Raw genomic sequence first — 86,941 nt, 5'->3', positions numbered from 1 at the left:
CTGCTTGTTAATCAGTCCCGACATGCCTATTTTCTCCCAATATGAGATGAAAAATTGAGCTCCCCCGATTGCAGTCTTGCGATTTGTGCTAATAAATTGTACCTTTGCCATAACAAGTCCTCTATAATTTTTTGTAATATCTATACGAACATAAAGATACAAAAAAATCTGGACATAAGCCCTGTATTCTCCTTGAATACAGGGCTTTAATTATCAATAGCGCCACCTACTAATAATCAGGGGCTAACGCATACTTTGCGGAATCTAGGACCCTATATCAGTGAAATTTATTCCTAGGAATAAATTTATTTATCTGTACAAATAAAAATAATTATTCCTAGGAATAAATTTCGCTGATATAGGGTATCGCAAACGGGTTATAGCGCTAATGGTTCTCCCTATAACCAGTACGACAATAATAGAGTACATTAGTGCGGTTTTCGTTAGCCACGGTTGAGGGCGCAGCCCGAGGTCGTGGATAGGGGAGCCCCCCAGTCTCCTAAAGGGGGAGCCCATAGGCAAGGTGGAGGGAGGGGGCTCATCTTATCCACGCCCTCCTTCAGCCCCCAAACCCCCTAAAGGGGGCTTTGGCTCCATTCCTCAGTTCAAGCGTGGCTAACGAAAACTGCACTAATGTTTCGCCCTATAAACAGTTCTAAATAGAGGGACATTAGCACCGTGGAGAGGGAGCTACGATAAGCCCTATTTCTTCCCACTCCTTCGCCCGCCGAGGGCTAGTGCATATAGGTTGTGGGATTACTTCTTATGAACCTCCACAACCTCGCCGAGGTGGATGGCAAATGTCCAATTGGTTTCCGGACCATCAGCTTTATAGAGCATGTCTTGCACGGCATTTGCTCCTTTCTTGAATGCCTCTTGCCATTGCTCATCGGTGAAGCTATCGTCTTCCATGTCGGTGCGCCATACTCCGCCCTTGTGGTATCTTTCAGGAATAAAGCCGAACCCCTTTATTCTCACCGTGGCTGTATCTCTATCCTTCCTGTAGCCCACACCCAGAGACAGATACTCATAATAGCGGGGGACATAGCTAAATATGCCCTCATTGTAAGCCTCTGGGTAGATTCCCGATTCCTCGGGGAGGTTTTGGTTCGTGATAATATACCCATCGCTCGATTCCCTTAGATCTAGGTACTTACTTATCGTTGTTGGCTTAATCTCGCGGTACTCCACCGTTTTCTCCCCAGATATAATCTTATCGAACCATGCTTGTGTAATGGTCAGATACAGACTATTATCCTTTGTGCTCTCCTTGCCCGTAGGAATCACCTCAAAATAGTTCGGGCTCTCCACCAATTGCTTCGTTGCTTGTAGCTCTTCTGCATCGTGGTGCTCAAAAGGTTGCCCATCCCATTCTACGAACTTAAAGTGGGCACTCATTTCCTCCTGTAACTGCTCCACGTTTTGTTTCACCTTCTTGTAGGGTGACTGGTTGTTCTCAGCTGCCATACTCTTATGCTCATTTTGGTTAATACTATAGTCCCTTATCTCAGGAACCTCTAGAGTCTTCTCCTCTTCCTCCTCATAGCCCACAGGCTTCCACCCCATAGCGCAGTCATACAGTCTATCCTGATAATGCTCCAGATAGCCGTGTAGTTCTTCTGGGTAGTTATCACTATTCGTACGCCTAAATCGCCTTATCAGGCGGCCAAATTCTGCTCTCTTCTTTTCGTCAGGAAAGAAACCACCCTCCGTGTGGATCATATTCTGAAACTTACTATCCGTCTCCACATACTTCAAGAAGTCCTGCTCCAGTTGGTGACCAGCATCGATAAGCTCTCGATCCATCTCCTCTTCTAGATTGAGTCTTTTCACGAACTCCTCCACAGAGTCTACCTTTGCCGCCCCACCGTTGGCGGGCTTTTTATTGGCATCTGGTGCCTTAGGCAAAGCGGTCTCCCCCTTATCCTCTGGATATACTGTGGCAGTTATCTCCAGCGAAGTGGCAGGCAAAAAGCCCGCATCATCGAGCTGAACCCCAATCTCGCTCTTACTACTAGGGTTGCGGGTGATGGTATTGTATATCCGCTTGTAGTGCTCCCAGAATCCCATAAAGTAAGGCTCCCTCAGCTCTTGGTCTATCTCAATGATACCATTGAAGTTGAAGATCGTAATCAGGTACTCCTGTACGCTCTTCTTCAGTTGCTTGGCACGGTCTACGAAGCCCTTATCATCGGCCCCCTCTGTTGTTTCCTTGCCTGCCGCCATGCGCTTCTGGGCTTCCATCATCTCCCGCCTTATCCACTCCTCTATCTTGAGTAGCACCTCATTGAGTGCCGTAGTCCGCTCCGTTGGCTCCAGTTTGTGCAGTTCCACAAACCGCCTGAAGTAAAGGCAGTAGAGCTCCTCGCCCATCAGTTCCTCCCTTATCTTATGGAGCTTATCCAGCGCTTGCAGAGGCTCCAAGATGGTAAAGGTAAGGTCGCTATACTTTGCCAGGGCTTCTTTCAGGTGGTGGATATTCACATTCTTGTGCGAGATATCTATCACATGGCAGTCTACCTTATGCTTATTCTTCGTCGTGCGGTTCACACGGCAAATGGTCTGAATCGCATTGATGCCCGATATCTCCTTATCCAAGAATAAGGTATGTAGTAGCTTCTCATCAAACCCTGTCTGTAGCTTGTCCACCACAATGATGAGCCCATTCTTACCCTTCTGGAAAGCTTCGATCACCTCGGCTTCACTCTTCCCCTCATTGTAGGTAGAGGCAGATGGCATATCTTGGCGGTCGCTATAGACGATATACACCTTGGCGTCATTGAACCTCGGCATTGTCCCTCTTCTGGCGATCTCCTTGCGTATCTCCGTCACGTACTTGATCGCCGACTCTATAGAGCTTGTGGCGAGCATCGCTTTGCCATAACCCCTGATACTAGGGTATACCGTGGTGTAGAGGCGCTCCACAATCTTTTGCGCTATATTTCTGATCCTAGCGTCGTTATTGTAGATCTGTTTCTTGCGTAGAGCGTACTGCTCCTCCTCATTGCTCATCCCTGCGGGCACGGTGTACTCCATAGCCACCACCCACTTGTAGATATGTGCAGCGGGGTTGAGCACATACCCCTCCTCTATCGCCTCTTTCATGGTATAGGAGTCGAAGGGTACCCATATTGGTCGGGTATCTTCTGTCTTCAGGAATTCCCCAAACCTAGCCAGCACTGTATCGCTTGGCGTAGCCGTGAGACCAATGATCACATTCTTCTTCCTGCTCTTTCCTGCCTCGCCCTCTATATAGGGGCGCTCTAGAGCATCTTGGAGCGATTCAAAGCTCGAGCGCATCTCATCATGTAGTTTGCCACTATTGGTGCGGTGGATCTCATCGATGATAAAAGCCACCCTCATCTGCTTAGTCCCCAAGCCACGCTCCGCTATTACTTGCTCAAAGTCATTGAACTTCTGGATATTTACCACTGCCACCCGCACATTATCATCGTTCATAGCGTTGATAAGCTCGCGCCTATTGGTGACGTCGGTAAAGTTCACCCTACTGAGGTTCATATTGTGCATCATCTCATTGAGCTGATTGCGTAGCTGTATGCGGTCTACCACTATGAGTATCTTATCGAATACCAGTGTCCCCTCTTCCCTCATATCGCTCATCATAGAGGCGAGCCAGCCGATGATGTTGCTCTTGCCGAACCCAGCGGCATACTGTAGGAGTAGCGAATACACATACTTATTATTGAGTATCTTATTCCGCTCCTCTAGGATCTGCTCTATCCGTTCTGGGCTCAGCTTCTGCGCTTCCAGCTGCTTACGCAGTTGCTCTATATAGTAGTTGGGCTCTCCCTCGTGCTTAAGGAATTCCCGAAGCCTGGTGAGCACCTTATCCACGCCAAACTTCTGCTTGGGGCGAGGACTAATTAGGGTACCCGTATTGCCCGAACGCAAAAGTGTACCGCTCTTCTCCTTATTATTATAGGTGTACTCTAGGAAGTTGTAATACCTTATCTCCTTCTCCACTTCTTCTCGGGCATAGAAGCGCGCAAAGGTCTCCTTAAATACTGCCACAGGGTCGAGTGTCCCCTCTGCCCCTTTAGGGTACTCCTTGATCTCTGCTGCCACTTGGTCTACAGCATCTGTACGGTATATCTCATTATTGACAAACTGGGTTTTGAGCCCTTTGGTAAGAGTAGAGAGGGTACGCACCACATAGAGCGAACTGAGGTCGCAAGTGGTGACATGGATGGCTTTCTCAAATACATGGAGCATCCTACGCCGTAAAGTCTCCGTTACATCATTGGTATACGCTAGTCGGGCATACTGCTCCACCATCTCCACATAGTCGTTGGCTATCTTGCGTCGCCCCTCTTTCTCTGCGGTCTGACCATCGATGGTACTCTTCAGTTCGCAGTAGCCGAAGTACACGCCATTGACAAAGAAAGCGAGGTCGGGACGGAAGCTAAAGACCTGCTTCCCCTCGTGCTCGAAACGATAAGCTAGCTCGGGAACTACGGAAAAGATATTCTTATCGAAGTCGCGCACCTGACCGCCAATACTACTTCCCGAAGCGAAGAAGAGGAAAAAGGGCTCGCCCTGAAAGGTAAAGCTATTGAGCTTCTGTTTGAAGAACGTAGCTACATTCTGACTACTTAGAATATCCTCATACAGCTGAGCCTCGATAGCCTCGGTCATCTCCTCATCGCTGGAGAAGTGCTTACGTACCTTCTTCCAAGAGGCTGGTGAACTCTCTTTGAGGAAACACTGAAGGTCTGAAGTGAGGAATAGGCGTGGCGATACCATGCCATGCACCTCCTGCTTGTAGCCCAAGCCATTGACCCCATCACAAATATACTCCAGTACAATATCCTTCTGTAGTGCTAATTCGCTCATATTCCGCTCCTTTCTCTCTGCTTAGTTGGTTATCCTGCGTTGCCCCGTTACCACTTCCTCTATCAAACTCTTCTTTAGTGATCCTAGTAGCTCTATCTTGCGGTCAATCGCCTCTACTAGTCTATCCAACCGCTTACACCGCTCATCCAAATACGCCACTATCTCCTGCTGCTCCTCTAGTGGAGGTAGTGGAAGGGATTGGCTTAAATAAGTATTAAGGCTTAGGTTTTGTATTCCTGTGGTTTGCTTAATATGCAATCTTACAATATCCATAGTATGTAATATTGTAAGCAAGTGCATGAGATACATCGGTATTACTTCATTTCTTTTTGTTCGTAAGACCTGAATAAAATTAGCACATAGACAAGGGCTATACTCTTTTGCTCTATCCCAAAGTACCACACGCGCAACTGGAACTAATTCTCCTCCACCAGACTTTTCAAGAAGTATATCTCCGTTGTGAATTTGCTTTGAATCAATACTATTAATAGGATATGATCTATATGTAGGAGTATCCTTGAAGACTACTTTTCCAGTCCTATTATCAAAATCTGCAATTCTTACACAAACATAAGAGTTATTTTCTATTGGTTCATCTCCCCAGTCTCCAGAAAATACGGAAGATAGAATATCTTTTATACGACGTACCTCCCAGTGCTCGGGTATAGTATCGAGCCAAGGGAGATTGGCTTCCTTCATAGTGTAATTGTGGTGGGGGAGACCATGAGTGACGACTTCGGAGATAAGGGAGCGCTTCAGCTGAGCATAGCATTCTCTTTGCTTGGTCAGTAGCTCTACAATACGATCAATCCGCACTGTCTCCCTATCCAAATACTCAGCTATCGCCTGCTGCTCCTCTAGTGGAGGTAAATAGATAGGCATAGACATAAAGGAAATCATGGGAATAACTTTCCTTAGTCCTCGATATAATGGTTTCAAAGACTTCTCATTATCTAAGGCAATAAAGTAATAATAAACATAGAGAGTGTTTGCATTACTAACAGAAAAGACATCGTAGGCTCCAGTCAACATTCCTGTCTGCTGTACATACCCAACCGTTCTTGGTGTTTCATCAACATCAAAAAGGCAAAATACAAGATTAGTGGGGTTCACTATCTTATAGCTGTCAAACTCTTTTGGAAATTTCCCTTTTCCTGACACTATATCACGTTCAATTACGCCTTGAGTAGATAGAGATAGGAGTGTATAGTCATCACTTCTTTCTCCCACAACCTCCTTAATCTCTGTGAAGATATCCTTAATGCGTTTCACCTCCCAGTGCTCGGGTATAGTTCGGAGCCAAGGGAGTTCACTTTCTTTGTATGCTTTGTAGCGCTCCATCATAGCCCGAGTTCGTTGTAGAGTTGTGTTAGCTCTGTATCTATTGCCTTGATTTCGGAGAGTAGGCTTGCTACCGAGGGCAGTTCGGTGGGCTGGTAGAAGACTTTATTGAAGTTGATTTCCACACCTACTTTATTGTCTCCGAGGGTGTAGGGGCGCCCGTGTAGGTGCTCCTCTAGGAAGCGGGTGATGCCCTGTTTATTCTCCTCTTCATCGGGAAGGTAGGGGATAATCTCGTAGTCCTTCACCTTCTTTCCCCCCTTGAGGGGTTTGCCGTTGTCGTCGAGTGGTGCTAGGTTGACCGCCTGATAATTGTAGTAGAAGTGGTACTTGCTGAAGATCTTGGCGTTTTCCGTCTCTTCATAGTGCGCCAATAGCTCCACAATCTTTGCCCTTTGTGCCGCATCTACCTCTACCCTCTTCTTGCCCTTACTCTTGCGTAGGAGCGTATAGTCTGCCGAAGCATCGATAAGCATCACCTTGTCTTTGCGCTCGGGTGCCTTCGCTTTATTGAGCACCCAGAGGTAGGTGGTGATACCGGTATTGAAGAATTCATCGCCTGGTAGCTGTATGAGTGCCTCCACCCAGTCTTGGTCGAGGAAATGCTTGCGGATATTGCTCTCACCACTGCCTGCACCGCCACTAAAGAGGGTGGAACCATTGTGTACCACTACGGCAATGCCATTGGGGTTCATCTGGTTGGTGATATGCTGGGTAAAGAGGAGCTGACCATCGCTCACGCTGGGCTTGAAAGGGTACCATCCATTCGCCAGACTATTGATCTCCTTTTGGTAGCCCTTCCAATTGACACCATAGGGAGGGTTGGCTACTACCACGTCGAACACTTTATCATGATAAGGGTTCTTCACGAGTGTATTGGCATGCTGTATCTCCGACTCCTCGCGAAAACGGCTCTCGATAGAGGCGAGCGCATAGAGGGCATCGTTCCAGTCCACGCCCTTTGTGACCACGGTCTTGTGTGTAACATTGCGTGAGATAGCATCTGCCACACCAAAGAGGAGGTTGCCGCCACCACAAGTGGGGTCGTAGAGCGAGGTAAAGCCCATGGGCTTATTTTCTATCTTGCTGCATACGATCTCGCCAATCAGCTGTATGATATCATCGGGGGTGTATTGTTCTCCTGCCGTGGTGGCAGAGATATCTGCCCACTTCCGCTTTATGTGCTCCTCTAGGGTGGTGATCTCGGAGTTGTTGTAGGCGCTGAGGTCTACTCTGGACCAAAGAGCTACGGTAGGGTAGAGGATGCCTTTCTTGAGTAGCTGGGCGCTGATGCCAGAGATGTCGAGGAACTTCTCATCGCTACTCCCTCGATTGTAGCCGAGTAGCTTTTGTATCTCGGGATCGAAGCCCGCTAGGTACTGCTCCCAGTCGCGTAGGAAGGTGGCTTCGCTCTTCACTAGGTCGCTCACCGTTACGCCACTCTTCACGATGATAGGGTTGTAGCCTATGCTACTTTGCTTAAACTCCCACTCGATATCTTGCTCGTCGGTAATCTCTTCCTTCAGTAGCATGTTTTTGTAGCGAAGCATGCGGCTCTCCAGCATCATAAGTGCTAGGTACGGCATCATAAAGGCAGGGAAGTCGCTCTGCTTAATTCCTGCCCCAATCAATAGGTCGGCACAGCTCCAAACGAGCGGCTCATAGGTCATTATATTGGGTCTATCCATCTCTCAAACTATTCTAAACGCCCTCCAGCCCAAAATTACCTAAAATTGGGCAAAGGCGAGTGCTTTGGTAGGTATTATTATTGTGAGGGCTAATAAGAAAGGAGGATGTGCTGATGGTTACTGGCCATCGGCACACCCTCCTAGGGATATATTACGTGTGGGCTAGTGGATTAGCCGTTAACCTTGTGCATAGTAGCGATGAGGTCGAGTACACGGTTAGAGTAACCGATCTCATTGTCGTACCAAGATACGAGCTTTACGAAAGTATCTGTAAGAGCAATACCTGCCTCCTTATCGAAGATAGAAGAGTGGGTGTCGCCAAGGAAGTCGCTAGAAACTACTGCGTCCTCAGTGTAAGCAAGGATACCCTTGAGGTTAGTCTCAGATGCCTTCTTGATTACAGCGCAGATCTCATCGTAGCTAGCTGGCTTCTCTAGGTTTACAGTAAGGTCTACTACTGAAACATCGAGGGTAGGTACGCGGAATGACATACCAGTGAGCTTGCCATTGAGTGATGGGATTACCTTACCTACAGCCTTTGCAGCACCGGTAGAAGAAGGGATAATGTTACCAGCAGCAGCACGACCACCTCTCCAGTCCTTTAGTGATGGACCGTCTACAGTCTTCTGGGTAGCAGTGGTAGCGTGTACGGTAGTCATAAGACCGTCCTTGATACCAAAGTTATCATTGATGATCTTAGCTAGTGGTGCAAGGCAGTTGGTAGTACAGCTAGCGTTACTTACAATCTGTGTGCCCTTCTGGTACTCGTTCTCATTAACACCGACTACAAACATAGGCGTTGCATCCTTAGAAGGAGCAGACATAACTACGTACTTAGCACCAGCCTCGATGTGTGCCTGTGACTTCTCAGCGGTGAGGAATAGACCGGTAGACTCTACTACGTACTCTGCGCCAATCTCGTTCCACTTTAGCTCCTTAGGATCACGCTCCTGGGTGCAACGGATAGTATTGCCATTTACGGTGATAGTGCTCTTCTCTAGGTCGTAAGATACCTCGCCGTCGAACCTGCCGTGCATGGTATCATACTGTAGCATGTATGCCAAGTAGTCTACAGGAAGAAGGTCGTTGATACCTACTACTACGATGTCGTCTCTCTTTACTGATGCACGGAATACGAAACGTCCGATGCGGCCGAAGCCATTAATACCAATCTTGATCATGTCAGTATTGTTGTAAAAAAATATTAGTGTATTATTATTGTTACCGTCTAAAAGTACCTTCCCGAGGGAAAGCTAACCCTCCATCTTTCGTCTGCAAAGATAATGAATTTATTTCGTTTATTAAAGGAAAAAGGAGGTTCAGTGAATTAAGTGCATCTCTATGCGCCTTACTTCTTTTTTCTCCCGAAGCCAAATAGCCTTTTGAGACCGGCTTGGGCTAATGAGCGAGTGCCTTTTAGGCTGTACGACATGAGCTTCATGCTGCCTAGGGTGTATAGGGTAGGGAGTATCGTAGCCTTAAGCCCTTCGAGAGAGAATGGGTTGGCATTGGTAGTCGTCTGCCGGTTGCCGTAGTTGCTAGGCGCTCCTATGGTTCTGCCGAAAAGACCTTTCTTTGGTTCTGGGGTATCCTTTTTGTTGCCAGTGAGGTAATTGATTACCTTGGCAATGACTGGGCTTTGGGGAGCTACATTATCTGCTACATCCTTGCCTATGAGTCTGATACCATCGGTGCGGAGGTAGTCCATGTTGGTTTTGACTTGCTCCAGATGCCAATCGGCACGTGCTTGGAGCTTCTGTTCTCTTGCCGCTAGTCTTAGTTGGGTCGTCTCTCTCTTATTCATAGGCTTTCCTCCTCTCTATTAGTTGGTGCAATATCCTCCGGTCTCTGGCGTAGTTCCGATGGGTCTGCAAGCTGCTTATCGGCTATTGCGCTAAGCTCTTTGGCATTGAGGCTACGCTCTTGCTGCTCCTGCTGGTCTATCACCTTATTGATCATGCCTAGCTCTATGCTGCTGAGGAAACTGCTCTTTACGGCGAGTAGGATAAGGATGATAAGTAGGAAGAGTCCGAGGAGGCAGAGTGCACCAAAGGTGAGTGCCCTTACGGTGATGAACGGATCTGTGTCGCTCTCTATGAAAAGGAGGGCGATGGCAAAGATAGCTGTGATGAGTGCAATAGAGCCAGCAAAGATACCGAGCACAGCTAGTATGGATGTATAAATGGTCTTGGCGACTATGAGCGAACCCTTTTCGGCTGCTTTGAGCTTTAGGATATCGCCTTTGACTTGAAGGTAATCCGTGAGGTCTTGTTTGATCTCGTCGAAAACCTCTTTAATATTGGTCAATGGCATAACTATATCTTGTGTTTTGTCTCTGAGTGGATAAAAAAGGTGGGCGACTCTGCAACTCCGTATTGCTACAGAGCTCCTCGAGCCACCCACCTTGAACATTAGTTGTGTGTGACATCGGGTGCTATAAGACCTCGGTCACAATCATTGGCTAGTTAGTTGCGTGCTAGCTTCTCAGCCTCCTCGCGTGCAGCATCCTTAAGGTCTGCAAGCTCCTCCTCTGTGAGGTCTACAAGCTCCTCTACGCTATTCTTGGCTTTCTTGCCAAGTCCTTTAGCCGAACTGAGCATGTCATCGTAGAGCGTACCAGCTTCGTCTTTGACATCAGCCATGTACCTAGAGAGGTCACGCTTAGCCTTACGAGCGCGAATCTTGCCATCGTAGTAGGCATCCTTGACATTGCTCTTCATCTTCCCACCGTAGTCTGAAACGTCGTCGATAAACTGATTGCGCTTCTGGCTATCTGAAAAATAGGCGAGTGCTGCACCAATTGCTGCACCGATTGCTATGCCTACAAGTACTTTTACTCCATCATTACTTCTCATAATCTTTTCTGCTTTTGTCTGTATTATACACTAGTCATAACCCCTCCCACACCACAAATGTACACTAATTAGGTGAGACTAGTGGAGAAATAGTTTGGAAAAAAGGTTAAACTTCTCTTGCCTGTCGGCACCTCTCGCCTGATAATGGTCTTGGATAGTGAAGGGGGATTCATCTGTCTCGAGGAAGTAATCGTGTAGGGGTGGAGTGGGGGCTAATGGGTGGAGACTAAGGAAGATGCCTGCGTCTGCAAGCTGCTGAGCAAGCTGCGGTTTGCCCCTAAAGCCGTGAACGCACCAAGGGGTGGTGGCTGCTCTGTGCTTACGCAATAGGTGATGCCAGCCCCCAACGATATGAAAAACGATAGGGAGATGGCGTGCTTGGGAGAGCACTATGTGGAAGTCCACGAGTAGGTCTTGCTGCTTGAGCGATAGTGGGGCACGATGATCCCATCCACATTCGCCAAGGGCGATGATGGGGGTAGGGCTACTCTCTATGCGGTCTTGCCACTCTTGGAGTAGCGCTTGGGGCTCGGCTTGATACCTCTGTAGTACATCGGACGCTCCTGGTAGCATAGGGTGTACGCCTAGGGTAGCATAGTCGGCACGGGGGTGTAGGGGTTCCAGTAGGTGTAGGGACTGTACGACAAGTACCGTACTATCGTCTGTATATTTTTCACAGCCCGAGGCATGGGTATGAAAGTCTAGGTACTTCATCAGGGTACAGGGTCATAGCCACTGCCGCCCCATGGGTTGCAGCGAAGGATACGCCAAATAGCTAGGAGTAGCCCCTTGATAGGGCCGTGCTTCTTGAGTGACTCCACAGCGTAGGTACTGCAGGTAGGCGTGAAACGGCAAGAGGGGGGGAGCATGGGCGAGATATACTTCTGGTAGAGGTATATCGGCTGTAGTAGGAGCCACACGATTAGCCCTTTAATCCACTTGAGCACCTTCATCGTACAGTTTGGATAACTTGGTGAGGGCTTCGGTTACACCTCGTGTTACCGACTTGTGCCCTTTCACGCCCTCGCCGACATAGATGTATCCGATGAGTAGGGTGTGCTCGGCAGGTAGATGGTCTAGCAACTCCTCTTTATGGAGACGAAAAGCCTCACGGGTTAGTCGCTTGATTCGATTACGATCGACCGCTCTTTTAAGTCGCCTCTTGGGTACAGAGACCATCATCTTGAGGTGCTCTTCTTGGCGGGTTAGCTGGTGGTAGATGACTCGGAAGGGGTAACAAACGAAGCTACCTCTCGAAGCGAATAGCTGCTGCAATTCGCTCCGGAGGTAGATTCTTTCCTCTTTACCGAGTGTATGCCTAAGCATAGCTCTAGACGTGTTTCTTGAGCCTCGACTTCACCAAGTGGTCGAGCGCAGCATTGATACTGGTAAAGTCCTTATTTGGTACCGCCATAACGACCTTGATGTTGGCCTCCTCAAGTGACCTGAGAGTGCCTTCACCCAGACAGCCTACTAGCTGGTCGCCTTGGGTGTAGTCGGGGATGCTCGCAAATAGAGACTGTACGCCATTGGGGCTAAAGAAGATGAGCAAGTCGTAGCTATCTATCTCTTCTTTGGTCACAGGCGTGTACACAATCCTACTCATCACTGCGGAGGTGAAGTTGATGCTCTGCTCATCGAGGTCGGATAGGTGTTGTTCGCTAACGCCCTCTATCGTGGGAATGAAGTAGCGCTCCTTATTATATTTGTGGATAAGGGCAGCTAGATCAGGAATATTGCCACTCTTCTCAGGGAAGAATACCTTGCGCTTCCTCACGGTGATGTGCTTCTGGAGGTAGGTGGCGATGACCTCTGAGCTACAGAAGTACTTGTAGTCTTCAGGAAGTTCCACTCTAAGCTCCTTTACCAATTGGAAGAAGTGGTCTGCTATAGTGCGCGAGTTGAGGACTACTCCCGTGTGTCCGAGAATGTCTACCTTCTGATCGCGAAACTCGCGAGCACTTACAGGGACTATGCTAAAGAGTTGTTTGAAGTCAATCTCGACTCCCGTTTCTTCAGCCAACTGAAAATAGGGAGACTTCGAATTAGCTGGCTTGGGTTGAGATACCAATATCCGCTTAATTGTTTTAGACATCTTAAATATATCTACTAAATATCAGTTACACTAGGAGAAATAGCAGTGGAGCTATTTCGCAGGTGCAAAGATACAAAATAATATGCAAAGGGTATTTGCGTAGCTTCGGAAAAGTAGTCAGACTAATGACGAGTAGGGTAACTCTAAAGAGTAAATAGATGATGGCAAATAGCACAAAAAAGAGCGACTCGAACTCTGAAAGGTTGATGGAGATAATTAATGGGAGGATTAGGGCAAAGCCGAGGACGCTCCAGATAGTAAAGTACTTCCCAAACCATTGAGTGATATATTCTTTGGTACCGAAGGTATACCACGAGATGCCGTAGAGGAGTGTATTGAACGTGAAGTAGCTTAAGCCCAAGAGTAGACCCTCGCCTGCCGCTCGCCAATAGGCGTCACTAGTGCCGAGCGTATTGGCATAGATCAGTCCTATAACGACGATGGACTGAAGCACGGCATAGACACTGAATACACCTCTTGTGGCTGATACTTGTTTGTGGATATATCGCTTCCGAAGCCCCCAGAATATAGCGCCAATGAGGAGCATTACTAAGAGGAGGGCTACCAAGGTGTCCTGGTAGCCCGGTGCTTGGGGAAGGGTTTCGGGGGCATAGCGCTGCTCAAAGAGCGGCCAGTTATTCATACTCTGTTGCCGAGGTTACTTACGCCACACTTCAGATAGGTCGGCAGGAAGCATGGCTAGGGCATTCTCCTCTGCGGCACGCATCTCAGCTTCTTGCTCCTCCGTCTGATCATCAAATTGGCACATGTGGAGCACGCCATGGATAATCACTCTCAGAAGCTCGCGCTCGAAAGGTTCGCCTAGCTCCTTAGCATTATCCTCGACCATCTCTAGGCTAATCACGATGTCGGCAAAGAGGAGGTTATCTCTCGTCTGGTCGAAGGTGATAATATCCGTGTAGTAGTCGTGCAGAAGGTACTGCTTATTGATCTCCAGAATACGCTCGTTATTACAGAATTGATAGGTTATATCGCCTACCTCGTAGCCATACACAGCAGCTACATCCTTTATCCAAGCGTTTACTGCTCTCCTCCTAAACTGAGGAATCGTCACACCATCTGAGTAGTAATTAATAGCCATATATCTCTTCTCTTTTAGGAATATATTCCGAATAATCTTCTCCAAAGGCAGCAAGCTCACGTACGAGAGAGCTGCTTACGTAGCTGTATTTGCTCTCCGAGAAGAGGCAAAAGGTCTCCACTCCGAAGCGCTCTTTATTGACCTCAGCCATAGCTCGTTCGCTCTCTAGGTCTGCTACGTTGCGTAGCCCTCGTATGAGTATGGCATCATGTTGGCTGGCATACTGGGCAATAATCCCTTGGTGCGACACCACCACGATACGAGGGTTGTCGGCATAAAGCCCTCTGATATCCTCCAACCTATCATCTACAGTGTGGAAGGAGTGCTTCTGTATATTATGCCCCAACACGATATGAAGTTCGTCCACCACCTCTAGTGCCCGCCGAACAATATTGGCGTGCCCAATCGTGAAGGGGTCGAAGCTCCCCGCATATACACCTATTCGTCGCTCTTTCATACTTCCTCTGGCTCTAGGTTCTGTACAATGAATTCCTGACGGTCGGGGGTATTACTACCCATGTAGAACTTTAGGAGTTCCTGTACGTTGTCCTCCTTCTTCATGGTTACAGGGTCGAGGCGGATATTATCACCGATAAACTCCTTGAACTCCTCGGGTCGGATCTCTCCAAGACCTTTGAAGCGTGTGACCGTACAGCCCTTCCCGAGCTTCTTCATGGCGCTGTCTCGCTCTGCTTCGTCGTAACAGTAGATGGTAGTGGCATCCTTCTTATCGCGTACTCTGAATAGAGGGGTCTGGAGGATGAATACATGGTTTTGTCTTACGAGGTCGGGGAAGAACCTCAGGAAGAATGTAATAATAAGAAGCCTAATGTGCATGCCATCGACATCGGCATCGGTAGCCACAATTACCTTGTGGTACCTGAGGTTGTCCATACCGTCCTCAATATTGAGCGCTGCTTGAAGGAGGTTGAACTCCTCATTTTCGTAGACCACTTCCTTCTTTAGCCCATAGCAATTGAGGGGTTTTCCTCGGAGCGAAAAGACCGCTTGGTAGTCTGCGTTGCGGCTTTGGGTAATACTTCCACTCGCCGATAGACCCTCGGTAATAAATATCTGGGTCTGCTCCGCAAGCTCGGCCTTGGGGTCATTGTAGTGCTGTGAACAATCGCGCAGCTTCTTATTGTGTATCGATGCCTTCTTTGCCCGCTCCTTTGCCGCTTTGGATACTCCCGCAAGCGCTTTCCGCTCCCGTTCATTCTCCTGCACCTTTTTCAGTAGTGCCTCGGCTGTCTCTGCGTGGATATGCAGATAGTCGTCTAGGTTGCTCTTGAGGAAATCACCAACAAACTTTTGGATGGTGGTACCACCTTCCTCTATCTCCTTCGACCCTAGCTTGGTCTTGGTTTGGCTCTCGAAGAGCGGCTCTTGTATCCTTATACTGATGGCAGCAGTGATACCAGAGCGGATATCATTGTAGTCGAAGTTCTTCTGAAAGAAGTCTCGAACCACCCTTCCTATTGCCTCTTTGTAGGCGGAGAGGTGGGTACCGCCATGGATGGTATTCTGACCATTGACAAAGGAGTAATACTCCTCACCGTACTGAGTAGAGTGGGTAATCGCCACCTCTATATCCTTGCCGGTAAAGTGTATGATAGGGTAGAGGGGCTCACTTGTCATGTTCTCCTCCAAGAGATCCATCAAGCCATTTTTGGAGACATAGCTCTTGCCATTTAGGGTCAGCTTCAGTCCTGGCTGTAGGTAGGCATACATGCGGAGCATTTCCTGTATGTACTCCATCTGATAGCGGTAGTTGCGGAAGAGGAGCTCATCGGGCAGGAAGTCTACCTTCGTGCCATCTTTCTCCTCGGTATCGAATAGCTCGGCATCCTCCACCAGCTTGCCTCGCTCAAAGACGACTCTCTTGCCCTTTCCCTCCCTGTAGGAGGTCACCTCCATGCGTACGCTCAGTGCATTTACAGCCTTGAGTCCTACGCCATTGAGCCCTACTACCTTTTTGAATACCTCGCTATCGTACTTGGCGCCAGTATTCATCGTGCCCACTGCTTTTACTAGCGAGCCTTGTGGAATACCCCTACCGAAGTCGCGCACCACCACGTGGCGCATCTCCTCTTCGTCTATTGTGATCTGTATCTGGCGACCGAAGCCCATCGTGTACTCGTCGATAGAGTTGTCGACTACCTCTTTGAGGAGGACGTAGATACCGTCGTCCTTCGAGGTGCCATCGCCCAGCTTGCCTATGTACATACCCGGTCTGAGCCTGATATGCTCCATAGGGTCGAGGGTGACCACCTTTTCATCTTTATAGACGGTTTGGGTCGCCTCCTCCTCTGGGTTCCTTACTAGTTCGTCGTCACTATTTATCGCCATATACTCCTTATCCTATAGCACGAGGTGTGGATAGTGCCCACACCTCTATCTATTATTGTTTTACAATTCCTTTACGTAAGCCCTACGCCTCTTGTGGTGTACCTTCTTGAAGTAGTTCCACTGGAGCATCACGCTGAGGTTGGTCTCCAGCTCGGGGTTGCTTTCAGCATACTTCACTTGGTACTTGTTCATAACCTTGATGAGGTCCTCAAATATCAGAGCATTGACCCCTTTATTCTGATACTCAGGCTTCACCCCAATGAGTAACAGCTCCACCACTTCGGTGCGCTTGGCTTTGAGCGCTTTGAGGAGGTGTACAAAGCCTGTAGGGAAGAGCTTGCCACCTGTCTTTTGTAGCGCTTTGGCAATACTTGGCAGGGTGATACCGAAACCAACGACCTCGCCCTGCTCTGTTACCACTAGGTTGATAAAGTCGAGATTGATCAGCGGTAGGTATTGCTTGATTGCCATATCTATCTGCTCGGAATTGAGCGGAGAGAATCCATAGAGCTTGGCATAGGCTTCGTTGTACAATTGGAAGATAGCCTTGCCGTACTGCTGTACGAGGACATCTCTATCGTCAAACTTGAGTAGCCTAAGGCCATACCTATCCTGGACAATTTGACTCATGCGCGCATGCTTTTCGGGTACCAGTTTGGGAATGTATATCTTGTACTCCATCCAATCGGTATCCTTGGTATAGCCTCTGCGCTCTACTTGGCGTGGGTAGTAGGGATAGTTGTAAATGGTTGTCATTGTCCCCATCTGGTCAAAACCCTCTATCAACATCCCCTCCTTGTCGAGGTCGGTAAAGCCCATAGGTCCGTGTATTTCTGTGCATCCCCGCATACGTGCCCACTCCTCTGCGGCATCGAAGAGCATATCTACCACTTGGTTATCATCGATAAACTCTACCCAGCCAAAGCGAGCTCTATTCTCGTTCCACGCCTTATTGGCTCTGTGGTTAATAATCGCTGCAATACGCCCAACTACCTCTAGCCCTCTGTAGACCATGAATAGCTCCGCCTCGCAAAACTCAAATGCGGGATTGCCTTCTTTGGAGAGCGCACTTATTTCGTCGTTGGTGAGGTCAGGGACGAAGTAGGGATTATCTTTGTAAAGATCTAGTTTGAATTGTATAAACTCCTTCAGCTGGTCTTTCGTAGTTACACGTACCAGCTTAAGTCCTTGGTCTGAGTCGTCACTATCGAAGTAACGAGCTACTCTCCTCACCTTCTTTTTGATATCCCAAATCATGAGTCTAATATCTTCGTCTTAGTTCATACCTCCTTTACCAAAGGCATCACCCGCAAATATACACATATTTTGTGGAGTGCGTGTGTGCCGGTCGCTCATCTCGCTGTGGAGAAAGGCTATCAGTGCAGGTAATAGGCAGCAAGATTATATCTGGTGCACCCCCGCTATGAGCGGCTATTCAATAGGTAGAGGGTAAGCGAAGCGATGCCTTGTGTACAATGTATGGCCCTACACCCCCTGCGACCTCGCGGGCGTCGGACTTGTGTAGCCCATATAACGCTTAAAGCCCCCTTTAGGGGGTTGGGGGCTTATTGAATAGTCAACTACTTAGTGCGCATAGTCAAGTAAATTAGGACGTGGTAGTCAACGCATCAGTAAACCCTTTGAGCATAAGGGGAAGTAGATAGTTGGTTCGCCTCGAAAAAAGGTCAACTTAATCTAGGAAAAAACGATGCTAGTAGTGGAGATAAATCTTTCAGCCCTACTCGTTGACCGCTCTCACTATACCCCATGACCATTTAATATATACTAATCACCCCATTTAATATATACTAATTGGGTGAATTAATATATATCAAATGGAGTGGTTAGTATATATTAAATGGTCATGCCCTGTATAGAGGAAGGTCAACCGCTTTTGCTATTGCGATCAAGCGGAACGCATTCAGAAATCATATAGTGTTATGGGAAATAATTTGTGGCTTTATCTCAAGAGATTGCTATTATAGCATATCTGTATTGGATAAAATAGGTTGCAATGACGAGTAGAGTTGTAATTTATGGTAGTTTGTTTTGCAAACTACTAAATTGTTTGTATCTTGCCATCGAAAAGGGGTAGGGAACTATTCCGAATTAGGCATTAGAGTAATAACAATAAGGAACAATAGCGTATGCAGGAATCATTGGAAAAAATCAAATCGCAGATGCGTAAAGGGATTATGGAGTATGCCATTCTCCTAGTGCTACGTCATCGTGAGGCGTACAGCGTGGATCTGATAGAGATTCTCAAGCAAAATGATCTGATTGTGGTGGAGGGTACGATATATCCGCTGCTTACCCGACTGAGAAAGGAGGGGCTGATTAAGTATACTTGGGTGGAGAGCACGCAAGGACCTCCTCGTAAGTATTATGTGATTACAGATACGGGTAGGAGCTATCTAGACGAATTGCGAAAGCTATGGGTAGCGATGCGTGACTCTGTGGATCTGCTGGATAGCGATACTCCTGAGTGGGGAGTGGGGAGTTCTAGGACTGGTCTAGAGGTGGCTGAGGGGGAATACATTATCTCCAACCAAGATGATGAGCGAATGATTGTGGATGTTAATGATGAATCAGAAGAGTAACACAGGATTATGAAAAAGACGATAAGCGTGAATCTTGCTAACCGCAACTTCTACATAGAGGAGGATGCGTTCAATGTACTGGATCAGTACATCAAGGGTATTCGTGAATACTATAAGGCGGACGACCCAGAGGGAGAGATAGCGGGCGATTTTGAGATGCGTATGGGAGAGCTTTTCTCGGAGAAAATGCGCCTTGGCCATGAGGTAATTACGCTAGAGATTACTACCGAGGTAATTAAGCAGATGGGGCGAATAGAGGATCTTGATGATCCTGAGGTGAGCAGCGAGGAGCCTGAGTCTGACCAGACAAGTACGGAACGGAGCAACTGGTCTCAGGTTACGGAGAGTTTTTCTGAGAAGTTGGAGAAGAAGCTCTATCGCGACCCGAAGAATAAGTGGCTGGGCGGAGTGATAGCTGGTTTGGCAGTTAATTTCAATACCGAGGTGGCTTTGCTTCGACTCATAGCTGTATTGCTTCTCTTTACTCCACTTACTTGGTTGGTGGTGATTCTATATGTAGCCGGCTGGATTTTCCTACCTGCAGCGGAGACTGCATCGGACAGGCTGAAGATGGAAGGTAAGCCTTTGAATAGTGAAAACCTATGGCATACTATTTCTAAGGAGACGCCTGAAATCAATAAAGGTGAGAAGGTAGAAGAGGAGAGCACAAAGCCAAAGAAAAGCAACGCTATTTGGTGGGTTGTGACCGTGCTATTAATACTCGGTATCATTGGGATGATCGCTTGGGCTATTTCCTCTCTTATTGGTGGGTTTGTAGCGGATCCTGACTATTGGATGGATGGAGACTTTTTGAATCAGGATGGCTGGAGTCTCTTTCTCCTACTAGTGATTGCATTGGTTGTGGTGCTATTCGTCATCTTATTTGGGGTAGGGATTATTGCCCTGATATATATTGTGCCTATAGGATTGATATTGAGGAGCAACTCTCTGAATGCTGTGGCTAAGGCGTTGCTGATTGTGCTTTGGCTCTTCCTTACAGGAGGATGGTTTATCTTGGCCAATATAATGTAGCATAGACTATTGAATATCTTGCCACTTGTGCGAGAGGTGAGCTATAGTAGAGTGATATTGTAAGTTTTCGATTAGTGAGAAGAGGCTACGCAAGACCGGGAATAGGTCTTACGTAGCCTCTTGCTATGATAGGACTATAGGTCTGAGCCCTGATATCAATTGTTCTTCAGGTAGCGATCCATCCAATCGAACCATGTGCGATAGAATAGGACGCCATTCTGTGGGCGGAGAATCCAGTGGTTCTCGTCTGGATAGAATAGGATGCGTGCGGGGATGCCACGGAGCTTAGCAGCATCGAAGGCCATGAAACCTTGGCTCGCTAGGATACGGTAGTCCTTATCTCCGTGAATAACGAGGATAGGGGTGTCCCACTTATCTACGAACTTGTGAGGAGAGTTAGCGTAGATGTGGCGAGTGGTAGCATTGTCTTCCCAGTAGGCACCTCCCATATCCCAATTGACGAAGAACTTCTCTTCGGTCTCGAGGTACTGTGATTCGAAGTTGAAGATACCCGCGTGCGCTGCAAGCGCCTTGAAGCGACCTTCGTGGTGCCCAGCCATCCAGTAGGTAGTATAGCCACCGTAGCTAGCGCCAGTACATCCGAGACGATTCTCATCTACATAAGGCTCCTTTGCTACCTCGTCGATAGCGGCGAGGAGATCCTTCATATTCTGTCCACCCCAGTCTCCGGAGATTTGCTCGTTCCACTCCTTACCGAATCCAGGTACGCCACGGCGGTTAGGTGCTACAATGATGTAACCACCTGATGCGAAGGTGCGGAGATTCCAGCGGTAGCTCCAGAATTGGCTTACAGTGTTCTGTGGTCCACCCTGGCAGTATAGGATAGCGGGGTACTTCTTATTGGCATCGAAGTTAGGAGGGAGTACGACCCAAGTGAGCATCTTCTTGCCATCTGTAGTCGTAATCCAGCGCTTCTGAATCTCGATATTTGGGATATCCTTGAGGAGCGCATCGTTTTCAGTGGTCAGCTTAGTAATGGTTGGCTGTCCTTTCTTGCCCTTAGGTGCCACAAATGAGTAGATATCATTAGGCGTCTTCATAGAGTGAAGGACGAAGAGGAAGTTCTTACCCGAGCCAGTGAAGCCAGCGACATCGGCCATGTCGTAGTTGGTAATCTTGGTAGCGGTCTTACTCTTTAGGTTGATCTCAAAGAGGTTACCTAGTCCTTGGTCGTTGGTAAGGAAACGGATGTTCTTACTATCATCTAGCCACTCGTACTGGTCGAACCAGAGTTCGTAACGCTCGCTTAGGAAAGTCTTCTGTCCCGTAGCAAGGTCTAGGATAAATAGGCGCTTGAGGTCTGCCTCATAGCCATCACGCTCCATGCTTGTCCATGCTAGGTATTTGCCATCGGGAGAGAACTTAGGGGTATCATCGTAGCCCATCATCCCTTCGGATAGGTTGGTGGTGGTGCCAGTAGTGAGGTCGAGCAAGTAGATATCTGTATTGGTAGAGCGTGCGTAGTCGATACCCTTGAGCTTCTTGCAGCTGTAGGCGATTGCCTTGGAGTCGTTGCGCCAAGCAAGCTGGTCGATACCACCGAATGGCTCTATAGGTAGCTCGAAGGTTTCACCCTCGGGTAGGATGTTGGTCACCTCCTTAGAGATGGTGAGGTCTTCAGCGACATTAGCATAATAGCTCTGAGGGTATTCGAGAGTCCAGTGATCCCAGTGTTTGTACATGAGGTCGTCATAGATGCGACCGCTAATCTTATCTAAGTCGGGGTTTTCTTGCTGAGCTATCTGTGGCGTAGTGACCATGCGGGTGATGATGATCTTGGAACGGTCGGGCGAGAATAGGAACTCCGAGATATCGAAGTCGAAGTCTGAGAGCACCCTCTTGTTGCTACCATCAACGCCGATGAGCGCAATCTGGGTGTGCTCGCCTTCAGAGGAGATGTATGCAATAGTGTTATTGTCTAGGAATGTAGGGGCATAACCCTTCACCTCGAGCGCTTTGCCCTTGCCTGCCTCCCCAAATGGCGCGAGGACAATCTCCGTTCGGCTGTTGTTCTCAGCGAGATTAGGAAGGCTACGGGTGTAGACGTAGTTTTTGCCATCAGGCGAAAGGGTAGGTGTATTGATGCGCCAAAGCTTCATCATTACCTCGGGTGTAAAGGTGTTGGCAGGGGTTTCAGCTTGTGCCCCAGCCATTCCAAAAGTAGTCATACTACTGAATAGCAGTGCCGATGATACGGCTGTTATAAAAGTTTTCTTCATCGTAAAAAATGATAATAGATACAAATATCTCGTTTCAAGGTGCTAAATTACAAAATAAAAGTCTAACTTTGTGGGAAATGTGGTACGAACCCCATTTTTATTGAGTCGTAGAACAATTAATAATACATATAGTAATAGAACGGTATGAAGAAAGTAGTTTACGTAGCAATGGCTCTACTATTAGCAGGTGCGTTTACCTCTTGTAAGCCTAAGCAGATCGCCTATAAGGCAGTAATGGAACGCGCTCAGCAGCGTGAGATTGCTAATGCAGCAAATGAGACTCCTAAGGACGACATCACGCCTGTAACGGTAGACGACGCTGATGTTCGCCCAGAGAGGGTGACTGCAGCCCAAGGTGAGAATGCCAATAACCTAAAGCGCTTTAGCGTAGTTATCGGTAGTTTCCAAAACGAGACCAATGCCCGCTCTCTGAGAAATCGTATGTCTGACCAAGGCTATAACGCTATCCTCGCTCAGAACGAGCAGGGTATGTATCGCGTGATCGTGACTAGCTTCGACGATAAGAATGAAGCTGTTCGTAGCCGTGAGTCTATCAAGAGTATGTTCGCACCACAGTTCCAAGACGCTTGGATCCTTGAGCGCACTTATTGATAAGTAAAAGAGCATGATCATTCTATGTAGAGACGTAAGAGATTACGTCTCTACTAGTTTTGAAAGCTATGGGTCGGAAGGAAATACGAAAAGAAAGTTTGCAAAAGGCAATAGAGCTATACCAGTCGGGCGAGATAGCTAATATCCCGGTGGGTACTGTGGAGGGGCTATGCGCTATCCATAGAGCTCTATTTGGTGGGCTTTACTCTTTCGCAGGGGAGATAAGGAAGATGAATATCTCGAAGGAGAGGTGCCGCTTTGCTAACGCTATATACCTAGATGCCATACTCCCAATCATAGAGGCAATGCCCGAGGATACAATGGCGAATGTGGTGGCTAAGTACGTGGAGATGAACTATGCGAGCCCTTTTATGGAGGGCAACGGAAGGGCGATGAGGATTTGGCTAAACCAGATTCTCCGGCGGTCGATAGGACAGGTTGTGGACTGGAGTAAGATAGACAAGACTGGCTATGATCTTGCAATAGAGCGTAGCGGAGCTAATGACACTGAACTTAGGGTATTGCTAGAGTCTGCACTTACTGATGATGTCGATAATCTAGAGCTTGCACTGAGGGGGATAGAGCAATCTTTTAGTTACTAAAGGGTATGGCACGTAAGAGGAGAAAGGGGACACCACAAAAGCATTGGCGCTTCGACCAGAAGCAGGTAGAGAATATGGAGAAAGCGTATTACTCGATTGCGGAGGTGGCAAAGATGTTCGATGTGGAGGAAACTCAGTTGCGCTACTGGGAGAAACATACTTCTCTTAATCCTCAAAGAGCGAGTGGTTCGGGTGCTAGATTATATGATAAGGATGACCTAGAGACGGTCGGGCAGATAAAATATCTGCTGCAGGAGAAAGGATTGGCATTATCAGCCGTCCAAGCAAAGCTAGATGCGGAGGGCGTACATGCTGAACTAGAGATTCGGGGGAAACTCTTTGAAATACGAGACAAGGTGGAGCAACTGAGGGAGATGGTACAGAAACAACTGGGAAGCAATTAAAGATGGCTGAGTGTAATTATGGTGATGGAATGTATCTCAAGGTGCTAGGTTGTGGCTCGGCTATGCCCAAGCCATTGCACCAGCATAGCGCACAGATGCTACGACTGAGGGACAAACACTTCTTGATAGACTGTGGAGAGGGAACACAGATGCAGCTCCTAAGGTTTGGTTCCTCTTGGGCAAACCTCCATCGTATATTCATCTCACACATGCATGGTGACCACTGTCTCGGACTGCCAGGGCTACTCAGCAGTATGTCCATGAGCGGACTGGATCATCCCGTGCATATATATGGGCCGGCGGGCATAGATGAGTACGTCGCCTTTATCCTCAAGACCTTCTGTAGGGAAGATGCCGATAGAATCTTCGCTCATGTGATAGACCACACTCAGAGGTCGGTAGTCTACGAGGATCACTCTATCTCTGTCACTGCATTCCCTCTGAAGCATCGTGTTGCGACTGTAGGGTACCGCTTCGATGAGAAGCCTAAGCAACGCCACCTCAATAGAGAGATGGCGGACTTCTACGGTGTACCTATGGCCTACTTCGGATTGATAAAGCAGGGGCAAGACTATGAAAAGGAGGATGGCACCATTATCAAGAACGAAATGATTACTATCGCACCCCGTGCACCCTACAGTTATGCCTACTGTAGCGATACTGCCTATCTGAGTAGTGTTGCTGAGGCAGTGAAGGGGGTTGACCTCCTATATCACGAGACGACATTCGGCGCAGAGATGATCAGTAGAGCCAATGAGACCCTACACAGCAGATCTGTAGATGCGGCTCGTGTTGCTACTGAAGCAGAGGTGGGGCACTTGCTGATAGGGCACTATAGTGCTCGATATTTAAGCCGAGCAATGGTACAAGAGCTATTACAGGAAGCGCAGGCCGTATTCCCCCGCACTATAGCTGCGGAAGATGGGTTGACGCTAGATTTTCAGACATTGAGAGAACAAGGACTATGAGGATATCGGTTTGCAGCTCAATGCACCAGAGGAGTTCGGAAGAGAGTTTTCGCACACTTATCGAGGCCATATTAGCGCTCAGCTCCGAGCATCATGTAGAGATTGAACAGCGTTTGTATAGCTTCCTACTGTCATCGGGATATAATCTGGGAGGGACCTCTATGCTAGTGCCTAAGGGCGTGATAGATACAGATGTGCTATTGAGTATTGGGGGTGATGGCACTTTCTTGCGTACCTCCAAACTGATTGCTGGTACCAAGGCAGGTATCGTAGGTATCAACTCAGGTCATCTTGGTTTCCTAGCTAGTTTGCAACCCGAGGACTTCCCCGCTTTTTGGGCTGAGTATGAAGCTGGGCAAGGGACTACAGAGGAGCGCCAGATGGTAGAGTGCTTTGTGGTGAAGGAGGATGGCAGTGAGGTGTCTCGAGGTTGGGCACTCAATGAGGTCGCAGTCTCTAAGCGCGATACCGCAAGTATGATCTCTGTGGCGACCTATGTCAATGGCGAACTCATCTCCAATACCGATGGCGATGGTCTACTCATCTCTACACCTACGGGTTCGACCGCCTATGCTCTGAGTGTCAATGGTCCAGTCATTCAGCCTCAGAGCCCAGTATTGCTCATCAGTTATATCTCCCCACATACGCTGAACATGCGTCCGATAGTGCTGCCTAATAATGTAGAAATCGAGCTCCATATAGAGAGCCGTAGTGGGAGCTTCCTACTTGCTATGGATGGAAAGAGTACGCCAGAATCTGTGGGTACCATTATCCGTATCCGAAGAGCGCAAAAACACGTGAAGGTATTACACCCTAGTAGCTATTCCTTTTACCAGACACTGAGGAAGAAGTTGATGTGGGGGCAAGACCCACGCCTCTGAAGCCTTAGTCTAGTTCTGCCAGGGCTGAGAAGTAGTCGGTAAGTACCCAGTGCGAAGCACTGTCCTTACGTGTAAACGTGTACTCTTCTAGCATCTCAGAGCCTAGCCACCCGTGGCAGAACGATGCCTCATTAGGTGCAATGTTGCTCCAAGCTCCGAAGAAGTTGGTGCTATCAGGCTCGGCAATCACCAGCGAAAGCGAACTGAAGTCGGGGCGCATACCACCCTCCGAAATCTTTGTACGATTGGCTTGGAACTGGCTATCTCTCGAAAATTGCTCTACAAAGGCTTGCAGAGCTTCCGTGCCTTTGTTGCAGGGCGCCTCTTTATCCAGAAAGACCATGTTGTTGTCGTTGTAGAAACGATAAAGATCGTAAAGCGGATTCTCGCCAGTAGCCTCGGCCATGAGCGCTGTAGCCTCGTCTACAGAGATATCTGTAGCAGGCTGGCTTTCTGGGCGAAATATCTGAGCAGAGGCTGTAGCTGTCTCGTTTTTCCCCCTTCCTCTAGTAAATGCACTATAAGCCATTATGCCCCCAGCTATGACTATTATGACGCTGCCACCTATCAGTAACCCTTTTTGCTTGTTCATACACTTTTGGATGTTTTTTGATTAACGCACCAAAGATACAAAAAAAGTGAATAGAGTAGTAGTATAAGGGTATTATTTTAAGTACCATAGCCGTTTATTGCTAGCTTTAGGTATAATATATAATGTATATTAGTATAGTTAGACCTTCCGGAGTGTCGTTTGCGTAATCCTACTCCTCCGATAATTATTATCCTCTTTAAGCATCATCTGCCCAAGCGATTCTACTTGATCAATGGGTGCTCCCTATGTGGTGCCAATGTTGTCGTAACGGTAGCGCTTGGGTGTAGTCCCAACTTTCCCAACATTTTCCAATAGTGGAAAGCAATCGTTCCAAGGCTGGAAACTTATCTTTCCAAGGCTGGAAACTTATCTTTCCACCCTTGGAAAAATTAGTCACTATGGTGGGTCGCATGAAATAGTAGGCACTTCCGCTAGTGTTGCGCTCTGTATGGGGCAGTGAGACGTACGATACTAATTGGAAACTGTAGCCCAAAAGCCAACCACGCTGTAGCTGTTGGCATTTGGGCTTGGTCACGTACCCGAGTACGCTTCCGTCATCCTCATCCTCAGCGCCTTGTATTTCGTCTCCGTGCATAGTCTCAGTCGATTGGCGAGCAAATGGGTGAGAATGTCTTGCGAAGTAACAACCTCTATTGGCATTTTTTATTTACTTTTGTAGCTAGAAAGGCGAGTTGTACCTTTTTTTAAGAATTGAAAGTATGAGACAGACTGTATATATATGGAGTGCGCTCCTCTTATTCCTTTCGGCACTGCCACTCAGGGCTCAGATAGTGTCTGGAGGTGAGAGACGTGCAGAGGGCGGTGAAGTGCGTACCTCGGAATTGCTACAATTACCTACACTTAGGTTGCCAGTTTTTGACCAAGATTCAGCGCTTATGGCTATGGAGCAGGCTTCGGCAGAGCTTCGTACCTACGTCTTTGCCCACACCCTTCCCGCAGGAGTAGATATTATTCAGCAGGCGGAGAAGAGTGTGTGGTCGGATGGCACACAGGTCTGGCGCTACAGAGTACGTTCGGCAGGTGCTAAGAGTCTAGGTTTTTTCTTTAGTACTTTTGATATCCCTGAGGGTGCTTATCTCTATGTGTATAGTACACTCGATAATAAAAATGTCATCGGAGGCTTTGGTTCGGAGAATAACAATGCCCAGCATTCGTTGCCCGTTCAGCCTATCTTTGCCGATGATGTCATTATTGAGCTACAGGCTCCTAAAGGTAGCCCTTCCCCTCGTCTCTATCTACAAGAGGTACACCATGGTGTGCGTAGTCTCAAGGTGCCCCCACGTCTTGGTAATCCGAAGAGCTTATTATGCACTCCAGAGCTCGCTTGCTATCCGGAATATAGCGAGGTAGGCAAGAGTGTTGTGCTGATTATGGTCGACGGAAAAGCACTCGGAACAGGTGTGATGGTTAATAATAGTTCAGGGGATGGGCGTCCATTGATTCTTACTGCCGCACACGTTATCAGTTGGAATTTTTCGAAAGTCGATGTAACAGCTTTCTCTAGCAAGTTCCTTTACTTCTTCGGGTATCAAACCCCTATGTGCGACGGGTCTATACAACCTAGCTTCAGTCATTCGATAGCTGGATCTAGTCTGCTGGCGTACCATCCTTATACAGATACGGGTCTGATAGAGTTGAACCAGCGCCCACCAGTGGCGTATCCTGCCTACTACTCGGGGTGGAATGCTAAGCCCAATCTCCAAGAGACTTATTTCAATATCCATCACCCATATGGATTTACCAAGAGGGTTAATCTCTATCTGGATCATCTAACGTATGGTTCGTTCCCAGGAAATATTAACCCTGCAACAGGCAAACCATACCCTTTTGGTCGTGATCAGCACCTATTTGTTAAGCAATGGACTATAGGGACTACAGCTTCTTGTTCATCGGGTTCGCCTCTTTTCGACTCGGGTCACAGAGTTATCGGAGTGCTTACTGGAGGACAATCCTCTTGTGCACAGAGATATTCCGATCAGTTTGCTTCTCTAGAGCGTGTATGGGCTTCCTCCGACGACGAAGCGCGTAAACTCGTGCAGGCTCTTGACCCCTCGGGGAAGGGACAGACCACAAGTACTCCTGGGCGCACTAGTGGTAACAGTAGCCAGCAAGCGCCTGTACGGGTTACCAATATGTCTATCCCACCGAGCACCAAGCCCGTTTTGGAGATTCTACCACAGCTAGGGAGAGCAGAGGTGGTAGGCGCAGCACAGAGTGCTACAGTGGTAGCAGAGCGCTATCGTGTGGCGGCTGGCTCTAAAATTTATGGAGCCTATCTGATGCTTCATGGCAAAGCTAATAATACTGATCGCTTGCAGCTCAACCTCTATTTCGATGGTTCGACGACTCCTGCTCAGACTTTTCAGTTGCCACTGAGCGAGCTAGGCTTGAATCTCAATGATGGTAGACCACGTGAGGTGTATCTCTCCTTCGAGAAACCTATCACGGTGAGTAGTGAGCAGACCATTCACTTTGGGCTTGCGCTCAACCAGCTGCCAGCCGAACTGAGTATTGTCCACCAGCAGCACGAGGATGCTTCACGAGGTACAGCTCAATGGTTGGTGGGTAGCCAGTGGGTACCAGCAACTGTGGGAGGAAGTAATAGAGGACTTTCCTTGTGGATAGATCCGCTATTGAGCAATGCCCAACTAAAGCCGCAAGATGTAGCTGCACCTCATCTTCGACTCACCCCAGCGCTGGATGGTCAGATGCTCCTAACGCTTGGAGAGGTTGCAGCGGAGAGTGTTAAGAATATCAATGTATACACCCTTCAGGGACAGAGACTATTTTCCGACACACGGGTAGGCGTGCATTTCTTCATCCCACGGAACCTACTCGAAGGGGTAGGGGTGGTTATCATCCATGTAGAGACACCCGAGTGGTCAGACCGTGTGAAGGCATACTTCCCAAAGAATTGAAATACAGAGACAATAGATATATGAAGAGAATTAGTAGCATCATCGTCGCTCTTATCAGCATCTTTATCGTAAGTAGCTGTAATAGTGGCAAGGAATTTAGGGTCGCCGGGACTATAGCAGGTGCCGATAATCAGACTATTTACTTAGAGTACTTAGGATTGGCTGGGACGGAGGTCGTTGACTCCGTAGCACTTGGTCGCGACGGGAAGTATAGCTTCAGTCATGAATTGCCAGAGTATCCCGATTTCTATCGCTTGCGCTTAGGCAAGCAGGTTATTCCTTTTGTGGTGGATACCTTGCCTACCGACCTTACGATTACCTCCGATGTACAGAGTTTTGCCACCAGCTATTCTATTAGCGGCGATCAAGCTTCGGCTCAGATGCGAGAAGTATGGTTGGCATTGCTCGATGCCAATGTAGCTCTCTCCAAGCTCGTGAACGTTCCATCGGACAGTCTCTACACAGTGCGTCGTGATAGCATTATTGGTGGGTATAAGAGTGTGGCAGAGCGTTTCATATTTAGCAACCCACAATCTCCCGTTGCCTACTTTGCACTCTTCCAGCAGGTAGATGGCAATCTGGTATTCAACCTATACGACGAGAAGGACTCTAAGGCCTTTGCCGCCATTGCCAACGTATATCAGGCATTTCAGGCAGAGAATCCTCGCACCAAGCACCTCTATGATTTGGCGCTTCGCTCTATCGCTGTAGTGCGCGAACAGAAGAGGATGGCTCAGGCTGCTACTATGCCACAGGATAGTACCCTATTGGCTGCGGCAGCTAAGCCCATTGGTTATATCGACTTCTCTCTTCCCGATACAGAGGGTAACCAGGTAAGTCTCTCTGCCATCGTTGCTCAGGGCAATAGCCTGCTACTTGCCTTCTCTACGATGCAAGCCAATTGGAGCCAAGAATTCAATGCTGCACTAGCTCAGCTCTATAGTAGGTATAGTGCAAAGGGGCTAAAGATAGTTCAGGTATCGCTAGATACAGACCCGCATATTTGGATTACCTCAGCTAAAGATCTGCCATGGACTAGTCTCATCGATAGAGATGGAGCTTATTCGCGCCTCGTAGGGTTGTACAACCTCCCCTCTCTCCCTTCACTATTCCTTATTAAGAATAACGGGGACGAGCTTCATAGGATAGGTTCGCTAGAGCAGATCTCCTCACTTCTCTAATAGAGGTCTAATGGAAGGGGGGTATTCTTCTCCATTGTAGGTGGTCTCCCTATAGATGCCTGATAAGGTTTCTATAGGGAGACCATTTATAATTAATACTACTTAACTTAATATTGAGGCGCAGTTCGGGCTAACTTCACTTATTGTTGCTACCTTTGATGAGCAATATGAGAGAGATAAATAAAGTCAATATTTAACTACTACAATAGGTAAAAGAATGAAGGGTTCAAGAGCATTGCCTTTGGTTATTATCGCTTTCGCCATGGGATTTTCTTTTTGTTCGAGCAAAAAGGAGGTGGAGGCTCACAATGGGAATATGGAGTTAGGGCTTACCACTTCTATGCTAGGGGAATCGTCTGTAGTGATTCAGCCTGGTAGTCTAGGTGAATCTTGGGCGAGTGATGACGCTATCGGGGTATTCTCTACTACACTAAAGGCGAATAATGTACGGTATGTGGCAAATGGGCAGGGCAATGGTACTCGTTTTACAGGAGGTGTGATTACGATTCCATTCGGTATCGAAGCACATGCTGTTCGGGCTTATGCTCCATACAATCCCTCGGCTACAGATGGGGCTGTGAGGGTAGACCTTTCTAAGGAAAACAACCAACCATTGCTTTGGGCTAAGGGTACGGTTACCAATGCAGAGCCTAATCTGGCGCTCAACTTTACACATAAGCTAGGGCAGCTCCGTATCTCACTCGATACCTCTAAGACTTCTGCCCCTAGCACCTCAGCAAAGGTAAGCGTGCTAGATGTCCTTACCACAGGTGTACTAGACGTGACGAGTGGTCGCTTCACTACAGATTCGGAGGTTGCCTCCCTCTCTTTGGTGCACCGTGGTAGCGAGTACCATACTTATTTGATGCCAGGACAGAGACTTGATGGCATGAGGATTCTGATAGAGCACGATGGTAACCAATACGATGCTAAGTTGTCTTCTTCTAAGTCTGTGGAAGGAGGGAAGTATTATGGCTATACGGTATCGCTAGAGAATGGTGCCGCTGTAGTCCAAGCGGGAGCATTGGTCTACAGTACTTCGTATATGGAGCAGGTGTTGGTGCAGAATGGTTCTATGACAGATATGTATGTGGTACAGCACAATGCTCCCGATGCTTGGTTCGGTGGTGGGTCTACTTTAGGAGGTGTTCGGCGCAACTATACGGTTTACTTTAGTCAGGATAAGTTCCAACCCTATATTGTTGCCTATCCACTATATCATGATTGTGTAGGTAACTCAGGTAGGGCTGATAAAGTGATAGGAAACGATGCTTGGGTGTATGACCCCGATGTCCCCAAGAGGTATCAAATGAATTTATCCAGGAGCTATCGCCCTAGGGAGCTAGACTTTAGTCGTGGGCACATGTTGGCAAGTAACCAACGGACTGCTTCAATAGAGTTGAATAAGACGACCTTCTACTACTCCAATATGGTACCACAGAAGCAATCTCAGAATAGTGGTATCTGGAATGTGCTAGAGAATAAGGAGAATAGCTGGGCAAAGCGGGCAAATCCGACCGATACGATGTATGTAGCATGTGGCCCTATATTCTCCCATAATAATGGTACCGTTACCGATAGGGATGGAGATAAGCAGTGCCCTATCCCTACCCATACTTGGAAGGTGCTCCTAAAGAAGAAAGGGGGTAAATGGATATCTATAGGGGTTAAGATGCCTAATATCGATACAAAGAGCAAGTGGTCAGACTTTACTTGTACAGTGCAGCAACTAGAGAAAGAGTTGGGCGTGAAGTTCTTCCCCCATCTCCCCGAGTCGGAAGCTGCGCATGTGAAGAGTCTCAATAATAGTCGCGACTGGTAGACTTGGGAGTTCGGTATACATCAGTTGAAGATAACATAGTTAACAGAATAATAATTTACTAATTAGAAAAGAAAGAGAAATGCAAAGGCTTTATAGACTTATGGCTATGGTCTGCACGCTGCTGTCGGTCTCTCTACTCTCTGCTAGCGCACAGTCGGGCACATCGCTCCGGGGTGTAGTGAAGGATAGTGGTACAGAGCATCCGATAGGCGGGATAGTGGTAACACTGCTGAATAATAATCAGCGGACTACCACGGGAGCGGATGGTAGCTTTGTATTCTACAACGTCGAGGGCGGAAAGGATAAGCTAGTCCTCACCTCTACGCTCCACGCTACAGTCGAACGAGAAGTGGAGATCTCGGCGAATCGTACAAATGATGTGGGTACCATTGTGATGGTACAGAATGTGATGAAGGATAATGCACACTTCGTGGGTATTGTAGACAATATCGACCTTGATCAGATAGATGATGAGGGTCAGGGGCAGAGCGCCAATACAATGGTTATCTTCTCCAACGATGTCTACTTACAGAATGCGGGCTTCCAATTTTCACAGTTCCGCCATCGTACACGTGGTTATGATAGCCAATACGAGCAGAGGTATATCAATGGAATCAACTTCAATGAGGGTGTCCGCGGGGTATTCAACTACTCCTCTGTAGGAGCACTCAATGATATGACGCGCAATGGGAACCGCATTAATTATATGGGTGCTTCCCCATTCTCCTTCGGTGATATAGGTGGTTCGGAGAATATCAATATGCGCCCAGCCAACTATACCCGAGGTGGTAAGTTTACCGTCTCTGGTACCAACCGCAATTATTACCTCCGTTCTATCCTAAGCTACAATACCGGATTGATGGATAATGGTTGGGCAATCTCTGGTGCTATCGGCGGAAGATATGCACACGAAGGCGCAATCCCAGGTGTATTCTACAAGAACATCTCCTATATGTTGGGCGTAGAAAAGGTGTGGGACAATGGCAGACACAGTCTTAGTTTTATCACTTTCGGTTCGCCAGTAGAGCGCGGTCAACAGGGCTCGTCGGTCAATGAGGCAGTAAAGCTCGTGGGTGATAATCTATACAATCCCAACTGGGGATGGCAGAATGGCAAGAAGCGCAATGCCCGAGTGGTGAAGAGCTGGGACCCTACAGCAATCCTCTCTCATGTATGGAAGCCCGATTATCGGACTACTCTTACTTCAGGTATAGCTGCCCACTACAATAGGTATGGTCGTAGTTCGCTCAACTGGTACAACGGTAGCGACCCTCGCCCTGATTACTACCGCTATCTCCCTAGTTACTTCGATGGTGCTCCAGTAGTACAGCACTACTATGAGTCTCTATGGAAGAGCGGTGAGATCTCTCAGATTAATTGGGATCGTCTCTATGAAGTGAACCACCTCAATAATCTCCAAGGTAATGGCTCGGCTATCTATATGGTAGAGGAGCAGAGGAGTGACTTAGGCGAGATAGCCCTTAGTAGCACCCTCAATAGGCAGATCTCTCAGTCCTTGTCGTTTGATGGTGGACTAGAGTTTAGGTACTCACAGTCTAAGCGTTTCAAGACCGTAGATGACCTCTTGGGCGCAGACTACTTGTTGGATAACGACAAGTATGCCGAGAGAGACTTTGCGGGGAACCACGAAGTGCGCCAAAACGACCTCAATAGACCTGATCGCCGTGTCTCCAAGGGCGATGTGTTTGGTTATGATTACCGCTACCATATCTATAACGCAGGTATATGGGCGCAGAACCAACATAAGTACGATAAGGTAGACTTCTACTACGGAGCCAAACTAGCCCTCAATACTATCAGAAGAGAGGGTATGATGAAGAATGGTCGTTATCCCGATAATTCCTTTGGTAAGGGCAAGCTACACGCCTTTATCAATTTCGATGTCAAGGCAGGAGTAGTTTACAAGATTAATGGTCGTCACTTCATTACTGCCAATGCATCCTACCTCAATCGCCCTCAGCTAGAGCGTGAGATGTACATCTCTCCTGATATTACAGACGAAGTAGTGCCAGTACTCAAGAGCAAGCAGATAGCTAACTTCGACCTTAATTATATCTTCTCTGTGCCTAAGTTTAGAGGGCGTATCTCAGCATTCTATACCGGCTTCTGGGATGATATGAAGAAGGTAGCATACTATAATGATAGCGAGCGTACCTTCACCCTCCATACGCTATACGGTATGAATAAGGTGCACCAAGGATTGGAGCTAGGACTAGAGTATCGTCCTACCGATGCACTTACCCTTGAGTTTATCGGTACTGCCGCTCAGTACTACTATAGCAATGATCCAATGGGTGTGCTCAATAGTACCAATGGTCGTATCAAAAACCAAGAAGAAAAGGTATATTTGAAGAACCTATACATTGGTGGTGTACCACAGGTGCTAGGTACCTTCGGTGTTGGTTACTTCTATAAGTACTGGTTCTTCAATGTCAACTTCAATGGTTTTGGATACAATCATATCGACGTTGCTCATATTCGTAGGATGGCTTCCAACTATACTTCGGTAGTAGCTCCAGGTCAGCCAGGTCACGATCCTAAGCTATATGACTCCTTTGTACAGACGACTACTCAGGAGCGTTTTGCAGCGGGCTTTACCATGGATCTAAGTATCGGTAAAATTCTCTACCTAAAGAATAGAGACCGTATCAACTTCAACTTCTCAGTATCCAACCTTCTCAATAATAAGAACGTACGCGTAGGAGGTTTCGAGCAAGGGCGTATCAACCTAGATCATCCCGAGAGGTTTACAAATAAGCACTACTATATGCAGGGGATCAACTTCTTCCTCAATGCAAGCTATAATTGGTAATATAAAAATTAAGAATACAAATACGAATATGAAACTAAGTAGATTGTCACTTATTTCGCTCGCTGCCCTGCTAGGGTTAGGTTTCGCATCTTGCGAGCGTAAATACGATGCGCCACTGCTAGCTGATCCTACAGTGACACCTGGTGATGAGAAAGTGATCACTATTGCTGAGTACAAGGATAAGTTCAAGAAAGTACCTAAGGAAGGTCAGATAATCGAGGACAACTTGGCCATCCGCGCTGTTGTAGTGGGCAATGATGTATCTGGTAATATCTATAAGCAGATCTACGTACAGGATGCTACAGGTGGTATCTCCATCGGTATCGACCAGAATAATATTTCCAACGACTACCAAGTAGGTCAGGAGGTATTCATCAAGCTACAAGGTCTTGCTGCTACGAGCTATGGCGGCGTGACTCAGATAGGAATGAAAGATACCCAAAGTAATCGCATCCCCTATGAGGTTGTGAAGAAGCAGATCCTACGAGATAAGCGACCAGATGCTGAGAAGGCTAAGCCCAAGACGACAACTATCGCTCAGTTCTCCGATAATATGGTGGGTACGCTTATCAAGTTGGAGAATGTGTATTTCGAGCTAGGTGGTACTGCTACTTATGGTGATCAAGCTCAGAACGCTGTCAACCGTACGCTCAAGGATACCACTGGCAAGAAACTCATTGTGCGTAATAGTAAATATGCTAGCTTCGCCAACGATGTTTTGCCTAAGGGCAACGGTACTGTCGTAGGTATTCTCTCTAAGTTCAACAAAGATTATCAGCTCTTTATTCGTACCGCTGATGATTGTTCTGGCTTCACCGGTAAGGATCCTATCACAGGCGGAGAAGTAAACCCTAATCCTCCTGCCGGTAATGTTATCTATGCCGAGACCTTCGCTGCAGATATGGGCAAGATGACTGCTGTTAGTATCCTGGGTAATGAAGTATGGAAGGTTGATACTAAGTACAAGAATGTTAGTATGTCTGGTTTCAATGGCGGTAAAAACAACCCTAATGAAGACTGGCTTATTTCACCTGCATTCGATCTTACTAGTGCTAAGAGTATATCTTTGTCATTCCAACACACCATCAATAAAGGTGATGTAAGTAAGATGAAGCAGGAACAGACTCTTTGGGTCTCTACTAACTATACAGGAAAGGTTGCTGATGCTACTTGGACACAGGTAGAAATTCCAGTATATCCAGCAGGCAACAATTGGACGATTGTAATGAGTGGAGATATCGTGCTCCCAGCATCAGTTCTCGGACAGTCTAAAGTCGTTTTTGCATATAAGTACGTTTGTACCGATGCTAGTTCTGGTCAGTGGCAGATTAAGAACCTAAAGGTCACCAGTGAAGGTGGTAAGCTCGCTGCTGGTGGTACTGAGCCTGCTCCACAGCCAAAGCCAGATCCACAACCAGATCCAACCCCTGGTGCTCTGCTCTTCCCAGGTTCTGACTTTAATGATTGGAATGCTTTCCTCGGTAGTCTAAATACTTATGGATTGAAGTTTGGGAAGCAGTCCGCTACAGGTGGAATAGATGGCTCAGGAGCACTTCAGTTGTCAGGTACAACTGATACGCAGAATGGCTATATCTTTACTGCCAAAGTACCTAAAGGTATTGATATGAAAAAGGTTAAGAAGATTACTTTCTATATCAAGGGTAAGTCTGACAAGTCTCTATCTATCAATGTCTTTAATACGAATCCTAAGATTACCTACTATGACAGTAAGACTAAAGAAAGAAAGCCAGCAGGATATGTAAATTATAACTTAGGAGATGTAAATGGAGCTAAGCAGATAACTGGTGTTACAAAGAACGACTACAAAGGCACTATAAATGTTGGTAATTGGACCAAGATTACGCTAGATCTTACAGCTCTTATCAACGGTCAGTTAATGACACTTCCAACAGAGGTGGGTAAAGACCTGATTTCCTTCAAGTACGGTAGCAAGTCCGCTTACGATCTTTACATTGATAATATCAGTTTTGAGTAAGTAAGGGTATGAGGAAGACACTGTACACGTGGCGTGCCATTATCGTTGTTATTACGGCGCTTGTCTTGGGGAGCTGTGGCTCCACCAAGCAAGTTGCCCGTAATAGTGACGGCAAGCAGTACAACGCCTACGCAGTAGGATTTTACAATCTAGAGAATCTCTTTGATTGCGACGATGATCCCAATAATACGGGGGATGACGACTTTCTACCCACTGGGTCCTATCGCTGGACTCAGATTCAGTATGAGCGTAAGCTCGATAATCTGGCTCGCGTTCTCGGCTCTCTAGGGAAGGAGGTAACACCATACGGTGCTGCTTTTATAGGTGTTGCTGAGGTCGAAAATAGGAGAGTCCTTGAGGATCTTACACAACGGGAAGCGGTAAAAGGTATGGAGCTCAAGGTGGTGCACGAAGATGGTCCCGACCGTAGAGGTATTGATGTAGGTGCATTGTATAATCCTAATATCTTTACCCTTGAGGGTTATGAGTACCATACTCTTAAGTGGGAAGAACAGCCCGATTTCGTTACCCGTGATCAGCTTCATGCGTATGGCTACATTGCTGGTGAGAAGGTGCACTTCATTGTAGTCCACTGGCCTAGTCGCTATGGTGGTGGCGCTTCTGAGCCCCTTCGCTTAGCTGCGGCACGCCTCTCTAAGCAGATTATGGATAAGATATACCAAGAAGAGCCCAATGCAAAGATTATCATGATGGGTGACTTCAATGATGACCCTACCAATAGGAGCGTGACAGAGGTTCTCAATGCCAAGAAGTTGAGGAGCGAGGTCGGTGCCCAAGGACTTTACAATCCCGCAGCATCGCTATTGGAGAAGGGTATTGGTACGCTGGTCTATCAAGACAGCTGGAACTTCTTCGACCAGATGATAGTATCTAAGGGGTTACTTACCGATGATCAAAAACTGAGGCTTTGGAAGATGGAAGTGTTTAACCGTGATTTCCTAGTTACACAGGAGGGCAAACGTAAAGGTTATCCACATCGTACCTTTCAGGACAATTCTTTTATCGATGGTTATAGTGACCACTTCCCTGTGGTTGTATACCTAGTGCAACAGCGCTAATTTTCGGTAACCAATAGCAGAGCTACGGCGGGGCATTTCCTGTCGTAGCTCTGTTTTCACATACTCTTCTAGGAAACTGTTGCTTAGTGATCTAGTGGATAATTCTTCCTTGTCTCTTTTTTTGCCCTATATGTCGTCATAGTATTCTCTCACCCTAGTGGCTAGAGTTTCTCCCGCTATAAACTCCAGTTTCTCCCGCGAGAGACTCTAGTTTTTCCCGGGAGGAACTCCAGTCCCTCCCGGGAGAGACTGAAGCCGCTCGGTAGAGTACCAATAGCTAATCTCGGGCAAACGGTTCCTTGGTAGGGGTTGTACATAGGATTGCCCTGGATTGCTTTCCAAATGCGCCCTCTATGTGGGGGATTTTAGCTACCTTTGTGAGGTTTATACTGACGGTAATATGACTATGGAAAAGGATAAGAGTATATTGAGGATGCCTGGTGTCCTGGACTTCGTGCAAGTGGCAGCAGCCTACTGTGCACTCGTGGAGCCAGCGACTACTCCTAGATGGGATAGAGATACAGTAGAGAGCTGCAGACGCCTTCTTGCTGATATCTATGCATTTGGCTTGGCACTTCCTACGCTTACATTGGATCCTTTTACCGTACTAGAGCGCCAAGTAAGGGAGGAAGACTATGAGGCTGTCCAAAATCGCTTGGAGCGAGTATTGGGAGAGCATGATCGTTTTCTCAATGCTCAGATGGAGGAAATGAAGTACTCCGATAGACCTGTTAGCGTAAGTGTGGCTGAAGTGCTAGCCGATATCTACCAAGCACTAGCGGACTTCTTGTGGATTATGAGGAGTGTGCATGAGCAGAATATGTATCAAGCCGTGGCTGAGGTACGCTATACGATGATGGAGCGGTGGGGGACGCTCCTATTGGCAGCACTCCGACAGTTACATGACTTATTGAATGATCCCGACTTCGAGCTTGCTGAGGATGGGGAACATGAGGATTGGATGTGATGGCAGAGTATAAGACAAATATCACAAAAGAGGAGCTGCAGAAACTGGAGCCTGAGACCCTACCTATCGGTGTGGTGGTGCTGTCTCATACCAGTTCTATAGAGCAGGTGGAGGAGGCTTGTAATCGTCTGAAGGAGGGTAATAAGGTACTTGGCTTTGATACCGAGACCAAGCCTTCTTTCCGCAAAGGCAAGAGCTATAAGGTCTCTCTCCTACAATTGTCGAGTCCCGACTTTGTGGTGCTTTTTCGTCTATTGCCCTCGTGGGACAAGAAGCTACTGGAGCCGCTGCAGAAGATACTCAAGAGTAAGCGTATCGCTAAGGTCGGTGTAGCTATTGGTGATGATGCCAAAGGGTTGTGGGCGGATCACCAGTTGATAACGAATAGGATGGTAGACCTTCGTACGCTTGCGAAAGGTGCAGGAGTGGAGGTGCTCTCTCTGACTCGGCTTTATGCTGTGCTATATAATAAGCGTATTAGCAAGGGGCAAAGACTCTCCGATTGGGAGCGTGAGGAGCTTACGGAGGGGCAAGTAGACTATGCTGCACTCGATGCCTATGCAGGACTTAGGATATTCGAAGGCTTTAAGAAGGTACTCAATAGGAGTATGTATTTTAATTTGGATGTACAGCAACCTAAGAAAAGGGTGCTGAAGAAGAAAGATAGTAAGCAAAGTAAGCAATGAAGCGTGTGCAACTAAATTCGGGGCGTATCGCCTCTCTAGACCGTAGGCATCCTTGGATATTCTCTAGGGCTTTGGTTAGTGTCAAGGGGATAGAGATAGGAGATATTGTGGATGTAGTAGGCGAGGGGGATCGGTTTCTTGCCCGTGGCTACTATGAGGAGGGGAGTATAGCTGTACGCTTGCTTACTTTTGATGAGGAGGAAAGCATAGACGCCGACTTTTGGGTACGCCGACTGAGGGAGTCTCTAGATATGAGGAGAGTACTTGGTCTTCTGGAGTCACCTAATGAGGCTTATAGACTAGTTCACGGTGAGGGGGATAGGTTGCCTGGACTTATCATAGATATCTATGGGAATGTGGCTGTCATCCAAGCGCATACCCTAACCATGCATATTCGGCAGAAGGAGATAGTGGAGGCGCTGAAAGCTCTCTATGGTCAGCATCTTAGTGCCATCTACTATAAGTCGAGCGACACACTGCCCATAGAGGAACCCGTACTTGATCAATTGCTATGGGGTGAAAGGCATGATATCGAGACGATAGTGGCTGAGGAAAATGGGCTGAGGTTTGCTCCTGATATCCTGAAGGGGCAAAAGACAGGTTTCTTTCTGGATCAGCGACTAAGCCGACAGAGGGTAGGAGAATTGGCTAAGGACAAAAAGGTACTCAATATGTTTAGCTATACGGGTGGCTTTTCGCTCTATGCCCTGAGGGGTGGTGCCCGTCAGGTAGTCTCCCTCGATAGTTCTGCCAAAGCTATTGATATGCTGGAGTCGAATATGAGGCTTAACTTTTCGGAGCCAGAGCTAGAGAAGCATAGTTCTGTGGTGGAGGATGCCTTCAAGTACCTATACGATATGAAAGAGGGCGCATTCGACCTTATTGTACTAGACCCGCCAGCCTTTGCTAAGAGACGTGAAGTGCTTAAAAATGGACTACAAGGGTACCGTAAACTCAATACCGAGGCGATGCGCAAGATAGCTTCTGGGGGTTTGCTCTTTACCTTCTCATGCTCGCAAGTAGTGAGCGTGGAGGACTTCCGTCAGGCGCTCTTCACTAGTGCTCTGCATGCTGGCAGAGAGATAAGGGTACTGCAGCAGTTCGGTCAGTTCGCCGATCATCCTGTGAGTATCTATCACCCCGAGGGTGAGTACCTCAAGGGCTTTTTACTTTACGTAGTATGAAGAATAGAATACTCTTATTGATACCCTTCCTCTTACTCTTGGTCGCCTGTGATGACACAACAGAGACTACCGAGAGTGAGAGGATTTTTTTTCGCTCGTGGGCAGAGATAGAGGAGTCGGATACGCTTAGGATTGCGACAATGACTTCGCCACAGGATTTCTACCTATACCGAGGGGAGACTATGGGTCAAGAGTACCAAAAGGTTGTCGACTTTGCTCAAGCACACCAGTTGGCTCTAGATATTCATATTGCGAAAAGTACCGATAGCCTTCTCAATTGGGTATCTGAGGGTAAAGTAGATTTGTGTATTACCCCTATTCCTATGACCAAAGCCAATACGGAGGCTTTTGACTTCGGCGGTATTGTAGATACTACTTCGCTTGTATTGGTGCAGAAGAAGGGGTCTGTGGTTCATTCCCTCTCTGAGATTGCTGGGAAAGATGTGTGGACAGAGTATGGTAGCGCAGGGGAGCTAGATAGAAGAGGAGATAGGGTACCCAATAAATATAACTATTCCAGACACCCTCAGTATAGAGGAAATACTCTTGAAGATGGCTCAGGTGGATAGCATAAAGTATGCGATAGCAGGCAAAGAGCTAGCTAGTAGCATGAAGCTCTTCTACCCTAGTCTGGATAATAGTCTCTTGGTGAGCGCTCCTATCCGTTATAGTTGGGCTGTTGCTAAGGGCAATAGCGAAATGGTAGAGCGACTAGATACCTATCTCTTGGCTCCCGAGAAGATTCGCCATTACTCAGAGCTAAAGGAGCAGAATAGCCATTTGAGGCAATTTATCATAGGCAATACTAAGAAGCCCCTTAAGGTAGCTTTGGAGCGCGGAGCTATCTCGGTCTATGATAATATATTTAAGTCTGAAGCCAAGCGTACACCATGGGCATGGACTTTGCTTGCGGCTATTGCCTATCAAGAGAGTACGTTCAGGAGCAACGTTGTCGGTTGGAGTGGGGCAAGAGGACTAATGGGCATTATGCCGAGTACTGGACGCTCTCATGGTGCTAGCAAGGCACAGTTGTTACAGCCAGAAGTGTCGGTACGTGTCTCTGTGGATGTGCTGATGGATACCTATAGGTATTTTTCGGAAGTGAAGGATCCATTACAGAGGCTTTACTTCACCTTGGCAGGATACAATGCTGGTGCAGGGCATGTCTTAGATGCGATGCGGTTGGCACGCAAACACAATGCCCCAGATACCATTTGGAACGGAGGGGTGAGGCAATTTATTATTCTGAAGAGCAACCCAGAGTACTACAATGATGCGGTTGTCCGTAATGGCTACCTGAGGGGTAGAGAGACCACCAAGTATGTAGAGCAAGTGCTGGAGCGCAAAGCGGCATACGATGCCTTACTGAGTAGAAAATAATACTAAACAAATGATATAAAGAAGTATGAAAGTTATCAATCTTTCGGAGCAAAACTCGATTCTTAATCGCTTTATCGCTGAGCTCCGCGATGTGAATATTCAAGGTGATCGCATGCGCTTCAAGCGTAACATAGAGCGTATCGGCGAGGTGCTAGCTTATGAAATGAGTAAGACCTTTGAATACAAGGCGACTGATGTGCAGACCCCTTTGGCTGTCTCTACCGATATGTTGGATCAAAACCAAGTAGTAGTGGCAACTATCCTCCGCGCTGGATTACCTTTACACCAGGGCTTTGTGAATTACTTCGATAGAGCTGAGAATTGTTTTGTATCGGCATACCGTAGGTACAAGGATCGTCTCAATTTTGAAGTGATGATAGAGTACCTCTCTTCTCCTTCTATTGAAGGTAAGACCTTGATTCTTGTAGATCCGATGCTGGCTACAGGTAGCTCCATGGAGTTGGCATACAAGGCTATCCTTACCAAGGGTACTCCTAAGGAGCTTCATATAGCCTCAGTTATCTCTAGCCAGCCTGCACTAGACTATTTGTCTAAGGTAATGCCTGAGGATTGTACGCTATGGACAGCGGTCAATGACCCTGAGATTGATGACCATTCCTATATTATTCCTGGTCTTGGCGATGCTGGTGACTTAGCTTTCGGAACTAAGCTAGACGACTAAGCCAATAGGTGATAGTAAAACACGGGGTAGACTCATCGCTAGAGTCTACCCCGTGTTTTACTATCTCTTGGCTGTAGCCTATTTGGTTTCAGAACCATCGAGAAGGACTGCGGTAAACATCCATTTATTCGGCGCGTACCAGATGCCGGAGTTGAAGGACGGGATAGGGGCTTTAACTAGAATAGTATTCATACCCTTCTTCAAATGTACTTTGTGTGGAGTACGCATGATATAGTTTTCATCCTCATAGGGGTACTCGTTATCGCCTCCCTTCTGTCCTGCTCTGAGCCACTTAGGTGGGTGTATCTCTTCGCCATTGATCCATATCTTGGCATCATAGTTATTCCAAGTGTCAAGCGCAGGGGTAGGGGTTGCCTGGGAGCGAGAGAAGTCATAGAAGCCTATCCACATGTCTGCTATCTTATCGGTGTCGCTCCACACTTGGCGGGAGGCATAATAAGTGGTATTGGGTTTCGCATCTTGGAAGTGCCCATGGACTGCAGGGTGCCACCAGTGGCGCAGGATAATTGTGCCACCTACTAATGTGGTATCGGGCTGAAGCGTCTCCACACCTTCTATCTCGGGAGCAAAGGCACGAGAGGTCTCTCCTTCGTTGTTGTAGGGACCGTAGATATTCCATCGGATATTAGTCTGCGGAACGTATTGGAAGGGAAGATAAGGGAAGAGGTCTTGGTGTAGAGCTATTATTCGATGCTCTAGGTCGGCGAGTTCTTGCAGGGTTTTCTCCTGAATCCCTACATAGGAGTAGGCGTCGCCACCTCCTACCCAAGTCCTTTCGGCAAAGGCGAATAGGGAAGGGTACACTGCGTTGTGGGCGAAGTTATCTTCTCCTCTCCGAAGTCGACGGTCGTTCCACAGGCAGAGCGTAGCACCGATAGCACGGTCGGATGCCTTGTCTTGCCCGCCTATCTTGTGATTGAATATCAATGGTACGCCCTCCAAAGCGTCGTGGTGATTAATGTAGAGGTTGCGAGAGTCAATATAGACTAGGTCGGAACCCTCTGATAGAGTGCTAGAGTCTTCACCCCATAGCTGTCTGATAACACTATTGGTGAGGTTGCCACCAGGTTGCCATCCCATTACTTTGATACCTTTGCTCTCTAGGATGTGTATCATTGTAGGTAGAAACTTCGTGTCTGTAATCTTGACCTCGTCGCCACCGATATGGATGATATCGAAGTTGTAGGTCTCTGTCACCTCCTTTAGGATATTGGCAACAGCCTGAGTGCCCTCAGGGGTTTGCATCTCGAAGCCCATGGCTCTGACGAATGCTTTGGAGTGCCCTGGCATATCTATCTCGGGCATAAAGGTGATGTGCCTATCTTCGCAGTACTTCTGTAGCTCCTTGATGTCTGCCTCGGTATAGAATAGACCGTGGTCACGGGTCATGGACTCGGGGCTAGTGAGCTGTGGGTACTGCTTAATCTCTAAGCGCCATGCCACATCCTCAGTTAGATGGAAATGGAACACATTGAGCTTGAGTGTTGCCATCACGTCTATCTGCTGCTTGAGCAGGGAGATACTCTGGTAGTTGCGCCCTACATCTACCATATAGCCACGGAACGGGAAGGCAGGAGCATCGTATATCTTGACCATTTGGAAAGCCTCTGTCTCCTTGTTGTAGAGCTGGCGAAGCGTCTGGATAGCGTAGAATATGCCAGTGGGGGTAACTGCGCTTACTTCGATTCCCTTTTGTGTAATAGAGAGTCGATAAGCTTCTTTATTGCTGTCCTTTAGATTGAGCTGGAGCTGTATGCCCCCTCGCTTGCCTTTCCCTTCTAGCGAGAATGTACTTCCGATAAGTTGGGCATATTCCGAAAGGGAGGCGTCTGAGTAAGTGACAGCGCCTAGGTCTTTCGCTTTTGTTTCTCCTCTGAGCCATTCTACTTGCTGTGGCTTCGGTAGCAGTGGCACCTGAGCTAGGCAACTAAGGGTAAATAGAGGGAGGAGAAGGGAGAGCAACAACTTCTTCATATCTTGGCTTTTACGTTGTGTGCAATGAGTGTTTCCTGATTGTATCTATCTATTCGAGTAATAGTGAAAGCCACTCGTTCCTTCCCATTAATATAGGGGAGTACGTAGAAAGGCTCTTGGGTAGTCGCTAATAGATTATCCTCAGAGGTCGCCTTGGAGAGCTTCTCTCCTGGTTTATGGATATAGATAACGTAGTACTTAGTCTCCAATCCAGAGGGATACGGCATATCTGGTTCCCAGAAGAGAGTGAGTTTGCCTTCATGACTCACGATAGAGGTCTCTCGCTTCGGTTCATTGAACCTACGGATACTACTTGGATAGGCAGAAGCTGGTACGAGTGCGGGCTTTGTCCAGTACCGAGTGCGCATAGTTGTGGTGACTCCCTTATAGTTTGAGAATAGCTCATCGGCAGGCCACATTACGACACCCAGTGCTGTGCGATTGGCTATATTGAGTTTGGAGTGTAGCTCATCATGATCCATAGTTCGCTTAACATCCTGACCTATATAGTATTGGGCTAGATGTATATGCTGGCTCCACCACCGAGCGAGCTCAGTATGTTCGGCAGTCTTGTGCCCAATTTCCCAGTATATTTGGGGTACAATATAGTCCACCCATCCCATCACGTCCCATAGGAGAATGTCTGCATAGAGGTCGTCGTAGTTTTGGAGCCCCTTGGTCTTGCTTCCCCTTTCAGGGTCGCTTTTCTCATTACGATAGATACCAAAGGGGCTGATACCAAAGCGGACATGAGGTTTGCGCGCCTTAATCGTAGCCGATAATTGGCTGATGAGTTGGTTCACATTGTCTCTTCTCCAGTCTCCGATATTAGCAAATCCACGAGGGCTCGCTTGGTAGTCTGCAATATCCGGAATCACTTCCCCGGCTATCGGGTATGGGTAGAAGTAGTCGTCAATATGTATAGCATCGATATCGTATCGCTCCACAATGTCGTCGACTACTTGGCAAGTATAGCGCTGTACTGCAGGGAGAGCGGGATTGAAGTAGAGCTGATTGCCGTACTTGAAAAACCACTCAGGGTGCCTATGGTAGGGGTGATTAGGAGCGAGGGTAGTATTTACGTTCGTAGCCGCTCTATAGGGGTTAATCCAAGCATGTAGCTCCATTCCTCTAGCGTGGCACTCTTTTACCATGAAGTCGAGCGGATCCCACATGGGCGCAGGAGCAACACCTTGGGTGCCAGTTAGCGTACGGCTCCATGGCTCATACGGACTATAGTACCAAGCATCTGCCTCCGAGCGAACCTGGAATATTATTACATTGAAGCCCGTCCTCTGTAGTAGGTCGAGCCGATCTCTCAGACTCTTCTGTATGTATGCACTACTCCTACCCATGTACTCTCCTCTCCAAGCATTTGGAATCCATGCTGCTCTAAACTCTCGCTTCTGAGGCTGGTACACCTCTTTCTGAGCCTTATTAGCGTACTGGTCGTTAGTAAGTGCCTTCTTGCTCTTACACGAAGAAAGCCCTATGAGTAATAGGAGGGCGAATAGAATGTATTTTCTCATCCTAATTTAGTTGAAGTAATTGAATAGGAAGTTGGTAACGTTCATGTATATGAACATACCTATAAGGTCGTTCATAATGGTGATGAAAGGACCTGTAGCTCGAGCCGGATCCATCTTGAGGCGCTCCAAGGTAAGCGGAACAATGGTTCCCGATAAGCTAGCGAAGAGTACTACTGTGAAAATACTGATAGAGACCGAGGACATCACAACGATATCCTTGAGGTAGAAGTAATTGTATATGAAGAGAACCAAGCTAAGGATACCACCATTCATCAGCGCTATTGCAAGTTCCTTAAGTAGGAGTGACCCTACCTTTCCAGGCTTGATAGAACCCGTGGCGAGGTCTTGTACGATGATTGCTGACGATTGCATCCCTACGTTTCCTCCTGTTCCACCCATCAAAGGGATAAATAGCGAGATAGCTGGCACAGCAGCAAATACATTGTCGTACCCTCCGAGGATAACACTATTGAGCATTCCTCCTACCATTCCAAGTAGTAGCCAAGGGAGCCGCGCCCCTATCTGTCTTACAACAGTATCGGAGCTCTCAATATCGGAGGAAAGACCAGATGCCAACTGGTAGTCCTTCTCATGCAGCTCACGCATCTGATCCACTACGTCGTCCACAGTAATAACACCAACTAGTCGTCCAATACTATCTACCACCGGTATGGCAACTAGGTCGTAGCGCTCAAAGGTGCGTACCACCTCCTCTGCAGTGTCATTCTCATGAACAACGATAGGGTCGCGTAGTATTACGTGCTTTATCTTGGACACATTGGGGCTGGTCAGTACCTTCTTAATAGGCAGAATACCTTGAAGTCGCTCCTCATCGTCAATCACATAGATGTAGTAGACATCCTCCATCTCTGCCGCCTGTATACGGAGCTCCTCCATACAGCGGGGCATAGACCAGTTCTCGTTGACGACCATCATCTCCTTCCGCATGATACCTCCTGCGGTATCCTCCCCGTACTTTAGAAGGTCTATGATCTCTCCCGCCTGTTCAATATCCTCTACGTGGGCGAGGATAGCATCCTGTTTGTCTTCGTCAAGCTCTTGGAGTAGGTCGGCAGCGTCGTCCGAATCCATGTGGGTCAAGAACGTGTCGGCAATCTCTTCGTCCGTGAGTAGGTCGAGGACTTCCTTACGCTCCACCTCATCCATCTCCATCAGCACATCGGCTGCTACCGTACCTGGGAGCAGGCGGTAGAAGAAGAGGGTCTCCTCTGCTGGGAGCTCCTCCAATAGCTCGGCAATGTCGGCTGGATAGAGCTGCTCAACTAATGACTTTAGCTCCTCTTCCTTCCGTTCTTCTATGAGGCTCGTAATATACTTTGCCTCCTCATTACTCATCTCTATCATCGGAGTACTTCTGCTATATCGTTGGTAAGGGCAATGAAGTCATCTACCCCTAGTTGTTCGGGTCGCTTTTGGAGAAGCGGATACCCCTCTGGTAGATGGCGCTCTCCTAATAGTGGCTGGAGCGAATTGCGCAGCATCTTACGTCGGCGGTTGAAAGTCGTCTTCACCACATTCTTGAAGAGCTGTTCATCGCACCCTAGTTCCTTACGGTTATTACGTACCATTCGTATCACACCACTCTGCACTTTTGGTGGTGGGTCGAAGTTCCCTGGTGCCACACTAAATAGATACTCAATATCATACCATGCTTGGAGGAGCACACTGAGGATGCCGTAGTCTTTCGACCCAGGACCGCTCGCCAATCTCTGCGCAACCTCTTTCTGGAGCATCCCCGATGCTGCCGGAATTAGCTCCCTATACTCTAGCATGTGGAAAAATATCTGGCTACTGATGTTGTAGGGGTAATTGCCAATCAAGACAAATGGTTGCCCATTAAATACTCGATCGAGGGGTAGGGAGAGGAAGTCTGCCTCTATAATATTAGGAATTAGTGATGGGAAAGCGACTCTTAGGTAGCTGATTGATTCAGTATCTATCTCCACCACTTTCGTCTCTTGATACTTAGGGATTAGGTACTGAGTCAGCACCCCCATGCCTGGTCCTACTTCGAGAATGGGTAACTTGTGCTTTACAAGGGTGTCGGCAATCCGCTCTGCAATATCTTGATTGCGGAGGAAGTGTTGCCCCAGTGCTTTCTTTGCTCGTACCTTTTGCATCTCTTTTATTCTAAATATTGCCGAAGAAATGGTAATTTTGCGAAACCATCCTCGCGTTGCTATGCAAAGATACAAAAAAGTGATGAGGGGTGGCGATGAGACAATGAATAAGGGACTTAAGACTACACTAAAGGTGCTGGTGCCGTTGGCCTTCGGAGTATTAATCCTGTGGCTGCTGTACCGCAATATGGATGTGGAGACTCTATTAGAGACGCTTCGTGGTGATGCCAACTTTGGTATCATCATCTTCGCATCCCTATTTGGTACCCTAGGGAATACATTTAGGGGTTTTAGGTGGCACTTGCTCAATAAACGTCTCGACCCTAATGTCCGTGCAGTAAATTCTCTACTTACTACGCACGGAAATTATGTAGTCAATATGGCTCTACCCCGTCTGGGCGAGGTGTGGCGTGTGGGTGCTATGTCGCACTATTCGGGCATCAGTATATCCAAGCTAGTAGGTACCCTCTTCATTGATCGTATCTACGATGTCGTGGCTGTCTCTGTCCTGATTTTGTTAGGGCTGTTGCTCAATACCCCTTTCTTTACTAGTTTCTTTGAAAACAACCCCGATGCACTCCTCAAGCTCCAAGGGGTCATGCGCTCTCCTTGGCTCTATATAGTGCTACTTCTCCTTATTGTATTAGTGCTTGTGGCAATGCATTGGGTTCGGAAGAGCGAAAGGACAATGCATAGTTTCCGAAATGTGAGAGAGGGGCTTCGTACTATACGGACGATGGATAAGAAGTGGCTATTCCACCTCTACACGGTGGGGATATGGGCAAGCTACTTCCTGCAGTTTTATATCACCTTTTATGCCTTTAGCTTCACATCGGATCTAGGACCAGCCGTAGGGCTTCTCTCCTTTGTAATGGGGAGTGTGGCTATTGTCGCTCCTGTCCAAGGCGGTATGGGAGCTTGGCACTTTATGGTGATATATTCCCTAATGGCATTTGGGGTAGAGACCTCCAATGCTCAGAACTTTGCACTTATTGTGCATACCTTCCAAGTATTTATCTGGACTAATATGGTGGGGCTGATAGCACTAGGCTTGCTCCCGCTAGTTAATCGACATACGAAAATAGATAACAAATAAGAGATATGAAAGAGAAGATTCAATTACTCTCCCAAGAGGTTAAAGCTCTAGTCGCTCCCCATAATGAAGAGGAGCTAGAGGCTTTGAGACTAAAGTACCTAAGTAAAAAGGGGCTCCTCAATCAGCTGATGGCAGACTTCAAGAATGTGCCAGCCGAGGAGAAGCGTGAGGTAGGTATGCTCATCAATGAGCTAAAGACGGATGTTACTAATAGGATAGAGGAGTTTAAGCAAAACCTAGCTGCAGAAAGGCACTCAGAGGAGCTTCAAGGGCTAGACCTATCGCGTACAGCGTATCCACTGCCTCTAGGCACACGTCATCCGCTTAGCCTCGTGAGGGAGGAGATTATCGATATCTTTAGTCGTCTAGGCTTCAATGTAGCTGAGGGACCAGAGATAGAGGATGATTGGCATGTATTTGAGAGCCTTAATTTCGCAGAGGATCACCCCGCACGCGATATGCAGGACACATTCTTCGTATCCCACCATCCCGAGGTACTGCTCCGTACACATACGTCATCGGTACAGACTAGAGTGATGACTAGTACGCAGCCCCCTATCCGTATCATCTGCCCAGGACGTGTATACCGCAATGAGGCGGTATCGGCACGTGCACACTGCTTCTTCCATCAGGTAGAAGCCCTCTATATTGCAGAAAAAGAGAAGGTGAGCTTCGCAGACCTCCGTCAGGTATTGATGCACTTCTCTAGGGAGATGTTCGGTGAGCATACCAAGATTCGCCTACGTCCTAGTTACTTCCCATTTACTGAGCCTAGTGCCGAGATGGATATTTCTTGTAACATCTGTGGCGGTGCAGGGTGTAACCTTTGTAAGCACACTGGCTGGGTGGAAATCCTTGGTTGTGGTATGGTGGATAGCGCTGTGCTTGAGGCTTGTGGTATCGATAGTACCAAGTACGCTGGCTATGCCCTAGGTATGGGTGTAGAGCGTATTGCCAACCTGAAGTATAGCGTGAGTGACCTTCGGCTCTTCTCCGAAAATGACCTCCGCTTCCTAGAGCAGTTCGAGGGCGCACGATGAAACTTGCTGAGCGATATCAGGCTGTTCTCGACTGGTTTGCGGAGCATGTGCCAGTAGCGGAGACCGAACTAGACTACCAAAGCCCCTTCCAACTTTTGGTAGCGGTAGTACTCTCTGCTCAGTGCACCGATAAGAGGGTGAACATGATTACTCCGGCTCTTTTTGAAGCATACCCTACTGCCGAAGCTATGTCACATGCTACGGCTGAGGAGCTATTTGAGTATGTGCGCAGCTGCTCTTACCCCAATAGCAAAGCTAAGCATCTCGAAGGATTGTCGCGTATGCTCTCAGAGGAGTTTGGTGGAGTGATTCCCCAAGACCCTAAGGAGCTTGTGAAGCTACCTGGGGTAGGACGTAAGACTGCCAACGTAGTCCTTAGCGTACTCTACGATCAACCCCGTATAGCTGTGGATACACATGTCTACCGTGTCGCTCGCCGTTTAGGGCTAGCCCCACAGACCGCCAATACACCACTTAAGGTGGAGGAGCAACTCGTGAAGCATATCCCCGAGGCACAGAGAGCAATATCGCATCATTGGCTCATCTTACATGGTCGGTACACTTGCCTAGCACGTAGCCCTAAGTGTGCTAACTGCGGGCTAGCTCCCTTCTGTAGGTATTACGCCAAGAAAGGTATTATTCTGCCTGAGAAGTAGGTTGCTAGAAGAATATTGTATAGATATAGGGACTGTCGCAGAGGTGGCAGTCCCTTTTTTTAGTAGCGAAAAGAAGAAGAGGAAATTTGGTAGATTTGTTACATGATTGTACTTAGAGAATTGAAGACTATGGCGCCTGTAGAGCGTTTTTATCTCGAAGCATTCCCTCGGGAAGAGCGTCGAGAGGTGGAGGAAATATCTAGATTGCTTTCGGATGAACCGAGGTATCACCTCTTGGGGATTGAGGATGAAGGGATAGTCGTAGGATTACTTACCTATTGGGAGTTGGGCGAGTGGTATTATGGAGAGCACTTTGCGATTGACTCTTCTTGCCGAGGACATGGGGTGGGCGCCGAAGTGATGAAGTCTTTCCTATTAGGAAAGCGGCAGATTATCTTCGAGGTAGAGCTTCCGGAGGAGGAGATGGCATGCCGTCGGATAGGCTTCTATGAGCGGTTGGGCTTTAAGCTCTGGGATATGCCCTACCTGCAGCCTCCTTATAGAGTAGGGGATGCGCCATTGCCTCTTCGCCTAATGACGAATGGGATGGAGCCGACCGAAGCCATCGTAAAGGCAATACATACATCAGTGTATGGTGTGGATTAATAGTATTCATCATATTATCTGTGTGTGTGGAAATATTCATATCCCATAATAATAATTAGGCGAGTGCCTGTTGTGGATAGCGCTAGGGGAGAAATTTATTCCTAGGAATAAATAAAATTATCTCTAGGAATAAAAATATTTATTTGTACAGATAAATAAATTTATTCCTAGAGATAAATTTGTATACTTTGGCTAATTCTATTGAATAAGAGCGCTAGCCAGACATTGTTGTAGCGATAACGGCTTTTAATTGAACCGCTTATGCTTCTGGTGCAATGGTCTTGAGGAATAGCTCATCGAGCTGATCAGGATCGAGCTGAGAAGGGGCATCGATCATTACATCACGACCAGAGTTATTCTTAGGGAATGCGATGGTATCTCGAATGCTATTGAGCTGTGCAAAGAGGGATACCCAGCGGTCGAAACCATAAGCGATACCTCCATGAGGTGGTGCGCCGAACTTGAAGGCATTCATGAGGAAGCCAAACTGCTCTTCTGCCTTCTCTTCGGTAAATCCAAGTACCTCGAACATCTTTTTCTGTAGCTTGCTATCGTGGATACGGATAGAACCACCTCCTACTTCTACGCCATTGATGACCATGTCATAGGCATTGGCGCGTACTGCTCCTGGGTTGGTCTCGAGTAGATCGATATCCTCAGGCTTGGGCGCAGTGAATGGGTGGTGCATAGCGTAGTAGCGCTGTGTCTCTTCGTCCCACTCTAGAAGTGGGAAGTCTACTACCCATAGGCATGAGAAGTTGCTTGGATCCATCAGCCCTTGCTCTTCGGCTACGTGAAGACGTAGAGTGCCGAGTTGTTTGCGGGTCTTCATGGTATCATCGCCACTGAGGATGAGGATAAGGTCACCTGCCTGAGCTTCCATGACTTTGGCCAGTTGCTGAAGGGTCTCTTGGGTATAGAACTTATCTACACTACTCTTCACATTGCCACTCTCCTCTACTCGAGCATAGACCATACCCTTGGCGCCCACCTGTGGTTTCTTCACAAACTCTGTAAGTTGGTCTAGTTGTTTGCGGGTGTAAACCGCTGCACCTTTGACGCAGATTCCGCCGATATACTTGGCGTCATCGAATACAGAGAAACCGTGCCCCTGAAGGGTATCCATAAGCTCTACAAAACGCATCCCGAAGCGGGTATCTGGCTTATCGCTACCGTAATACTTCATAGCGTCGTGCCAAGAGATACGTGGATAAGACTCGGTTTGATCAATGCCTAGAATGGTCTTGAATAGGTGTTTTGATAGACCTTCAAAGGTATTGAGGATATCCTCCTGCTCTACGAAGGACATCTCACAATCGATCTGGGTAAACTCCGGCTGGCGATCGGCACGAAGGTCTTCGTCACGGAAACACTTCACAATCTGGAAGTAGCGGTCGAATCCTGCTACCATGAGTAGCTGTTTGAAGGTCTGTGGTGACTGTGGTAGAGCATAAAACTCGCCTGGATTCATGCGGCTAGGTACCACGAAGTCGCGTGCACCCTCAGGGGTCGACTTAATAAGGACGGGTGTCTCCACCTCCAAGAAATTGAGCCCATCGAGATATTGGCGAATCTCGATACCCATCTTGTGACGCAGTTCGAGGTTGCGACGGACAACGGAGCGACGGAGATCAAGATAGCGGTACTTCATACGTAGTTCATCGCCTCCGTCTGATTGGTCTTCAATAGTAAATGGAGGGGTCTGAGAGCAATTGAGTACCTCCAAGCGCTCCACGATTACTTCGATTTCTCCTGTAGCAATCTTATCGTTTTTCGCTGAGCGCTCAGCTACCTTACCCGTTACTTGAATGACATATTCACGACCTAGGTGCGCAGCTTTCTCTGCTAGCTCTGCATCGTGCTCCTCTGTGAATACTAGCTGAGTGATGCCATAGCGGTCACGGAGGTCGATAAAGCTCATGCCTCCCATCTTTCGATTGCGCTGTACCCATCCTGCTAGGGTTACCTCTTCTCCAATGTTGGACGCACGGAGTGCGCCACAAGTAGTTGTCCTATACATACTCTCTATATATGTTCAATTTTCCTTAGTCTTACTAGTGTTATCTTATTGCCCGTAGCCCTCATTACTTGTACTTGGAAGAAGGGTGGGATATTGAATTCTTCTCCTGCATGGGGTATCTCCTGACTATGGTGTAGGATAAATCCGGCTAGGGTCTGATATTCTTCGTCTTCAGGAATCTCGAGATCAAACTCTTCATTGAGGGTGTCGACCTCGGCGCGTCCCGATATGATGTATTCGTTATCACCTACTTTGCGCATAGCAATACGCTTGGTGTCGTGCTCATCTTCAATGTCTCCAAAGATTTCCTCCACGATGTCCTCAAGGGTGAGCATCCCAGCTGTACCTCCTAGCTCATCTACTACGATGGCTACACTCCGTTTCTTTTGCATGAGTTGTTTTAGTGCGTTCTCGGCAGGAAGAGACTCAGGGATAAATATAGTAGGTAGGATGCGACCTTTCCAGTCGTCCTCGCTACCTAGGCGAAACATTTCGATACTGTGGATATAACCGATAATATCATCTATGTCTTCTTTGTATACTGGGAGTTTGGAGAAGCCTGTGCGGTCGAATAGTTCTGTCAGTTCTTCACGCGGAATATCGTAGTCTACTGCAACTATCTCATTACGTGGCACCAAGCAGTCGCGTACTTTAATGTCGGCAAACTCGAGTGCATTTTGTAGTATTCTAGCCTCTTCCGACTTGCTGTCTTGTGTTACATTACTCTCAATAAAGTAGTCTAGGTCTATCTTGGAGAGAGGTTGTACTGTGTCGTCTTCGTTCTTTACGCCAAAGAGCTTAAAAATTAGTTTACTTATCCAAGATACCAGAAGAGTAATCGGAAATAGTAAGATGTAGATGATGAAGAAGGGAAAAGTGATGATGCGAACAGTTATATTGGGTTTCATCTGACCTATGGCCTTTGGTATATACTCTGAGAATACGATGACTAGTGCGGTAGAGATAATGGTTTGTATCAAGACCACAAGGAAGTCGCTATGTAGGAAAGCCTTCAGCGGATTCTCTAGTAACATGGCTACGAGTAGTCCATAGACCACATTCACGATATTATTCCCGACGAGGGCAGTGGTGATGAAGCGACCACCGTTCTTATAGAAGTGTGTTGCGATGCGAGAGAGTGCATTGCCTCTATTTTTATCGAGCTCCACTTGCAGGCGGTCGGCAGATACGAAGCTAATCTCCGACATACTAAAGAAGCCAGAGAGCAGGATACAGATGAGTATTCCGAGGTATATCATAGGGTATTATTAAATGGCAGCTGGGGCTAAGCTAAGAGTGTCGGGCGCTGTCCCAGATGCCGTTGAGGTGGAGTCGGCTGGTGCCATTGGGTGGTCTTCGACATCCACATGACCGAATGACGAATAGAGCTCGTATCGGGTCATAGATTGATTGCTACGGAAGCCGTACTTGCTCTCTATAAGCTGTCCTGGCTTCGGTATGATAAGGGTGTGTTCGTGCGAATATACTTCCTGTAGTTGTTCGTCCCAATAGAGAGAATTGCCAAAGAAGCGACCTCCTTCTCTATTGAGTACTTCTACGTTGCCGACCAATTGCCAGAGCTTCTTTGCCTGGTAATAATAGGCTGTATCGGCTTTGATAGAGGCTTGTGTCGTAAATAGGGTGTCGAACTGCTCTACGTACATCCCTTCTGGGAAATACCAATAGGGTTCTGGATTATCGTAAGTATACCAGATGGGCGCCTCGAGTTTATACTTGGTGATGCCGCTATCGGATATTAGAGAGGAGACATCACGAGTAATCGAGGAGTAGGAAAGGGAGTCAACATCTGCGAGAATGGTGTCGCTCTTTTTACCACCACAAGCCGATAGTGCAGCTGTGATATACAAAAAGATGCCAGCACAGACCCACAAAGTGGGCTGTGCTAGCATCTTACTTATTATATGTCGTGACGATTTATCACTCATATCCTTCACCCCGCATAGGGGGAAAGAGTAATTAGTTAATCTAACTTACTTAGTCCGGATAGTAGTAGCTTCTCCAATCCATCCACCTACGGTGAAGGATGCTCCCTCTGAAAGATCTGGGTGCATAAATACATCCTCCTTTGCTGGGTAGTACTGGCTGAAGCTATTGATCAATTGATTGGCCTGACCAGCTACGCTGCTATCAATAGCCTTAGCACGTTGTGCCTTATCTACTGCTAGGCAGTACACAATTCTCTGCTTGATAGGGTCATCAGGGTAGATGCTCTTTGCAGATGAAGCGTACATACTGGCAATAAGAAGCATTGGCGCACCGAAGTTGCTTTTGAGGCTCATAGCCTGGTTAGCGTAGTTGCGTGCAGTGCCGAAGCTACCCTGCTTCTGGCTCATTACTGCTAGCATGTAGTAGATTTCTCCCTTCTTATTGTTGTCGGTGCTCAGGTCAATAGCCTTCTCGTAGTACTCGCGAGCACGGCTATAATTGCCTTCCTTGTATGCCTTATTCGCAATACCTGTAGCAGCATCTGCAGTAGGCTCAAGGTTGAAAAGGTGCTCAGACATAGTAAAGTATACGTTGCTCTCGATACAGCCAACAGACTGTAGAAGTGCTACGGTCTTTGATAGCCACTCCTTGTCGCTCTTCTTTGACTCTACTAGTGGACCATATACCTTCTCCATTACATCACAGCTAGCGGCGCCACTCTGTGCAAACATAGCTTGGCTACCTTCCTTGTATCCCTGGTAGGCTGCTACAGCCTTCTCGTTGCCTGCTGCTTGAAGCTCCTTAATCTTTTGGTCATAGTAACCATCTACCATGAGGTGCTCATTGATATACTGCTGCTTGAGACTAGGATCCATAATCATCCTTGCCATAGAAGCGTAATCAAATAGTGATAGTGCTAGAGGGTCGGTATTTACACCTAGCTCCTTAACTACTGGCTCTAGCCAGCTATAGATTTTGTTGTAGTCAGACTCATTGCCCATGTGACGCATGTAGTCAGATACTTTATCGCCTAGGATAAAGTCTTTACCCGCATTCTCATCATCACCGAAGTACTTGATACGGGTATCGTACATCTCCATAAGAAGGTCTACAAACTTGACCTTCTCTTCAGGGGTCTTAGCCTGCTCTACCTTCCAATTAAGTAGTTCCTTACCTATGATATAGGTGTCCTTGCTTGCTGCAGGGCAATTGTCATATACCTTCTTCCAGAAGTCGTATGCGTCCTTAAAGTTTTGGCTCTGGTGATAGGTCTTGTAGAAAGTAATGTTTCTACGGCACTGAATACTGTCGTTGCCGTGACCAAAGGGAGTTCCAGATGCTACTCCTGTCTGTGCACTCACCTTAACTAGTGAGAACAGGCTCAACATTAGAGCCGATAGTAGTAAAAGTCCTTTCTTCATTGTCTTATTCCTTTATAATTATATATTCCTGTTCTATAAGCCGACCACTAATTGTTAGCTTTATATCTCTGTGATTACACTCGTAGCAGTCGGTTTAGTCTCTTAATAGATTTTTAGTTTTCTGAACCACGTTTCATTAAAGTTGAGGCTAATAGATAGCTTCAGCATATCCTGAGAGAAGTTCTTCTGTATTGTGGAAAAACCTCTATTGTACTCTAGGGTGAGATTGACGAGCGAACTTCTATCGCTAGTAAATAGATTGACTGGCATACCGATACCAAAGGAAGCTCCGACAGTGTGTAACTGTCCCACACTTGGAATATCGAGGTATGAATTGCGGTAGTTGATACCAGCACGGTAGTACATCCTCTGATAGTACCTGCGTGAGTAGTTGTCTGGGGTGAACTCTACACCTAGAGCTCCTCTATAGCTATTCTTTAGCGCAACACCATCCCCAGCAAATGGGTTAGCAATGCCCTTGGAGCCCCATAGCTGAGCCTCGAAATCTGCTGCTAGTGTCATCTTCTCAGGAATGTCCCACGCTACACCAAAGCCAATCTTATGTGGCATAGCTGATGCGAACCTGAGTGTGTCGCTAGAAATATCGGGCTTATTTGTGGAGCCGTAGTTACGATTGACGAAAGAGGTAAGCTCCGGGGTGAGCTTGATCTGAGGAGAGTAGGTGATACCTATTGTTACCTGGTCTTTTTGCTTGGTGGGGAGATTGAACTTATATTGTGCCCCTAAGTCCATACCCCAGTTATCAAGGCGGATACTATAGCTCTGAAAGTCCTGTGATAGCACTTGAGCGCTTGGTTGTAGGTGCACCGTATGCGTGAGCCTGCCGAAGTGGTACTTCACATTGGCTCCGAGGTACAATCCTCCTGCTACTCTGGCTCCTAATCCTAGGTAAAATGACTGTAGAGAACCTTTGCCTGTAAAAGTTTGGCGCATCAGGTTGGCATTTTCCCTACCATCAATGGTGACATCACTGATAAGGCTATAACCTACGCTTGAGAATGGTACCACACCTGCGCTTACCGCAATCCTATCTTTGTAGAGCGGGAATTGTAGGGCGAGGTAGTCTAGTCCACCTAGGAGCGCATTCTTGGAGCCTGTCTGGTCTGTGTAGTGCCCCCAAATAGCCGATGCTCCTATATCCATAATGAAGGAGAGGGAGTCTGTAGCACCGTATGCTGCAGGGTTTTGTAGATTGATTACTTTAGGGCTACTCATACCGATACCTACACCACCCATTCCTCTCCATGCGACTGGTGAGGTGTTAGATAGATTACCGTACCCAAGTCTGGTGAGTGGTGTAGACTCTACACCCTGAGCTGCAGCTTGGAATCCACTTCCTGCTACCAGTAGTGTTGCTACCGAGAGAGTCAGTGTCAGTAGTCTTCTCCTATTTTTATGCATACGTATTATCATTATCTATTATTCTTGATAGAAATCACCTGCAAATATAAGGAAAAAACTCATACTGCCTTAATTCGTGGACGAATCCAACTTCGCTAAAAGATAATATCTATTAAATGGATTCGATACTATGCTAAAAGAATTGAGAAATACACAGATGAGAGGTTTTATAGGCTAGGTGGTAAGAGCTCATAGGATTAGATAAAATGAAGGCTCGTGTCTTCAAGTATTGAAGATCAACGAGCCTTCGGGGGGAGGGAGTGGTGCCACCAGGAATCGAACCGGGGACACAAGGATTTTCAGTCCTTTGCTCTACCAACTGAGCTATGGCACCAACTTTCTTGTTTGCATCACTTACTTGTTTCAGTTTTGCTCCGCAAAGGTACCACAATATTTTTAATTACCAAATTTTTTAGCGCCCTATTTTTACTCGGTATTGTGGTATTATTATCAGGTATTGCCTTATAGGTCTATATATCAGTAATATATACAAGCAAAAATATTTTTCTTTTGTAGCCAACTTTTCCCTATAATTGACTGATTGGTTACAGGTATCTGATTACCTTAGCTAACTAATGTGTGTCATTAGTCGTTTTTCCGACTATCTAAACGAAGAAGTATGAAAAGAAGGATGGTAAAGCTCAGGAGAGAGGAGCCTCCGTAGCTAAAGAATGGAAGAGGGATACCAATTACTGGTACCAATCCGATAACCATGCCGATATTGATGATAAGGTGAAAAAGGAGAATGCTCGCAACACTGTAGCCGTAAATCCGAACGTAAGTGTATACTTGTCGTTCTGAGATATAGATAATCCTTAGGATGAGTACCAAAAAAAGAGACAATAATACGATGCTTCCGATAAAGCCTTGTTCCTCGCCTATGGTACAGAAGATAAAGTCGGTATCCTGCTCTGGGACGAAGGAGAGCTTGGTCTGTGTTCCTTGGAGAAATCCTTTGCCCGTAGTTCCACCTGAGCCTATGGCTATTAAGCTCTGGCGAACATTGTAGCCTGCACCTGAGGGGTCGTCTTTTAGTCCTAGCGATACGAGGATACGTGTTTGTTGGTGAGGCTGTAGTACTTCATCAAAGAAGTATTCGACACCGGCGGTAAGAGATAAGCTCATTATGGCACCTATTGCAATAGGTATGAGGTATTTGCCTTTGCGTTGGATGCCTTGTACTACTGTTAGTGTGAGTAGTGCTATAAGAGAAATGAGCGCTGGGTAAGCATAATTGACTGGCGTGAAAATATTGATGAGTGCTGCGATAAGCATAACTCCAGGAAGTATGGCTAGTGTAGGCAGCAGGTGCCGAGTATGAGACTGGCTATACCCCTTGATGGATAGTACTGTGGCGATATAGATAATCAGGTAGGTGAGCAGGCGACCTGCGGGTGTAATACCCCATAGGACTGACTCGAATCGAAGGGTAACGACAAATAGGGTAACCAGCAGTATGCCAAAGAAAGGTACAGCACTCGTGAGTCCTTCACGATAGAGCACCAAAACGAATGCCATGAAGACAAGAGCCGAACCGGTCTCGCTCTGAAGGATAATGATAAGTATGGGGAGGAGGAAGATTGAGAGAGAGACAATTAATTCTTGAGGCTTCTTAATGTCATACTCATAGCGTGAACACCACAGCGCAAGCATCATAGCAGTTGTTACCTTGGTAAACTCTGCTGGCTGTATGCGGACGGTTTCTGTAATCACAAGCCATGAGTGGGAGCCTTTGATATTGGGCGCTAAGAATATGGTAGCGATGAGTAGTAATATGGTGAAAGCATAGAGAGGGGCTGAAGCATTGCGGATAAACCGTGGCTCCACCAAGAGTATCATGAGAGCCGCAACAAAACTAATGCCCATCCACAGGAGCTGAGACTTGGGGCGTCCATCTATGACAAGTGACTCACCTAGTAGGTCGGGATCATAGCCTGCAGCATAGATAGTAATCCATCCTGCTCCAACCATCACTAAGTAGAGAAGGAGGATGGGGAAGTCTATGCTTTGAAATAGCTTGGGGCTATTGGTATGTTCTTGATACTTTGGCATCAGTATATGACACTATTAAGCATGGAGGTTTCGAACACTTTAGAGCTTGGACTGATCTCATGGTGGTGGAGATAGTAGTCGATCATGAGTCGTCCAATAGGAACGGCGTAGGTGGCACCGAATCCGCCGTTTTCTACTATCACCGACACGACTATCTCAGGTGCCTCCTGTGGGGCAAATCCGAGGAAGAGAGAGTGGTCTTTGCCATGTACGTTTTCGGCTGTACCTGTCTTGCCACACACGGCAAAGTCGGGGAGGTTGGCATTGCGGCATGTTCCGCCAGTGACAGCTCCACGCATCCCTTGGGCAATGTAGTCGAAGTAGTTGGGGTCTATGCCAGTTTCGTGGCGCTCTACATAGAGACTGTCTGAGGGTAAACCTACAATTTCGCTCACGAGGTGCGGGGTGTAGTAGTACCCTTTATTGGCAATAAGCGCACCGAGATTAGCGATCTGGAGCGGGGTGGCAAGGATTTCTCCTTGACCGATAGAGATAGATATCACAGTGGAGGAGCCCCACCTCCCTTCTCCGTATATCTTATTATACAGTTCAGCATTGGGGATGAATCCTCGTTTCTCTCCTGGAAGGTCTAGCCCTAAGGTGTAGCCAAATCCCATCTTGACCATATAGCCTTTCCACGCTTCGAATGCTTGTGTTGTGGTGGTATATCGACTACGATCGTCCAAGAAGTTACGTAGTCCATAGCAGAAGTAGGAGTTGCACGACGTTGCGATGGCGGGGATTAGAGATATCGGGCTTGGATGGCTGTGGCAAGCAGGTCTATTCCGTAGCACTGGATAACCATGATGGCAGGGGTAGGCATCATTGATAGTCACTGCACCCTCTTGCATAAAAGCCGCTGCTTGAGCTAGCTTAAAGGTGGATCCAGGGGGATAGGTGCCCATGATAGCTCTATTGAATAGAGGTATCTGGGGGTTGCTCTCGAGCGCTTTGAAGTTTTTTCCTCTGTCACGTCCGACAAGGAGCTTGGGGTCGTAGTAGGGGGAAGAAACGAGCGCACGTATCTCTCCTGACTTAGGTTCAATCATTACGATCGCTCCTCTTTTACCCGCCATGAGTCGCTCCCCATACATTTGTAGCTCAATATCTATCGCTAGCTTGAGGTCGTGCCCTGATGTGAGCTCCTCTTCCAGGTCGCTATTGTCTCGTCGACCTTTTACCCTACCATGGGCATCGCGGATGTAGATTTCCTTACCCTTCTCCCCTCGGAGAAAGCGCTCATAGCTATATTCCAAGCCGCTCTTGCCAATCTGTTCTCCTGGGATGTAATAGGGGTCTCGCTCAATATCCCGTGGACTAACTTCTCCCATATAACCTAGGACTAGACCAGCGGAGGGATAGTTATAGTCTCGGATGGTACGGTGCACAACATAAAAGCCTGGGAACTTGTAGAGCTTTTCCTCTAGTAGCCCCGCCTCTTCTTCGCTAATTTGAGAGATGAGTAACTGTGGAGTGTAGGGAGAATAGCCACGGTTGATTTTGCGGTCGCGTACTTGATCAAAATGATTGGCTAATTCTTGGGGAGCGATATGAAGTATCTTACAAAACTCTAGGGTATCGAAGGGGTTTACCTCTCGGGAGATGATGTGAACATCTGCAGTAGAGTTATTGAATACTACGAGCTGTCCCTCATGGTCATAGATCATACCGCGCGATGGATATAGTGTCTTTTGGTAGAAAGCAATATCCTCTGCGGCTATTCGATACTCGGGAGAAAGAACCTGTACATTGAATAGACGGATGGCATAGATTACCACTATCAGTACCACGACGAAGGCAAAGGCGTACTGACGATGAGCGAACTTATTTTTCTGAAGCCCGTTCATGCTGAGTGGTTTCGCTTAGAAAGCGCCTCGAAGGTGGCGTATATAATTAAGGTGATAAGGGTAGACCCGAGGATATGAGGGAGCATCCTGAGGAAAAGCTTGGCGGAAAAGGCTTCGAGTAACATGGTGCTAGCGACATGGATAAAAGCCAATAGAAGCATATAAAGGACATACTTGCCTAGCTTAAGGGTGTAAATGGATGGACGAAGGGGTGCTGTGAGGTCATACAACTCTTGCTCTTCAGTGAGGGAGAAGAGGAGAGGTTGCCTGATAAACCCCACTAGTGTGGCAGCCGCCATATTGATGCCAGTGGTATTCATCATCATATCCATGAGTAGCCCAGCTATAGCAGCGAATACTGTACAGAGCCATCGAGGTGTTTGATAAGGAAGGAAGAGCAGGGGGTACAAGTAGATGATAGGGATGAATAGACCAAAGAGGCGGATGTTATTCATCACTACAAGCTGGAGGAATAGTAGCAGAGCGCTCTGTCCTATAAACCGAAAGTAAAACTTATTCATTCTCCGTGCGCTCTATCTCTTCGCGCTCTTCTCGCTCAAAGTTTTGTACCACATAGATATACTTCAATGTCGCGAATGGAGCTCCTAGCTTTATTCTAAGCGCTCTAAAGTTGTCGTTGGGGGAGTCCCCTTCACCCTCAACCGTACCTACGAACAAGCCTTCTGGAAATATTGAAGAGTAACCACTGGTCACTACACTATCGCCTTTGTTATAAGGGGCATGCTTGGGAAGGTTGGTGAGTAGTGAGTGCTCAAGGTCTTTGCCATCCCAAGCCAAGGTGCCAACGAACTGACTCTGAGGTGAGGGTTTGCAATTGAGGTTGAAGTTCCTATTTACTAAAGGGATAACCTTGGCGTACTTTTGCCCTGTAGTTTTGACTACACCTACCACACCTAGATTGGAGAGTACACCCATGTCGTTGTATACCCCATCCTTTGATCCAATATCAATAGTCAGATAGTTGTCACCACCGAAGAGGGTTGTGCCAACTACTTGCGCTACTTCGTAGTGGTATGGAAAAGGGCGTATGATACTATCTGTGGAGAGCCTTTGCCATGCGAGAGAGTCTACTTCGAGACGCTTTAGCTGGTACTTCAATTGCTGATTCTCCATCTCCAGCTGAGCTGCTCGCTCCATCAAGGCAATATTGGCGTCCCTAAGCCCTATATATTCATTGCTCTTATTGGCATACTCTATAACGGCGCCAGTAGCTCTATTGGCGCTACTTAGGAATACACTCTCGTGATAGGTGCTTCCTCTAAATAGCCACACAAAGGCACCCACCTCTAGAAGGACAAATATGATGAGGTGGATATTTGAGCGTAAGAATTCGAGCAATCGGTTCATACTGGAGGTAAAAAGAAAAGGAGCAATAAATAAAAAGTAGCTTGTACAGTTACCTTTTATCTATTACTCCTTACTCTTGACTATTAGGTAAATAGCTGACTGTAACGGTTGCTATTTTCCAATACGATATGTGTCCCTTTTGCCACGGCATAGAGCGGATCCTCTGCTACATGGAATGGGATCTGGAACTTATCGTGAAGCCTCTTATCTAGCCCCTTGAGGTACGCACCACCACCAGTAAGGAATACACCATCTTTATAGATGTCGGCATACAACTCTGGGGCAGTAGAATCTAGGGCATTAGAGATTGCTGTCTCAATCTTTTGGATAGACTTCTCGAGGCAGCCAGCTATCTCCTTGTAGTTGACGCTTACTGTGCGAGGAAGCACGCTCGCTAGGTCTTGCCCTATCACAGAGAAGTCCTCAGGAGCATTCTCAAGGTCTGGTAGAGCAGAGCCTACGTTCTTCTTAATCTCCTCAGCTGTAGGTTCGCCAATACGGATCTGGTGCTTAGACTTCATGTAGTCCACGATATCGCTGGTAAACTCATCACCTGCGACCTTGATGGACTTATTAGTTGTGATACCTCCCAAGGTAATCACCGCAATCTCTGTAGTACCACCACCGATGTCCACAATCATATTGCCTTTCGGTTCGAGTACATCAAGCCCGATACCTATTGCAGCAGCCATAGGTTCCATGATGAGGTACACTTCGCTGGCGCCTGCCTTCTCTGCAGCATCACGTACCGCACGTATCTCTACGTCTGTACTACCTGATGGAACACTGACAACGACCTTTAGCGCAGAAGGGAAAATGGATCGCTTGGTCTTCGCCAACTGGATAAATCCCCTAATCATATGCTCCGTAGCACCTAGGTCAGCCACTACACCATCCCTTAGAGGTCGAACGGTCTGGAGGTTGTTATTCTCCTTCCCTACGCGGCGATATGCCTCGCTACCTACCCATTCAATCTTCTCAGTCTTCCGATTGATAGTGATGTAACTGGGTTGGTCTATTACAATCTTTCCATCTTTGATGATCACAGTATTGGCAGTCCCTAGGTCGATTGCCATTTTCTGTGTAAAAGAGAATAATCCCATATTAATTCTATTTCTTTCTATCTATATACTTAGTGCTTAAAATGACGGATACCAGTCATGTACATTGGTATGCCGTGTTCACGAGCAAAGTCGATGCTCTCCTCGTCTCTAACGGAACCTCCAGGCTGTATGATTGCACTGATACCAGCCTTATTTGCGATCTCAACACAATCGGAGAAGGGGAAGAAAGCATCGCTACTTAGTACTACTCCCTCGGTTTCAAAGCCCATAGCACGGGCTTTCTCGATGGCTTGTCGTAAAGCATCGACACGAGAGGTCTGTCCGTATCCAGCTCCGACCAATTGTTTGTCCTTTACAAGTACAATAGCATTGCTCTTGCAGTGCTTGACTATCTTCATCGCAAATAGTAAGTCTGCAATCTGCTCATCGGTAGCCCTGTGGTCACTAGTCGCTTGTAGTTCGCTAGCCTCTTCTACCTTGCTATCCTTTTCCTGAGCCAATAGGCCACCTACGGCACTGCGGAAAGTGTATTTGCAAGAGTCAAAACCTATCTTATCTTTGAGCAGGCGACGATTCTTCTTGCTCATCAGTATCTCCAGAGCTTCTTCAGAGTAGTCGGAGGAAATCAACACCTCAATAAAGAGCGTATTCATTGCCTCAGCGAGCGCTTTATCCACAGCTCTATTGACCACTACAATACCTCCGAATGCAGAGACTGGGTCTGAAGCAAGCGCCTTTGTGTAAGCTTCTAGAATGGTATCCGCACTAGCAACACCACAAGGCGTATTGTGCTTGATTATGGCAGCTGTTGGTTCATCGAAGTCTTCAATCAAGTTGCATGCGGCATCCAGGTCAAGGATATTATTGTAACCTAGTTGCTTGCCATGTAGAATTTCGAATCGCTCAGTGAGCGCACTCCCATAAAACTTAGCCTCTTGGTGTGGATTCTCTCCATAACGAAGCTCGTAAGACGTGGCAATTGAGAAGTCGATACCCTCTTCAGGGAGATTATCAGCAAAGCGAGCGCCATGGAAGTAATTGTGGATATGGGTATCATATTCAGAAGTATAGCCAAAGGCAGCCTTCGCAAATACTTTGCGCTGCTTCTCGGTTGTCACTCCACCTCCTTCTTCCAAGAGCTGTAGAAGCTGACCATATAGTTCTCGAGAGGCTACAATAAGTACGTCCTTATAGTTTTTCGCTGCCGCACGAATGAGACTTACTCCGCCTATATCTATCTTCTCTATGATTTCGTCATGGCTTCCACCATGGGCAACTGTTTCGTCGAACGGATAGAGATCTACGATAACAAGGTCTATATCTGGGATATCGTACATCTCACATTGTTTAGCATCTTCAGGATTATCTCTGCGAGCCAAGATACCCCCAAATATAGTTGGGTGTAGTGTTTTAACCCTTCCGCCTAGTATCGAGGGGTACGAGGTCAATTCCTCTACTCCAGTACACTCTATACCCAGCTTCTGGATGAAGTCTTGCGTGCCGCCAGTAGAGATTATCTCTACACCTAGTTTCGATAAATGCTTTACAATTGGCTCTAACCCATCCTTATAGAACACTGATATCAATGCTCTCTTTAGCTTCCTTTCTGACATACAACTTTCCATCTCTATATCTAAACCACCTATAGACCGCAAAGTTACTAAAAATAGGGATAAATGGTAAGATATTCCGCAGTACCAATAAATAATGTATTTTGCCTATTGTGTTGCACGATAGACCGGGTAGTCTAAGCGTCTAGAATTATGAATCAATATGGCTTTGATTCTTTTGAGTGGGCAGCCGATTATTGCCAAAGGGTATCCCAGTCTTCGTCTTCCCACAGTCCATCTTTATCTTCGTCCTCGTCATCCCAATCATCAAGGAACCAATCGGGTGCGCTTTCGTCGTGGATGAATTGGTCGAGGTCACGGCGCTCCTTCTTAGTCGGTCGTCCAGTTCCCTTTTGTCTACCTACGTTACCTGCTATCTTTTGGAGCTCCAATACCTCGTATTCACTCTTTGGTGTAACGTTGCGTAGGTAGTTTTCCACAAGTTTTGGTCCCACTCGATTACTGATTAGACCCAGTACTTCCAAAGAAAAAGTGATAGGTGGTTTCCTTACCTTCAGTACATCTCCAACGCTAATCATAGAGGCTGGCTTCAGCGTGCGTCCGTTGAGGGTTATGCGCCCTTTCTTGCAAGCATCTGCGGCAATGGAACGGGTCTTGAATACTCTAGTAGCCCAGAGCCACTTATCTATTCTCTGCTGCTCCGCCATCTTTTTTCTTCTTCGTATTGAATTGGTTCATGGCTCGTTCGAGTCCAGAGAGGCAAAAGCCCTTGACAATCTCAGCCCCATCTTGGCATACCTGGGGTAGCTCTTTGGCTTCTTCTCCCTCAAACTTACTGAGCACAAAGTCTATTTGACCACCTTTAGGGAAGTCATTCCCAATGCCTACTCTTAGTCGGGCATACCCTGAAGTCCCTAGGGTGGCTTCAATATGTTTCAGTCCATTGTGTCCTCCAGCACTGCCTTTACCCCTGAGTCGAAGTTCCCCAAAAGGGATAGCAAGCTCATCTACAACTACCAGTAGGCGCTCCAGAGGTATCTCCTCCTCTTTCATCCAATAGCGTACAGCATTGCCGCTGAGGTTCATGAATGTAGAGGGTTTAACCACCACAAGTTCCTTGTTCTTAACCTTGATTCTCGCTACGGCGCCGTAGCGTTTGGGTTCGAATGTCGCTGTATCGCCCACTAGCGCGTCTACTACCATGAAGCCAGCATTGTGCCTTGTCCCCTCATACTCGGTACCGATATTGCCGAGCCCGACTATTAGAAACTTGTTCGGGTTCATCTCACTTATTTTCTTTCTTCTCCAGATAGAGCTCAGCTTGCTCCACCAATTTGTCATACCACTCTTCTCCATAGGCTCTGATTAGAGGTTCTTTCAAAAATTGATAGACCCGCACTCCTTCTTTCTTGCCAAGGGCTCTCGCAGGTTCACATATAGGATACCATCTAGAATAGTTCAGGGCATGTCTCCCATCGCTTAGCACACTCACTCGGATTGGAAACAGATGGCACGAAATAGGCTTGTAAAAGACGTCGTTCTTATTCTCACTATAGGCCTTTTCAAAAGCGCAGCGTGCTGAGCCATCCTTTTCAAAGCAGGTGAATACGCATCGTTCTCCATCCATAATCTGAGTCACCATATCTCCATCAGAGTCTTCGTACATCAGACCATGCTCTTCCATGTACTCTTGATTGCTCTGGGGTAAGTATTCCAAGATTATAGGGACAGTCTTGCATAGCGGTTCTAGCTCTTGGTCAATCAGTGGAGCACCTGATTCTCCCTCGATACAACAAGCTCCTTTGCATGCTTGTAGGTCGCATACGAAGTAAGTTTCTAGCACATCCGAACTGACCAATACATCATCAACTACAATCATTTCTTTAGATAAGGAAAGGAGGCGATGCAAGCCATATTGCCCGCATCAACCTCCTTTGTTAGTTGTCTAAATTGCTTCGTGATGCGTCGATTACTCAGCAGACTCCTCAGTATCCTCCTCTTCCTCATCTTCAGTTGCAGCAGATGCAGCCGAACGAGAAGCACGAGTAGCACGTACTGCGCAAACTACAGCATTCTTAGCGTTGAGTAGCTCGAGGTTCTCAAATGAGAGCTCACCTACCTTGATGGTCTTACCGAGCTTTAGCTTGGTAACATCGATGTGTAGACGATCTGGTACAAACTCATACAGAGCCCTAACACGGAGCTTGCGGATGTCGAGCTGAAGGCTACCACCAGCACGTACACCAGCAGCGTGACCATCGAGCTTGACAGGAACGTCAATAACGATTGGCTTATCCTCACGAACCTCTAGGAAGTCGATGTGGATTACGTTGTCGGTAACAGGGTGGAACTGGATGTCCTGAACGATACAGCGCTTTAGTGAACCACTCACAGTTAGCTCCACGATGTGGATGTCTGGAGTGTAGATAAGGTCGCGAAGCTCCTTGGTCTTCACAGTCAGCATAGTAGCCTCCTTGCCATCACCATAAATAACTGCAGGTACCAGACCCTGCTTGCGAAGCTGCTTAGCAAGCTTCTTGCCCTTGTCCTCACGAACCTCGGCACTTAGCTGAAATGTCTTCATTTCTTGTCTTTGATAAATGTGTTACTCAAAATTAGCCTCTTCACTAATTTCCCATCACACGGACAGGCTTTCCGAAAAAGCGCCACAAAGGTACCAATTATTCCTTAAATACTCAATAAGTAAGCACTTGTGCCGCGCTTTATCTGTGTTTTAGTCAGCGATGATAGCCACCTCAGCTGCACTGGCGTAGTCGGCTCCATTTTGGCTTGATAGGGCATTGAAGCGGATGTATCGAGCCTTGGCAGGTTTGTCAAACATGACTCGCTTCGTATCGTTGGATCTATCAAACTCCCCAGAGACAATAGGTTTGTCCCATGTCAGACCATCTGAAGAGAGTTGTATAGAGTAAGCCTTGACTTTCCCATTATCCGAAGCATCTTGGCGTGGCATATACTCAAAGCCCTTAATCAGTTTGTCTTCGCCAGCATCTAGTACTACCCAGTGTGGGTAGCTCGCTACTGTAACGGAGTACATGCTGTGCCAGATTGTTGTAGGGTTGCCATCTACTAGGTGAGCTGCGTCTCCATCGTAGGTCTCTTCGCTAGAGACTTGATGTATTTTCACTGGGATAGACTCAATTTTATCAAAGTGCATGGTGGTCGCTAGCCAACGCTGACCCTTGGGATAGGCAGTGATGGTGCCACCATTACGCATGATAATTGGTGTGCTATACAGTTCACTCTTTCGTTCGTTTGCTACTTGATACTCTATTTGGTCTGCCCCGGAGATAGTAACAAGTCCCGCTGCATCACGTGTAATACCCACGGGATGGATTGCGGGGATAGCTACACGCTTCTCTGTCCCTGCAGGGCGAATCAATAGCGAATAGGTAAAGTTGCCAGAGATGATCCTATCCTCGGTAAGTGGAGCACCCTGACCGCAGGAGTTACCGCCTAGTCCAGTGGTGCCGAGATCAAGATGGATGTGGGTGCCTGTACTTTCGGGAAGCTGGTAAGGATGAGGTGCAAGCATAAGCTCTACTGCCGACCATGGAAGTACGCTGGTGCTCATCTGTTCCTCTGCGATAAAGAGTAAACCATCACCCTCATTATCAGTCACCTGTGCCCAGCGTACTCCTTCTCTATTGCCCATACTTTGAGGCTTGGGGAAAGGTACAAACTGGTCAGCCACAGTACCCTTGTACTGACCCATATAAGCACCCGACATGCGGTCATTATAATTATTCCAAGGTCCACGACCATAGTAGGTGTACTGATTGTATTCGGGCGCCATCTCTAGCACATAGCCCAAGCGTGGAAGAGCTATACCCGATTTGTTGGCTGTACCATTAGCGGTGAGGGCGATAGACCCATCGGGATACACTGTCCATACCTGAGTGGTGACAAACTTGAAGTCCGAAGGACGCTCAAGTGGCTTAAGTTCATAGCGCCCAGTTACTCCCCCTCCCAGTTCATACGCAGTAGGCGCTTGGCTTTCCACTACATAGAGATAAGAGATAGAGCCATCGTTATTCTTGTGAGTGCTATGGCTCACGACCTTGTGCTGAAGGTTATGCAAACCATTAGCTACCCAAGCATTCATCGCCCAGTTGTCATTATCTACAGGTGCGCGGAATGCATCGATACGAGGACCATGTCCGCGGCCTATCAGTTGCTTGCCTTTATGGGTATACTCTTTAATGGTACCCGTCGCTTCATCGAAGAGGATAGTGAAGGTATCCCCACTTACTCTGTTGCCTTGGCTTTTTAGCGAGCCGAAGCGCTGCGAGAGTTCAGCAAGCTGTAGGTAATCGTGCGGTTCCTTGAGGAGTAGTTGCTCTTCCATCTGTACGTACCCAGCTTTGGCCCAAGGCTGATCTTTCTTCAGTCTGAGCTGTATCATCACATAGTACTCCTCGGGTCGCTCCATAACTTGAGCTCGAGAAAATGGGATTTGGATACTTACTGTAGAGCGAGGCTTGATGGAGGGCATCTCCACGACCTTTTCCTCTATCACCTCTCCCATACGCTGTAATTGCACTAGAAGCTCCATATCGTCAAGGGTAGTGAAGTAGCGCTTATTGAAGATCTTAATCAAGCCTTCATTGAGGTTCTCCTCTTCAATGCTTACATTTTGGTACACTTTCTTCACCTCATAGTAGGAGGGCTTAGGCGATAGGTCAGGGAGCATCACCCCATTCATGCAAAACATACCGCTATTGGGCTTATCTCCAAAGTCACCACCATAGGCTAGGTAACGCGCGCCACTCTCTTTATCGTAGGTATAAATAGCCTGATCACGCCAGTCCCAGATAGCTCCACCCATAAAGAAGTTGGTGCTCTCAATTGCTGTCCAATAATCCTCTAGGTTACCCCCAGCATTACCCATATTGTGTGCATATTCACTTACGTGGAAAGGATACTTGATATCGTAGGTGCCCTTTACTGCCTCTCTCATCCAAGCGATAGAAGGGTACTGGTTGGAGCCCATGTCTACAATGTTATTATTGCGCTCATACTGTACTGGTCGGCTAGGGTCGAAGTTATGGAGCGCTGCATAAGCATCTTTGAAATTATCCCCAGGTCCTGCCTCATTGCCGAGTGACCAGATAACGATAGAAGGGGAGTTGACTGCCTCTGCTGCCATCTCCATTACACGTGCTACGTGAGCGTCTCTAAACTCTGGTACGTGGGATAGCGATGCTTTGCCATAGTAATAGCCATGGCTCTCAAGGTTGGCTTCATCCTCAAGGTATAGACCATACCTATCTGCAAGGTAGTAGAAGATAGGGACATTAGGGTAGTGCGATAACCTTACATGGTTGATATTCGCACGCTTCATTAGCGCTATCTCCTTCATGATACCCTCTCGAGTCATCACATTACCATGGATAGGATCCATCTCATGCCTATTTACCCCCTTTAGCTTCACCGGCATACCATTAATAAAGTAATAGCGACCTGCTAAGCCGAACTCGTCTTGCTCTGCAGGGGTCTCCTTAATCTCTACTTGGCGGAAGCCTGTAACGATGGCTGAGGTCTGAACGACTTTCCCTCTATTATCGAGTAACTCCACCACAAGGGTGTAGAGATGTGGCGCCTCGGCGCTCCATTTGTCAGGGTTGCTTACCGGAAGCTCCGTCTTTACCTGAGCATAATTCCCCTGTTTTATAATTGGGACTTCGGTCACCACTTCGGCTCCTGCTACAGGCGTATTGTCTTGCTCATAGAGTTTATTCTGATACAGAGAATAGCGGAGCTTGTAACCCTTTACTCTCCCTTTGCCTTGGTGCCGCAGCTCAGCCGTGATATGGAGCGTCCCATTGGTGTACTCTTTATCCAACGAAGGGATCACCACGAGATCTCGGATATGAGACTGGGGTTTGGCGGTTAGGTATACCGACCTAAAGATGCCTGGTAGGCGGAACATGTCTTGGGCTTCGAGAAACGAGCCGTCACTACTCCTATACACCTCCACCGCTATTTTATTATCACCCTTTCGTAGGTGAGGGGTAATGTCGAAGGTAGCTGTGTTACGTGAGTTCTTGCTAAAGCCGATGTAGGCACCATTGACCCAAAGGTAAAAGAAGCTATTGACACCATCGAAATTGACGTATACCCTTTCACTACTCCAGTCCTCAGGCACAGTGAAAGTGCGTACATACGAGCCTACCTCATTGCGATTGGAGTAGGTAGACCACGATGGTTCGGGTTGGCGCATCACACCACCTTTCCAATCCCCCACCTTTACCTCGTGGTGAAAGATGTAGGGTTGATTAGCGTAGATAGGCACACCATACTTGAGCGAACCATCTTTCTGTATTCCCACTATATTCCAATTACTAGGCACTGGTATATCATCCCAACCTTGCACATCATAGTCCATTGTGTAAAAATCTACAGGACGGTCGCTAGGGTTACCTACCCAGTTGAATTTCCACGTCCCATCTAGGCTCTGATAGTATGCGCTCTCCTCTGAAGGAAGATATGCACGAGCTGCTTTGTGGCTCTTGAAGCTGTAGAAGAAGGCACTAGGTTGCTCTTTGTTTAGGCTCAGATGGGTAGGGGATTCCCACTCGGAACCATCTGGAGCAGCTACTGTTCCATATTCAAAGCCAGCTAGTCTATGTAGTTGCTGCGCCGTACTTTGTGAGGGTAAACATAGCCAAAGCAATAGTGCTGAGAGTAGCATTGGAGTTCGTTTCATTTCTATTGTCTTGATTAAATAGTATTTATATTCCCTCCAAAGATACTCAAATAATTTAATAAGTAATAGGGAGACGAGACCGCTGTCTCATCTCCCTATTAACTGACGTAGTATTATTGAATTAAAGTGTTAGCTTCACTCCTGCAAAGATTGAGCGAGGTTGCTTAGGCCCGTATATGTAGCTAGAAGCACGGTTGGGTCCCTCGTCAAAGTCTTTTTGGTAAGAATTGAAGATATTGTTGGCACCTATACTAAACTCCAACATAGAGTTTTGTACATGGATGGCATAGTTGGCCTTGGTCCCTAGGGTGAAGAAGCTCTTAGAGCGCTCTAGCTTTCCCTCTGGGATGGTGATATAGTCTCCAATTACCTTTCCAGCCTCATGTGGTACGTACATTTTGCCTGTGTAGTCGCCCGAAAGGGTGAGTGAGAAGTGGTGGTCGGGTGTCCAGTTGAAGACAAAGTAGCCATAGGTATTAGGGGTACGCATCACCTCTCGGCTATCGATACCGTCAATACCAACATTTTCAGGCTTGTCGAATAAGCTCCTTTGTACCGTAAGCCCAAGGTCGAGCGAGAGTAGGTTGCGGTATGAGCTACGCATCTCTACATTGACACCGTACACACGCACGCTACTAGCATTTACAACTTCGAGCAATTTCCCTCTGTCCTCTGCGTTAAACTTGTCTTTCAGATGAGTGTAGAAGCCTTCACCCATGATATTGAAGTGGTAGTCCTTGTTCACTGTGAAATAGTAGTCTGCCGAAAGGGTTACACTACGACTCCTCTCCTCTCGTAGGTCGGGACTAAGTACACGTGGTTTGCCCTCACCTCCTGCAAAGGCTACGTGTAGCTCTTCGTCGAAGAATAGCGGAGCCCTGAAGCCCTCTCCATAGGTTCCTCGGATATGTAGACGATCCGTAGGATTGTAACGAATGGTCATACGAGGGGTAAAGATTGGGAGCTTCTTGGTAGGCAGGTCTTTCTTGCCCGGATTGAGATTAACATAGTCGAATCGACTTCCGAGGAGGAATCCGAAGCGATCATTACGCCACTCATTCTGTAAGAAAAGACTTGATGTGTTGACTATCTGATCAATCTTCTCTGGACGATAGCCACTATTGTCATTGAGCTTATTGTACTGATGTTCGAATCCTCCAGATAGTTCAGAGGGCATGAAGAGCAGTTTCTTGAACCTATGTATATACTGAACACCGCTTTGAATAGTGAGATCCTTTGTGACTCCATAAGCTCCTAGTGCCAGCTCAATATCTTTAAGTGTCTTGTCGTGGAAGTTTGTAAATTCCAAGTCACCACCACCATAGTAGCTATTGCGGTAGGTATGAGACCCTGCTGTAAAGGCAGTGAGGAGTCCATCACCATTGAAAAGGTTTTGATTGATCTGCAAGATACCTGTATGTATTCGGTGGCGCAAGCTCTCAGCTATTTGTGCTTCGTGCTCAGGTAGCTCTAGGCGATCACCGCCTCTGCGCTCCTCCTGAGTATAGAAGTAATCGAGTGTCAAGCGAGTAGTGGGTGTTGCAGCATAGAAAGTACTTGTCCCCACCGTTGTGGAGTAGAGCTGTGGCAAGTCTGTAAAACCGTCCTTACCCCCAGGAAGTTTACTGCCAGGGCGTACTAAGTCTATTCCCTTCCGGCTCTTTACCTTTCCGAAAATAGAGATTCCTGCACGCTGACTATCGTCTATTACTGAGGCAAAGAGCCCAACGTCGTGTGATGGTTTGCCCCAATTGTCCTTCATGCTAGTGATAGTATAGCTTGCTTCAGCCATATTGCGGGTTGGCGCCTTAGTGATGATATTTACCGTACCACCGATTGCCGACGAACCATATAGCGCAGAACCTCCACCACGTACGACCTCCACACGGTCTATCATAGAGGTAGGGAACATCTCAAGAGCATACACCCCAGCGAGCGCACTAAATATGGATCTTGAGTTGATGACGATCTGAGAGTAGGAGCCATCTAGTCCATTGATACGGACTTGGTTAAAACCACAGTTCTGGCAGTTGTCTTCCACACGGATACCAGGATTGAACTTCAATGCTTGGTCTACAGACACGGAATTGGTGGCATTAAAGAGCTTCTGTCCCGTTACGTTGACTAGTACAGGGGCTACGTTCCTACGTGTCTCAGCTCTATTAGCACTCACCACCACTTCCTGCATATTGATAGAGGTCGGTGTCAGTGCTATTACGTGGTCGCCCTCTTTCGATATTGCTACCTCTTGAGTGGCATACCCTACGAAACTGACCCTTACTTTGGGCGCATTTGTAGGTACATTCTCGATAGTAAAGTGTCCATCGGCATCCGTTACTCCACCTAGAGATGTTCCTAGTACTACTACAGTGCAAAATGGGAGAGGCTCTTTGCTCTGAGCGTCTATTACTCGTCCCTCAACTTTATATTTGGATTCATTATTGATGATTGCAGTCACCTCGTCTGCCTTGGCGCTATTTAGTACAGCGCAAACCGTCGAAGCAGCAAGTATGCTTCGAAAGATTATTTTATTCATTTCGATTGATTTATTCTACCTAATTTATAATACCAATTACCATCCTCCCCAGCTATTATGCAGCCATAGGGGGACCTCGGCGGTAGTAGGTATCGCGAATGGTAGAATACTCCTCGCTCTCAAGATCAAAAAGGAGAAGTGTTCCGACCTCCTTAGGTGCTTCTACCTCTAGTTCGGGTACTATCTCACCAGTAATTTGGATATGGGATAACTGGTGCAGTACTACCAATTCTGCAGGAGCATGGTGGTCTGAAGCATGAGTGTTGTGGAGCTTAGCGTGTGAGTGGGCGACTAGTATGCCATTGACAAGATTGGCGTGATAGTTGGCAACAATGGCGCCCACATACAAGGAGAAGAGCACCAGTAAAAAACCAGCGCTTAGCTTCCTCTTAGACATCTTAGATATGTGGCTCCCAAATCTCATTGCGCAAAATTACTATAATTATATGAGAGCACATATATCAAATACGTATTTTACCTATTATTAGGTATTAATACCTAGCGCATTGTCGTTTTGATAAGCTCCTGACTACATGTATTCTGGTGCACAGCATAAAAAAGTCAACTACTCAGTGCGCATGGTCAAGTAAAATAGTAAGCAGAAGACAACCCTCCAGTGCTGCCCTACTGGTATAAAGTCAAGTAGAAAGTTATAATGCACAGAAAATGGTCAATATATTCAGGCAAAACCGTTCAAAAGCTTCTCCAAGAGCCCGCTCTCTATCAGCCATTCCCCGCCTCTATAGAGTACATGACCATTTAGTATATATTAAATGGACCAATTAGTATATATTAATTCACCCAATTAGTATATATTAATTCACTCATTTAGTATATATTAAATGGTCATCCCCTCTACGTATTCGGGTCAACCGCTATAGCGACAACAAGCAAGGAATATGTAGACAAACTAGTATTCAGGATAATACGAGCAAGAGAAGGCTTCTTATCAACCAAATGAATACAACAGAAACCGTATAAAATGGGGTTAGGGTCGGTTATGTCGAAATTTATACCTAAGTTTGTAAGACTTATTGTATTTACATTTAGGAAAAATAGATTACAGACATGAGAATTAATAAAGGACTTCTAGTGCAGGCGCACTACAAGCTAGAGGATACTGAGGGCGCTCTAATCGAGACCACCAATGGTGGCGCACCATTGGAGTTTATCTTTGGAATGGGCTTGATGCTCCCAGCATTTGAAGCGGAGCTATCAGGCAAAGAGGCTGGAGATAAGTTTGACTTCGTGCTAGAGCCAGACGATGCTTATGGCACAGTCAATCCAGACCTTCAGATAGAGCTACCTCGCTCAGCTTTCGAGATTGATGGCGAGTTTGATAGCGAGATCGTATATGAGGGGGCACGCGTGCCAATGAATACGGACGATGGTCAGGTGGTTGAGGGTCTAGTAACTAAGATTACCGATGAGACCGTCTCTATGGACTTCAATCACGACCTTGCAGGCATGGCTCTTCACTTCACTGGTGAGGTGGTAGAAGTACATGAGCCTAGCGATGAGGAGTACAATAAGTACTTCGGACATCAGCATGGTAGTTGCGGTGGTAGCTGCAGCGGAGGTTGCAGCTGTGGTGATCACGGGTGTTGCTGATATAATATGATGATATAGTGTATAGTAGAGACGTAACTGGTTGCGTCTCTACTATCTATTTACTTCATCGAAAAGATGATTGACGAAAGGACAGTAAATCAGATACTCGATAGAGCTGAGATAGCTGATGTGGTAGGGGACTTCCTAACACTCCATCGTAAGGGCAAAGACTTTGTAGCGCTTTGCCCTTTTCACGATGATAGGACACCCTCTATGCACATCTCTACCTCCAAGAATATCTGTAAGTGCTTTGCCTGTGGCGAAGGGGGTACTCCTGTCTCTTTTATCATGAAGCACGAACACCTTTCTTTCCCTGAGGCAGTCAAGTATCTTGGTCGGAAATATGGGATAGAGGTGGTGGAGCGGGAGCTGACTCCCGAGCAGATGGAGCGCAAGAGCCAAAGGGAGAAGCTAATCAATGCCAATGCCTTTGCGCGAGATGAGTTTGTCAATGCTATGCACCAAGGGGCAGAGGGCAGGCGAGTTGGCTTGGCATACTTTAGGGAGCGAGGGATTACCGATGAGACCATCAAGGAGTTTGAGCTAGGTTATTCACCTAGTACTTGGGACTACTTGGTCAAGCGGGGGGAGGAAAAAGGGGTAGAGCTATCCGTCCTAGAGGAGCTAGGGCTCATTATGAAGACCCAAAAAGGGGACTATATTGATAGGTATCGAGAGCGCGTGATATTCCCTATCCACAGTTCTAGCGGTAATGTGGTAGGATTTGGCGGGCGTATCCTCAAGAAGATGGAGCATGTGGGCAAGTATATCAATAGCCCTGCTTCAGAGCTTTATGATAAGAGTAATGAGCTGTATGGGCTTTTCTTCGCTAAGCGCCATATATCTAAAGAGGATAAGTGTATCGTGATTGAGGGGTACATGGATGTGTTATCCATGAGCCAAAAGGGGATTAAGAATGTGGTGGCTAGTAGTGGTACTGCCCTTACGTCTACACAGGTACAGCATATCAAGCGACTGACCTCCAATGTTACTCTACTCTTCGATGCCGATGGAGCTGGTATCAAAGCCGCTCTGAGAGGGCTGGATGTTTGTCTCGAAAAGGATATGAAGGTCAATGTCTTGCTCCTTCCAGATGGGGAGGATCCAGACTCATTTGCTCAGGCACATACCCTTGAGGATATTCAGAAGTATATTAAGGAGCACGAGGAAGATGGACTATTCTTCAAAAGCCGTATGCTGGAAGCAGAGCATGGTGCGACTCCGCAGGGTAAGGCGTCTGTAATTGAGGAGCTAGCACAGTCTATTGCTTTTATCGATAATCAGATAACAAGGGAGCTGTATCTAGGAGAACTGAGTGCCAAAATGGAGGTGACGCATGAGGCACTTACCCAGAGAGTGAATCAGATACGTGGCGACCGCCACCAAGAGGCACTGAGGAGCAGACAGCGGACAGTGGAGGCTCCTACTGTGGTTCCACCACATGAGTTGCCCAATCTTTCGACTAAGGCTCCTAGTGGTCAGGTAGCGTCGAATATCCCTAAACAAAAGATTAAGAATCCTTTTGCACCATACGAACTTCCACTAATGCACGACTTGATAGACTATGGAATGACTTTTATTTCGGACTACCAGATGACATCGGGGCAGATCGGGGCGAATGGTATAGAGGTGGTCTATGATACTACTATGGATATAAGGGAGGTAGGAGGACTAAGCGATAACTTCCAACTAATGCTGGATGTGCTAATGGAGGCTCAGGAGAAGAATCCCGAGCTAGAGGTGGGTAAGTTTCTCACCCGTATGGAGAATGAGACCATCTTTAAGTACGCCGATGATTACGTGACTAATAAATTGTCGCTAAGCCCTATTCATGATAGGTATATCAGTGAACAGGCAGAGGAGGAGGAAGTGGTGAAGCTCCTAATGAGGGATGTATTGTCCCTAAAGCTTCACAAGGTGGAGGAGCAAGTGAAGTCGGTGCTCGGTGAAATAGCTAAAGTTGATCCTTCGGATAAGGAGCAGGTGAAGGAATTACTCGGGCGATTGAGTGAGTACAACGAACTAAAGAGAAATATGAGTAGGATGCTGGGGGATCGTATAATATCATCAAAGAATAAGTTACTGAATTAAGCATATATGACAAGCAACGTAGTAGAAGTAAAAGATGTAGTCAAGGACTACGATAAGCATCGAGCGCTCGACCATGTGAGTCTGAGTGTCCCCGAGGGCAAGGTGTATGGACTACTGGGACCAAATGGAGCGGGAAAGACCACACTTATCCGTATCCTCAATAGGATTACGGCTCCTGATAGTGGTGAGATTATCTTCGATGGTCACCCCTTTGAGGCAAAAGACTTGGAGCGTATAGGCTACCTTCCTGAGGAGCGAGGACTATACAAGAAGATGAAGGTGGGGGATCAGGCTATTTATCTGGCTCAGCTGAAAGGACTATCGAAGCCTGATGCCAAGAGAATCCTTATGGAGTGGTTTGAGCGGTTTGATATCCTCCCTTGGTGGAATAAGAAGGTAGAGGAACTATCGAAAGGTATGGCACAGAAGGTGCAGTTTATCTGTACTGTGATGCACGAGCCTAGACTATTGATATTCGATGAACCCTTTAGCGGATTCGACCCCATTAATGCAGAGATTCTTAAGAATGAGATGCTCCGCCTCAAGGCTAAGGGGCATACTATTATCTTCTCTACCCACAACATGCAGAGTGTGGAGGAATTGTGCGATAATATTTCGCTAATCAACCGTTCGCGCGTAGTGCTACAGGGGGATGTATATAGTGTGAAGCAGAGCTACAAGGGCAATGCTTACCGTTTCCTCTTCGAGGAGCCACTGCAGCTGCCTGAGGATATTGATAGTAGGTACCATGTGCAGCGATGTGAACAGGATAGCTATGGTCGTACCGAGCTTATATTGGAGAATATCAATAAGCTACCTGCACGAGAAATCATTACCGAGTGGAACAACCGCGGCAGTGTGATTAGTTTTGAGGAGATTATCCCTGACATGCATGAGATATTCCTAGATATGGTGAATAAGACAGGCCAGGTTAATGGCTATGAGACTAGCGAAGCAGAGAGCAAATTGTACAAGAAGGGAGGTGCCCATGAATAAGTTTTGGATCGTAATGCAGAGGGAGTACAATGTAAAGGTAAAGAAGAAGTCTTTTGTGCTTCTGACTATCTTTACCCCTCTAATCTTTATACTGATTATCGCAATCCCACTATTCCTCGGGATGAATGCCAAGGATACATCCGAGAAGAAGGTGATGGTGATAGACCAAACGGGGAAGTACATGAGCTATCTTCAGGACAACCCAAAGGAGGGTATCAAGTTTGTGAAGAGCGATATGGAGATCTCGGAAGCTCGGAAAAATAAGTCGGAAGATATCTATGCTTATGTACTGATTACCGAAGACTTGCTAGAGAATCCTAAGGGGATTACTATATTTAGCCATTCCACTATTCCTCCTACACTCCAGACTACTATCAATGACGATCTACAACCAGCACTAAGGAAAGAGAAAATAGCCTCCTACGATATCCCTAATCTTGAACAAATTATAGATGATACTAAGGTCAATCTATCAATATCTGAAGTACAATGGAGTAAGGATGGGGAGGAGCAAGCAGCATCTTCTACTGTGGCAATGATAATAGGACAGGCATTCAATATCATGCTCTTTTTCTTCGTTATCACTTATGGTAGTATGGTAATGACGAGTGTGCAGGAGGAGAAGAAGAATAGGATTGTGGAGATTATCGCTTCTTCGGTCAAGCCTACGACCCTTCTATTTGCCAAAATGGTTGCTGTAGCCCTTGTGGGACTAACCCAGTTGGGTATCTGGATTATCCTCGGTGCTATTGGCTTCTTTGTGATGCAGGCCGTATTCCTCTCCAATGTGACTATAGATATGGATCAGCTCACACAAAATGCGATGACCTCAGGGGTTGATGCAGAGTTTATCCAAGATGTACTTATGCCGCTGACGTCATTTGACTTTGCTGGTATGATATGGGCCTTTGTCTTCTTTTTTATCTGTGCTTACCTTTCTTTCGCAAGTATATATGCAGCTATGGGAGCAGCGTTTGATAGCGACGAGGATATCCAACAGATGAGTCTGCCTATAACCCTCCTCTTTATGTTTGCTTTTTATGCTGCGCTCTACTCTGCAGAGAACCCCAATGGGCCTCTTGCTCTATGGGGCTCGTTTATCCCGTTTGTAGCACCAAATGTAATGATGGTTCGCTTGCCCTTTGCCCCTCCGGTATGGCAAATAGTACTATCGGCTGTAGTCATGGTGGCTACGACTGTTTTCTTTGTATGGGCTGCAGCTAAAGTATTCCGAGTAGGTCTTTTGATGTATGGAAAGAAACCTAGTTTCAAGGAACTGGTAAAGTGGGTGAAGTACAAGTAACCTTGGCTATCAGGTAGTTTTGGAGCTGTGCAGTTGTTATATGGCAATTGCACAGCTCTTTCTGTGAAGTATATGACTAAATATGACTAAATTTGTGCCTAGAGAGTATTTATTAATAGAAAGTTTTTAACCTACATGATGAGTATTACGAAGAGTTTGCTTGCGGCTGTAGGAGTGCTTTGCCTTGGGGGTATAGCTCATGCAGCTGACGAACCTTTATGGATGCGCTATCCAGCCATCTCTCCTAACGGACAGGAGATTGCATTTGCCTACAAGGGAGATATCTACAAGGTATCTGCCAGTGGCGGTCAGGCAATACGCCTTACGACCAATGAGGCGTACGAATCACAACCACTATGGAGCCCTGATGGTAGCCAGATTGCTTTTGTGAGTGACCGCTACCAAGGGAGCATGGACGTGTACGTGATGAGTGCTAATGGTGGAGGTGCCAAGAGGGTCACCACACATTCGACCTCTACTGCACCACTTGCCTTCTCACCTGATGGTAAGTATATCTATTACATGGCACATATTCAGGATCCTGCATCTAGTGTCATCTTCCCTATGAGTCGCCTCAACGAAGTGTACAAGGTGCCTGTAGCGGGAGGGCGTACTACGCTAGAGATTCCTACGCCAGTGTCAGATGGCGAGATCAGTAAGGATGGTCGCTTCCTACTCTATGAGGATACCAAGGGTATGGAGAATATGTGGCGTAAGCACCACACTTCGTCAGTGACTAAGGATATCTACCTTTACGACTTCAAGAACAAGAGCTACGAACAACTGGTGTCTTGGAAGGGAGAGGATCGTAATCCCGTCTACGCACCCGATGGCAACCACTTCTATTTCCTTAGTGAGCGTGCTGGTACATTTAATGTATTCAAACAGCCACTCAGCAGCAAAGGAGAAGCTAGCGCTACTCAGCTTACTAGCTTTGACATTCATCCAGTTCGCTTCCTTTCTGTAGCCAACAACGGAACCCTTTGCTTCGGCTACGATGGTAAAATATATACCATGAGGGAGGGCAGTGCACCTACAAAGGTGAATATCTCTATCCTCAATGATTTGGACGAAAGCCAGAGCAAGAAGCTAACGTTTACCCGTGGCGTGACCTCTGCATCGGTTTCTCCTGACGGCAAGATGGTGGCATACATCGTTCGTGGTGAGGTCTTTGTTGCAAGTACAGACTACTCTACTACTAAGCGCATCACCAATACCGCAGCTATGGAGCGTGGTGTCTCTTTTGGTGGCGACAATAGGAGTATCGTGTACGAGTCGTTGCGCGGTGGTCAGAGCGACCTATATATCGCCAAGATGGCTCGGAGCAATGATCCTAACTTTGCCAATGCTACGCTTATCGATGAGCAAAAGCTTATCCCTGGAGATAAGTCGGAGAAGATGTATCCACAGTTCTCACCCGATGGCAAGGAGATTGCATTCGTTAAGGATCGCAGGAAGATTGCTATCTACAATGTAGAGAGTGGCAAAGTAAGAGAGGTGTATGACGGACGCCATACCACCTCGAAGGATGGTGGCATCAACTTCACTTGGTCACCCGATAGCAAGTGGATTGCTCTTGAGCTAGTAGATAATCACCATGAGCCATTTACCGATATCGTTCTTATGGATGCGAAGAGCGGTAAGCTCACCAATATCACTCAGAGTGGCTACTTCAATTCTAACCCACGTTTCGTAATGGGTGGCAATGCTATTATCTATGCTTCTGAGGAGTATGGAATGCGCAACCACGCTAGCTGGGGCTCTATGAGCGACGTTATGATTGTCTTCCTCAACCGTGAAGCTTACGATAAATATCGCCTCAATGAGGAGGAGTACGAGCTTATGACAGAGGAGGGGAAGAAGGCAAAAGAAGCTGAGAAGAGCGAAGAGAAGGATAAGAAGAGCGACGACAAGAAAGACGACGCTAAGGGTATCCTTGTAGAACTCGATAATATCAAAGACCGCATTGTACGCCTTACCCCTGCTTCTAGCAACCTCGGAGACGCTTATATCACTAAGGATGGTAAGAAACTCTATTATATGGCTGCCTTTGAGGGTGGTTATGACCTTTGGGTAATGGATCTTCGTAAGGGCGATAATAAGCTTCTCAAGAAGCTGGATGGCTCTTATGCACAGTTCCAGCCCGATGCTAAGGAGAGCAACCTCTTCTTCATTAGTAGTGGAAGTATCCAGAAGATGAACCTCTCTAGCGAGAAGATGGATAGAGTATCGGTGCGTGCAGAGATGGATCTCAATGCTGAGGCAGAGCGCGAGTTTATGTTCGACTTTATGAAGAAGGAAGAGCAGGAGCGTTTCTATGTGAAGGATATGCACGGAGTAGACTGGGAGTTTATGACAAAGGAGTACCGGAAGTTCCTTCCTCATATCAATAACAACTATGACTTCTCAGAGATGCTCTCCGAGATTCTCGGCGAGCTGAATGTCTCTCATACTGGTAGCGGTTATGGTGCCCCTAATCGTGCAGATAAGGTAGCAGAGACCGGTCTATTCTTTGATCTCTCTGTGGCAACCGATGAGGGGCTCAAGATTGAGGAGGTAATAGTGGGCGGTCCTTTCGATACTCATCTCAGCAAGGTAAAGGTAGGAGACTTCCTTGCCAAGATAGATGGCGTGGAGATTACAAAGGATACCGACTTCTTCCCATTGCTTGCAGGCAAAGCAGGTAAGAACGTCCTCTTCACATTCTACTCTCCTGAGACTGGTAAGACCTACGAGGAGGTAGTGAAGCCAATCAGCAGTAGTAGGCTTTCTGGTTTGCTCTATGAACGCTGGGTAAAGCAGCGTGCTGCAGAGGTAGATCGCCTATCTAATGGCCGCCTAGGCTATGTACATATATCAAGCATGGACGATGCTAGTTTCCGCCGCATGTACGCCGATGCCATGGGTAAGTACTATCAGCGTGAAGGCTTGGTAGTAGATATTCGCTACAATGGTGGTGGACGTCTGCACGAGGACATCGAGGTATTCCTATCGGGTACTAAGTACCTCACCCAAGAGATTCGTGGCGAGTACTATTGCGATATGCCTTCTAAGCGTTGGACAAAGCCAAGTGTGATGGTAATGTGCGAGGCAGACTACTCAAATGCACATGGTTCACCATGGGTCTACAAGCACATGGGTATCGGCAAGCTCGTTGGTATGCCAGTACCTGGTACCATGACGAGTGTCAACTGGGTGACCCTACAAGACCCATCTGTCTACTTCGGTATCCCAGCTGTGGGCTACAAGACTGCCGAAGGGTATTACCTAGAGAACTTTGAGCTTGAGCCCGATGTCAAGGTTCGACTCGACTTCAAGAAAGCGCTCAATGGTCAAGACAGTCAGATGGAGGCTGCCGTGAAAGAGCTACTGAAGTAAGGAACGTCCAAAATATTTGTAACGACAGAGGGTGGTTGTCCCAACATGGGCAGCCACCCTCTGTCGCTGTATATACATCTGGCAACCAGTAAACTATCGACCGATACTACCCCACAAGCCCGTCCCAGAGAGGGTAGTCGCCCCAATGGCTACCGAAATAAATTTTGATGCTATTACTGCGCTTGAGTCTAGAGTGAAGTTTTACATGAATGATATGAAGGGTGCATACGAAGCTGCCCTAAAACTCATCGATACCAAGCGCTATCCGCTCAATGCCCCAGAGGCAAAAGCATTTGAGGATATGTGGCTGCACGACAAGTCGGCTGAGACAATCCTAACGCTCAATATCCAAAGGCCCGATGAACTAGCCCCTGGCACATCGCTATATGGTCCTGATATTTCTCTCTCTTGTGAGGACGAGGATGGTACAGTAGGTGCCAATAGTCCTAGCTTTATCCCCTCAGCATGGGTGGTAGAGATGTACGACGATAAGGACTTGCGTAAGAACCTTTACTTTGAACCTCAGTATGTCAACTACCTAGACGCCTTTACGGCTTCAGACATCTACGTCGTTGCAAAGAATAAAGGAAACCAAGAGTATTCCGATGCCAAGGACGAAGTAAAGTACAAGCACTGGGACGGATACATCCCGAATGGCTTGAATGCGTCTAAGATATTCCGCATAGCGGAGTTTTATCTCATCGCTTCCGAAGCTGCCTACCTACTGAAAGACGAAGCCAATGCTATCAAATATCTAAATGCCCTAAAGGAGAGTAGAGGACTACAGCCAATCGCTCTTAAGGGAGCAGAGCTATTCTCCGAGATCAAAAAGGAGCGCGCTAGAGAGCTTGTCTTCGAGGGCTTGCGTCTATGGGATCTCCGCCGTTGGGGCGAAGGGATGCAGAGACATGACCCGCAGGAAGACCCTATCATGGGAAGTGTGTTCCTTAATCCTGATAATCTCGAACTCAAGATACCTGCCGATAATCCTAAGTTTATCTGGCCTATTCCATTCGATGACATCAAGAACACCCCAGCCTTAGCTACTCAGCAAAACCCTGGTTTTTAAGAGACTTAACGATAGAATTATTCACAAAAAGAGGATGTGTTGGAATTACCGTTCCAATGCATCCTCTTTTTGTGAAACAGTTGCACGAAAGAAACAAGAGCGATCCTTTAGCATTCGGGCTTCCGAACATTGCGCAAATGTATGCTCTAATTGTTCGTAATGCCTGATCACGACCCCTAGCGGATTGTGGTGTTCTATTCACTAACCGTAATCGCTCAGGCGAGCGCCAGTTGTGACAAGCGGGAGCGGGCAAATTTATTCCTAGGAATAAATTTATTTATCTGTACAAATAAAAATATTTTTCTGTACAACCTAGATTCCGCAAAGTATAGATCGGCGCTGTTGGGGGTAGTATTTGGGGGTACTTTGGGGTGCTCTTTGCTGTATTTTGGGAGGTGTTTGGCTGTTTTGGAGATTGGTCTTTGTCTTTTTTATCTATTTATAAGCTACTGAATACCACAATTATTGTAAATGGGTACACTTTGGGA

70 protein-coding genes and 1 tRNA gene are annotated in these 86,941 nt (G+C 47.1%); 29 read left to right on the top strand and 42 right to left on the bottom strand.

The window, feature by feature from the left end; genetic code table 11:
• Window positions 1-756: 756 nt before the first annotated feature.
• The 16 genes from A3GG_RS11505 to A3GG_RS0100700 form a co-directional block, all read right to left on the bottom strand.
• Window positions 757-4,854, bottom strand: a complete 4,098-nt coding sequence (locus A3GG_RS11505) for a DEAD/DEAH box helicase family protein (RefSeq protein ID WP_018357439.1) — start codon at window positions 4,852-4,854, stop codon at window positions 757-759.
• 21 nt (window positions 4,855-4,875) lie between these two features.
• A complete protein-coding gene (locus tag A3GG_RS12700; protein ID WP_018357438.1) occupies window positions 4,876-6,198 on the bottom strand; it encodes a restriction endonuclease subunit S in 1,323 nt (440 codons plus the stop codon).
• The gene (locus tag A3GG_RS0100765) at window positions 6,195-7,883 is read right to left on the bottom strand and encodes an HsdM family class I SAM-dependent methyltransferase (protein WP_018357437.1); all 1,689 of its coding nucleotides are present in this window, start codon (window positions 7,881-7,883) and stop codon (window positions 6,195-6,197) included. The genes A3GG_RS12700 and A3GG_RS0100765 overlap by 4 nt, the downstream gene beginning before the upstream one ends.
• 170 nt (window positions 7,884-8,053) lie before the next feature.
• Window positions 8,054-9,064, bottom strand: coding sequence for a type I glyceraldehyde-3-phosphate dehydrogenase (gene gap, locus A3GG_RS0100760; protein ID WP_018357436.1), 1,011 nt, complete (start codon window positions 9,062-9,064; stop codon window positions 8,054-8,056).
• A 167-nt stretch (window positions 9,065-9,231) separates the two neighbouring features.
• Window positions 9,232-9,687, bottom strand: coding sequence for a hypothetical protein (locus A3GG_RS0100755; protein WP_018357435.1), 456 nt, complete (start codon window positions 9,685-9,687; stop codon window positions 9,232-9,234).
• Window positions 9,684-10,196 carry a hypothetical protein gene (locus A3GG_RS0100750; protein WP_026215506.1) on the bottom strand — a complete coding sequence of 171 codons (513 nt, stop codon included), beginning with the start codon at window positions 10,194-10,196 and terminating at the stop codon, window positions 9,684-9,686. The genes A3GG_RS0100755 and A3GG_RS0100750 overlap by 4 nt, the downstream gene beginning before the upstream one ends.
• Window positions 10,197-10,348: 152 nt before the next feature.
• Entirely contained in the window at window positions 10,349-10,738 is a 390-nt protein-coding gene (locus tag A3GG_RS0100745) for a YtxH domain-containing protein (RefSeq protein WP_018357433.1), read from the bottom strand.
• A 78-nt stretch (window positions 10,739-10,816) separates the two neighbouring features.
• Complete coding sequence (locus A3GG_RS0100740; RefSeq protein WP_018357432.1) at window positions 10,817-11,452, bottom strand: TatD family hydrolase; 636 nt, start codon at window positions 11,450-11,452, stop codon at window positions 10,817-10,819.
• Window positions 11,452-11,691 carry a membrane protein insertion efficiency factor YidD gene (yidD, locus tag A3GG_RS0100735; protein WP_018357431.1) on the bottom strand — a complete coding sequence of 80 codons (240 nt, stop codon included), beginning with the start codon at window positions 11,689-11,691 and terminating at the stop codon, window positions 11,452-11,454. The genes A3GG_RS0100740 and yidD overlap by 1 nt, the downstream gene beginning before the upstream one ends.
• Window positions 11,669-12,064 carry a ribonuclease P protein component gene (rnpA, locus tag A3GG_RS0100730; protein WP_018357430.1) on the bottom strand — a complete coding sequence of 132 codons (396 nt, stop codon included), beginning with the start codon at window positions 12,062-12,064 and terminating at the stop codon, window positions 11,669-11,671. The genes yidD and rnpA overlap by 23 nt, the downstream gene beginning before the upstream one ends.
• Before the next feature lie 4 nt (window positions 12,065-12,068).
• The gene (locus tag A3GG_RS0100725; RefSeq protein WP_018357429.1) at window positions 12,069-12,833 is read right to left on the bottom strand and encodes a uroporphyrinogen-III synthase; all 765 of its coding nucleotides are present in this window, start codon (window positions 12,831-12,833) and stop codon (window positions 12,069-12,071) included.
• A 25-nt stretch (window positions 12,834-12,858) separates the two neighbouring features.
• Window positions 12,859-13,476, bottom strand: a complete 618-nt coding sequence (locus A3GG_RS0100720; protein ID WP_018357428.1) for a DUF4271 domain-containing protein — start codon at window positions 13,474-13,476, stop codon at window positions 12,859-12,861.
• A 15-nt stretch (window positions 13,477-13,491) separates the two neighbouring features.
• Entirely contained in the window at window positions 13,492-13,935 is a 444-nt protein-coding gene (gene ybeY / locus A3GG_RS0100715; RefSeq protein WP_018357427.1) for an rRNA maturation RNase YbeY, read from the bottom strand.
• Entirely contained in the window at window positions 13,925-14,392 is a 468-nt protein-coding gene (gene coaD / locus A3GG_RS0100710; RefSeq protein WP_018357426.1) for a pantetheine-phosphate adenylyltransferase, read from the bottom strand. The genes ybeY and coaD overlap by 11 nt, the downstream gene beginning before the upstream one ends.
• Window positions 14,389-16,284: a DNA topoisomerase IV subunit B gene (locus A3GG_RS0100705; protein WP_018357425.1), complete on the bottom strand. Its 1,896-nt coding sequence runs from the start codon at window positions 16,282-16,284 to the stop codon at window positions 14,389-14,391. Before A3GG_RS0100705 ends, coaD begins: the two co-directional genes overlap by 4 nt.
• Window positions 16,285-16,344: 60 nt before the next feature.
• Window positions 16,345-17,541 carry a hypothetical protein gene (locus A3GG_RS0100700; protein ID WP_018357424.1) on the bottom strand — a complete coding sequence of 399 codons (1,197 nt, stop codon included), beginning with the start codon at window positions 17,539-17,541 and terminating at the stop codon, window positions 16,345-16,347.
• Between the two features lie 890 nt (window positions 17,542-18,431).
• Here A3GG_RS0100700 and A3GG_RS11495 point away from each other — a divergent pair.
• The gene (locus A3GG_RS11495) at window positions 18,432-18,884 is read left to right on the top strand and encodes a PadR family transcriptional regulator (RefSeq protein ID WP_018357423.1); all 453 of its coding nucleotides are present in this window, start codon (window positions 18,432-18,434) and stop codon (window positions 18,882-18,884) included.
• A gap of 9 nt (window positions 18,885-18,893) precedes the next feature.
• Window positions 18,894-19,916 carry a PspC domain-containing protein gene (locus A3GG_RS0100690; protein ID WP_018357422.1) on the top strand — a complete coding sequence of 341 codons (1,023 nt, stop codon included), beginning with the start codon at window positions 18,894-18,896 and terminating at the stop codon, window positions 19,914-19,916.
• 155 nt (window positions 19,917-20,071) lie between these two features.
• On the opposite strand, the gene dpp5 is transcribed toward A3GG_RS0100690, so the two are convergent.
• On the bottom strand, window positions 20,072-22,156 hold the full coding sequence (dpp5, locus tag A3GG_RS0100685; protein WP_134848922.1) for a dipeptidyl-peptidase Dpp5: 2,085 nt from the start codon (window positions 22,154-22,156) through the stop codon (window positions 20,072-20,074).
• A gap of 144 nt (window positions 22,157-22,300) precedes the next feature.
• Here dpp5 and A3GG_RS0100680 point away from each other — a divergent pair, with 144 nt between their 5' ends.
• The 5 genes from A3GG_RS0100680 (at window position 22,301) to A3GG_RS0100660 (ending at window position 25,623) form a co-directional block, all read left to right on the top strand.
• Window positions 22,301-22,768 carry an SPOR domain-containing protein gene (locus A3GG_RS0100680; RefSeq protein WP_018357420.1) on the top strand — a complete coding sequence of 156 codons (468 nt, stop codon included), beginning with the start codon at window positions 22,301-22,303 and terminating at the stop codon, window positions 22,766-22,768.
• A gap of 68 nt (window positions 22,769-22,836) precedes the next feature.
• Window positions 22,837-23,370 (top strand): protein adenylyltransferase Fic, encoded by a 534-nt coding sequence (gene fic / locus A3GG_RS0100675; RefSeq protein WP_018357419.1) that lies wholly within the window; start codon window positions 22,837-22,839, stop codon window positions 23,368-23,370.
• Between the two features lie 5 nt (window positions 23,371-23,375).
• Window positions 23,376-23,774 (top strand): MerR family transcriptional regulator, encoded by a 399-nt coding sequence (locus tag A3GG_RS0100670; RefSeq protein ID WP_018357418.1) that lies wholly within the window; start codon window positions 23,376-23,378, stop codon window positions 23,772-23,774.
• Between the two features lie 2 nt (window positions 23,775-23,776).
• Window positions 23,777-24,742, top strand: a complete 966-nt coding sequence (locus A3GG_RS0100665) for a ribonuclease Z (RefSeq protein WP_018357417.1) — start codon at window positions 23,777-23,779, stop codon at window positions 24,740-24,742.
• A complete protein-coding gene (locus A3GG_RS0100660) occupies window positions 24,739-25,623 on the top strand; it encodes an NAD(+)/NADH kinase (protein ID WP_033408015.1) in 885 nt (294 codons plus the stop codon). Before A3GG_RS0100665 ends, A3GG_RS0100660 begins: the two co-directional genes overlap by 4 nt.
• Before the next feature lie 4 nt (window positions 25,624-25,627).
• Here the strand turns inward: A3GG_RS0100660 and A3GG_RS0100655 are convergent, their stop codons facing one another.
• Window positions 25,628-26,215 (bottom strand): hypothetical protein, encoded by a 588-nt coding sequence (locus tag A3GG_RS0100655; protein ID WP_033408011.1) that lies wholly within the window; start codon window positions 26,213-26,215, stop codon window positions 25,628-25,630.
• Window positions 26,216-26,444: 229 nt separating this feature from the next.
• Entirely contained in the window at window positions 26,445-26,810 is a 366-nt protein-coding gene (locus A3GG_RS13565) for a hypothetical protein (RefSeq protein ID WP_018357414.1), read from the bottom strand.
• Between the two features lie 124 nt (window positions 26,811-26,934).
• On the opposite strand from A3GG_RS13565, the gene A3GG_RS0100645 reads away from it, so the two are divergent.
• The 12 genes from A3GG_RS0100645 to upp all read left to right on the top strand — a co-directional run bounded on the left by A3GG_RS0100645 (window position 26,935) and on the right by upp (window position 42,964).
• Window positions 26,935-29,154 (top strand): trypsin-like serine peptidase, encoded by a 2,220-nt coding sequence (locus A3GG_RS0100645; protein ID WP_018357413.1) that lies wholly within the window; start codon window positions 26,935-26,937, stop codon window positions 29,152-29,154.
• Between the two features lie 20 nt (window positions 29,155-29,174).
• Window positions 29,175-30,335 carry a redoxin domain-containing protein gene (locus A3GG_RS0100640; RefSeq protein WP_018357412.1) on the top strand — a complete coding sequence of 387 codons (1,161 nt, stop codon included), beginning with the start codon at window positions 29,175-29,177 and terminating at the stop codon, window positions 30,333-30,335.
• Window positions 30,336-30,552: 217 nt separating this feature from the next.
• Window positions 30,553-32,157, top strand: coding sequence for a DNA/RNA non-specific endonuclease (locus A3GG_RS0100635; protein ID WP_018357411.1), 1,605 nt, complete (start codon window positions 30,553-30,555; stop codon window positions 32,155-32,157).
• Window positions 32,158-32,236: 79 nt separating this feature from the next.
• On the top strand, window positions 32,237-34,990 hold the full coding sequence (locus A3GG_RS0100630) for a carboxypeptidase regulatory-like domain-containing protein (protein WP_018357410.1): 2,754 nt from the start codon (window positions 32,237-32,239) through the stop codon (window positions 34,988-34,990).
• Window positions 34,991-35,018: 28 nt separating this feature from the next.
• Complete coding sequence (locus A3GG_RS0100625; protein WP_033408027.1) at window positions 35,019-36,986, top strand: DUF5689 domain-containing protein; 1,968 nt, start codon at window positions 35,019-35,021, stop codon at window positions 36,984-36,986.
• A gap of 8 nt (window positions 36,987-36,994) precedes the next feature.
• On the top strand, window positions 36,995-38,065 hold the full coding sequence (locus A3GG_RS0100620; protein ID WP_018357408.1) for an endonuclease/exonuclease/phosphatase family protein: 1,071 nt from the start codon (window positions 36,995-36,997) through the stop codon (window positions 38,063-38,065).
• Between the two features lie 406 nt (window positions 38,066-38,471).
• Window positions 38,472-39,032: a DUF5063 domain-containing protein gene (locus A3GG_RS0100615; RefSeq protein WP_018357407.1), complete on the top strand. Its 561-nt coding sequence runs from the start codon at window positions 38,472-38,474 to the stop codon at window positions 39,030-39,032.
• Window positions 39,032-39,718: a 3'-5' exonuclease gene (locus A3GG_RS0100610; protein WP_018357406.1), complete on the top strand. Its 687-nt coding sequence runs from the start codon at window positions 39,032-39,034 to the stop codon at window positions 39,716-39,718. Before A3GG_RS0100615 ends, A3GG_RS0100610 begins: the two co-directional genes overlap by 1 nt.
• Window positions 39,715-40,902: a class I SAM-dependent rRNA methyltransferase gene (locus A3GG_RS0100605; RefSeq protein ID WP_018357405.1), complete on the top strand. Its 1,188-nt coding sequence runs from the start codon at window positions 39,715-39,717 to the stop codon at window positions 40,900-40,902. Before A3GG_RS0100610 ends, A3GG_RS0100605 begins: the two co-directional genes overlap by 4 nt.
• Window positions 40,899-41,471: a transglycosylase SLT domain-containing protein gene (locus A3GG_RS0100600; protein WP_026215503.1), complete on the top strand. Its 573-nt coding sequence runs from the start codon at window positions 40,899-40,901 to the stop codon at window positions 41,469-41,471. Before A3GG_RS0100605 ends, A3GG_RS0100600 begins: the two co-directional genes overlap by 4 nt.
• On the top strand, window positions 41,464-42,282 hold the full coding sequence (locus tag A3GG_RS11490; protein WP_169333136.1) for a transglycosylase SLT domain-containing protein: 819 nt from the start codon (window positions 41,464-41,466) through the stop codon (window positions 42,280-42,282). Before A3GG_RS0100600 ends, A3GG_RS11490 begins: the two co-directional genes overlap by 8 nt.
• Before the next feature lie 25 nt (window positions 42,283-42,307).
• Window positions 42,308-42,964 carry a uracil phosphoribosyltransferase gene (gene upp / locus A3GG_RS0100590; RefSeq protein WP_018357404.1) on the top strand — a complete coding sequence of 219 codons (657 nt, stop codon included), beginning with the start codon at window positions 42,308-42,310 and terminating at the stop codon, window positions 42,962-42,964.
• 78 nt (window positions 42,965-43,042) lie between these two features.
• On the opposite strand, the gene A3GG_RS0100585 is transcribed toward upp, so the two are convergent.
• From A3GG_RS0100585 to rsmA, 4 genes are read right to left on the bottom strand one after another with little or no spacing between them, the layout of a single operon-like run.
• Window positions 43,043-44,959 carry a beta-N-acetylhexosaminidase gene (locus A3GG_RS0100585; protein ID WP_018357403.1) on the bottom strand — a complete coding sequence of 639 codons (1,917 nt, stop codon included), beginning with the start codon at window positions 44,957-44,959 and terminating at the stop codon, window positions 43,043-43,045.
• Window positions 44,956-46,488, bottom strand: coding sequence for a glycoside hydrolase family 10-like protein (locus A3GG_RS0100580; protein ID WP_018357402.1), 1,533 nt, complete (start codon window positions 46,486-46,488; stop codon window positions 44,956-44,958). Before A3GG_RS0100580 ends, A3GG_RS0100585 begins: the two co-directional genes overlap by 4 nt.
• A 6-nt stretch (window positions 46,489-46,494) precedes the next feature.
• On the bottom strand, window positions 46,495-47,853 hold the full coding sequence (gene mgtE / locus A3GG_RS0100575; RefSeq protein WP_018357401.1) for a magnesium transporter: 1,359 nt from the start codon (window positions 47,851-47,853) through the stop codon (window positions 46,495-46,497).
• Complete coding sequence (gene rsmA / locus A3GG_RS0100570; RefSeq protein WP_018357400.1) at window positions 47,850-48,629, bottom strand: 16S rRNA (adenine(1518)-N(6)/adenine(1519)-N(6))-dimethyltransferase RsmA; 780 nt, start codon at window positions 48,627-48,629, stop codon at window positions 47,850-47,852. The genes mgtE and rsmA overlap by 4 nt, the downstream gene beginning before the upstream one ends.
• A gap of 61 nt (window positions 48,630-48,690) precedes the next feature.
• Between rsmA and A3GG_RS0100565 the strand changes: the two genes are divergently transcribed.
• From A3GG_RS0100565 to A3GG_RS0100550, 4 genes are all read left to right on the top strand, one after another.
• On the top strand, window positions 48,691-49,725 hold the full coding sequence (locus tag A3GG_RS0100565) for a lysylphosphatidylglycerol synthase transmembrane domain-containing protein (RefSeq protein WP_018357399.1): 1,035 nt from the start codon (window positions 48,691-48,693) through the stop codon (window positions 49,723-49,725).
• Window positions 49,726-49,730: 5 nt separating this feature from the next.
• Window positions 49,731-50,765: a phenylalanine--tRNA ligase subunit alpha gene (gene pheS, locus A3GG_RS0100560; protein ID WP_018357398.1), complete on the top strand. Its 1,035-nt coding sequence runs from the start codon at window positions 49,731-49,733 to the stop codon at window positions 50,763-50,765.
• Complete coding sequence (gene nth / locus A3GG_RS0100555) at window positions 50,762-51,421, top strand: endonuclease III (protein ID WP_018357397.1); 660 nt, start codon at window positions 50,762-50,764, stop codon at window positions 51,419-51,421. Before pheS ends, nth begins: the two co-directional genes overlap by 4 nt.
• A 102-nt stretch (window positions 51,422-51,523) precedes the next feature.
• Window positions 51,524-52,027 (top strand): GNAT family N-acetyltransferase, encoded by a 504-nt coding sequence (locus tag A3GG_RS0100550; protein ID WP_018357396.1) that lies wholly within the window; start codon window positions 51,524-51,526, stop codon window positions 52,025-52,027.
• 259 nt (window positions 52,028-52,286) lie between these two features.
• Here A3GG_RS0100550 and aspS read toward each other — a convergent pair whose 3' ends face one another.
• From aspS to A3GG_RS12695, 19 genes are all read right to left on the bottom strand, one after another.
• Complete coding sequence (gene aspS / locus A3GG_RS0100545) at window positions 52,287-54,047, bottom strand: aspartate--tRNA ligase (RefSeq protein ID WP_018357395.1); 1,761 nt, start codon at window positions 54,045-54,047, stop codon at window positions 52,287-52,289.
• A gap of 5 nt (window positions 54,048-54,052) precedes the next feature.
• Entirely contained in the window at window positions 54,053-55,306 is a 1,254-nt protein-coding gene (locus tag A3GG_RS0100540) for a hemolysin family protein (RefSeq protein WP_018357394.1), read from the bottom strand.
• Window positions 55,307-55,315: 9 nt separating this feature from the next.
• Window positions 55,316-55,993, bottom strand: coding sequence for an LptA/OstA family protein (locus tag A3GG_RS11485; protein ID WP_156808623.1), 678 nt, complete (start codon window positions 55,991-55,993; stop codon window positions 55,316-55,318).
• 45 nt (window positions 55,994-56,038) lie between these two features.
• Window positions 56,039-57,415: a tetratricopeptide repeat protein gene (locus A3GG_RS0100530; RefSeq protein ID WP_018357392.1), complete on the bottom strand. Its 1,377-nt coding sequence runs from the start codon at window positions 57,413-57,415 to the stop codon at window positions 56,039-56,041.
• 102 nt (window positions 57,416-57,517) lie between these two features.
• Window positions 57,518-58,837: a BamG family beta-barrel-assembly machinery protein gene (gene bamG / locus A3GG_RS0100525; protein WP_240704054.1), complete on the bottom strand. Its 1,320-nt coding sequence runs from the start codon at window positions 58,835-58,837 to the stop codon at window positions 57,518-57,520.
• Between the two features lie 261 nt (window positions 58,838-59,098).
• Window positions 59,099-59,171 (bottom strand) — tRNA-Phe (locus A3GG_RS0100520).
• 251 nt (window positions 59,172-59,422) lie between these two features.
• Window positions 59,423-60,889, bottom strand: a complete 1,467-nt coding sequence (gene rodA / locus A3GG_RS0100515; protein WP_018357390.1) for a rod shape-determining protein RodA — start codon at window positions 60,887-60,889, stop codon at window positions 59,423-59,425.
• Window positions 60,889-62,736 (bottom strand): penicillin-binding transpeptidase domain-containing protein, encoded by a 1,848-nt coding sequence (locus A3GG_RS0100510; RefSeq protein WP_018357389.1) that lies wholly within the window; start codon window positions 62,734-62,736, stop codon window positions 60,889-60,891. The genes rodA and A3GG_RS0100510 overlap by 1 nt, the downstream gene beginning before the upstream one ends.
• Window positions 62,733-63,257: a rod shape-determining protein MreD gene (gene mreD / locus A3GG_RS0100505; RefSeq protein WP_018357388.1), complete on the bottom strand. Its 525-nt coding sequence runs from the start codon at window positions 63,255-63,257 to the stop codon at window positions 62,733-62,735. Before mreD ends, A3GG_RS0100510 begins: the two co-directional genes overlap by 4 nt.
• The gene (gene mreC, locus A3GG_RS0100500; RefSeq protein WP_026215500.1) at window positions 63,250-64,104 is read right to left on the bottom strand and encodes a rod shape-determining protein MreC; all 855 of its coding nucleotides are present in this window, start codon (window positions 64,102-64,104) and stop codon (window positions 63,250-63,252) included. Before mreC ends, mreD begins: the two co-directional genes overlap by 8 nt.
• A gap of 83 nt (window positions 64,105-64,187) precedes the next feature.
• A complete protein-coding gene (gene mreB / locus A3GG_RS0100495) occupies window positions 64,188-65,207 on the bottom strand; it encodes a rod shape-determining protein (protein ID WP_018357386.1) in 1,020 nt (339 codons plus the stop codon).
• A gap of 29 nt (window positions 65,208-65,236) precedes the next feature.
• Entirely contained in the window at window positions 65,237-66,781 is a 1,545-nt protein-coding gene (gene purH, locus A3GG_RS0100490) for a bifunctional phosphoribosylaminoimidazolecarboxamide formyltransferase/IMP cyclohydrolase (RefSeq protein WP_018357385.1), read from the bottom strand.
• Between the two features lie 191 nt (window positions 66,782-66,972).
• On the bottom strand, window positions 66,973-67,446 hold the full coding sequence (locus A3GG_RS0100485) for an RNA-binding S4 domain-containing protein (RefSeq protein WP_018357384.1): 474 nt from the start codon (window positions 67,444-67,446) through the stop codon (window positions 66,973-66,975).
• Complete coding sequence (gene pth, locus A3GG_RS0100480; protein WP_018357383.1) at window positions 67,421-68,023, bottom strand: aminoacyl-tRNA hydrolase; 603 nt, start codon at window positions 68,021-68,023, stop codon at window positions 67,421-67,423. Before pth ends, A3GG_RS0100485 begins: the two co-directional genes overlap by 26 nt.
• Before the next feature lies 1 nt (window position 68,024).
• Window positions 68,025-68,618: a DUF3109 family protein gene (locus A3GG_RS0100475; protein WP_018357382.1), complete on the bottom strand. Its 594-nt coding sequence runs from the start codon at window positions 68,616-68,618 to the stop codon at window positions 68,025-68,027.
• Window positions 68,619-68,708: 90 nt separating this feature from the next.
• A complete protein-coding gene (locus A3GG_RS0100470; RefSeq protein ID WP_018357381.1) occupies window positions 68,709-69,323 on the bottom strand; it encodes a 50S ribosomal protein L25/general stress protein Ctc in 615 nt (204 codons plus the stop codon).
• A 150-nt stretch (window positions 69,324-69,473) separates the two neighbouring features.
• Window positions 69,474-73,454, bottom strand: a complete 3,981-nt coding sequence (locus A3GG_RS0100465) for a glycoside hydrolase family 2 TIM barrel-domain containing protein (protein ID WP_018357380.1) — start codon at window positions 73,452-73,454, stop codon at window positions 69,474-69,476.
• A gap of 136 nt (window positions 73,455-73,590) precedes the next feature.
• On the bottom strand, window positions 73,591-76,005 hold the full coding sequence (locus A3GG_RS0100460; protein WP_018357379.1) for a TonB-dependent receptor: 2,415 nt from the start codon (window positions 76,003-76,005) through the stop codon (window positions 73,591-73,593).
• A 55-nt stretch (window positions 76,006-76,060) separates the two neighbouring features.
• Window positions 76,061-76,402 carry a hypothetical protein gene (locus tag A3GG_RS12695; RefSeq protein WP_156808621.1) on the bottom strand — a complete coding sequence of 114 codons (342 nt, stop codon included), beginning with the start codon at window positions 76,400-76,402 and terminating at the stop codon, window positions 76,061-76,063.
• 671 nt (window positions 76,403-77,073) lie between these two features.
• Here A3GG_RS12695 and A3GG_RS0100450 point away from each other — a divergent pair.
• The 6 genes from A3GG_RS0100450 to A3GG_RS11475 all read left to right on the top strand — a co-directional run bounded on the left by A3GG_RS0100450 (window position 77,074) and on the right by A3GG_RS11475 (window position 86,453).
• Complete coding sequence (locus A3GG_RS0100450) at window positions 77,074-77,616, top strand: FKBP-type peptidyl-prolyl cis-trans isomerase (protein WP_018357377.1); 543 nt, start codon at window positions 77,074-77,076, stop codon at window positions 77,614-77,616.
• 75 nt (window positions 77,617-77,691) lie between these two features.
• Window positions 77,692-79,707 (top strand): DNA primase, encoded by a 2,016-nt coding sequence (gene dnaG, locus A3GG_RS0100445; RefSeq protein ID WP_018357376.1) that lies wholly within the window; start codon window positions 77,692-77,694, stop codon window positions 79,705-79,707.
• 6 nt (window positions 79,708-79,713) lie between these two features.
• The gene (locus tag A3GG_RS0100440; RefSeq protein WP_018357375.1) at window positions 79,714-80,703 is read left to right on the top strand and encodes an ABC transporter ATP-binding protein; all 990 of its coding nucleotides are present in this window, start codon (window positions 79,714-79,716) and stop codon (window positions 80,701-80,703) included.
• On the top strand, window positions 80,696-82,006 hold the full coding sequence (locus tag A3GG_RS0100435) for an ABC transporter permease (RefSeq protein ID WP_018357374.1): 1,311 nt from the start codon (window positions 80,696-80,698) through the stop codon (window positions 82,004-82,006). The genes A3GG_RS0100440 and A3GG_RS0100435 overlap by 8 nt, the downstream gene beginning before the upstream one ends.
• Window positions 82,007-82,141: 135 nt before the next feature.
• Entirely contained in the window at window positions 82,142-85,384 is a 3,243-nt protein-coding gene (locus A3GG_RS0100430; RefSeq protein WP_018357373.1) for a S41 family peptidase, read from the top strand.
• 145 nt (window positions 85,385-85,529) lie between these two features.
• A complete protein-coding gene (locus tag A3GG_RS11475) occupies window positions 85,530-86,453 on the top strand; it encodes a RagB/SusD family nutrient uptake outer membrane protein (RefSeq protein WP_018357372.1) in 924 nt (307 codons plus the stop codon).
• The last annotated feature ends 488 nt before the right edge of the window (window positions 86,454-86,941 follow it).

Source organism: Porphyromonas levii DSM 23370 (assembly GCF_000379925.1).
GTDB classification, from domain to species: Bacteria; Bacteroidota; Bacteroidia; order Bacteroidales; family Porphyromonadaceae; genus Porphyromonas_A; species Porphyromonas_A levii.
The sequence above is the reverse complement of the archived record's forward strand: the minus strand, read 5'-3'. Positions and strand labels throughout refer to the sequence as shown.

What these genes read in the sequence shown, in the direction of transcription:
- A3GG_RS0100470 (WP_018357381.1), bottom strand. Translation starts at nt 69,323, where the DNA reads ATGAAGACATTTCAGCTAAGTGCCGAGGTTCGTGAGGACAAGGGCAAG.
- A3GG_RS0100440 (WP_018357375.1), top strand. Translation starts at nt 79,714, where the DNA reads ATGACAAGCAACGTAGTAGAAGTAAAAGATGTAGTCAAGGACTACGAT.
- gap (WP_018357436.1), bottom strand. Translation starts at nt 9,064, where the DNA reads ATGATCAAGATTGGTATTAATGGCTTCGGCCGCATCGGACGTTTCGTA.
- yidD (WP_018357431.1), bottom strand. Translation starts at nt 11,691, where the DNA reads ATGAAGGTGCTCAAGTGGATTAAAGGGCTAATCGTGTGGCTCCTACTA.
- A3GG_RS0100605 (WP_018357405.1), top strand. Translation starts at nt 39,715, where the DNA reads ATGAAGCGTGTGCAACTAAATTCGGGGCGTATCGCCTCTCTAGACCGT.
- A3GG_RS0100580 (WP_018357402.1), bottom strand. Translation starts at nt 46,488, where the DNA reads ATGAGAAAATACATTCTATTCGCCCTCCTATTACTCATAGGGCTTTCT.
- A3GG_RS0100460 (WP_018357379.1), bottom strand. Translation starts at nt 76,005, where the DNA reads ATGAATAAAATAATCTTTCGAAGCATACTTGCTGCTTCGACGGTTTGC.
- purH (WP_018357385.1), bottom strand. Translation starts at nt 66,781, where the DNA reads ATGTCAGAAAGGAAGCTAAAGAGAGCATTGATATCAGTGTTCTATAAG.
- mgtE (WP_018357401.1), bottom strand. Translation starts at nt 47,853, where the DNA reads ATGATAGAGATGAGTAATGAGGAGGCAAAGTATATTACGAGCCTCATA.
- rnpA (WP_018357430.1), bottom strand. Translation starts at nt 12,064, where the DNA reads ATGCTTAGGCATACACTCGGTAAAGAGGAAAGAATCTACCTCCGGAGC.
- A3GG_RS0100740 (WP_018357432.1), bottom strand. Translation starts at nt 11,452, where the DNA reads ATGAAGTACCTAGACTTTCATACCCATGCCTCGGGCTGTGAAAAATAT.
- A3GG_RS0100600 (WP_026215503.1), top strand. Translation starts at nt 40,899, where the DNA reads ATGAAGAATAGAATACTCTTATTGATACCCTTCCTCTTACTCTTGGTC.
- A3GG_RS0100660 (WP_033408015.1), top strand. Translation starts at nt 24,739, where the DNA reads ATGAGGATATCGGTTTGCAGCTCAATGCACCAGAGGAGTTCGGAAGAG.
- A3GG_RS0100450 (WP_018357377.1), top strand. Translation starts at nt 77,074, where the DNA reads ATGAGAATTAATAAAGGACTTCTAGTGCAGGCGCACTACAAGCTAGAG.
- A3GG_RS0100620 (WP_018357408.1), top strand. Translation starts at nt 36,995, where the DNA reads ATGAGGAAGACACTGTACACGTGGCGTGCCATTATCGTTGTTATTACG.
- A3GG_RS0100430 (WP_018357373.1), top strand. Translation starts at nt 82,142, where the DNA reads ATGATGAGTATTACGAAGAGTTTGCTTGCGGCTGTAGGAGTGCTTTGC.
- upp (WP_018357404.1), top strand. Translation starts at nt 42,308, where the DNA reads ATGAAAGTTATCAATCTTTCGGAGCAAAACTCGATTCTTAATCGCTTT.
- pheS (WP_018357398.1), top strand. Translation starts at nt 49,731, where the DNA reads ATGAAAGAGAAGATTCAATTACTCTCCCAAGAGGTTAAAGCTCTAGTC.
- mreB (WP_018357386.1), bottom strand. Translation starts at nt 65,207, where the DNA reads ATGGGATTATTCTCTTTTACACAGAAAATGGCAATCGACCTAGGGACT.
- A3GG_RS0100765 (WP_018357437.1), bottom strand. Translation starts at nt 7,883, where the DNA reads ATGGATAGACCCAATATAATGACCTATGAGCCGCTCGTTTGGAGCTGT.
- A3GG_RS0100625 (WP_033408027.1), top strand. Translation starts at nt 35,019, where the DNA reads ATGAAACTAAGTAGATTGTCACTTATTTCGCTCGCTGCCCTGCTAGGG.
- A3GG_RS0100565 (WP_018357399.1), top strand. Translation starts at nt 48,691, where the DNA reads ATGCAAAGATACAAAAAAGTGATGAGGGGTGGCGATGAGACAATGAAT.
- A3GG_RS0100540 (WP_018357394.1), bottom strand. Translation starts at nt 55,306, where the DNA reads ATGATATACCTCGGAATACTCATCTGTATCCTGCTCTCTGGCTTCTTT.
- A3GG_RS0100610 (WP_018357406.1), top strand. Translation starts at nt 39,032, where the DNA reads ATGGCAGAGTATAAGACAAATATCACAAAAGAGGAGCTGCAGAAACTG.
- ybeY (WP_018357427.1), bottom strand. Translation starts at nt 13,935, where the DNA reads ATGGCTATTAATTACTACTCAGATGGTGTGACGATTCCTCAGTTTAGG.
- A3GG_RS0100635 (WP_018357411.1), top strand. Translation starts at nt 30,553, where the DNA reads ATGAAGGGTTCAAGAGCATTGCCTTTGGTTATTATCGCTTTCGCCATG.
- A3GG_RS0100640 (WP_018357412.1), top strand. Translation starts at nt 29,175, where the DNA reads ATGAAGAGAATTAGTAGCATCATCGTCGCTCTTATCAGCATCTTTATC.
- A3GG_RS11485 (WP_156808623.1), bottom strand. Translation starts at nt 55,993, where the DNA reads ATGAGTGATAAATCGTCACGACATATAATAAGTAAGATGCTAGCACAG.
- A3GG_RS0100725 (WP_018357429.1), bottom strand. Translation starts at nt 12,833, where the DNA reads ATGTCTAAAACAATTAAGCGGATATTGGTATCTCAACCCAAGCCAGCT.
- rsmA (WP_018357400.1), bottom strand. Translation starts at nt 48,629, where the DNA reads ATGCAAAAGGTACGAGCAAAGAAAGCACTGGGGCAACACTTCCTCCGC.
- A3GG_RS0100435 (WP_018357374.1), top strand. Translation starts at nt 80,696, where the DNA reads ATGAATAAGTTTTGGATCGTAATGCAGAGGGAGTACAATGTAAAGGTA.
- mreC (WP_026215500.1), bottom strand. Translation starts at nt 64,104, where the DNA reads ATGAACCGATTGCTCGAATTCTTACGCTCAAATATCCACCTCATCATA.
- aspS (WP_018357395.1), bottom strand. Translation starts at nt 54,047, where the DNA reads ATGTATAGGACAACTACTTGTGGCGCACTCCGTGCGTCCAACATTGGA.
- dpp5 (WP_134848922.1), bottom strand. Translation starts at nt 22,156, where the DNA reads ATGAAGAAAACTTTTATAACAGCCGTATCATCGGCACTGCTATTCAGT.
- mreD (WP_018357388.1), bottom strand. Translation starts at nt 63,257, where the DNA reads ATGAATAAGTTTTACTTTCGGTTTATAGGACAGAGCGCTCTGCTACTA.
- fic (WP_018357419.1), top strand. Translation starts at nt 22,837, where the DNA reads ATGGGTCGGAAGGAAATACGAAAAGAAAGTTTGCAAAAGGCAATAGAG.
- A3GG_RS0100670 (WP_018357418.1), top strand. Translation starts at nt 23,376, where the DNA reads ATGGCACGTAAGAGGAGAAAGGGGACACCACAAAAGCATTGGCGCTTC.
- A3GG_RS11495 (WP_018357423.1), top strand. Translation starts at nt 18,432, where the DNA reads ATGCAGGAATCATTGGAAAAAATCAAATCGCAGATGCGTAAAGGGATT.
- A3GG_RS0100630 (WP_018357410.1), top strand. Translation starts at nt 32,237, where the DNA reads ATGCAAAGGCTTTATAGACTTATGGCTATGGTCTGCACGCTGCTGTCG.
- A3GG_RS0100615 (WP_018357407.1), top strand. Translation starts at nt 38,472, where the DNA reads ATGGAAAAGGATAAGAGTATATTGAGGATGCCTGGTGTCCTGGACTTC.
- A3GG_RS0100680 (WP_018357420.1), top strand. Translation starts at nt 22,301, where the DNA reads ATGAAGAAAGTAGTTTACGTAGCAATGGCTCTACTATTAGCAGGTGCG.
- A3GG_RS11505 (WP_018357439.1), bottom strand. Translation starts at nt 4,854, where the DNA reads ATGAGCGAATTAGCACTACAGAAGGATATTGTACTGGAGTATATTTGT.
- A3GG_RS0100705 (WP_018357425.1), bottom strand. Translation starts at nt 16,284, where the DNA reads ATGGCGATAAATAGTGACGACGAACTAGTAAGGAACCCAGAGGAGGAG.
- A3GG_RS0100690 (WP_018357422.1), top strand. Translation starts at nt 18,894, where the DNA reads ATGAAAAAGACGATAAGCGTGAATCTTGCTAACCGCAACTTCTACATA.
- A3GG_RS13565 (WP_018357414.1), bottom strand. Translation starts at nt 26,810, where the DNA reads ATGCACGGAGACGAAATACAAGGCGCTGAGGATGAGGATGACGGAAGC.
- A3GG_RS0100475 (WP_018357382.1), bottom strand. Translation starts at nt 68,618, where the DNA reads ATGATTGTAGTTGATGATGTATTGGTCAGTTCGGATGTGCTAGAAACT.
- A3GG_RS0100530 (WP_018357392.1), bottom strand. Translation starts at nt 57,415, where the DNA reads ATGAAGAAAGGACTTTTACTACTATCGGCTCTAATGTTGAGCCTGTTC.
- A3GG_RS11475 (WP_018357372.1), top strand. Translation starts at nt 85,530, where the DNA reads ATGGCTACCGAAATAAATTTTGATGCTATTACTGCGCTTGAGTCTAGA.
- A3GG_RS12695 (WP_156808621.1), bottom strand. Translation starts at nt 76,402, where the DNA reads ATGTCTAAGAGGAAGCTAAGCGCTGGTTTTTTACTGGTGCTCTTCTCC.
- A3GG_RS0100750 (WP_026215506.1), bottom strand. Translation starts at nt 10,196, where the DNA reads ATGCCATTGACCAATATTAAAGAGGTTTTCGACGAGATCAAACAAGAC.
- A3GG_RS0100655 (WP_033408011.1), bottom strand. Translation starts at nt 26,215, where the DNA reads ATGAACAAGCAAAAAGGGTTACTGATAGGTGGCAGCGTCATAATAGTC.
- A3GG_RS0100665 (WP_018357417.1), top strand. Translation starts at nt 23,777, where the DNA reads ATGGCTGAGTGTAATTATGGTGATGGAATGTATCTCAAGGTGCTAGGT.
- nth (WP_018357397.1), top strand. Translation starts at nt 50,762, where the DNA reads ATGAAACTTGCTGAGCGATATCAGGCTGTTCTCGACTGGTTTGCGGAG.
- A3GG_RS0100465 (WP_018357380.1), bottom strand. Translation starts at nt 73,454, where the DNA reads ATGCTACTCTCAGCACTATTGCTTTGGCTATGTTTACCCTCACAAAGT.
- pth (WP_018357383.1), bottom strand. Translation starts at nt 68,023, where the DNA reads ATGAACCCGAACAAGTTTCTAATAGTCGGGCTCGGCAATATCGGTACC.
- rodA (WP_018357390.1), bottom strand. Translation starts at nt 60,889, where the DNA reads ATGCCAAAGTATCAAGAACATACCAATAGCCCCAAGCTATTTCAAAGC.
- A3GG_RS0100645 (WP_018357413.1), top strand. Translation starts at nt 26,935, where the DNA reads ATGAGACAGACTGTATATATATGGAGTGCGCTCCTCTTATTCCTTTCG.
- A3GG_RS0100700 (WP_018357424.1), bottom strand. Translation starts at nt 17,541, where the DNA reads ATGATTTGGGATATCAAAAAGAAGGTGAGGAGAGTAGCTCGTTACTTC.
- dnaG (WP_018357376.1), top strand. Translation starts at nt 77,692, where the DNA reads ATGATTGACGAAAGGACAGTAAATCAGATACTCGATAGAGCTGAGATA.
- A3GG_RS0100485 (WP_018357384.1), bottom strand. Translation starts at nt 67,446, where the DNA reads ATGGCGGAGCAGCAGAGAATAGATAAGTGGCTCTGGGCTACTAGAGTA.
- A3GG_RS0100745 (WP_018357433.1), bottom strand. Translation starts at nt 10,738, where the DNA reads ATGAGAAGTAATGATGGAGTAAAAGTACTTGTAGGCATAGCAATCGGT.
- A3GG_RS0100510 (WP_018357389.1), bottom strand. Translation starts at nt 62,736, where the DNA reads ATGAACGGGCTTCAGAAAAATAAGTTCGCTCATCGTCAGTACGCCTTT.
- A3GG_RS12700 (WP_018357438.1), bottom strand. Translation starts at nt 6,198, where the DNA reads ATGATGGAGCGCTACAAAGCATACAAAGAAAGTGAACTCCCTTGGCTC.
- bamG (WP_240704054.1), bottom strand. Translation starts at nt 58,837, where the DNA reads ATGCATAAAAATAGGAGAAGACTACTGACACTGACTCTCTCGGTAGCA.
- A3GG_RS0100550 (WP_018357396.1), top strand. Translation starts at nt 51,524, where the DNA reads ATGATTGTACTTAGAGAATTGAAGACTATGGCGCCTGTAGAGCGTTTT.
- A3GG_RS0100720 (WP_018357428.1), bottom strand. Translation starts at nt 13,476, where the DNA reads ATGAATAACTGGCCGCTCTTTGAGCAGCGCTATGCCCCCGAAACCCTT.
- coaD (WP_018357426.1), bottom strand. Translation starts at nt 14,392, where the DNA reads ATGAAAGAGCGACGAATAGGTGTATATGCGGGGAGCTTCGACCCCTTC.
- A3GG_RS0100585 (WP_018357403.1), bottom strand. Translation starts at nt 44,959, where the DNA reads ATGAAGAAGTTGTTGCTCTCCCTTCTCCTCCCTCTATTTACCCTTAGT.
- A3GG_RS0100755 (WP_018357435.1), bottom strand. Translation starts at nt 9,687, where the DNA reads ATGAATAAGAGAGAGACGACCCAACTAAGACTAGCGGCAAGAGAACAG.